The 115,343-nt window shown below is 58.7% G+C and carries 102 protein-coding genes and 3 pseudogenes (2 of these 105 only partly in view); 59 read left to right on the forward strand and 46 right to left on the reverse strand.

What is annotated here, in order from left to right:
* A protein-coding gene (locus RMV17_RS18170) for an MATE family efflux transporter (RefSeq protein ID WP_034156178.1) crosses the window boundary here: on the reverse strand, positions 1-1,045 show its 5' portion. Its footprint begins 311 nt before the window's first position; only the first 1,045 of its 1,356 coding nucleotides appear in the window; its start codon is at positions 1,043-1,045; its stop codon lies beyond the left edge, outside the window.
* 199 nt (positions 1,046-1,244) lie between these two features.
* Here RMV17_RS18170 and RMV17_RS18175 point away from each other — a divergent pair, with 199 nt between their 5' ends.
* Both RMV17_RS18175 and RMV17_RS18180 read left to right on the forward strand, forming a co-directional pair.
* Positions 1,245-1,808, forward strand: a complete 564-nt coding sequence (locus RMV17_RS18175) for a chorismate mutase (RefSeq protein ID WP_311881578.1) — start codon at positions 1,245-1,247, stop codon at positions 1,806-1,808.
* Between the two features lie 157 nt (positions 1,809-1,965).
* Complete coding sequence (locus tag RMV17_RS18180; protein ID WP_311881579.1) at positions 1,966-2,367, forward strand: hypothetical protein; 402 nt, start codon at positions 1,966-1,968, stop codon at positions 2,365-2,367.
* A gap of 126 nt (positions 2,368-2,493) precedes the next feature.
* Here the strand turns inward: RMV17_RS18180 and RMV17_RS18185 are convergent, their stop codons facing one another.
* Entirely contained in the window at positions 2,494-4,005 is a 1,512-nt protein-coding gene (locus RMV17_RS18185; protein ID WP_311881580.1) for an AAA family ATPase, read from the reverse strand.
* A 292-nt stretch (positions 4,006-4,297) separates the two neighbouring features.
* Here RMV17_RS18185 and RMV17_RS18190 point away from each other — a divergent pair, with 292 nt between their 5' ends.
* Positions 4,298-5,938 (forward strand): diguanylate cyclase, encoded by a 1,641-nt coding sequence (locus RMV17_RS18190; protein WP_311881582.1) that lies wholly within the window; start codon positions 4,298-4,300, stop codon positions 5,936-5,938.
* A gap of 8 nt (positions 5,939-5,946) precedes the next feature.
* Here RMV17_RS18190 and RMV17_RS18195 read toward each other — a convergent pair whose 3' ends face one another.
* The 3 genes from RMV17_RS18195 to RMV17_RS18205 form a co-directional block, all read right to left on the reverse strand.
* The gene (locus tag RMV17_RS18195; RefSeq protein ID WP_311881584.1) at positions 5,947-6,642 is read right to left on the reverse strand and encodes a hypothetical protein; all 696 of its coding nucleotides are present in this window, start codon (positions 6,640-6,642) and stop codon (positions 5,947-5,949) included.
* 269 nt (positions 6,643-6,911) lie between these two features.
* The gene (locus RMV17_RS18200; RefSeq protein WP_311881585.1) at positions 6,912-7,298 is read right to left on the reverse strand and encodes a cytochrome c family protein; all 387 of its coding nucleotides are present in this window, start codon (positions 7,296-7,298) and stop codon (positions 6,912-6,914) included.
* A gap of 52 nt (positions 7,299-7,350) precedes the next feature.
* Complete coding sequence (locus RMV17_RS18205) at positions 7,351-8,682, reverse strand: PLP-dependent aminotransferase family protein (RefSeq protein ID WP_311887065.1); 1,332 nt, start codon at positions 8,680-8,682, stop codon at positions 7,351-7,353.
* Between the two features lie 90 nt (positions 8,683-8,772).
* Between RMV17_RS18205 and RMV17_RS18210 the strand changes: the two genes are divergently transcribed.
* Complete coding sequence (locus RMV17_RS18210; RefSeq protein WP_311881586.1) at positions 8,773-9,666, forward strand: DMT family transporter; 894 nt, start codon at positions 8,773-8,775, stop codon at positions 9,664-9,666.
* A gap of 3 nt (positions 9,667-9,669) precedes the next feature.
* On the opposite strand, the gene RMV17_RS18215 is transcribed toward RMV17_RS18210, so the two are convergent.
* Positions 9,670-10,485 (reverse strand): AraC family transcriptional regulator, encoded by an 816-nt coding sequence (locus RMV17_RS18215; RefSeq protein ID WP_311881588.1) that lies wholly within the window; start codon positions 10,483-10,485, stop codon positions 9,670-9,672.
* Between the two features lie 131 nt (positions 10,486-10,616).
* Between RMV17_RS18215 and RMV17_RS18220 the strand changes: the two genes are divergently transcribed.
* Positions 10,617-11,129, forward strand: a complete 513-nt coding sequence (locus RMV17_RS18220) for a carboxymuconolactone decarboxylase family protein (RefSeq protein WP_034156187.1) — start codon at positions 10,617-10,619, stop codon at positions 11,127-11,129.
* Positions 11,130-11,713: 584 nt separating this feature from the next.
* Here RMV17_RS18220 and RMV17_RS18225 read toward each other — a convergent pair.
* The gene (locus tag RMV17_RS18225) at positions 11,714-13,159 is read right to left on the reverse strand and encodes a SulP family inorganic anion transporter (RefSeq protein WP_311881590.1); all 1,446 of its coding nucleotides are present in this window, start codon (positions 13,157-13,159) and stop codon (positions 11,714-11,716) included.
* 157 nt (positions 13,160-13,316) lie between these two features.
* Here RMV17_RS18225 and RMV17_RS18230 point away from each other — a divergent pair, with 157 nt between their 5' ends.
* Positions 13,317-13,643 carry a hypothetical protein gene (locus RMV17_RS18230; RefSeq protein ID WP_034156189.1) on the forward strand — a complete coding sequence of 109 codons (327 nt, stop codon included), beginning with the start codon at positions 13,317-13,319 and terminating at the stop codon, positions 13,641-13,643.
* On the opposite strand, the gene RMV17_RS18235 is transcribed toward RMV17_RS18230, so the two are convergent.
* The gene (locus RMV17_RS18235; protein WP_311881592.1) at positions 13,616-14,074 is read right to left on the reverse strand and encodes a GNAT family N-acetyltransferase; all 459 of its coding nucleotides are present in this window, start codon (positions 14,072-14,074) and stop codon (positions 13,616-13,618) included. The two genes, RMV17_RS18230 and RMV17_RS18235, sit on opposite strands and share 28 nt — an antisense overlap.
* Before the next feature lie 143 nt (positions 14,075-14,217).
* Between RMV17_RS18235 and RMV17_RS18240 the strand changes: the two genes are divergently transcribed.
* Positions 14,218-14,862: a TetR/AcrR family transcriptional regulator gene (locus RMV17_RS18240; RefSeq protein WP_034156191.1), complete on the forward strand. Its 645-nt coding sequence runs from the start codon at positions 14,218-14,220 to the stop codon at positions 14,860-14,862.
* Between the two features lie 11 nt (positions 14,863-14,873).
* On the opposite strand, the gene RMV17_RS18245 is transcribed toward RMV17_RS18240, so the two are convergent.
* The 3 genes from RMV17_RS18245 to ggt form a co-directional block, all read right to left on the reverse strand.
* Entirely contained in the window at positions 14,874-15,887 is a 1,014-nt protein-coding gene (locus tag RMV17_RS18245; RefSeq protein ID WP_311887066.1) for a lysozyme inhibitor LprI family protein, read from the reverse strand.
* 81 nt (positions 15,888-15,968) lie between these two features.
* Positions 15,969-16,502: a cysteine hydrolase family protein gene (locus tag RMV17_RS18250; RefSeq protein WP_108225673.1), complete on the reverse strand. Its 534-nt coding sequence runs from the start codon at positions 16,500-16,502 to the stop codon at positions 15,969-15,971.
* Between the two features lie 66 nt (positions 16,503-16,568).
* Complete coding sequence (ggt, locus tag RMV17_RS18255; RefSeq protein ID WP_150750772.1) at positions 16,569-18,296, reverse strand: gamma-glutamyltransferase; 1,728 nt, start codon at positions 18,294-18,296, stop codon at positions 16,569-16,571.
* A 154-nt stretch (positions 18,297-18,450) separates the two neighbouring features.
* Here ggt and RMV17_RS18260 point away from each other — a divergent pair, with 154 nt between their 5' ends.
* A complete protein-coding gene (locus tag RMV17_RS18260; protein ID WP_311881596.1) occupies positions 18,451-18,966 on the forward strand; it encodes a methylated-DNA--[protein]-cysteine S-methyltransferase in 516 nt (171 codons plus the stop codon).
* Positions 18,967-19,064: 98 nt separating this feature from the next.
* On the opposite strand, the gene RMV17_RS18265 is transcribed toward RMV17_RS18260, so the two are convergent.
* Positions 19,065-19,652 (reverse strand): NUDIX domain-containing protein, encoded by a 588-nt coding sequence (locus RMV17_RS18265; protein ID WP_311881597.1) that lies wholly within the window; start codon positions 19,650-19,652, stop codon positions 19,065-19,067.
* Positions 19,653-20,017: 365 nt separating this feature from the next.
* On the opposite strand from RMV17_RS18265, the gene RMV17_RS30145 reads away from it, so the two are divergent.
* Both RMV17_RS30145 and RMV17_RS18270 read left to right on the forward strand, forming a co-directional pair.
* Positions 20,018-20,245 (forward strand): ParB N-terminal domain-containing protein, encoded by a 228-nt coding sequence (locus RMV17_RS30145; RefSeq protein WP_409373091.1) that lies wholly within the window; start codon positions 20,018-20,020, stop codon positions 20,243-20,245.
* Positions 20,242-20,661 carry a DUF6896 domain-containing protein gene (locus RMV17_RS18270; protein ID WP_034155159.1) on the forward strand — a complete coding sequence of 140 codons (420 nt, stop codon included), beginning with the start codon at positions 20,242-20,244 and terminating at the stop codon, positions 20,659-20,661. The genes RMV17_RS30145 and RMV17_RS18270 overlap by 4 nt, the downstream gene beginning before the upstream one ends.
* Positions 20,662-20,787: 126 nt before the next feature.
* Here the strand turns inward: RMV17_RS18270 and RMV17_RS18275 are convergent.
* The 3 genes and pseudogenes from RMV17_RS18275 to RMV17_RS18285 form a co-directional block, all read right to left on the reverse strand.
* Positions 20,788-21,789: pseudogene (locus RMV17_RS18275) on the reverse strand (chitinase); the annotation flags it as partial.
* 42 nt (positions 21,790-21,831) lie between these two features.
* Positions 21,832-22,461 (reverse strand): lytic polysaccharide monooxygenase auxiliary activity family 9 protein, encoded by a 630-nt coding sequence (locus tag RMV17_RS18280; RefSeq protein WP_034155157.1) that lies wholly within the window; start codon positions 22,459-22,461, stop codon positions 21,832-21,834.
* A gap of 221 nt (positions 22,462-22,682) precedes the next feature.
* Entirely contained in the window at positions 22,683-23,120 is a 438-nt protein-coding gene (locus tag RMV17_RS18285; protein WP_150650323.1) for a hemerythrin domain-containing protein, read from the reverse strand.
* Between the two features lie 149 nt (positions 23,121-23,269).
* Here RMV17_RS18285 and RMV17_RS18290 point away from each other — a divergent pair, with 149 nt between their 5' ends.
* On the forward strand, positions 23,270-23,695 hold the full coding sequence (locus RMV17_RS18290) for a GNAT family N-acetyltransferase (RefSeq protein WP_034155155.1): 426 nt from the start codon (positions 23,270-23,272) through the stop codon (positions 23,693-23,695).
* A 112-nt stretch (positions 23,696-23,807) separates the two neighbouring features.
* Here the strand turns inward: RMV17_RS18290 and RMV17_RS18295 are convergent, their stop codons facing one another.
* A complete protein-coding gene (locus tag RMV17_RS18295; protein ID WP_034155154.1) occupies positions 23,808-24,158 on the reverse strand; it encodes a hypothetical protein in 351 nt (116 codons plus the stop codon).
* 133 nt (positions 24,159-24,291) lie between these two features.
* Here RMV17_RS18295 and RMV17_RS18300 point away from each other — a divergent pair, with 133 nt between their 5' ends.
* From RMV17_RS18300 to RMV17_RS18335, 8 genes are all read left to right on the forward strand, one after another.
* Positions 24,292-24,621: a DUF6388 family protein gene (locus RMV17_RS18300; RefSeq protein WP_311881599.1), complete on the forward strand. Its 330-nt coding sequence runs from the start codon at positions 24,292-24,294 to the stop codon at positions 24,619-24,621.
* A 25-nt stretch (positions 24,622-24,646) separates the two neighbouring features.
* Positions 24,647-25,351 carry a YoaK family protein gene (locus RMV17_RS18305; RefSeq protein ID WP_034155152.1) on the forward strand — a complete coding sequence of 235 codons (705 nt, stop codon included), beginning with the start codon at positions 24,647-24,649 and terminating at the stop codon, positions 25,349-25,351.
* A 200-nt stretch (positions 25,352-25,551) separates the two neighbouring features.
* Complete coding sequence (gene tusD / locus RMV17_RS18310) at positions 25,552-25,944, forward strand: sulfurtransferase complex subunit TusD (protein WP_311881601.1); 393 nt, start codon at positions 25,552-25,554, stop codon at positions 25,942-25,944.
* Between the two features lies 1 nt (position 25,945).
* Positions 25,946-26,302, forward strand: a complete 357-nt coding sequence (gene tusC / locus RMV17_RS18315) for a sulfurtransferase complex subunit TusC (protein WP_311881603.1) — start codon at positions 25,946-25,948, stop codon at positions 26,300-26,302.
* Positions 26,302-26,595 (forward strand): sulfurtransferase complex subunit TusB, encoded by a 294-nt coding sequence (gene tusB / locus RMV17_RS18320; protein ID WP_311881604.1) that lies wholly within the window; start codon positions 26,302-26,304, stop codon positions 26,593-26,595. The genes tusC and tusB overlap by 1 nt, the downstream gene beginning before the upstream one ends.
* Positions 26,592-26,927 carry a TusE/DsrC/DsvC family sulfur relay protein gene (locus tag RMV17_RS18325; protein WP_102899345.1) on the forward strand — a complete coding sequence of 112 codons (336 nt, stop codon included), beginning with the start codon at positions 26,592-26,594 and terminating at the stop codon, positions 26,925-26,927. Before tusB ends, RMV17_RS18325 begins: the two co-directional genes overlap by 4 nt.
* The gene (locus tag RMV17_RS18330; protein WP_311881605.1) at positions 26,924-27,925 is read left to right on the forward strand and encodes a glycosyl transferase family protein; all 1,002 of its coding nucleotides are present in this window, start codon (positions 26,924-26,926) and stop codon (positions 27,923-27,925) included. The genes RMV17_RS18325 and RMV17_RS18330 overlap by 4 nt, the downstream gene beginning before the upstream one ends.
* 91 nt (positions 27,926-28,016) lie before the next feature.
* A complete protein-coding gene (locus RMV17_RS18335) occupies positions 28,017-29,018 on the forward strand; it encodes a glutathione S-transferase family protein (RefSeq protein ID WP_311881607.1) in 1,002 nt (333 codons plus the stop codon).
* Positions 29,019-29,150: 132 nt separating this feature from the next.
* Here RMV17_RS18335 and cysG read toward each other — a convergent pair whose 3' ends face one another.
* From cysG to RMV17_RS18365, 6 genes and pseudogenes are all read right to left on the reverse strand, one after another.
* Positions 29,151-30,545: a siroheme synthase CysG gene (gene cysG / locus RMV17_RS18340; RefSeq protein WP_311881608.1), complete on the reverse strand. Its 1,395-nt coding sequence runs from the start codon at positions 30,543-30,545 to the stop codon at positions 29,151-29,153.
* Positions 30,546-31,826, reverse strand: coding sequence for a serine--tRNA ligase (gene serS, locus RMV17_RS18345; protein WP_038369693.1), 1,281 nt, complete (start codon positions 31,824-31,826; stop codon positions 30,546-30,548).
* 15 nt (positions 31,827-31,841) lie between these two features.
* A pseudogene (gene crcB / locus RMV17_RS18350) lies at positions 31,842-32,215 on the reverse strand (fluoride efflux transporter CrcB).
* Entirely contained in the window at positions 32,215-33,537 is a 1,323-nt protein-coding gene (locus RMV17_RS18355; protein ID WP_311881613.1) for a replication-associated recombination protein A, read from the reverse strand. The pseudogene crcB and the gene RMV17_RS18355 overlap by 1 nt, the downstream one beginning before the upstream one ends.
* 148 nt (positions 33,538-33,685) lie before the next feature.
* Positions 33,686-34,306, reverse strand: coding sequence for an outer membrane lipoprotein chaperone LolA (gene lolA, locus RMV17_RS18360; protein ID WP_034155143.1), 621 nt, complete (start codon positions 34,304-34,306; stop codon positions 33,686-33,688).
* 67 nt (positions 34,307-34,373) lie between these two features.
* A complete protein-coding gene (locus RMV17_RS18365) occupies positions 34,374-36,782 on the reverse strand; it encodes a DNA translocase FtsK (RefSeq protein WP_034155142.1) in 2,409 nt (802 codons plus the stop codon).
* Between the two features lie 297 nt (positions 36,783-37,079).
* Here RMV17_RS18365 and trxB point away from each other — a divergent pair, with 297 nt between their 5' ends.
* The 4 genes from trxB to infA all read left to right on the forward strand — a co-directional run bounded on the left by trxB (position 37,080) and on the right by infA (position 39,879).
* On the forward strand, positions 37,080-38,039 hold the full coding sequence (gene trxB / locus RMV17_RS18370) for a thioredoxin-disulfide reductase (RefSeq protein ID WP_311881614.1): 960 nt from the start codon (positions 37,080-37,082) through the stop codon (positions 38,037-38,039).
* A gap of 63 nt (positions 38,040-38,102) precedes the next feature.
* Positions 38,103-38,783, forward strand: coding sequence for a leucyl/phenylalanyl-tRNA--protein transferase (gene aat / locus RMV17_RS18375; RefSeq protein WP_108225658.1), 681 nt, complete (start codon positions 38,103-38,105; stop codon positions 38,781-38,783).
* Between the two features lie 57 nt (positions 38,784-38,840).
* Entirely contained in the window at positions 38,841-39,548 is a 708-nt protein-coding gene (locus RMV17_RS18380) for an arginyltransferase (protein ID WP_007908064.1), read from the forward strand.
* A 112-nt stretch (positions 39,549-39,660) separates the two neighbouring features.
* Positions 39,661-39,879 (forward strand): translation initiation factor IF-1, encoded by a 219-nt coding sequence (infA, locus tag RMV17_RS18385; RefSeq protein WP_002553999.1) that lies wholly within the window; start codon positions 39,661-39,663, stop codon positions 39,877-39,879.
* Between the two features lie 1,097 nt (positions 39,880-40,976).
* Here the strand turns inward: infA and clpA are convergent.
* Both clpA and clpS read right to left on the reverse strand, forming a co-directional pair.
* Positions 40,977-43,247: an ATP-dependent Clp protease ATP-binding subunit ClpA gene (gene clpA, locus RMV17_RS18390; RefSeq protein ID WP_016987404.1), complete on the reverse strand. Its 2,271-nt coding sequence runs from the start codon at positions 43,245-43,247 to the stop codon at positions 40,977-40,979.
* Between the two features lie 30 nt (positions 43,248-43,277).
* Positions 43,278-43,661, reverse strand: coding sequence for an ATP-dependent Clp protease adapter ClpS (gene clpS, locus RMV17_RS18395; RefSeq protein ID WP_011334948.1), 384 nt, complete (start codon positions 43,659-43,661; stop codon positions 43,278-43,280).
* A gap of 224 nt (positions 43,662-43,885) precedes the next feature.
* On the opposite strand from clpS, the gene cspD reads away from it, so the two are divergent.
* Entirely contained in the window at positions 43,886-44,140 is a 255-nt protein-coding gene (gene cspD, locus RMV17_RS18400; protein WP_311881615.1) for a cold shock domain-containing protein CspD, read from the forward strand.
* Positions 44,141-44,216: 76 nt separating this feature from the next.
* Here the strand turns inward: cspD and icd are convergent, their stop codons facing one another.
* Positions 44,217-45,473, reverse strand: coding sequence for an NADP-dependent isocitrate dehydrogenase (gene icd / locus RMV17_RS18405; protein WP_034155137.1), 1,257 nt, complete (start codon positions 45,471-45,473; stop codon positions 44,217-44,219).
* Positions 45,474-45,954: 481 nt separating this feature from the next.
* On the opposite strand from icd, the gene RMV17_RS18410 reads away from it, so the two are divergent.
* The 25 genes and pseudogenes from RMV17_RS18410 to RMV17_RS18530 all read left to right on the forward strand — a co-directional run bounded on the left by RMV17_RS18410 (position 45,955) and on the right by RMV17_RS18530 (position 78,299).
* A complete protein-coding gene (locus RMV17_RS18410; protein WP_034155136.1) occupies positions 45,955-48,180 on the forward strand; it encodes an NADP-dependent isocitrate dehydrogenase in 2,226 nt (741 codons plus the stop codon).
* Between the two features lie 203 nt (positions 48,181-48,383).
* Positions 48,384-48,830: an NUDIX hydrolase gene (locus RMV17_RS18415; protein ID WP_311881616.1), complete on the forward strand. Its 447-nt coding sequence runs from the start codon at positions 48,384-48,386 to the stop codon at positions 48,828-48,830.
* A gap of 59 nt (positions 48,831-48,889) precedes the next feature.
* Positions 48,890-50,014 carry a tRNA 2-thiouridine(34) synthase MnmA gene (gene mnmA, locus RMV17_RS18420; protein ID WP_034155134.1) on the forward strand — a complete coding sequence of 375 codons (1,125 nt, stop codon included), beginning with the start codon at positions 48,890-48,892 and terminating at the stop codon, positions 50,012-50,014.
* Positions 50,011-50,634 (forward strand): high frequency lysogenization protein HflD, encoded by a 624-nt coding sequence (gene hflD, locus RMV17_RS18425; RefSeq protein ID WP_034155133.1) that lies wholly within the window; start codon positions 50,011-50,013, stop codon positions 50,632-50,634. The genes mnmA and hflD overlap by 4 nt, the downstream gene beginning before the upstream one ends.
* Before the next feature lie 127 nt (positions 50,635-50,761).
* On the forward strand, positions 50,762-52,132 hold the full coding sequence (gene purB, locus RMV17_RS18430) for an adenylosuccinate lyase (protein WP_311881617.1): 1,371 nt from the start codon (positions 50,762-50,764) through the stop codon (positions 52,130-52,132).
* Positions 52,133-52,218: 86 nt separating this feature from the next.
* Entirely contained in the window at positions 52,219-53,388 is a 1,170-nt protein-coding gene (locus RMV17_RS18435) for a cupin domain-containing protein (RefSeq protein WP_007920198.1), read from the forward strand.
* On the forward strand, positions 53,381-53,806 hold the full coding sequence (locus RMV17_RS18440; RefSeq protein WP_034155132.1) for a GNAT family N-acetyltransferase: 426 nt from the start codon (positions 53,381-53,383) through the stop codon (positions 53,804-53,806). The genes RMV17_RS18435 and RMV17_RS18440 overlap by 8 nt, the downstream gene beginning before the upstream one ends.
* Before the next feature lie 257 nt (positions 53,807-54,063).
* Positions 54,064-54,825, forward strand: a complete 762-nt coding sequence (locus tag RMV17_RS18445) for a secretin N-terminal domain-containing protein (protein WP_034155131.1) — start codon at positions 54,064-54,066, stop codon at positions 54,823-54,825.
* Positions 54,826-55,298: 473 nt separating this feature from the next.
* Entirely contained in the window at positions 55,299-56,624 is a 1,326-nt protein-coding gene (gene aceA, locus RMV17_RS18450) for an isocitrate lyase (RefSeq protein WP_034155130.1), read from the forward strand.
* 634 nt (positions 56,625-57,258) lie between these two features.
* On the forward strand, positions 57,259-57,672 hold the full coding sequence (locus RMV17_RS18455; protein WP_003223812.1) for an NADH-quinone oxidoreductase subunit A: 414 nt from the start codon (positions 57,259-57,261) through the stop codon (positions 57,670-57,672).
* Between the two features lie 10 nt (positions 57,673-57,682).
* Entirely contained in the window at positions 57,683-58,357 is a 675-nt protein-coding gene (locus RMV17_RS18460; RefSeq protein WP_007920192.1) for a NuoB/complex I 20 kDa subunit family protein, read from the forward strand.
* Between the two features lie 73 nt (positions 58,358-58,430).
* Entirely contained in the window at positions 58,431-60,215 is a 1,785-nt protein-coding gene (gene nuoC / locus RMV17_RS18465) for an NADH-quinone oxidoreductase subunit C/D (protein WP_007920189.1), read from the forward strand.
* A 2-nt stretch (positions 60,216-60,217) separates the two neighbouring features.
* Positions 60,218-60,715 (forward strand): NADH-quinone oxidoreductase subunit NuoE, encoded by a 498-nt coding sequence (gene nuoE / locus RMV17_RS18470; protein WP_007920186.1) that lies wholly within the window; start codon positions 60,218-60,220, stop codon positions 60,713-60,715.
* Positions 60,712-62,067: an NADH-quinone oxidoreductase subunit NuoF gene (gene nuoF / locus RMV17_RS18475; protein ID WP_007920184.1), complete on the forward strand. Its 1,356-nt coding sequence runs from the start codon at positions 60,712-60,714 to the stop codon at positions 62,065-62,067. The genes nuoE and nuoF overlap by 4 nt, the downstream gene beginning before the upstream one ends.
* Before the next feature lie 133 nt (positions 62,068-62,200).
* Positions 62,201-64,916, forward strand: a pseudogene (gene nuoG, locus RMV17_RS18480) (NADH-quinone oxidoreductase subunit NuoG).
* Positions 64,913-65,920, forward strand: a complete 1,008-nt coding sequence (gene nuoH, locus RMV17_RS18485) for an NADH-quinone oxidoreductase subunit NuoH (protein WP_007920179.1) — start codon at positions 64,913-64,915, stop codon at positions 65,918-65,920. Before nuoG ends, nuoH begins: the two are co-directional and overlap by 4 nt.
* Positions 65,921-65,931: 11 nt before the next feature.
* Complete coding sequence (gene nuoI, locus RMV17_RS18490; protein ID WP_007920177.1) at positions 65,932-66,480, forward strand: NADH-quinone oxidoreductase subunit NuoI; 549 nt, start codon at positions 65,932-65,934, stop codon at positions 66,478-66,480.
* Between the two features lie 9 nt (positions 66,481-66,489).
* Positions 66,490-66,990, forward strand: a complete 501-nt coding sequence (nuoJ, locus tag RMV17_RS18495) for an NADH-quinone oxidoreductase subunit J (RefSeq protein ID WP_007920176.1) — start codon at positions 66,490-66,492, stop codon at positions 66,988-66,990.
* 3 nt (positions 66,991-66,993) lie between these two features.
* Positions 66,994-67,302 carry an NADH-quinone oxidoreductase subunit NuoK gene (nuoK, locus tag RMV17_RS18500; RefSeq protein WP_003223790.1) on the forward strand — a complete coding sequence of 103 codons (309 nt, stop codon included), beginning with the start codon at positions 66,994-66,996 and terminating at the stop codon, positions 67,300-67,302.
* Complete coding sequence (nuoL, locus tag RMV17_RS18505; RefSeq protein ID WP_007920175.1) at positions 67,299-69,152, forward strand: NADH-quinone oxidoreductase subunit L; 1,854 nt, start codon at positions 67,299-67,301, stop codon at positions 69,150-69,152. Before nuoK ends, nuoL begins: the two co-directional genes overlap by 4 nt.
* Positions 69,153-69,191: 39 nt before the next feature.
* Positions 69,192-70,724 carry an NADH-quinone oxidoreductase subunit M gene (nuoM, locus tag RMV17_RS18510; RefSeq protein WP_108225654.1) on the forward strand — a complete coding sequence of 511 codons (1,533 nt, stop codon included), beginning with the start codon at positions 69,192-69,194 and terminating at the stop codon, positions 70,722-70,724.
* A 7-nt stretch (positions 70,725-70,731) separates the two neighbouring features.
* The gene (gene nuoN / locus RMV17_RS18515; RefSeq protein WP_007920173.1) at positions 70,732-72,195 is read left to right on the forward strand and encodes an NADH-quinone oxidoreductase subunit NuoN; all 1,464 of its coding nucleotides are present in this window, start codon (positions 70,732-70,734) and stop codon (positions 72,193-72,195) included.
* Between the two features lie 484 nt (positions 72,196-72,679).
* Positions 72,680-75,706 (forward strand): RNA-directed DNA polymerase, encoded by a 3,027-nt coding sequence (locus tag RMV17_RS18520; protein WP_311881619.1) that lies wholly within the window; start codon positions 72,680-72,682, stop codon positions 75,704-75,706.
* Between the two features lie 739 nt (positions 75,707-76,445).
* Positions 76,446-76,631 (forward strand): hypothetical protein, encoded by a 186-nt coding sequence (locus RMV17_RS18525; protein ID WP_311881620.1) that lies wholly within the window; start codon positions 76,446-76,448, stop codon positions 76,629-76,631.
* A gap of 342 nt (positions 76,632-76,973) precedes the next feature.
* Positions 76,974-78,299 carry an OprD family porin gene (locus tag RMV17_RS18530; RefSeq protein ID WP_311881621.1) on the forward strand — a complete coding sequence of 442 codons (1,326 nt, stop codon included), beginning with the start codon at positions 76,974-76,976 and terminating at the stop codon, positions 78,297-78,299.
* A 460-nt stretch (positions 78,300-78,759) separates the two neighbouring features.
* Here RMV17_RS18530 and RMV17_RS18535 read toward each other — a convergent pair whose 3' ends face one another.
* The 7 genes from RMV17_RS18535 to RMV17_RS18565 all read right to left on the reverse strand — a co-directional run bounded on the left by RMV17_RS18535 (position 78,760) and on the right by RMV17_RS18565 (position 86,321).
* Entirely contained in the window at positions 78,760-79,005 is a 246-nt protein-coding gene (locus tag RMV17_RS18535) for a hypothetical protein (protein WP_242207625.1), read from the reverse strand.
* A gap of 85 nt (positions 79,006-79,090) precedes the next feature.
* On the reverse strand, positions 79,091-79,471 hold the full coding sequence (locus RMV17_RS18540; RefSeq protein WP_311881622.1) for a DUF6124 family protein: 381 nt from the start codon (positions 79,469-79,471) through the stop codon (positions 79,091-79,093).
* 371 nt (positions 79,472-79,842) lie between these two features.
* Positions 79,843-80,175 (reverse strand): DUF2790 domain-containing protein, encoded by a 333-nt coding sequence (locus RMV17_RS18545; RefSeq protein WP_311881623.1) that lies wholly within the window; start codon positions 80,173-80,175, stop codon positions 79,843-79,845.
* 78 nt (positions 80,176-80,253) lie between these two features.
* Entirely contained in the window at positions 80,254-80,457 is a 204-nt protein-coding gene (locus tag RMV17_RS18550; protein WP_150693910.1) for a co-regulatory protein PtrA N-terminal domain-containing protein, read from the reverse strand.
* 212 nt (positions 80,458-80,669) lie between these two features.
* On the reverse strand, positions 80,670-83,822 hold the full coding sequence (locus tag RMV17_RS18555; protein WP_311881624.1) for a CusA/CzcA family heavy metal efflux RND transporter: 3,153 nt from the start codon (positions 83,820-83,822) through the stop codon (positions 80,670-80,672).
* Positions 83,823-83,836: 14 nt separating this feature from the next.
* Complete coding sequence (locus RMV17_RS18560; RefSeq protein ID WP_311881625.1) at positions 83,837-85,024, reverse strand: efflux RND transporter periplasmic adaptor subunit; 1,188 nt, start codon at positions 85,022-85,024, stop codon at positions 83,837-83,839.
* A gap of 49 nt (positions 85,025-85,073) precedes the next feature.
* Positions 85,074-86,321 carry a TolC family protein gene (locus RMV17_RS18565; RefSeq protein ID WP_311881626.1) on the reverse strand — a complete coding sequence of 416 codons (1,248 nt, stop codon included), beginning with the start codon at positions 86,319-86,321 and terminating at the stop codon, positions 85,074-85,076.
* A gap of 534 nt (positions 86,322-86,855) precedes the next feature.
* Here RMV17_RS18565 and RMV17_RS18570 point away from each other — a divergent pair.
* The 4 genes from RMV17_RS18570 to RMV17_RS18585 all read left to right on the forward strand — a co-directional run bounded on the left by RMV17_RS18570 (position 86,856) and on the right by RMV17_RS18585 (position 89,901).
* A complete protein-coding gene (locus tag RMV17_RS18570) occupies positions 86,856-87,530 on the forward strand; it encodes a heavy metal response regulator transcription factor (protein WP_007920164.1) in 675 nt (224 codons plus the stop codon).
* Positions 87,527-88,933 carry a heavy metal sensor histidine kinase gene (locus RMV17_RS18575; protein ID WP_311881627.1) on the forward strand — a complete coding sequence of 469 codons (1,407 nt, stop codon included), beginning with the start codon at positions 87,527-87,529 and terminating at the stop codon, positions 88,931-88,933. Before RMV17_RS18570 ends, RMV17_RS18575 begins: the two co-directional genes overlap by 4 nt.
* Before the next feature lie 255 nt (positions 88,934-89,188).
* Positions 89,189-89,527, forward strand: a complete 339-nt coding sequence (locus RMV17_RS18580; RefSeq protein WP_008083736.1) for a type II toxin-antitoxin system Phd/YefM family antitoxin — start codon at positions 89,189-89,191, stop codon at positions 89,525-89,527.
* Positions 89,524-89,901: a type II toxin-antitoxin system VapC family toxin gene (locus RMV17_RS18585; RefSeq protein WP_008083738.1), complete on the forward strand. Its 378-nt coding sequence runs from the start codon at positions 89,524-89,526 to the stop codon at positions 89,899-89,901. The genes RMV17_RS18580 and RMV17_RS18585 overlap by 4 nt, the downstream gene beginning before the upstream one ends.
* A gap of 234 nt (positions 89,902-90,135) precedes the next feature.
* Here the strand turns inward: RMV17_RS18585 and RMV17_RS18590 are convergent, their stop codons facing one another.
* Genes RMV17_RS18590 through RMV17_RS18615 form a run of 6 tightly spaced genes read right to left on the reverse strand, consistent with a single transcriptional unit; the run spans position 90,136 to position 96,085 of the window.
* On the reverse strand, positions 90,136-91,878 hold the full coding sequence (locus tag RMV17_RS18590) for an ABC transporter substrate-binding protein (protein WP_016986564.1): 1,743 nt from the start codon (positions 91,876-91,878) through the stop codon (positions 90,136-90,138).
* Positions 91,879-91,925: 47 nt separating this feature from the next.
* Positions 91,926-92,198 (reverse strand): DUF2160 domain-containing protein, encoded by a 273-nt coding sequence (locus RMV17_RS18595; protein WP_007912485.1) that lies wholly within the window; start codon positions 92,196-92,198, stop codon positions 91,926-91,928.
* Positions 92,199-92,208: 10 nt separating this feature from the next.
* A complete protein-coding gene (locus tag RMV17_RS18600) occupies positions 92,209-93,009 on the reverse strand; it encodes a carbohydrate ABC transporter permease (protein ID WP_003192012.1) in 801 nt (266 codons plus the stop codon).
* Between the two features lie 9 nt (positions 93,010-93,018).
* A complete protein-coding gene (locus tag RMV17_RS18605; RefSeq protein WP_007912484.1) occupies positions 93,019-93,885 on the reverse strand; it encodes a carbohydrate ABC transporter permease in 867 nt (288 codons plus the stop codon).
* Positions 93,882-94,991 carry an ABC transporter ATP-binding protein gene (locus RMV17_RS18610; protein ID WP_108225644.1) on the reverse strand — a complete coding sequence of 370 codons (1,110 nt, stop codon included), beginning with the start codon at positions 94,989-94,991 and terminating at the stop codon, positions 93,882-93,884. The genes RMV17_RS18605 and RMV17_RS18610 overlap by 4 nt, the downstream gene beginning before the upstream one ends.
* Positions 94,991-96,085 carry an ABC transporter ATP-binding protein gene (locus RMV17_RS18615; RefSeq protein ID WP_007912480.1) on the reverse strand — a complete coding sequence of 365 codons (1,095 nt, stop codon included), beginning with the start codon at positions 96,083-96,085 and terminating at the stop codon, positions 94,991-94,993. Before RMV17_RS18615 ends, RMV17_RS18610 begins: the two co-directional genes overlap by 1 nt.
* A 383-nt stretch (positions 96,086-96,468) precedes the next feature.
* Between RMV17_RS18615 and RMV17_RS18620 the strand changes: the two genes are divergently transcribed.
* Positions 96,469-98,322, forward strand: a complete 1,854-nt coding sequence (locus RMV17_RS18620; protein WP_311881628.1) for a sigma-54-dependent Fis family transcriptional regulator — start codon at positions 96,469-96,471, stop codon at positions 98,320-98,322.
* Between the two features lie 174 nt (positions 98,323-98,496).
* Here RMV17_RS18620 and RMV17_RS18625 read toward each other — a convergent pair whose 3' ends face one another.
* The 3 genes from RMV17_RS18625 to RMV17_RS18635 all read right to left on the reverse strand — a co-directional run bounded on the left by RMV17_RS18625 (position 98,497) and on the right by RMV17_RS18635 (position 103,139).
* Positions 98,497-99,714 carry an MFS transporter gene (locus RMV17_RS18625; protein WP_311881629.1) on the reverse strand — a complete coding sequence of 406 codons (1,218 nt, stop codon included), beginning with the start codon at positions 99,712-99,714 and terminating at the stop codon, positions 98,497-98,499.
* Between the two features lie 323 nt (positions 99,715-100,037).
* Positions 100,038-101,420 carry a cysteine--tRNA ligase gene (gene cysS / locus RMV17_RS18630; protein WP_311881630.1) on the reverse strand — a complete coding sequence of 461 codons (1,383 nt, stop codon included), beginning with the start codon at positions 101,418-101,420 and terminating at the stop codon, positions 100,038-100,040.
* Between the two features lie 21 nt (positions 101,421-101,441).
* Entirely contained in the window at positions 101,442-103,139 is a 1,698-nt protein-coding gene (locus RMV17_RS18635) for a glutamine--tRNA ligase/YqeY domain fusion protein (protein ID WP_034154737.1), read from the reverse strand.
* A 248-nt stretch (positions 103,140-103,387) separates the two neighbouring features.
* Here RMV17_RS18635 and RMV17_RS18640 point away from each other — a divergent pair, with 248 nt between their 5' ends.
* Together RMV17_RS18640 and lpxH are read left to right on the forward strand one after the other, a co-directional pair.
* Positions 103,388-103,894, forward strand: a complete 507-nt coding sequence (locus RMV17_RS18640; RefSeq protein WP_311881631.1) for a peptidylprolyl isomerase — start codon at positions 103,388-103,390, stop codon at positions 103,892-103,894.
* The gene (lpxH, locus tag RMV17_RS18645; protein WP_034154735.1) at positions 103,891-104,637 is read left to right on the forward strand and encodes a UDP-2,3-diacylglucosamine diphosphatase; all 747 of its coding nucleotides are present in this window, start codon (positions 103,891-103,893) and stop codon (positions 104,635-104,637) included. Before RMV17_RS18640 ends, lpxH begins: the two co-directional genes overlap by 4 nt.
* Positions 104,638-104,858: 221 nt before the next feature.
* Here lpxH and RMV17_RS18650 read toward each other — a convergent pair whose 3' ends face one another.
* The 5 genes from RMV17_RS18650 to RMV17_RS18670 form a co-directional block, all read right to left on the reverse strand.
* Positions 104,859-106,388 (reverse strand): DHA2 family efflux MFS transporter permease subunit, encoded by a 1,530-nt coding sequence (locus RMV17_RS18650; RefSeq protein ID WP_016986555.1) that lies wholly within the window; start codon positions 106,386-106,388, stop codon positions 104,859-104,861.
* 166 nt (positions 106,389-106,554) lie between these two features.
* Positions 106,555-107,757: an efflux RND transporter periplasmic adaptor subunit gene (locus RMV17_RS18655; protein WP_166224058.1), complete on the reverse strand. Its 1,203-nt coding sequence runs from the start codon at positions 107,755-107,757 to the stop codon at positions 106,555-106,557.
* Positions 107,758-107,772: 15 nt separating this feature from the next.
* On the reverse strand, positions 107,773-109,242 hold the full coding sequence (locus RMV17_RS18660; RefSeq protein ID WP_108225640.1) for an efflux transporter outer membrane subunit: 1,470 nt from the start codon (positions 109,240-109,242) through the stop codon (positions 107,773-107,775).
* The gene (locus RMV17_RS18665; protein WP_095189882.1) at positions 109,232-109,714 is read right to left on the reverse strand and encodes a MarR family winged helix-turn-helix transcriptional regulator; all 483 of its coding nucleotides are present in this window, start codon (positions 109,712-109,714) and stop codon (positions 109,232-109,234) included. Before RMV17_RS18665 ends, RMV17_RS18660 begins: the two co-directional genes overlap by 11 nt.
* Before the next feature lie 254 nt (positions 109,715-109,968).
* Complete coding sequence (locus tag RMV17_RS18670) at positions 109,969-111,288, reverse strand: DUF308 domain-containing protein (RefSeq protein ID WP_311881632.1); 1,320 nt, start codon at positions 111,286-111,288, stop codon at positions 109,969-109,971.
* A 178-nt stretch (positions 111,289-111,466) separates the two neighbouring features.
* Here RMV17_RS18670 and RMV17_RS18675 point away from each other — a divergent pair, with 178 nt between their 5' ends.
* The 3 genes in view from RMV17_RS18675 to RMV17_RS18685 are tightly spaced (at most 54 nt apart) and all read left to right on the forward strand, a layout consistent with a single transcriptional unit that may run on beyond the window.
* Positions 111,467-112,438 (forward strand): fimbrial protein, encoded by a 972-nt coding sequence (locus RMV17_RS18675; protein ID WP_311881633.1) that lies wholly within the window; start codon positions 111,467-111,469, stop codon positions 112,436-112,438.
* A gap of 54 nt (positions 112,439-112,492) precedes the next feature.
* Positions 112,493-115,294 (forward strand): ATP-binding protein, encoded by a 2,802-nt coding sequence (locus tag RMV17_RS18680; RefSeq protein ID WP_311881634.1) that lies wholly within the window; start codon positions 112,493-112,495, stop codon positions 115,292-115,294.
* A protein-coding gene (locus RMV17_RS18685) for an EAL domain-containing response regulator (protein ID WP_311881635.1) crosses the window boundary here: on the forward strand, positions 115,281-115,343 show its 5' portion. Its footprint extends 1,125 nt past the window's final position; only the first 63 of its 1,188 coding nucleotides appear in the window; its start codon is at positions 115,281-115,283; its stop codon lies beyond the right edge, outside the window. The genes RMV17_RS18680 and RMV17_RS18685 overlap by 14 nt, the downstream gene beginning before the upstream one ends.

The raw sequence follows: 115,343 nt of genomic DNA on the forward strand, positions 1-115,343 counted from the left end.
GGAACAGCCCCAGCAGCCAGTGCGACAACAGGTAACCGAGCACAATCAAACCGCCGGTCAGGCACACGTTGATCAGCAGTCCGGTGCGCAGAATCGGCCCCATGCGTTCCAGCCGCCCGGCGCCGATGGCCTGGGCACCGAGGATCGACGCGGTGATCGCAATCGACAAGGCCGGGAACTGCACGTAGTTGACGATCTGCGTCACCGCGCCATAGGCCGCCGTCGCTTGCGAGCCGTGCTGATTGACCAGCGCCAGGATCACCAGCTCCGACAGCGACAGCACAATCATCTGCACGCCGGTCGGCAGGCCGATGCGCAACACTTTGCCGAGAATCGCCCCGTCGAGGCGCAGCGCGGCGAAGAACTCGCGATCCGGCGCCAGCGGATGGCCCTTGCGAATCAGGCGCCAGGCCAGCCATGCCATCGCCGCCAGGTTACCGGCCAGGCCAGCATAAGCCGCACTCTGAATACCCAGTTGCGGCAAGCCGAACCAGCCGCGAATCAGCGCCGGCGTCAGGGCCAGCCCGACACAGGTCGAGACCATCAGCGCCAGCAACGGCGACAGCGTGTCGCTGACCCCGCGCAACAGCTGCGTGAACAACACAAACACCAGCAGCGACGGCAAGATCCACATCATCACATGGGCATACGCCACTGCATCGTCGAGCACATCCGCCGGCGTCCCCAGCCCCGCCAATGCCTGTCGCGCAAATACGCTGCCCAATACTGCGGCCACCAGACCGATCAATACGCCCAGCAACAGCGTCGCCCCGGCAATCGCCTTGACCATGTGTGGCTCCCGCGCGCCCCACGCCTGACCGATCAACACCCCGGCGCCCGCACCGAGGCCGATCACCAGCGCGATAAAGAAGAACACGATGGGAAACATCCCCGACACCGCCGCCAACGCCTGGGTCCCGAGCATCTGGCCGATGTAAATGCTGTTGACCGTGCCCGACATCGATTGCAGAAAGTTCGACAGCACCATGGGTGCGAGGAATAGCAGGTAGGTTTGCCAGAGTGGGCGTTGGGCGACGGCTTGCATTGAATAGAGGTCCATCTCGATGGCGGGAGGGCTGATGGAGGATAGCTTCGGTGAGTTGCACGCGGGGCGCAATTAACATTTCAAATCGGTGTTTATCAGCGCTACCCGCACCTGTGTAATTGGCACGGATCTGTAGGTGTCGGTTCAGAGCTGTGGTAAACAACTGCCCACTTCCATTGCTCTCATTGAGGCTCTGTTCATGCCGCACTTTGCCAATCTGTTGACCGGCACCCTCCTCGCTCTGCTCGCCAGCAGCGCTCATGCCGCCGCGCCCGGCGAAACCTTGAAGCCGTTGCTGGAAACGCTGAACGAACGCCTGAACATCGGCGACCTCGTCGCGCTGACCAAATGGGACAGCGGCAAGCCGATTCAGGACAGCCCGCGTGAGGCGCAGGTCATCGCCAATGCCCGAACGCTGGCCACCGAGCGTCAGCTCGACCCTGAGGACGTGGCGCAACTGATCGCCGCGCAAATGGAGGCGAACAAACTGGTGCAGTACGGCTTGCTCGCGCAATGGCAGGCGGCCGGTACCGCGCCGGACACGCCGCGCCCGGACCTCGGTAAACAGATCCGCCCACGTCTGGATGAGCTGCAAACCCGCCTGCTGCAGCAATACGCCGACTTTGCGCCGTATCGCCATGACGTCAATTGCCCGGTGTGGCTGGCCAAGGCGCGCAGTGACCTGAGCCACGACGCGCTGCATGAGCTGGCCCTGACGCGGGCGACGGGTGAGCTGTGCGTTCGGGCGGCGAAGTCGCTCTGAGAAAGATCAAAAGATCGCAGCCTGCGGCAGCTCCTACAGGGGATTGGTGAACCATCATTGCGGTCGATGTTCACCATCACGGCAATGAAGTTCTCATAAAAAATCCACGGCGTAACATCGGCTCCAGACAAACAACGACCCCTTGGAGCACACGATCATGAAACGCCAGACCCTTCTCAGCATCGCTTTCTCGGTTTTCGCCATTAACGCTTTTGCCGCCACTCCGGCACACACCCAGCTCGCTGAAGGCGGCTCGGACAAGTTGATTGAAAGTCGTGTTGCTGAGGGTGGTTCTGATCGTCTGCTCGAACGCCGCGTTGCCGAAGGTGGCTCCGATCGCCTGCTCGAACGCCGCGTTGCCGAAGGTGGTTCTGATCGCCTGATTGAACGTCGCGTTGCCGAAGGCGGCTCCGATCGCCTGCTCGAACGCCGCGTTGCCGAAGGCGGTTCCGATCGTCTGATCGAACGCCGCGTTGCCGAAGGTGGTTCCGATCGCCTGCTCGAACGCCGCGTTGCCGAAGGTGGCTCCGATCGTCTGATCGAACGTCGCGTTGCCTAAACCACCGGCTTCATCGCAGTTCCCAAACAAGCCCGGCCTGATCAGCCGGGCTTTTTTTATGGCTTGTGTTGGAGAACGGGCCATGCCTGCTCGTGACCCCGGGTTTGATCGCCAACGGTCGCGACGTTATAAATTCGCTCGGGTTATACCGCGAAAAATCTTCTCGATTTCCTGAATGGCGCTGGTTTGAGTGCGTTTGAAAATCTGTTTGAATTTCAGCCCCTCAGTCTCCTTCATATACTTCTTTGCCAGCTCCACTTTGGTCAGTTTGGTGCCGATAGATACGGCTCCGTTCTTTTTCCTGACCAGGTATTTTTTAAAGGCGTCGGGCAAATAGCTTTCCATCGTATAGCCCCGAGTAATCCAGGTGCTGCTTTCATCCAGCTGATCAAGCACCTTGTACTTTGCCGAATCTTTCTTCGTACGGTGGGCGACATCACCGTCGAACTCAAAATCGTGGTCACGATCGATGACGACAAAAGAATTCCTGTTGATACGCAGCATCGAGATTGCCTCTTCTGTCTGCAGCTCTTCACCCGCGTGATAGTGGGACAATATCGACCCGCCATAGAGCACGAACGAGTAATGCACATTCTCTACCAGTTCGGCTTCGGCATGCTCTCGACACCAGCGTTGCAACCAGTACTTTATGTACAGCCGATCCGACGGGCCTTCGACCCATATCACGAAATTTGACTGGTACAGATCACTTGCCCGCACGCCCAACTCGTCCAGCAGCTTTTGTGGCGAAACGGTGACACGCGGCCCCTGCAAGCTATGGATATGGCGTCCGTCCACATGGAAGTGAGCGATCGAAACAGAGGCTGTTGCGTCAGCTGCGCCCCAGACATCAGGGCTGAGAAAAACCGAGGAATGCGAAGAAACCAGCAATTGCAGGTTCTTTTCCTTCGCCAATCGCGCCAGATTCATCGCCAACAAGCGCTGGAGTCGAGGGTGCAAATGAGACTCCGGCTCCTCAATGATGACAATAGAACCGTTTGCTTGTTCGCGGAGCCAGCCGAGCATGCCCGCGGCCGCTTTCCAGCCCGAAGGCAAATATTCAAACGGGACAGCTTGTGAAACCATCAGATCAGAATAAAGCTGCAACTTCACAACACCCGTTTCTTGCAGTTGTTGCGTCGTAGCCAGTTCCACGCGTTTGACCCCACACAACTCTGGCTGAATTTCACGCAAGGCGACAATGAACGCCGCATCGAAACAGGTTTGCTCGGGACCTCGCCAATAGGAAACGTTGATCCCCATCCTCGATACGATCTGACTGATTTTCTGTATATCGTTGGCCGCCACGCCCGTCGCCGGAATGCGCGCGTATATTTCATCCAGAATTTCTTCCGAATGATCTGCCCGGTCGAAAACGCGCAATGCCAGGATCGGCGGCCGGGCCGGCTCGAACTCGACATGCAGGACCAACGGAGCAGGCGCGGGCGTGTAGCTCGAATCATCGCCCTTGAAGGTAATATCCAGCCCATGAAAGACGCGTTCGCCAAACGCCGTTCGTTTAAGGGTTTGAAATAACTCTGGCCTGGACAATGCCCCTACCACATCCAGAAGCGTTGACTTACCTGCACCGTTCCTGCCGCCAAACACATTGATTTGCTCAAGATCAGCGCGTTGCATGTCGTGAAAACCGGCGTCGGATCCGTGAATATCTGCACCGACGCCTACGTAAAACGCCACACCTCTGAGAGCACTGAACTTGATTCTTTCTATATGCAAAGCAGCCACCTGACGGGGAATTGTTCTACCTGAGCGATCAGGGAAAAACCGAGCGCTGGTATCTGGGCAGACACCTTACTGAAAGTGATGGCTCTTTGAAATCGCTGTCGACACACTCATAAACCACTTCGCTGGCAGCCCGTTGACGATGTCGCATACCATTGCGCCACACCAATAAAGACAGACCTCGCCCATGCTCAAAGCCAGTCTGCGTAGCCACCTCACCCTTTGGTTTGCCGGTTTGTCCCTGCTGACGCTGCTGAGTGTGGGCTTCTATGTGGGTCACATCGCCACGGAACAAATGAAGCAGGCCAGCGGCAATGCCTTGCTCAACACGGCACGCTCGGCGGCATCGTTATTGGGCGAGCAACTGCGCGAACGCCAGTTGGAGGTGTATCTGCTCAGCCGCGCGCCGCATCTGGAGCGTGGCGACCTGGACAACCCGGCGATTCTGAAATCGATGCAACTGCGCACTCAGGCCCGCGCCGAGTACGCGTGGATGGGCGTTACCGATGCCGAGGGCAAGGTGCATCAGGCGGTGAACGACTTGCTGGTCGGCCAATCGGTGCAGCAACGCCCCTGGTTCCAGGCCGGGTTGCGCGGCGAGTACACCGGCGATCCTCATGAGGCGGTGTTGCTGGCGAAAATGCTGCCGGCCCTGCCGAACGGTGAACCGCTGCGCTTCATCGATTTCGCCGCACCGATCCGCAACGCCGACGGCCAGGTGATTGGTGTTCTTGGCGCCCACGCACACTGGAGCTGGGTGACGCGCATTGTTGAGTCGGCGGCGTTCTCGCATAAAAATTCAACGCCGGATGTCGAAGCGTTGATCATCGATCACGATGGCAAGGTGCTCTACCCGGAAGCGCTGATGGGTCAGCAACTGGCAATTGACACCAAAGGGCAAGGCTGGACGGCGGGCAACGGATTCCTCACCAGCATGGTCACCGTGCCGACGCCATCGAGTACGGTGCTGTCGTGGTCGATTGCCGTGCGCCAGCCATTGGAAACCGCACTGCAACCGGCGCGCCTGCTGATGTACAAATTACTGATTCTCGGGGTTTTCGCGGCGGTGCTGTTCGGCTTGGTGGCTTACTACCTGGCGCTATACCTGAGCCGCCCGATCGAACAGCTCGCGCATTCGGCCCGACAGGTGCAGAACCAACAGCCCGGCGCACAATTCCCGCTGCAACACCCGGTGCGGGAAATCGCTCAGCTTGGCCAGTCCATTGATGCCATGACGCAATCGCTGCTCGGCAAGGAGCGCGAACTGCAAGAGGCCAATGCCTCGCTGGAAGCCACTGTGGCGCAACGCACCGCAGCGCTGACGCAGGCCAACGCCGAACTGCTGAGCCTGGCGACTCACGACGGTTTGACCGGCGTTTACAACCGTCGCCGTTTCGACGAAAAGCTCACCGAATACACGCTGCTGTTCCGGCGCACCGGGCGTCCGTTTGCCCTGCTGCTGATCGATGCCGACCACTTCAAGCGCATCAATGACAGCCACGGCCACGCCGTGGGTGATGATGTGCTGCAACAGTTGGCGCAACTGATTCAGAGCAGCTTGCGCACCACCGATTTCGTCGCCCGTTACGGCGGCGAAGAGTTCGCCGTACTGTTGCCGGAAATTGCCCAACCCGACACCCCGGAAGTGGTCGCCGAGAAAATTCGCGTGGTGGTTGCCGAGGCCGAATTTCCTGTGGTCGGGAATGTGACGGTGAGCATCGGCGTCGGTCTGGCAGACCCGGCGGACAACAGCCACAACGCTCTGATCAAACGCGCCGATCAGCAGCTGTATCAAGCCAAGGCGGCGGGCCGTAATCAGGTGGCGTGATCAGCCCTTCACTGCTTCAAGTGTTCGACCAGCTTACCGACCACCAGATCTGAGACATGGCTGAATGCCTTGCGCAACGCTTCGGGATCCGTTGCGTATTGCTCCGGTGTATAGGCGATGGTGTTGGCATCGTTGGAAACGGAGATGGTGTCGAAATTGCGCCACACCGCCGAGCCGTTGCGCTTGATTTGAGCCGTAGCGCCGATCACCGGGTACAACACGGTGCTGAAATTCTTCAGGCAGAGCCCCCATTGCGAGACCATAATTTCGACCTCGGCATCGGCTCGCTCCCCCTCGCCCACCACGGTAAACAGATGTTCCTGCTGCACGCGTTTTTCGAAGCTTTGCCGAATCAACTTGCTCAGGTCAATGTCATGGGTCTTCATGTTGTTGCGAATCGCCAGAGTAATATCTCCGGTGGCCACGTCCGCCGCTTTCGTCCCTGCCACAGAGCCCGCCCCCGTTAACCCGCCAGCACCGATGGTCGAAGCACCGGAGGCCATGCCCGCCGCTGCGCCGGCTCCGGCGCCCAAGCCTGCGCCCCAGGCCTGCGTCATGCTGGTGTACTGAAAGTTATCGACGGCGACAAACACCGGCAACACTTTCACGGTTTTGATTTGCTGGCGATCTTCAACGCTGAGATCTTTGGTCACGCAACCCGTCAGCAAAACGAGGGCAGCAACAGCGACGAGTAGCTTTTTCATGTCATTTTTCAATCAGGGACTTGGGTATCCGGCATATCGCCCGAACACTGCAATACTTGAGTCGCGAAGAAGACGTGGTGCTGACGGTCATGACCCTGGCGGCGGAATCAATCGAGCGTGATGGAGGGGGTTGTCACAGAGAGCATCAACCGACATCGCTGCACCTCAAAAACACGCATGCCCTGTAGGAGCTGCCGAAGGCTGCGATCTTTTGCTCTTGACCTTGCAAAGCAAAATCAAAAGATCGCAGCCTTCGGCAGCTCCTACCGTTATTGCGAGAAGGTCTGGAGGTAGGCCAGCAGATTGTCGAGTTTTTCTTCGTCGCTCAGCCCCCAGAAAATCATCCGCGTGCCGGGCACCACGCCTTTCGGATCCTTCAGATAGGCGATCAGCGTTTCACGATCCCAGGTCACTCCCGAGTTCTTCATTGCATCGGAATACACGTAATTCGCCGACGTACCGGCGGGCCGACCAATGATGCCATTGAGCTGCGGACCGAATCCCGGTCGGGCCGATTCGCCGACCTGATGGCAGCCGCCGCACAGACGCGGGAAGATTTTCGCCCCGGCTTCGGGGTCGCCTGCGGCATGACTGAACGTACTGAACAGGCTGGTGCCAAGCATCAGGGCGAGTGACAGTGCAGCGGTGTTTTTCATCGAGGGTTCCGGGTCGGTCTGCATCGGGCGGCGCAAGGGTAGCATTTTGTTTTTACAGGTAAGCGCCAATGATCCTTCTGATTTTGCTCAATGCCTGGCGCAACACCTCCATCTCTACCGAACCCAGCGCCAGACGAATCGCATGGGGCGCATGACCTGACACCGAAAACGGCTCCGCCGTGGTGACGGAAATCTGCTCGTGCATCAGCTCGACGACAATCTGATCGGCGCGCACATCTTCCGGCAGCGGCAGCCAGAGGAAATACGACGCCGGATGGCCAATGCTCGGCAACCCTTTCAGCACCTCGGCCGCCAGCGCTTGCCGCGCCTTGGCGTCGTTGCGTTTCTGCTCCTCGAGCAGCGTCACCGTGCCGTCGTCGAGCCAGCCGCAGGCGATGGCAGTCATGATGCCCGGCGTGTTCCAGGTGGTGGCGCGGATGACTCGCTCGAGCGCTGGTACCCACGTTGTCGGGGCGGCAATGAAACCGACGCGCAGGCCGGTGGCGATGTTTTTCGACAGACCCGAGACGTACACCGTGCGCTCCGGCGCCAGATCGATCAGCGTACGCGGTGGGTTTTCCACCAGAAATGCGTAGGCCGCGTCTTCGATGATCGTCAGATCATGGCGACGGGCAATCGCCACCAACTGCTCGCGCTGTTCCAGCGGCATCACCCAGCCCAGCGGATTGTGCAATGTCGGCATGCTGTACACGGCACGCACCGAGCGACTGCGACAGAGTTTGTCCAGCGCGGCGAGATCCGGCCCCTGATCGCTGAACGGAATCGCCACGACCTCCAGATGCAGCGCTTCGGCCAGCACCTTGAAGCCGGAGTAGGTCAGCGCGTCAGCGGCAATCACATCGCCGGGTTTGAGCAATGCCATCAGCGTCACCGCCAAGCCTTGCTGGGCGCCATTGACGATCAGCACTTGCTCGGCTTCGACCGTCACCCCGCGCGTCAGCAGATGCCGAGCGACGGACGCGCGCTCGTGGGCGCGACCGGCGTGGGGCTGATAACGCAGCAACGCTTCCAGATCGCCCGACAACGCCAATTGCCGCAACGCGCTGCGCAACAAATCCGCCTGATCGGGCAATGACGGGTAATTGAAATTGAGGTCGATCATGCCGACCGCCACGTCTTTCTGATCGATGCCCTGCCCTGGCGACAACGAGGTTTCACGGACAAACGTGCCGCGCCCGGTCTCGCCGCTGATCAGGCCCATGGCCTCCAGCTCCGCGTAAACCCGCGAAGCCGTGACCAGCGCCAGTCCTTCCTGAGCCGCTAATTGCCGATGGGTCGGCAACCGTGTACCCGGCGGCAACTGCCCCGAGCGAATGTCCGCCGCGTAGGCGTCAACCAATGTTTTGTAGCGCGAGCGTGGCATGCCGGATGTATCCATGACAATTCTTTGATTGTGCTGATTCTCGGCTCTAGCATGACTGCAATGCAACCCACTTTCTGAGCGTGATCTGCTATGGAACGGACTTCGAATCTGACGACGCCGGCACTGGAAAAAACCAGTGGCTGGATCAACGGTTTTATCGGCGTAGTGATCTTCAGCGGCTCGCTGCCGGCCACGCGCCTGGCGGTGCTGGAGTTCGATCCGGTGTTTCTCACCGTGGTCCGCGCGGCCATCGCCGGGGTCTTGGCGATGGCGCTGTTGTGGCTGTTTCGCGAACGGCGTCCGGCGCGCGATCAGTGGCTGTCGCTGTTGATTGTCGCGCTGGGCGTAGTGCTCGGCTTTCCACTGCTGACCGCCCTGGCGCTGCAACACGTGACGTCGGCGCATTCGATTGTGTTTGTCGGATTACTGCCATTGGCCACGGCGATATTTGCCGTGCTGCGCGGCGGTGAGCGGCCGCGACCGGTGTTCTGGATCTTTTCGATTCTCGGCAGCGCGCTGGTGGTCGGCTTCGCGCTGGCACAAGGGCTGACTGCCTCGCCCACCGGCGACCTGCTGATGCTGGCGGCGATTCTGGCCTGCGGCCTCGGCTATGCCGAAGGCGCAAAGTTGTCGCGCACCCTCGGCGGCTGGCAGGTGATTTGCTGGGCGCTGGTGCTTTCATTACCGGTGATGGCGATGTTGAGTCTGTGGCTGGCGCCCGCTTCGTTCAGCACCATCAGTCTTTCGGCGTGGGTGTGTCTGGGCTATGTGTCGCTGTTCAGCATGCTGATCGGCTTTGTGTTCTGGTATCGCGGTCTGGCTCAGGGCGGGATTGCGGCGGTGGGTCAGTTGCAATTACTGCAACCGTTTTTCGGTCTGGCGCTGGCGGCGACCCTGCTGCATGAACACGTCAGCGTCGGCATGCTCGCCGTGACATTGGGCGTGATCCTGTGCGTGGCCGGGGCGAAGAAATTCGCCAAATGATGCTCAGGCGCCAGCCTTCCATTCGCGAGGGCTGAGCCCGGTCTTACGCCGAAACGCCCGGGCCAGCGCCGAAGGACTTTCGTAACCGACCTCTTCGGCAATCAGCGCAATCGGTTTGCCTTCGCGCAGGCGTTTCTGCGCCAGACTGACCCGCCAGCTCAGCAGATAATCGGCCGGGGTCTGCCCAACAACCCGGCGAAACTGCTCGGCGAAACCGGCGCGGGACAGGTTGGCGACCGCGGCCAGATCCGCCACGCTCCATGGCTTTTGCGGTTGCTCGTGCATCAGATTCAAGGCGCGCGACAGACGTGGATCAGCCAGCCCGGCGATCATCCCCGGTTGTTGTTCGCGGCTGCTGATCAAGTGCCGCAGCAACAGAATCACCAGCAGTTCGAACAGGCGATCCATCACCGCCACCCGCCCGCAATGCCCTTCGAACGCTTCCTTGAACAGCCATTCCACGGTGCTGCCCAATTCCGGGATGTCCGTCAGTTTCAGCACCATATAATCCGGCAGTGCCGCCGCCAGCGCATTGCCGGAACCGCCGTCAAACGTCAGCGTTGCGCAGACCACTCGGGTGTCCATGGCTTCGTCGGCGAACATGCGATGGGCAAAGGGTCGGGGGAAGAAAATCAGCGACGGTTCGCTCAGGCGAATTTCACGCTCGCTGCCCGGCTTGAGCCGCATTTCACCGGCCTGCAAGAGATGCACATGCCCGACCGGTTCATTTTCATGAACCGCGACGCCGCAGAACGTACCACTGTGAAAAGTGCCGGCAGTCACGCCGAAATGGCTGAGTAACGTAGACAGGCGATCCATGGTCGACTCCAAAGGCATATCTGGACGATCTGCCGCATATCCTCGACGATTTGCCGCCAATCCACCAGCCTCACTCAATAACATGACCTCCATCCCCGGCGCACTTCGCACCGGACTTTCGGAGAATCACCATGAGCCGCATCCACGCTATCAGCCTCGAAACCGCCACCGACGCCAGCCGCCCTGTGCTGGAAGGCGTGAAAAAGAAAATCGGTTTCCTGCCCAATGTCTTCACCACCCTGGCCAAAGCGCCGGTGGCCCTGGAAACCTACGTGCAAGCCTCGGCGATCCTCGGCAAGACTTCGCTGAGCGCCCAGGAAAAAGAAGCCGTGTACCTCGCCACCTCACAGGTCAACGGTTGCGACTACTGCCTGGCCGCACACACCTTGTTTGCCGGCAAGGCCGGGCTCTCGGCACAAGACATCGTCGCCGCCCGCCAAGGCGAACTCAACGCCTACGCCACCCTCGCCCGCCAGTTGACCGAAAGTCGTGGCCACTTGAGTGACGAACAGATCGCCACCGCCCGGGCTGCCGGCATCGACGACGTGAAAATCATCGAAGTAATCGCACTGGTGGCCGTGCAGAGCCTGACCAACTACCTGAACAACGCGGCGCTGACCGATATTGACTTCCCGGCCATCTGAATTCTGGCCACACAACAACACCAGTGGGAGCGAGTCTGCAAGCTAGCGGCGTGTCATTCAAAGCATCTTTGACCGACACACCGCTATCGCGAGCAGGCTCACTCCTACAATTGGATCGCCTGCAATCCGCCAGAAACAGGTCGGCTGTCAGGCCGCCTTCGTCAGATCGCTGCCCGGAGCAAGCTCACTCCCACAGAAAAGCAAAAAATAACGCCCACTTCACACCGCATCGCTTCTAACCACTCAACAGGATGAGCGTTAGCTCGGCTGCCGCTCTTGATCTTGATCCACGGGCGACGTCGGAAGGCTGAGTGGAGGGATTCATCCGGGGGTGGGAGCGCAGCGACCGTTTGGCGAAGCCAAACACAGCGAGAGGAGGTGCAGCGAAGCAAACCGTAGGCGCTGCGCCCGGAGGGATCCCGGAGCGAAGGAACCTCGAGCCCCAGCGAGCGGGCCGCACGTAGGAGCAAGCGTTTTTTTGCTTACTTTTTTTAGGCGTTTGTAAAAAAAGTGAGTCGCCGTAAGGGCGAAACCCTAAGCCGCCGTGACCGCAGCAACGGATATGTACCCAGTCAGCCAGATAATCAGTGATGCTCCTCACCCGCCCGCTTAAGCAACTTCTTGCACCGCTCAGACAAATGAAACACCTGCAAATGCTTCCCCGCCTTGGCATAACGCTCGCGCAAAGTCTTCAACGCCGCAATCGCCGAATAATCGACGAAACTCAAATGCCGACAATCCAAAGTCACGCGGACCGGATCATTAGCCGGGTCGAACTGATTGAGAAACGGCGCAGTCGAGGCAAAAAACAACGTGCCATGCAGACGATAAAGCTTACTGCCGTCAGCCTCCAGATGCTCATCGGCATACAACTCACGCGCCTGCTGCCAGGCAAAGTTGAGCGCCGCGATAATAATGCCGCACAGCACCGCAGTGGCCAGATCGGTGAACACCGTGATGGTAGTCACAGCAATGATCACCAGCACATCGTTAAGCGGCACTTTGTTCACCACCCGCAACGACGCCCAGGCAAAAGTCTGCTGCGACACCACAAACATCACACCCACCAGCGCCGCCAGCGGAATACGCTCAATCAGCGGCGACAGAAACAGGATAAACAACAGAATCAGCACGCCAGCGACCACGCCAGACAAACGCCCGCGCCCGCCGGAACTGAGGTTGATCACGGTCTGGCCGATCATCGCGCACCCGCCCATACCGCCGAACGCACCCGAGACCATATTGGCCGCACCGAGCGCCACACACTCGCGATCCGGATAGCCACGGGTTTCAGTGATTTCATCGGTGAGGTTCAACGTCAACAGAGTTTCCAGCAGACCGACCAGCGCCATCAGAATCGCGTAAGGCGCAATAATGCGCAGGGTTTCAAGATTCCACGGGATGTCCGGCAAAGCGAAAGTCGGCAAGCCACCGGCAATGTGCGCCATGTCGCCAAGGGTGCGGGTCGGCAGGCCGAACAGGTAGACCAACAGACCGACGCCGAGGATCGCCACTAGCGCCGGCGGCACCGCGCGGGTCAGGCGCGGCAGGATGTAGACGATGGCCATGGTCAGCGCCACCAGCCCGGCCATCAGGTACAGCGGCGTACCGCTGAGCCATTCCTCACCGTTCTTGAAATGTTCCAGTTGTGCCAGCGCAATGATGATCGCCAGGCCGTTGACGAAGCCGAGCATCACCGGATGCGGCACCATGCGCACCAGTTTGCCCAGGCGCAGCAGCCCGAACGCCATCATGATCAAACCACCGAGCAACACCGTCGCCAGCAAATACTGCACGCCGTGTTGCACCACCAGCGCGACGATGACCACGGCCATCGAACCCGCCGCGCCGGAGACCATGCCCGGCCGCCCGCCGAACAACGCCGTCAGCGTACAAATGATGAACGCGCCGTAAAGGCCCATCAGCGGATTGAGGTGCGCCACCAGCGCGAACGCAATGCATTCGGGCAACAGGGCGAACGAGGTGGTGAGTCCGGCCAGGACATCGGCGCGCAGACGAATCGGTTTCATGGCTTACCTGATTGAGCGGCCGTCGAGCGCGGCTGCAGGTGTTCGGGAAAAAGAGGGTTGCGGATGTTACGGAATTGTCGCGGATCGGGCCAGTGAACGCTGACAGTTGTCGGCTCGGGCTTTATGCTGGCGCGCTCCTGTATCCGTAGAGTTGAACATGTCTGCAGTTCTGAGCGCCCGCCAGGTGTGCCAGCGTTTGCGTGAAGCTGCGCTGGGTGTGCTCGCTTTCAACATCTTAGAGGTGCCCGACGCACCGGGTCTGATCGCGGTCGATATCGAGGGCTGGCGGCTGCTGCTGGATGTTGAAGGTGGCCGCTTGCACCACTGTGAATTTGCCCGCAGCGGTGATGGGCAAGAAGGCGCGCTGGACAGTTGGCAGCGTTATGGCACCGATCCGGTGAGTTTACTCAGTACCTGGGAATTGGCGCAGATCGAGCAAATGCTGATGGCGACCGTTCAGCCCTGCCGCAAGTCGAGCATGTAGGTGTAATAACCGCTGTCGCGGACGTAGCCGAGGGATTCGTACAAGCCTTGCGCCGTGAAATTGTCGGTGGCGGTTTCCAGCACCAGGCCCTTGGCGCCGGTGGCCAAGGCAAAATCCCGCGCAGTGTTCATCAGCAGCCGGCCAACCCCGCGTCCACGGGCGGCAGGCGCGGTGAACAGGTCGCTGAGCAGCCAGGTGCGGTGAGCATCGATGGACGAGAAGGTCGGGTACAACTGCACGAAACCCAGCGCTTCAGCCCTTTCATCCTCAACCAGAAAAATCACTGATTCGTTGCCGGCCATGCGCTCGGCGATGAAGGCTCGCGATTGTTCAAGGTTCGAAGGTTGCTGGTAGAAACCTCGGTAAGCGTCGAACAACCGCGCCACCGCATCGAGGTGTGTCGCGTTGGCGCGCAGTGCCTGAAGGGTCATGTCCCTGCTCCGTTCCCGATAAATGATTGATACAGCATAGCGCTGTGCGTCGAGTCTACTGGCCTTATCGCTATATAGTTTTGTATATTGCGAAACCAAAATCGCCAGAACCTTTCCATGTCGTCCAGCCAACCTGTGTGTCCATGAGCGCCATCCGCGTACGCAACGAGCAGTTGATCCTCGCCGCCGCCAGCGAAGAATTCGCCGCCAATGGCTTCGACGCCACCCAGACCCGCGACATCGCGGCGCGCGCCGGGGTGCCCAAGGCCAATCTGTATTACTACTTCCAGACCAAGGAAAACCTCTACAGCAAAGTGCTTTTGGGGTTTGTCGAACCGTTGCTGGAAGCCTCGGCGGTGCTGCGTGAAAGTGATGATCCGCTGACGGGACTGCGCGCCTATGTCGCCGCGCGGATCCGGATTGCCCGCGAGCATCCGGCGATTGCCAAGGTGTTCAGTGGCGAGTTGCTGTTGGGCGGTCGCCAGTTGCCGGATGAGTGCCGCGACCTGTTGCAGGCCGAAGCACGACGTAACGTTGAATGTCTGCGCAGCTGGATCGAGCGCGGTTTGCTCGCGCCGGTGGATCCTGAGCATTTGATGCTGTTCATCTGGTCGGCAACACGGACGTACACCAACATTGGCTGGCAGATGGGCCGGATCATGGGGCGCGAAGTGCCGCAGGATGAGGATTATCAAACGGCGGCGCAGACGATCACGCGCATGGTGCTGGAGGGCGTGGTGATGGCGCCGCGGGTGGGCGAGATTCGTGGGGTTTTGTTTGCGACTTGAGGCGTTTGGAATCAGGGCATGAAATCCAATGGGATCGAGCGATTTCCATTTGTGCGTTGGTACCAGGCTTGCAGAACATCGGGCAGATGCCCTTTCCATTTCACCGCGTTGGTGTAATAGCGCGCCCGCTGATGACCTTGCTCATCGTAGGTCAGCAGGATGATCCAGAAACGCTGGTCGGTTGTGCTCATGATGATGCCGGTGCCCCCCAGGCCACGCATCCACATTTCCACCACCTGACTGCCCGGCACGTCGGCTGAGGGATCACCGACTTGCAGGGTGCCCGAGAGCTCAACGAGCCTTTCATAATCGTCCTTGAGCAATCCATGCAGGACCTGGTTTTCCTCAGGCGTTCGCGCCAAGCCAAGGCTGAGCATGTCGTAATCAAGCGTCACTGGTTGTTCCGAGGCGACATAAGTGCCGGCGTAATACACGCCCATACCGCCACCGCAATCGGCATCTGTGCCGACTTGCGAGATATTCAGAACGCCATTTAGGGGGGTGAAAGTCAACGCGCACTCCCCTTCGGCGTAATGCGCTTCTTTGCCTTCAAATACGGCGACACCCTCGAGATTTCCCGAGTTGGCGCCCTCGCCCGCTGCAATATCAAAAGTGAGGTGCGCCGCATCGCGACGATGGGTTGTCACCGTTGCCGCCGTTGACGTATTCGGCGGAATGAGCTGCCAGGTCGCGTCCCAACTGAAGGGCTGAGTGGCGTGTTCCAGCTCGGCCTGACGCATCAAATACTGGTGGCGCAAACAGGCCGTGAGGGCGCCACAGGCATTACGACTTTTCAGCCATTGCCGTTGATCGGTCTTGAGAGACTTGGGATCGGGAACGTTGGCGAGGGTTGAGCGCCAACGTTCTGCAAGCTGCTCATCAAGCTGCGAAAGATACGGATCACCGCAAATGGCTTTTTCAGTTTTGCTGTTCGCGATAGCGCAATCGAAACTGCTGGCTTGGGCGACAGAGGCAAACGCAAGGGACGTCAGCGCCAAAGCATGACGCAGAGAGAGAGCGAACATCGAGAGATTCCATTCTTCGGACGGCGCGCAGTATGCCGGAAATCCCGGTGTCATGAAGCCCACAGGGTTTTGTATGCATTATCAGAACGTGATGTCGGCCGCAGGTTTGACGTCAATGCGGCCAGTAGCGCCGGTCAGGTGCGCCAGGTCCTTGTTGTGTTCGGCAATGATATCTTCGGCGCTCATGTTGCCGTTGTCGATCGTCGAATGTGCGTCTGCGACGAGCACCACGTCATAACCCGATTGATGGGCCTGGCGCACGGTGGCGTTGACGCAGTAGTCGGTTTGCAGACCGCAGATGACCAGGCGTTCGAAGTCTTCACTTGGCAATAATTTACGCAGGTCAGTCTGGTAAAACGAATCCGGGGTGGTCTTGCGTACACGCCGATCGTTCGGCGATGTATCAAGCCCTTCGGCCAGTTGCCAGCCTTCGGCACCATGGGCCAACGGACTGTCCTTTTCTTCATGCTGGATCAGCACCACCGGCACGCCGGCCTTGCGTGCGCGTGCACTGAGACCGTTGATGGTGTCGATCACGCGCTGAATGTCGTAGCACTGATATTCGCCCGAGCAGAGGGCGCGCTGGACGTCAATGATCAGCAATGCGGTGGTCATGATGAGCCTTCCTTGATCAGTCCTTGAGACAGGGGCGAACCTGAGCCCGCCCCCTTTTTACGCCCCTCAGTAACCCAGTGACAACCCGGTATTGCGGCGTGGATCGTTGGCGCCGTAGAAGCGATTCTTGCCGACCGGTTTACCGCCCAGCGATGGCGCACCGACCAGAATCGCGGCGATGTGATTGGCGTCCTGCGGCCCGGCGAACTTATGACCCCAGCTCTCGAGGATCTTCTTCGTGTCGGGGCTGGCGGCGAAGTCTTCGAGGTTGGTTTCCTCCGGCATCCACTGCTGGTGGAAGCGTGGCGCATCGACCGCTTCCTGCAGGCCCATGCCGTAGTCGATGACGTTGAGCATGGTCAGCAACGTCGCGGTGATAATGCGGCTGCCGCCCGGTGTGCCGACCACCATCACCACTTTGCCGTCCTTGGTGACGATAGTCGGGCTCATCGACGACAGCGGCGCCTTGCCTGGAGCGATGGCGTTGGCTTCACCCTGCACCAGACCGTACATGTTCGGCACGCCGACCTTGGAGGTGAAGTCGTCCATTTCATCGTTGAGAATCACCCCGGTCTTGCTCGCCATCACGCCCGCGCCGAACCAGTCGTTGAGGGTGTAGGTGACCGACACCGCATTGCCCCACTTGTCGACGATCGAATAGTGGGTGGTGTTGCTGCCTTCATGGGGCGCTACGCCGGGCTTGAGTTCAGCCGACACGCCGGCCTTTTGCGGCTGGATGGCGTCGCGCAGTTTGGTCGCGTAGTTCTTGTCCAGCAGGTGCTCGATCGGGTTTTTGACGAAATCCGGATCGCCGAGGTAGCTGTTGCGATCGACATACGCGTGGCGCATGGCTTCGATCTGGTAGTGCATGCCTTGGGCCGAATGGAAGCCCAGATCCTTCATCGGATAGCCTTCGAGGATGTTCATGATCTGGCAGATCACCACCCCGCCGGAGCTTGGCGGTGGTGCCGAGACCACGTGGTAACCACGGTAATCGCACTCCACCGGCGCCAGTTCGCGGGTCTTGTATTTGTCGAGGTCGGCCTGGGTGATGATGCCTTTGTTGGCCTGACTGGAGGTCACGATGGCATCGGCGACCCAGCCTTTATAGAAGCCGTCGGCGCCTTTCTCGGAAATGGTCCGCAGGGTTTTGCCGAGATCCTTCTGCACCAGTTTCTGCCCGACCTGCATCGGCTCACCGTTGTGCAGGAAAATCGAGCCGGAATCGCGCATGTCCTTCTTGAACACATCGGTGGCGTATTCCAGCAGCTCGACGTCACCCTGCTCCAGCGCAAAACCGTCTTCCGCCAGTTTGATCGCCGGGGCAATCATCTCCTTGCGCGGCTTGGTCCCGTATTTGCTCAGCGCCAACTCCATGCCGGACACAGTGCCCGGCACGCCTACCGCCAAATGCCCACGGGTACTCAGGTCGGGAATGACGTTGCCTTCCTTGTCGAGGTACATGTTGGCGGTGGCCGCCAGTGGCGCTTTTTCACGAAAATCGAGGAAGGTCTTGCGCCCGTCCGCCAGTTGAATGGTCATGAAGCCGCCACCGCCGAGGTTGCCGGCTGCGGGATAGACCACCGCCAGTGCGTAACCCACGGCGACCGCCGCATCGACGGCGTTGCCGCCACTTTTCAATACGTCGACACCCACATGGGTGGCCAGGTGTTGCGCGGTGACCACCATGCCGTTTTCGGCGGCAACCGGTGCGACTGACGCCGCGTGAGCCATGAGACAGCTAAGTGCCAGTGAGGTCGCTATCAGCGATTTGGCCAAAGGTTCGTACTTCATGAGTCGATCTCTTTTTTTGTTTTCAGGGTCTGTGCAAAACAGAGGGGGGAACGCTTCAGGAGCAACAAGCAGTATGGTCGGCTTTGCGTATTGCGCCTCCCCGATCAGGCAGTATGCTGGGCGCTGTTGCCGCCCTGATCCGGAGTCTGCCGTCATGCCTTACACGTTCATCACCCTGCCCTCGCCTGTCGGCGAGCTGAAGCTGGTCGCGAACGGTTCACGACTGGCAGCCATCCTCTGGGAAAACGACAAACCGAACCGCGTGCGCCTCGGGCCGATGAGCGAAGCGCCCGACAATCCGGTCCTGATTCGAACGGCTCGACAACTTGAAGAATATTTTTCCGGGACGCGTGACTGTTTTGATCTGGAACTGGATTTCGCTGGCACCGACTTTCAGAAAAAGGTCTGGACGGCGCTGCTGACCATTCCATTCGGCGAGACGCGCACCTACAGCCAGATTGCCGAACAGATAGGCAATCCCAGCGCCGTGCGGGCAGTGGGCGCTGCCAACGGACGCAACCCGATTTCCATTGTGGCGCCGTGTCATCGGGTGATCGGCGCCTCGGGGAAACTCACCGGGTTTGCCGGGGGGCTTGAAGCGAAAGAGCGCTTGCTGACCCTGGAGGGTGGCGACTGGTCGACGGTTGGCAAAACCAGGGATTTGTTTTAGTCAGTTAAAACAGATCAAGAGATCGCAGCCTTCGGCAGCTCTTACCCTAAAATGCGTTTTCCTGTAGGAGCTGCCGAAGGCTGCGATCTTTTGATTTATCAGGTAAACACGTTATTCATCGCCGCATACTGCAACAGCATGATGGTCTTGGCATCGCAGATCTCACCGCGCTGAAACGCCGCCAACGCGTCGTCGAATCGCCACTCCAGCACTTCGAGTTCTTCGGTCTCCTCTTCCAGACCGCCACCGTCGCTGACCTTCGATGCGGCGTCGTATTCGGCAATGAAAAAATGCAGCTTCTCGGTCACCGAGCCGGGGCTCATGTAAGCCTCGAATACCTTCTTCACATCGTGCACGCGATAACCGGTTTCCTCCTCGGCTTCATCGCGAATCCGTTGCTCTGGTGCAGCACCTTCGAGCAGCCCGGCCGCCACTTCGATCAGCAAACCATCATGGCCATTGACGAACACCGGCAAGCGGAACTGCCGGGTCAGCACCACCGTGCGCTGTTCGCGGTTGAACAGCAGAATCGCTGCGCCGTTACCGCGGTCGTAGACCTCACGGGTCTGACGCTGCCACTCGCCGTTGTTGCGGTGATAGTCGAAGGTGATTTTCTTCAGTAGATACCAGTCATGGGACAACACCTGAGTGTCGACAATATTGACCCGCTCGGCTGTGTTGGACATGACGCTTGATCCTTTTCATTGAAGGCCCCTGGGTAGGTAAAAGCCCTTTTTTGTGAACGAAAAAACGAAACCCTATACCGCCCTACAAACCATGTCGAAACATCCTACAGATATCGCCTACTCGCCCGACTTCTTTCCTGATTGATCCCCCGCAAAGTCCGCGCACCTTTTTCTTCACGTGCGCGAGTGCCTGCCCATGTTTCAACCCGATCGGCTTCTGGCTCTGAACAACAGCATCGGCCTGCTCGTTGTTGCTGCTTTGAATCCCGACGAGCCGGACTTCGAACACCTGATCCGCGAGTTCCGCCTGTGCCTGAACAACTACGACGCCTGGGCCGAGCAGTTCTGGACGGGGACTGCACTGGATGTACGATGTCAGCTATCCCATAGACGTAGCAGAACATCAGGGCACCTTCTATATTCTAGATGGACATCACCGTGCAGCAGCTGCAAGACAAACAGCAACGCCAATAACTATAAATTTGATCACGAACATCAGAGAGCACAAAGGACAACTTAATACGATCGAAGAAGTCATTGAATCAGCTAACAATGTCGGACACGACCGATTGGAGCATCACAGACGAAGATGAAAACAGCCGATAAAAATCTTGAGGACCTAATAACCGACTTTCTTTCAAAAGTTGAGAGTGGAACAGAGTTACTACAAAAAAAATTTGGCACTCGGAATATTTTAAGACTCTGGCGGAGCAAGCAAATCGAACGCTGCGGTGAAATAACTGATGAAATTCAATATGAACTGCACGGCGTAGGGTGTGCCATTCATTTCCCATCAGAATCAGTGGACTTCGATTACGGTTCGAACAGCAGAATCGACGGCTTTGACGTATGGCGCCTTTACATTTACGCTTCGGACAGGCCGCTTATATATGAAAAATACTGCGACAAGAAAACACTCGAAAAAGAATTCAAAGAGCTTATCTCTTTAAACAGAATCGAAAAAATGTCGATCAATGACAATCTTTATGTCCTGGTTAAAACCGAATAAAAACATACCCACACGCATTCCAAACCGACAAAGAAGCCCGGCAGCGCTACCGGGCTTCTTTATTTGCAACTAACGAGCGTTGAGCGACAGCCTGTCATCGGATAACGACTCGGCGGAACCCACCCCGTGAATCAACGGCCCATAACGCCGACTGAACTCCCAGTTGTACGGCAAGCCATCCTTGCTGCTGCCGTTGTCCCAATTCACCGACCAGGTCATCAAGCCTTTGATCGGCAGCCCTTTGATCGCCAGACGCTTGAGGACATTCCCGACCACGGTTTTGTCGATCACATAACCGGTGGCAGCCGCATCGTTATTGGCCGGCAGGCCGATGACAAACTTGTCCGCCGGGATCCGCGTGAAGCCGCGAGTGCCGGTCACCAGACTTTCGGTCAGGTAATAAAGGAAATCCTCCTTCAGCGCATCGTTGTTCTGCGCAATCCACGCACCCGCGCCGTTGTTGGCTTCCGGTACCCAGACCCCATCGCCGCCCTGGTTGTAGAACTGCGGAGCAACGAAGTCGTAGTAGCCTTCCAGCGCCTGCAAGTAGCTCACGTATTTACCAGTGCTGGTCAGGTACGGAAACTCCGGGGCCATGCTGATGATGAAGTGCTTGCCCTGGCCTGCGTAGTGATCCTTGACCAGTTTCAGCGCGGCCGGCAGGACGGTCTTGTTGGCAGCGAAGTCAATCGCGCTCTGTTCAAGATCGATGTCCAGGCCGTCGAAGCCGTAGGTTTCCACCAGACGGATGATTTCATTGGCCAGCGGTTGTTCCTGACCGCTGCGCAACTCGATGTGCGCATCAGCGCCACCGAGGGAAATCAACACGGCCCGCCCTTGGCTGTTGAGCACGCCGACCTGACGGCGGAACTCGGCATCGGAAACGTTGAAAGGCTTGAAGGTCGGAATGCCGCTGCCCTTCATGAAGGCCACCGCAACGACGTTGTACTCCTTGGGCACTTGCTCCAGCGAGAGGCTGGCAAAGCGGCCCTGGCGGTAACCATCGCTCGGGCCTGCGGGCCAGTTGTGCCAGAAGCCCATGAGGATCTTTTTGCCGGCAATGCTCGGCATCAGCGAAGCGGCATCGCTCGCGGTGTTTTGCACTAAAGAGAAATCGATTTTTGACATGTTCTAATCCTTCAGAACGTGTGGGTTGACGACGTAATGCCGTTATTTGAAGTCGACGTCGAACGCCTGATAGAAAGCGTTACCGGTGTTGGCGACGATCCACATCAGCACGATCACGTGATGGCCTTTTTTGTTGGCTGGCAGTTTCACCGCGTGATTGACCTTGGCCTTCAGCTCATTCGGGTAGCTGTAATAAGGCACCTGAGTGTAGAAGTCCTCGAAGAACGGTTGCGCTTCCAGTTGCGCGCGGCTGATGCGTTGTTTCGGGTCCCAGCCGTCCTTGGTGATCAGCCAGCGGTAACCACGCGTGGTGTGCGGCGCGGTGTATTCCCATTTGATTTCGAGGGTCTGCCCCGGGGTGACATTGAGCAGCGGCCAGGTGAACGGACGAGCGAGTTTTTTGCTCATTTCGTCATTGGTGAAGTTCACGCAATCGCGGGCATCGCTCTTGCCACCACTAAGAATGTAGCCGTCGGCCGGTGGCGTGACGCTGTCCGAATCACTCTGGTAAGGCGCCGGAAATGGCCCCGCCGCCAGCGCCGGGAAATTCTTCCCGCCTTCCATTTCGTTGACCTGCCAGGCACCGAGCAATCCTTGCTCGATCGCTACCGCACCGCGGCTTGCAGGGGAAATGACACGACCGTGTCGCAGTTGGATTTGTGGTTGATTCATGTTTTTCACTCCGTTGATTTAAGAACTCTCCTTTCCGAGGAGAGGCCTTCAAGCTAACGGAGGTGAATTTTTTGTCTATTGGCGGTTTTGTCGCAGTCGGCGGGTTTATGACGTAAAAACACCGCAAATACTGGATGCATATACAGTCTTTTACGATAACGCCCACCCCAGGTGACGCCAAAAGATTACACGCCAATGCTGCAAACACTGCCATTCGGTACTCACGACAACTGTGCCTGGAACTCCTTTTCGTATTGTCCGGCGAGTTGTACTTTCTGTTTTTCGTTGAGCAATTTGCCGGCCATCTGGAAGAACTTCTGCTCTTCTTCCTTCAAATGATGATGAACCTTGTCCGACAGCTTCTTCGCGGTTGCCAACCACGCAGGACTGGACATCTCGGTCTCGTCGAGTTCTTCCATCATCTCGTCCATTTCATGGTGTTCGGCGATGGCATGGCGGCTCAGATCGACACCCTCGTCAAGCTCCATCAATGGAATGTAGAAATGGCGTTCTTCGGCGGTTTCGTGGGCTTGGAGTTCGGCTTTGAGTTGTTTGTACGCCTCGACCCGCTCCGGCGTATCGCCGCTGGTTTCGATCAGGGTTTTGGCGTAGCTACGCTGGCGATCGTGGCTTTCGCGAAGGGCTTCGAAAATATTCATGGAGATTCCTCATCAACCGCGTGCTGGAATGACGCTGTAAAGGCTAGACCGCAGCGCGTAAGCGGCGGTTCCACCGGGTTGAAGAAGCGCTTGGACGATGCCCGCGGGGCAGGATAGGCTTGCAGGTTCACATCACAAGGAAGTTGCGCATGACGTTGCGAATCGAGTTGTCGAAGAATCCTACGGAAGAACAACGCAAGGCCATTCTCGAGCCACTGATTGCCTATAACGATGCCAAGACCGGAGGCTCCACGTCGGAACCTTTCGCGCTGACCGTGCGGGATGAGCACGACGCGATTCTCGGCGGTTTGTATGGTCGGGTGATCTTCAAGTGGATGTACATCGAGCTGCTTTTAGTGCCGGAACAGGGGCGCGGCCAGGGCCTGGGATCAAGACTGATGGCCATGGCCGAAGAACTCGCCAACGAGAAGCACTGCTTGGGCATCTGGCTGGACACCTTCGATTTTCAGGCGCCGGAGTTCTACAAGAAGCTGGGATTCAGCCAGTTTGGCGAGATTATCGATTATCCGCCGGGACATAGCCGGCATTACTTGCAAAAACGGTTGAGGGGTTGAATTCACTGGCCCCACCGCCAGCAGGCTGGCTCCTACACTTGGAATGCATTTCAAATGTGGCAGCCAGCCTGCTGGCGAAAGCGGTTTGCGCTTCACTGCATCAATTTGACCATTACAGGCAGGTCGCCAACGCCGCCAACCGGCGCTTGGCGACAAAATCATCCTTCTGCGCGTAATAGTTCAGCGTCGTCCCCGAAGCTTCGGTAATCACGTCGACAAACGACTCCGCCGAACGGGTGTATACCGTCGTACCGCCCGACTTGCGCGGTTCCAGATACGCCGCCGCATCGACGCCGAACACCGCTTCGTCCTGCCAGCCGAATTGCACACACCGCGCCACATCTTTTTCGGCTTTGTTCGACGTCAACACCTTGTATGGGGTTTTCGTGCGAGCATCGTCCATCACCGAGCCTGCGCAACCGGCCAGCAGTGTCGCGGCTAACGCTACCATCAGAATTCGCATCGCATTCGCTCATTCAAAAAAAGCGGACTGTATCATCGCAGCAGCAGGAATCGTTCTGCTTTACTGCATTTATACCGCGACATCCGCCAATCGCTGCGGCAACCTAAGGTCATCAGCCTCACAAGGAAAACCCATGGCGCCCACCGACCAGCGACATGAACATGCCCTGAAAGTGTTTCTCGACGCGCGTCCCGAACTGCGCGAATCCCTCGACCACCTCAACCCGCTACTGGCTCAGGCCAAAGGCGAAACTCAAGCGCAGTATCGTGAAGAACGCCTGCATGAAGCGTTTGAGGCTGAAGCGGAAAGTCTCGGGCTGTTTGCCTGGGAGCTGACCTTGCAACTGACCGCTGACTCGCCTGAGGAATACCAGGCGCATCGTCTGGAAGTACATCGTGAAGTCGCGGAAATGGCCGGGATGGATTGGCTGGAATATTGCGATCTGTATGGCATAGAACCGTAACCGCCGCGAAAGGACACCGCCACTCATGCTGCCATCCGCCTCGACTCACCGCGCCAGCCCCGGCCACCTGCACACACAGAAGTGGCGCGGGCGGATTGGTCTGGCGCTGGTTGCCAGCCTCTCGGTGCTGGCCGGGATGACCGACGCCATCGGCTTTATGGCCAGCGGCGACTTCGTCTCGTTCATGAGCGGTAACACCACCCGACTCGCCGTGGCGATCAGCGATGGCGACGTCGGGTTGACCGTGCGCTTGTTGATCCTCGTCGCAACGTTTATCGTCGGGAATGCCCTGGGCGTTGTCGTTGCACGTTACGGTGGACGCCGGGCGCTGCCGTTGCTGCTGTGTATTGCCACCCTGTTGTGCGCGGCGGCGGCTTGGCCATTCGACACACAATTGCCGGCGCTGCTGGCGGCGATCATTGCGATGGGCATGCTCAACGCGTCGGTCGAAGAAGTGAATGGTTTACCGGTCGGACTGACTTACGTGACTGGCGCATTGTCGCGGTTCGGCCGTGGCTTGGGGCGCTGGATGCTTGGCGAACGGCGCAGCGGCTGGCGGGTGCAACTGGTGCCTTGGAGCGGAATGTTTATCGGCGCGATTCTGGGGGCGGTGCTGGAACATCACTTGGGACTACAGGCGATGTTTGTCAGCGGTTTGCTGGCTGCAATCATCGGGCTGTTTTCCCTGAAAATCCCGCGCCGCTGGCAACTGGGCTACATGCCCCGCTAACGGATTCCTCAACCAACGCTCATGTAGGAGCTGTCGAGTGAAACGAGGCTGCGATCTTTTGATCTTGCTTTTAAAGATCAAGATCAACAGATCGCAGCGTGCCGCAGCTCCTACAGAGATCGTGTTTCGCTGCAAGCGCTGCGATCCTTTGCGGTCTGCAATGCTTTATCATGGCCGCAGTTTTGCTGATCGAGTCCGTCATGAAGTTTGCCATTGCGCTGTTTTCCGCCGCCCATGCGCCCTCCTCGCGCCGCGCCCTGCTGCTTGCGCAAGCCGCGCTGGCCGGTGGGCATGAAATTGTCCGGCTGTTTTTCTATCAGGACGGCGTTTACAACGCTTCGGATGCGCTAGTCACCCCGCAGGACGAACTCGACCTGCCCAAACAATGGCGCACCTTCATCACCGAACAGAAGCTGGACGGCGTGGTGTGCATCGCCGCCGCCCTGCGCCGTGGTGCGCTAAATGCTGAAGAAGCCAAGCGCTACCAGCGTGAAGCGATTTCGGTCAGCGCGCCGTGGGAATTGTCTGGCCTCGGTCAACTGCATGATGCGGTACAAGATGCTGACCGCTTGATCTGCTTCGGAGGTGCATGAGGTGGCCAAGTCCCTGTTGATCATCAGCCGTCAATCGCCATGGTCTGGCCCCGCTGCCCGTGAAGCGCTGGACATCGTGTTGGCCGGTGGCGCCTTCGATCTGCCCATCGGTTTGCTGTTTCTCGATGATGGTGTGCTGCAACTCGCCGCCGGGCAGAACGCCAAGGCCCTGCAACAGAAAGACCTCAGCGCCAACCTGCAGGCACTGCCGATGTTCGGTGTAGAAGAACTGTTTTATTGCGCAGAGAGCGCCGACACTCGCGGTCTCGGCACTCTGTCGCTGGACGACGCGCAGCCGCTCGCCGCCGAGCAAATCACCGCCCTTATTGACCGTTACGACCAGGTGATCACCCTCTGATGTCGACTTTGCATGTGTTGTCTCATTCCCCGTTCGGCGACGATCGCCTGACCAGTTGCCTGCGCCTGATCGGCAGCGCTGATGCTTTGCTGCTCTGCGGCGATGCGGTGTATGCGTTGCAGCCGGGCACCGCGCCATTCACGGCACTGCAAAACCGCCAGATCAAATTGTTGGTTCTGGCCGAAGATGCACAGGCTCGCGCCATCGAAGTCCCGGACTGGGCCGAAGCGATCGATTACCCGACCTTCGTCGAGCTGTCGATCCATCACGATAAGGTCAACAGCTGGCTATGAATTCCATGACCGTCGGCGCCCGCGCCATCGAACTGGACAAGGACGGTTTTCTTGTCGACTTGAGCGACTGGTCGGCTGATGTCGCCAGCGCCCTCGCCGCTGCCGAAGAGATCGAGTTGACCCCGGAGCACTGGGAAGTCCTCGAACTGCTGCGCAGCTTCTACGAAGAATTCCAGCTGTCCCCGGCCACGCGCCCATTGATCAAGTACACCGCGCTGAAACTCGGCCCGGACAAAGGCAACAGCCTGCACCTGAACCGACTGTTCAAAGGCACCCCCGCCAAACTCGCCGCGAAACTGGCGGGCCTGCCCAAACCGACGAATTGCTTATGACCGACTTTCCAGCACTGACCCTCGAAACACCTGCCGAGCACCCGTTCGCCCAGTTCGTGCGCATCCTCGGCAAGGGCAAACGCGGTGCCCGCGACCTGACGCGCGAGGAAGCCCGGGAAGCCATGGGCCTGGTGCTCGACGACAAGGTTGAAGACACCCAGCTCGGCGCGTTCCTGATGTTGTTGCGACACAAGGAAGAAAGCGCAGAGGAAATGGCCGGGTTCACCGAAGCCCTGCGCGAGCGCCTGCAGGCGCCGGCGCTGAACGTCGACCTGGACTGGCCGACTTACGCTGGCAAGAAGCGCCATCTGCCATGGTATCTGCTGGCGGCCAAGTGTCTGGCGCAAAACGGCGTGCGCATCTTCATGCACGGCGGCGGCGCACATACCGCCGGGCGAATGTACAGCGAGCAACTGCTCGGTGAGTTGAACATTCCGTTGTGCCGCACCTGGCAGCAGGTCGGCACGGCGCTGGACAACGGCGGCCTGGCCTTCATGCCGCTGGTGGACTGGGCGCCGCAGTTGCAGAAGATGATCGACCTGCGCAACACCTTGGGCCTACGCTCACCGATTCATTCGCTGGCGCGGATTCTCAATCCGTTGGGCGCGCGCTGTGGCCTGCAAAGTATTTTCCATCCTGGCTATCAAGCAGTGCACCGTGATGCCAGCGGCCTGCTCGGCGACACGGCGATTGTGGTCAAGGGCGATGGCGGCGAAATCGAGATCAACCCGGATGCCGACAGCCACCTCTACGGCACCACCGGCGGCGAGAGCTGGGACGAGGAATGGCCGCAATTGTCGGCGCAACGCCACGTCAAACCGGCGACCCTGGACGTTGAACATCTGAAAGCCGTCTGGCGTGGCGAGGTGGTCGACAGCTACCCGCAAATGGCCCTGATTGCGACCATGGCCCTGGCCTTGCGCGGCCTCGGTCAAAACCGTGAGCAAGCCTTCGCAACCGCCGAGCACTACTGGGCTGCGCGGAACAAATCGATTTAACCGATCATTCGCGCCCGATCTTTGCGCTTTTTGTTCGAACTCATCGGAATAGACTCGACTCCAACGATTATTGGTTTACGGAGTCTTGATCATGGGTTTACTCGTCGATGGCCACTGGCAGGACAAGTGGTACGAAAGCAGCAAGGACGGCGCGTTCCAGCGCGAACAGGCCAAGCGCCGCAACTGGGTCACCGCTGACGGTGAACCCGGCCCCAGCGGTGAAGGCGGTTTTGCCGCAGAAGCCGGGCGCTATCACCTCTACGTTTCCCTCGCCTGCCCATGGGCGCATCGCACGTTGATCCTGCGCAAGCTCAAAGGCCTGGAAAGCCTCATCGACGTTTCGGTGGTCAGTTGGTTGATGCTGGAAAACGGCTGGACCTTCGACACGGCACTCGGCTCGACCGGCGACAAGCTCGATGGCTTTGAATTCATGCATCAGCGCTACACCGCCGACACTGCCGATTACACTGGCCGCGTCACCGTACCGGTGCTGTGGGACAGGAAGCTCAAACGCATCGTCAGCAATGAATCAGCGGAAATCATCCGCATGTTCAACAGCGCCTTTGATGATTTGACCGGCAACGATCTGGATTTCTACCCGGCGCCATTACGCGGCGAGATCGATGCGCTGAACGAGCGGATCTATCCGGCGGTAAACAACGGCGTGTATCGCGCAGGTTTTGCCACGTCGCAACAGGCTTATGAAGAAGCGTTCGATGAGGTGTTTGCCGAACTCGATCACCTTGAGCGCGTTTTGGGCGCCAACCGTTATCTGAGCGGGGAATACCTGACTGAAGCGGACATCCGCCTGTTCACCACGATGATTCGTTTCGACGCGGTGTATCACGGTCACTTCAAGTGCAACCTGCGGCGGATTGCCGATTACCCGAATCTGTCGAACTGGCTGCGTGAGCTGTATCAGCTGCCGGGGATTGCCGAGACGGTGGATTTCCAGCACATCAAGAACCACTACTACGGCAGTCACAAAACCATTAACCCGACAGGGATTGTGCCGAAGGGGCCGGGGCAGGATTTCACCGTGGCGCATGATCGGGCGCGGTTGAGCGGCAAAGGGGTTTGGCGCCGGGGCTGAAATTTGTATTGTTTTTGAGGGCCCCATCGCTGGCAAGCCAGCTCCCACAGGGATTTTGGTGATGCTGAAGACTGCAGCTTCAACACAAAACCTGTGGGAGCTGGCTTGCCAGCGATTGGGTCAACTCGGTGTTCAGACCTGCGCCTGAGCCCCTTCAAACCACGCCAGTTTCTCGCGCAGTTGCACCACTTCGCCGACAATCACCAGTGTCGGCGCATGCACTTCATGCTCCGCCACCAGTCGCGGCAGATCAGCCAGCGTGCCGGTGAAGACGCGCTGATTAACCGTGGTGCCCTGCTGAATCAACGCCGCCGGGGTATCCGCTGAACGACCGTGTTTGATCAGTTGTTCGCAAATGACCGGCAAGCCGACCAGGCCCATGTAGAACACCAGCGTCTGCGCCGGCGCGACAAGGTCGGCCCATGGCAGATCGGTGGAGCCGTCCTTCAAATGCCCGGTGACAAAACGCACCGACTGCGCGTAATCGCGATGGGTCAGCGGAATCCCGGCATACGCCGCGCAACCGCTGGCCGCTGTGATACCCGGCACCACCTGAAACGGAATGCCGTGAGCCGCCAGCTCTTCGATTTCTTCGCCGCCACGGCCGAAGATAAACGGATCGCCGCCCTTCAACCGCACCACGCGCTTGCCGGCCTTGGCCAGGTCGACCAGTTGCTGATTGATCTGGTCCTGCGGCACGGCGTGATCGGCGCGACGCTTGCCGACGTAAACACGCTCGGCATCACGACGGCACAGTTCAAGAATCGCAGGTGCAACCAAACGGTCGTACAGCACCACATCGGCTTGCTGCATCAGACGCAAAGCCTTGAAGGTCAGCAGGTCCGGATCGCCCGGGCCAGCACCGACCAGATACACCTCGCCGGTGGTGACCATGGCCTCGCCATCGATCTTGGCTTGCAGCAGACGCTCGGCCTCGGCGCCCTGCCCGGCCAGTTGGCGGTCGGCAATCGGTCCCTGAAACACGTCTTCCCAGAAGCCACGACGCTGCTGCACATCCGGAAACAGGCTTTTCACCTGATTACGGAAACGCGCGGCGAGTCCGGCCAACTGACCGTAAGTCGAGGGAATCCAGGTTTCGATCTTGGCGCGGATCAAACGCGCCAGCACCGGCGCATCGCCGCCGCTGGACACCGCAATGATCAGCGGTGAGCGATCGACGATCGCCGGGAAGATCACGCTGCACAAGGCCGGCGCGTCGACCACGTTGACCGGCACGCAGCGCTTGTGAGCATCGGTGGAAACTTGTGCGTTGAGCGTCTCATCGTCGGTGGCGGCAATGATCAGCCCGCAACCGTCCAGATCCGCCTCGACATAACCGCGCAACAGGCACTCACCGCCAGAAGCGGCGACCAGCTCACGCAATTGCGTTTCGATTTCAGGTGCGACCACCCGCAGCAGCGCACCGGCATCGGCCAGCAGGCGGGATTTGCGCAAGGCAATTTCCCCCCCACCGACGACCAACACACGACTGCCGCGCAGGTTGTGAAACAGCGGCAGATATTTCATTTAGCCGATGACCTCAAGGCCACCCATGTACGGCTTGAGTACGTCCGGCACACGGATCGAACCGTCGGCCTGCTGGTAGTTTTCCAGCACAGCAACCAGCGTACGGCCGACTGCCAGACCCGAACCGTTCAAGGTGTGCACGAGCTCAGGCTTGCCGGTTTCCGGGTTGCGGAAACGCGCTTGCATACGGCGGGCCTGGAAGTCGCCGCAGTTCGAGCACGACGAGATTTCGCGGTACTTGTCCTGGCTCGGGATCCACACTTCCAGATCGTAAGTCTTGACCGCGCTGAAGCCCATGTCGCCGGTGCACAGCGCCAAGGTGCGATAAGGCAGACCGAGCAGCTGCAAAACTTTTTCGGCGTTGGCGGTCAGGCCTTCCAGTGCTTCCATCGATTGCGATGGCTCAACGATCTGGACCATTTCAACCTTGTCGAACTGGTGCTGACGGATCATGCCGCGAGTGTCACGGCCCGATGCGCCGGCTTCGCTGCGGAAGCACGGGGTGTGCGCGACGAACTTGATCGGCAGCAGTTTCGAGTCGACGATTTCGCCGGCAACGATGTTGGTCAGCGACACTTCAGCGGTCGGAATCAGGTACAGATCGGCTTCGCCTTCACGGGCGATTTTGAACAGGTCCTCTTCGAACTTCGGCAGTTGACCGGTGCCTTGCAGCGCCGGGGCCTGAACCAGATAAGGCGTGTACGCCTCTTCGTAGCCGTGCTCGTTGACGTGCAGGTTGATCATGAACTGCGCCAGTGCGCGGTGCAGACGGGCGATCGGGCCACGCAGCAAGGCGAAACGCGCGCCGGACAGCTTGGCGGCGGTTTCGAAGTCCAGCCAGCCGAACTTCTCGCCCAGGGCAACGTGGTCTTTCACTTCGAAATCGAAAGCGGTCGGTGTGCCCCAGCGGCGCACTTCGACGTTGTCGTCTTCGTCTTTGCCGACCGGCACGGATTCGTGCGGCAGGTTGGGGATACCGAGCAGGATCGAGTCCAGTTCGGTCTGGATCGCGTCCAGTTCGACTTTGCCAGCACTCAGTTCGCCCGCCATGCGCTCGACGTCCGCCATCAACGGCGCGATGTCTTCGCCGCGCTGCTTGGCCTGACCGATGGATTTGGAACGCGCGTTACGCTCAGCCTGCAGTGCTTCGGTGCGGGTCTGGACGGTCTTGCGCTGTTCTTCCAGCGCTTCGATGCGCGCGGTATCCAGGGCAAAGCCACGGGAAGCCAGGCGGTCCGCTACGTCCTGAAGGTTGCTACGTAACAGTTTGGAATCGAGCATGTCGGTTTCTCGTTATCAAAGTTTGGTCAAAGACAGGCCGGCCCACGTCGCGAGCAGCCCGCCGAATACGCTGAGTGCCGCATAGCCCAGGGCCAGCGGCACTTGCCCGCTTTCCAGCAGGCGCACCGTATCCAGTGAAAAGGATGAAAAAGTCGTCAGCCCCCGAGGAAGCCAACCATCAACCCGGCGCGCACCTCGATCGGCACTTCCGGGCGTATCAAAAAAAGGCCGTACAGCACGCCAATCAACAGACAGCCCACGATATTAACGGCCAGCGTCGCGGTATAGAAGTGCCGCGGCCAATTGGCGTTGACCCAATTGCCGGCGGCAAAGCGCAACAAGGTGCCGGCAACCCCACCGGCGGAGACCGCAATGATCAATGGAAGCACTATTTTCTCCGCTGCCGAGGGCTTAAACGATCAAGTTGAGCGAGGTGATTGAGCTTCTCGCCGATCTTCAACTCCAGGCCGCGCGGCACCGGTTGGTAGAACGGAATGGGATCGAGCTCTTCCGGGAAATAGTCTTCGCCAGCGGCGTAAGCATCCGGCTCGTCGTGGGCGTAGCGGTATTCGTCACCGTAGCCCAATTGTTTCATCAGTTTGGTCGGGGCGTTGCGCAGGTGCAGCGGCACTTCCAGCGAGCCGTTTTCGGCAGCGGCGCGCAGGGCGGTTTTGAAGCCCATGTACACCGCATTGCTCTTCGGCGCGCAGGCCAGATAAGTGATGGCCTGGGCCACGGCCAACTCGCCTTCAGGACTGCCGAGGCGCTCCTGCACTTCCCACGCCGCCAGGCACAGGCTGAGGGCGCGCGGGTCGGCGTTGCCGATGTCTTCACTGGCCATGCGCACCACGCGTCGGGCCAGGTACAGCGGATCGCAACCGCCATCGATCATTCGCGCAAACCAGTACAGCGCGCCGTCGGGATTGGAGCCGCGCACCGACTTGTGCAGCGCCGATATCTGGTCATAGAACGCTTCGCCGCCCTTGTCGAAACGCCGACGGGTGTCACCGAGCAGGCTTTGCAGCAGCTCGGTGCCGATTTCGCTGTTGTCTTCGGCCAGATCCGAGGCATTTTCCAGCAGATTGAGCAGACGCCGGCCATCGCCATCGGCGGCCGACAGCAGCATCTGGAAGCCTTCGTTATTCAGCGTCAGGTTGCGCTTGCCCAGACCGCGCTCTTCGGTAAGCGCGCGGTGCACCAGTTTGCGCAGCGCCGCTTCGTCGAGGCTTTTCAGCACGTAGACGCGGGCGCGCGACAACAGAGCGTTGTTGAGTTCGAACGAAGGATTTTCGGTGGTGGCGCCGATGAAGATCAGCGTGCCGTCTTCAACATACGGCAGGAACGCGTCCTGCTGGGATTTGTTGAAACGGTGCACTTCATCAACAAACAGAATCGTGCGCTTGCCGTACTGGCCGGCCTGCTGCTTGGCAATTTCAACGGCCTGACGGATCTCTTTGACCCCGGCGAGTACTGCCGAGACCGTTTCGAAGTGCGCATCGGAGACTTCCGCGAGCAACCGCGCCAGCGTGGTTTTGCCCACGCCCGGCGGGCCCCAGAAGATCATCGAATGCAGGGCACCCTGCTCCAGCGCCTCACGCAGAGGCTTGCCGCGAGCGAGCACGTGCTCCTGACCGACGTACTCGTCCAGATTGGTCGCACGCAAACGCGCGGCCAGTGGTTGGGCAATCGGTGCACTGCGAAACAGATCCATCACGTAGCGTTGAAACCTCTATTTGATCAGGTAGATCATTTGCCCTTGTGGGAGCGAGCCTGCTCGCGAAAGCGGTGTATCAGCCACTATTAATGCTGGATGAAATATCGCTTTCGCGAGCAGGCTCGCTCCCACAGGGTTTACGTGTTTATTCCTGGATCACGTCCGCACCCTTGGGGATGTCGAACTTGAACTTGGACGGCGATACCGGCTCGTTGGCCTTGACCCCGGTAAACAGGATGTTGGTGCGCTGGCCGACGCTGTCGATCAGTTGCATATCGTTAAGCAGGCCGTTGCGGAACGACAGACGCAGGTTATCGAACAAAGTGTCCTTGGTTTTCGGCTTCAGAGTGAAGTCGATCACGCCGCCCGCCTCTTTCGCGGTGATATCAAAACTCTGGCTGATCTTCGACACATCACCGGACAGCAGCAGCGCCGGGGTCTGGGTCAGACGCTCGTCGAGCTTCTTGATGGTCGCCTGTTCCAGATCAGGGTCCCACAGGGTGACTTTCTTGCCGTCGGAAACCATGGTCTGTTCGGCCGGCGCATTGGTGTGCCAGTAGAACAGGCCCGGACGCTGCAGGGTCATGTCGCCGGTGGTTTCCTGCAACTGCGTGCCGCTGCCGTCGAGGGTCAACTGCGAGAAGTTCGCGCTCAGGGTCTTGGATGTTTCCAGCAGTTGGGTCAGACGCGCCACGTCCTTTTGATCGGCGTGGGCCGTGAGAGTGGTCAGCGCCAGTACTGGCAGCAGCATGCGGATAAGACGCATGGGAGTCCTCTTGAATACTCGTTGGGAGAGCGGCGGCACATCATTGTCCCGCCTCTTGCGTTTGCAATCAGTCGCGTACCGGGCCCGGGGCCAGGACTTCACGGGAACCGTTGGTGTTCATGGAGGTGACGACGCCGGCCATTTCCATGGCTTCGATCATCCGTGCAGCGCGGTTGTAGCCGATCTTCAGCTTGCGCTGTACCGCGGAAATCGAGGCGCGACGGCTTTCCAGCACAAACTGTACAGCTTCGTCGTACAGCGCGTCGGCTTCCGGATCATCGCCGTCACCGCCACCGCTGCTGCCTTCAAAACCGCTGCCAGCTTCTTCGACACCGTTGAGGATGTCATCGTTGTATTCCGGTGCGCCGCGCAGTTTCCACGCTTCGACCACACGGTGTACTTCATCGTCGGATACGAACGCACCGTGAACGCGGATCGGCAGGCTGGTGCCCGGTGGCATGTAGAGCATGTCACCGTGGCCAAGCAGTTGTTCGGCGCCACCCTGATCGATGATGGTACGGGAGTCGATCTTGCTCGACACCTGGAACGCCATACGCGTCGGAATGTTGGCCTTGATCAGACCGGTAATCACGTCCACCGATGGCCGCTGGGTCGCGAGGATCAAGTGAATACCCGCCGCACGCGCCTTCTGCGCAATACGGGCGATCAGTTCTTCAACCTTCTTGCCAACGATCATCATCATGTCGGCGAATTCGTCGACCACCACGACGATGGTCGGCAGTTTCTGCAGCAACGGCGCTTCGTCGTGAATGCTTTCACGCTTGTACAGCGGATCGCTCAACGGCTCGCCAGCGTCCTGGGCTTCCTTGACCTTGGCGTTGAAGCCGGACAGGTTGCGCACGCCCATTTTCGCCATCAGCTTGTAGCGGCGCTCCATCTCGGCAACGCTCCAGCGCAAGGCGTTGGCGGCGTCTTTCATGTCGGTCACGACCGGGCACAGCAGGTGCGGAATGCCTTCGTAGATCGACAGTTCCAACATCTTCGGGTCGATCATGATCAGCTTGGCGTCTTCCGGGCCGGATTTGAACAGGATCGACAGGATCATCGCGTTCACACCCACCGACTTACCGGAACCGGTGGTACCGGCCACCAGCAAGTGCGGCATCTTCGCCAGGTCAGTGATCACCGGCTTACCGCCGATGTCGTGACCGAGTGCCAGGGTGACCGGCGATTTGAAGTTGTCGTACTCAGGCGTCGACAGCACTTCGGAGAAGCGCACGATCTGCCGGTCTTCGTTGGGAATCTCGATACCGACGGTGGTCTTGCCCGGAATCACCTCGACCACACGAACGCTGGTCACGGCCAGCGAACGCGCAAGGTCTTTCGCCAGGTTGGCGATGCGGCTGACTTTGACGCCGGCGGCAGGCTGAATTTCGTATCGGGTAATCACCGGGCCAGGATGGATCGAATCCACCGTGACTTCGACGCCGAATTCCTTCAGTTTGATCTCCAGCAAATGGCCGACTGCCGCCAGGGATTCCGGTGAGTAATTGAGTTGTTTCTTTTCCGCCGGATCAAGAATCGAGATCGGCGGCAAGGTACCTTCCACGGCGCTGTCGACGAACAACGGCACCTGTTTCTCTTTCTGCACGCGTTTGCTTGGCTCGGGCGCTTTAGCCGGGGCCGGGGCGATAACCGGCGGCACTTGTTTCTCGCGATCGGACATGTGCTTGCTCAGGGCTTGCTCACGTTCGATCAGGCGTTCTTTGACTTTGGCCTGCTCACGCTTGTCGGTGACCGTCGGCGCGACCACGTCGTGGACGCGATCGTCGACTTCACGCAGTTGCGCAACCAGTTGCTTGCGTTCGGTACGGGCCGACCACCAGCGATTGAGCGCGCCCTGGAACAGTTCGAACAGGTCGAGGGTGATCTTGCCGGTGATGTCCATCACCTTGAACCACGACAGGTCGGTAAACACCGTCAGACCGAACAGGAACAGCGCGATGAACAACAGCGTGCTGCCCTGGATGTTCAGCGCGTTCTTCGCCAGATTGCCGAGGCTTTCGCCCAGCGCGCCACCAGCACCCGCCGGCAGACCCGAAGCCGCGTGAAAGTGCAGATGCGCCAGCGCAGCGCCGGACAGCACCAGAAACACCAGACCGATCAGGCGCCAGGAAAACAGCCAGCCGCTCCACTGCCATGGCTCATGGCGCTGGCGGAAGATCTGGTAGGCCTTGATCGCCAGCAGCAACGGGAAGATGTAGGCGAAGTAACCCAGCACCATGAACAGGATGTCAGCGCTGTAGGAGCCCGCCGGGCCGCCGAAATTCTGTACATCATCGATCTTGCTGTTGTGGCTCCAGCCCGGATCGTCCTTGCCGTAGGTCAGCAAAGCCATCATCAGGAACAGGCACAAGGCGCCGATGGCGATCAATGCACCTTCCTTGAGCCGGTAGTGCAACTGTTGGCGCCAGAGCGGAACGACTGTTTTTGGTGCTTCGGTGGATTTCTTCAAAACGCTTCTTTTCCTGCGCCCGAGGCGCGTCCATCTATTGAATGACGATAAAAAACTGCCCAATCCAGGCAGGTAAAAAAGTTAACGAGCGCAACTGAGACTACTTTTAACACTGTGCTGCCGCTTTTATAAACACAGCGCACCACGAACATTCTGTAACAGCCCGGCATTGTACGGGTTTGTGCGTCCGATGCCATGCTTCAAGCCCCAGGATTGAGCATAGTCAAGCACATAGAAGCCGCGACTCAATTTGAGCATGCATTACCTTTTGTGACAAAGGCTTATGAGGTGTATTTGATGAACGTAGCGAAGCATTCACGCCTGATCATCCTCGGCTCCGGTCCGGCCGGTTACAGCGCTGCCGTGTATGCCGCCCGCGCCAACCTCAAACCCGTGGTGATTACCGGCCTGCAGGCCGGTGGCCAGCTCACCATCACCGTCGAAGTCGACAACTGGCCCGGCGACGTCGAAGGCCTCACCGGCCCGGTGCTGATGGAACGCATGCAGAAACACGCCGAACGCTTTGCCACAGAGATCGTTTACGACCACATCCACACCGCCAAGTTGCAGCAGCGCCCGTTCGAGCTGGTCGGCGACAGTGGCATTTACACCTGCGACGCACTGATCATTGCCACCGGCGCATCGGCGCAATACCTGGGACTGCGCTCGGAAGAAGCCTTCGCCGGCAAAGGTGTTTCCGCCTGCGCGACCTGTGACGGCTTTTTCTATCGCAATCAGGTGGTCGCCGTGGTCGGCGGTGGCAATACGGCCGTCGAGGAAGCGCTGTACCTGTCGAACATCGCCAAGGAAGTGCACCTGATCCATCGCCGCGACAAGCTGCGTTCGGAGAAAATCCTTCAAGACAAACTGTTCGAGAAAGCCGCGAACGGCAACGTGCGCCTGCACTGGAATCAGAATCTCGACGAAGTACTCGGCGATACCAGCGGCGTCACCGGTGCGCGACTGCGCGACAGCCACACCGGCGAAACCCGCGAATTGGCACTGTCCGGCGTATTCATTGCCATTGGTCACAAGCCCAATACTGACCTGTTTCAAGGCCAGTTGACGATGCGCGACGGCTATTTACGGGTCAAGGGCGGCAGCGACGGCGACGCCACTTCTACCGAGATCCCCGGGGTGTTTGCCGCCGGTGATGTAGCCGACCACGTCTATCGACAAGCGGTGACGTCGGCGGGCGCCGGCTGCATGGCTGCGCTCGATGCCGAGAAGTATCTGGACGACATTCCTGTCATTTAACGGCACACTTTATCGCGGGCCGAACAGCCCGCACCGCCCTCCCCTTCTGCAAGCCTGGATGCCATGCTGACTTGGTTACAACGTAATTCCCTGACTTTTCCGCCGCTGGAAAAGGCCATGCGCGACCCTAACGGATTGCTCGCCGCCGGTGGCGATCTGTCGGCCGATCGGCTGATTCAGGCGTATCGCCATGGCTGCTTTCCGTGGTTTTCCGAGGGTCAGCCAATTCTCTGGTGGTCGCCGGATCCGCGCACAGTGCTGTTTCCCGACGAACTGCATGTCTCACGCAGCCTCGGCAAACTGTTGCGCCAGGAACGCTATCAAGTGACCTTCGACCAGGACTTCGACGCCGTGATCCGCGCCTGCGCCGCGCCCCGGGATTACGCCGACGGCACCTGGATCACCGAAGCCATGCAGGACGCCTACATTGAACTGCATCGCCGCGGCTTCGCGCATTCGGTGGAGGTCTGGGATCAAGGCGAGATGGTCGGCGGCCTGTACGGCCTGGCGATGGGCCAACTGTTTTTCGGCGAATCAATGTTCAGTCGCGCCGACAATGCCTCGAAATTCGGCTTTGCCACGCTGGTGCGCCATCTGAAAGACTCGGGATTCGTGCTGATCGATTGCCAGATGCCGACCGATCATCTGCACAGCCTCGGCGCGCGGGCGATTCCTCGTCAGCAATTCGCCGACTATCTGGCCAATCACCTGGATCAACCCAATCGTGCCACTTGGGTTTGCTGAGCGACTTTTGCGCGCGTGGCTTACACTTAATTCACCAGCTTATCCCGAGGGTTGATCATGACCGAGTTGGCGCGTTTGAAGTTCTATGCCACTCAGCCTCACTCTTGCAGTTATCTGCCCGAGGAGCAGGCCACGACCCTGTTTCTCGATCCGAGCCAGCCCATGGATGTGCATGTCTACGCAGACCTGTCGGAAATGGGCTTTCGTCGCAGCGGCGATCATCTGTACCGCCCGCATTGCCAGAACTGCAATGCGTGCGTGCCTGCGCGCATTCCAGTGGCGCAGTTCACACCCAATCGTCAGCAGAAGAGGATTTTCAAGCGCAACACGGATTTGCAGGTGCGCCCGGCCAAACCACAATTCAGCGAAGAATATTTCGATCTGTACCAGCGCTATATCGAACAACGCCACGCCGACGGCGACATGTACCCGCCGAGCCGTGATCAATTCTCGACGTTTCTGGTACGTGATCTGCCGTTCTCGCGCTTTTACGAGTTCCGACTCGACGGACGGTTGCTCGCTGTGGCGGTGACCGATTTGCTGCCGAACGGTTTGTCCGCCGTATACACCTTCTACGAACCCGCCGAAGAGCGCCGCAGCCTTGGCCGATTTGCCATCCTCTGGCAAATCGCCGAGGCACAGCGCCTTGGGCTTGAGGCGGTGTACCTCGGATACTGGATCAAGAACTGCAAAAAGATGAACTACAAGACCCAATATCGCCCTATCGAATTGCTGATTAATCAGCGCTGGGTCATCCTCAACTAAACCCAAGCCGTAAACCCCTTGGCGTAAACCCCATTTTTCGGGCACAATGCACGCCGCTTTTGCCTGGCGCAGTTGCACCGGGCCATTCATTGGATACCGAGGGCTTTACTGCATGTCGAAAGAAGACAGCTTCGAAATGGAAGGCACTGTCGTCGACACCCTGCCCAACACCATGTTTCGTGTGGAGTTGGAAAATGGGCACGTCGTAACCGCGCATATTTCCGGCAAGATGCGCAAGAATTACATTCGTATTCTTACCGGTGACAAAGTGCGCGTCGAGCTGACGCCCTATGACTTGAGCAAAGGGCGCATTACTTACCGCGCTCGTTAATCAAGTCAATACAGAACGCCCGGTTTATGCCGGGCGTTTTTGTTTGTCTGGGATTTGGGTTTTGGTCTTGTGTGTATATCCGTTGCTGCGGGGGTTGCTACTGGCGGTTTCGCTCTTACAGCGAGTCACCTTTTCCAAACGCCGAAAAGGTAACCCAAAAGGCTTTGCCCCGGCGTACGGCACTTCGCTGAGGCTCAGTGTTCCCTCGCTACGGTGTCCATCCGGGGGCATCGCCTACGGCTTGCTTCGCTGCACCTCCTCTCGATGAATGCGGCTGCGCCGCACGGCGCTGCGCGCCTACCCCCGGATGAACACCTACGCTCGGCCTGCCGAAGGGGCAAAAAATCAAAAGCCAAAGCAAGATCAAAAGCCAGATCAAGAGCCCCTCACCCTAACCCTCCCGAAACGTCGGACCGCCCGTAGGGAGAAGGGACTGACCGAGGTGTTTGGCAGAGCTACGCCGACATGAAATACCGAGCCGAACGCAGATTCTGAAACAGATCAAAAAGCCCCTCACCCTAGCCCTCTCCCGGAGGGAGAAGGGACTGACCGAGGTGTTTGGCAGAGCTACGTCGAAGTGAAATACCGAGTCGAACTCAGATTTTGAAAAGCCCAAAAATCGGCTCCCTCTCCCTCGGGAGAGGGCCGGGCGGACGGCGTTCCGATGAGGGGCGAATCCACCACCGAACAAAAGCCGAACACCCGCTCTTCACCACTCAATAGGCCGAGTGTCAGCTCGCCTGCTCTTGATCTTGATCTGTAAGGCGACGTCGGAAGGCTGAGTGGAGGGATTGATCCGGGCGTGGGAGCGCAGCGACCGTTTGGCGAAGCCAAACACAGCGAGAGGAGGTGCAGCGAAGCAAACCGTAGGCGCTGCGCCCGGATCGATCCCGCAGCGAAGGAACCCCGAGCCTCAGCGAGCGGGCCGCACGCAGGAGCAAGCCTTTTGGGTTACCTTTTCGGCGTTTGGAAAAGGTGACCCGCCGTAAGGGCGGAACCCTAAGCCGCCGTTACCGCAGCAACGGATATACACCCAAAACCCAAAAACCCCAGACAACAAAAAAGGCGCCCGAAGGCGCCCTCTTGATCCAAGGCCGTCAGGCCATTTCTGCAGTGGTCTCGAAGTCAAACGTCAACTCACCATCCTTGATGTCGATGTGCACCACACCGCCATGCTCGGCCAGCTCGCCAAACAGAATCTCCTCCGCCAACGGACGCTTGATCTTGTCCTGGATCAGACGTGCCATCGGACGTGCACCCATCGCCGAGTCATAACCACCCGCCGCCAGCCAACTCCGCGCGGCATCAGTGACCTCAAGCAGCACACGCTTGTCTTCCAGCTGCGCCTGAAGCTCGGTAAGGAACTTGTCCACCACACTTTTGATGACCTCATGACTGAGGCGACCAAACTGGATAATGGTGTCCAGACGGTTACGGAACTCCGGCGTGAAGCTTTTCTTGATCACTTCCATCGCATCAGACGAGTGGTCCTGATGGGTGAAACCGATCGAAGCACGCGCCGCCGTTTCGGCACCGGCGTTGGTAGTCATGATCACGATCACGTTGCGGAAGTCCGCCTTGCGCCCGTTGTTGTCGGTCAGCGTACCGTGGTCCATTACCTGCAGCAGCAGGTTGAAGACTTCCGGATGCGCCTTCTCGATTTCGTCGAGGAGCAATACGCAGTGCGGCTGCTTGGTGATCGCTTCGGTCAACAGACCGCCCTGATCGAAACCAACATACCCAGGAGGCGCACCGATCAGACGCGATACGGTGTGACGCTCCATGTACTCGGACATGTCGAAGCGAACCAGCTCGATCCCCAACGCCTTGGCCAATTGCCGCGCAGCCTCGGTTTTACCGACACCGGTCGGACCTGCGAACAGGAACGAACCGACTGGCTTGTCAGGCGACTTCAGGCCGGCACGCGATAGCTTGATCGCAGTCGACAGCGAATCGATCGCCGCGTCCTGACCAAACACCGTCAGCTTCAGGTCACGCTCCAGGTTACGCAGCAGCTCCTTGTCGGAACTGGTGACGTGCTTAGGCGGAATCCGCGCGATTTTCGCCACGATGTCTTCTACCTGCGGCACTTCAATGCGCTTCACGCGTTTTTCGACCGGTTGCAGACGCTGGTAGGCACCCGCCTCGTCGATCACGTCGATGGCCTTGTCCGGCATGTGCCGGTCATTGATGTAACGCGACGCCAGTTCAGCAGCGGCGCGCAACGACTCATCGCTGTATTCGATGTTGTGGTGCTGCTCGAAACGCCCTTTCAGGCCGCGCAGGATACCGATGGTGTCTTCCACCGACGGCTCGACGACATCAACCTTCTGGAAGCGTCGCGCCAAGGCACGATCCTTCTCGAAGATGCCGCGGAATTCCTGGAAAGTGGTCGAGCCGATGCAGCGAATGTCGCCAGACGACAGCAGCGGCTTGAGCAGGTTCGAGGCGTCCATCACGCCACCGGACGCAGCGCCGGCACCGATGATGGTGTGGATTTCGTCGATGAACAGGATCGCCTGCGGACGTTTTTTCAATTCATTGAGCAGCGCCTTGAAGCGCTTCTCGAAATCACCGCGATACTTGGTGCCCGCGAGCAGAGCGCCAAGATCGAGCGAATAAACAACACTGTTGGCCAGCAGATCCGGCACCTGGTTGTCGACAATGCGCTTGGCCAGACCTTCGGCAATCGCGGTTTTACCCACGCCTGCTTCACCGACCAGCAGCGGATTGTTCTTGCGTCGGCGCGCGAGAATCTGCGCGACACGCTCGACTTCCGATTCGCGGCCAACCAGCGGATCGATGCGACCCTGGCGCGCGAGTTCGTTGAGGTTGCTGGCATAAGCATCCAGAGGATTGCCTGAAGAAGAAGACTCACCGCCCTCGTCGTCCTGCATATCTTGTTCACCTTCAGAGTGATCGCCATGCCCCGGCACTTTGGAAATGCCGTGAGCGATGTAGTTGACGACATCGATGCGCGCAACGCTCTGCTGTTTCAGCAGGAACACTGCCTGACTCTCTTGCTCACTGAAGATGGCAACCAGCACATTGGCGCCGGTTACTTCGCGTTTGCCCGAGCTCTGTACGTGGAAAACAGCACGTTGCAGTACACGCTGGAAGCCCAGGGTTGGCTGGGTTTCACGATCTTCGTCATGAACGGGGATCAATGGCGTGGTGGAGTCGATGAACTCCTGCAGGTCATGCTTGAGTTTGTCGAGGTTTGCGCCGCAGGCACGCAAAACGGTGGCGGCAGCCTCATTGTCCAATAGGGCCAGCAAAAGGTGTTCGACGGTCATGAATTCATGACGTTTCGAACGAGCCTCCTTGAAGGCTAGATTGAGGGTGACTTCGAGCTCGCGGTTTAACATAGCTTCACCTCATACCCAAGTGGTCGGCGATTAACCGTCCTTCTCGATTTCACAGAGTAGCGGATGCTGGCTTTCCCTGGCGTACTGGTTGACCTGCATGGCCTTTGTCTCGGCGATGTCGCGGGTAAACACTCCACATACTGCCCGTCCTTCTGTGTGGACGGCCAGCATGACCTTGGTCGCCAGCTCGCGATTCAGGTTAAAAAACACCTCGAGCACTTCGACGACGAAATCCATCGGTGTGTAGTCATCGTTGAACAAAACCACCTTGTACATCGGCGGCGCCTGTAACGCAGGCTTTGCTTCCTGAACAGCAACGCCTGCCGAATCGTCGTCGTGCTCCTGTGGAAGATCCTTTTGGAGAAGCGGGCGATCCTGATTGAATGTTAGTCGAATCTGGCTGATTGCATGCATGGAAAGAAAGGTTCGTCAGTTGTGCAAATACAGTGGTGGGGGCGGTTGTCCACGTTTTCAACTCCGACTGCCCGGTCACCTTGACTATCGGGAAAACGGTGTTACAACCAATAGAGCCCACAGTGGGTAAAAAAGATCCGCGGAGTCAATTCTTTTAACGAATAAGATTGCGGATGAATTGGATGATACTCCAGCGATGGAGTCTGTTGCAGAGGGATTTGAGCATGGCTGTCGGCAAGGTGAAATGGTTCAACAATGCCAAGGGGTACGGTTTTATCATCGAGGATGGTAAGGATGAGGACTTGTTTGCCCACTACTCGGCCATAGAAATGGACGGCTATAAAACCCTGAAGGCAGGGCAAGCCGTCAAATTCGAGATTATCCAGGGGCCAAAAGGTCTGCATGCCGTCAAAATTGGCAATGCTGTGACTGCAGAAATTGTTACAACTGCGGTCATCACGCAAACTGTCACGGCCTGACCGACACCATAAATTCAGCCATAAAAAAACCGCCTGACTCAATGAAGAGTCAGGCGGTTTTTGTGTGCCCGCGTTTTTACATATGCGAAATCAGCGCATCGCCGAAGCCCGAAGACGAAACCAGCTTGGCCCCGTCCATCAAACGTTCGAAGTCATAAGTCACGGTCTTCGCACCAATGGCGCCGTTGGTGCCCTTGATGATCAGATCCGCCGCTTCAGTCCAGCCCATGTGGCGCAGCATCATCTCGGCCGAGAGAATCAAGGACCCCGGGTTGACCTGATCCTTGCCGGCGTACTTCGGTGCGGTACCGTGGGTGGCTTCGAACATCGCCACGGTGTCGGACAGGTTGGCGCCCGGTGCGATGCCGATACCGCCCACTTCCGCCGCCAGGGCGTCGGAAAGGTAGTCGCCGTTCAGGTTAAGGGTTGCGATCACATCGTATTCGGCCGGGCGCAGCAGAATCTGCTGGAGCATGGCGTCGGCGATGGCATCTTTGACCACAACGTTCTTGCCGGTTTTCGGATTCTTGAACTGCATCCACGGACCACCGTCGAGCAGGGTCGCGCCGAATTCTTCGGCGGCCACTTCGTAGGCCCACTCTTTGAAGGCACCTTCGGTGAACTTCATGATGTTGCCTTTATGCACGATGGTCAGCGAATCGCGGTCGTTATCGACCACATATTGCAGAGCCTTGCGCGCCAGGCGCTTGGTGCCTTCCAGCGAAACCGGCTTGACGCCGATGCCGCAGTTTTCGTCGAAACGGATCTTGGTGACGCCCATTTCTTCTTTAAGGAATTTGATGACTTTGGTGGCTTCCGGCGAACCGGCCTTCCACTCGATGCCGGCATAAATGTCTTCGGAGTTCTCGCGGAAGATGGTCATGTCGACGTCGCCGGGCTTTTTCACCGGGCTTGGCACGCCTTCGAACCAGCGCACCGGGCGCAGGCAGACGTACAGGTCGAGTTGCTGACGCAGAGCCACGTTCAGCGAACGGATGCCGCCACCGACTGGAGTGGTCAGCGGACCTTTGATGGAAACCACGTAATCCTTGACTGCGTCCAGGGTTTCCTGAGGCAGCCAGGTGTCCTGATCGTAAACCTGAGTGGCTTTTTCCCCGGCGTAGACTTCCATCCAGGAAATCTTGCGTTTACCGCCGTATGCCTTTTGAACTGCAGCATCGACAACCTTGATCATCACCGGACTGATGTCGACACCAATGCCGTCACCTTCGATGAAGGGGATGATCGGGTTATCAGGAACATTGAGAGAATGGTCTGCATTGACGGTGATTTTGTCGCCGACGGCTGGAACCTGAATCTTCTTGTAACCCATGCTGAACTCCATTGTTTGGATTGAACATCTGGCTTGGTTCGAGCGTAACCCAGTTAAATCAACACGCAAACCCTCTGTTCGTGGCGCGGCTACATCTCGTTTCGTACAAGCCTGAAAGCAAAGGGAAAAGCGCCAAACTCAAGCATTCCCGACGACTCTACGCCCCACCCCGCCCTGCGACCTTTAGACCAATGGACGAGAATCGTTGCATATGAACCATCGGCAGATTGCCAGCTACCTATGTATAATGCCCGCCGCTGACCACAGGGTCACGACGGCTGGCCTCTCTAGCACGAGACTTTCCGCCTGATTGGTCGGGTTGTTACCGCAGTCCGACTGCTTGACGCTCTACTGATGCACCCAACATCACCGCGAAGAATCTCGACATTCGGTTCATGGATGACTTTGAACGAACGCGCTTACCCGGCGCCCCTCGAGTTTCTGCGCACGCTTTAGCAAAGAAGAGAGAGTTAATCCGAATATGCCCACCCGCTCGAAGATCATCTATACCTTCACCGACGAAGCTCCAGCCCTCGCCACCTATTCCCTGCTGCCGATCATCGAGGCTTACACCGCCTCGGCCGATATCGCCGTGGAAACCCGCGATATCTCTCTTGCAGCGCGCATTCTGGCCAGCTTCCCCGAGCAACTGGGCGACAAAGCCGTAGCCGACCACCTCGCCGAACTGGGCGACCTGGCCGTTACGCCTGAAGCCAACATCATCAAGCTGCCGAACATCAGCGCTTCGGTGCCACAGCTGCAAGCCGCGATCAAAGAGCTGCAAGCTCAGGGTTACAACCTGCCGGACTACCCGGAAACCGTAACCAGCGACGCCGACAAAGACGCCAAGGCGCGTTACGACAAGGTCAAGGGCAGCGCCGTGAACCCGGTTCTGCGCGAAGGCAACTCTGACCGTCGCGCACCGCTGTCGGTGAAGAACTACGCTCGCAAGCACCCGCACAAAATGGGCGCCTGGGCCAAAGACTCCAAGTCCCACGTCGCTCACATGAGCACCGGCGATTTCTACGGCAGCGAAAAAGCTGCCCTGATCGACGCCGCTGACGCCGTGAAGATCGAGCTGATTGCCAAGGACGGTACCGCTACCGTTCTGAAAGAAAAAACCACCGTTCAGGCTGGCGAGATCCTCGACTGCGCCGTGATGAGCAAAAACGCCCTGCGCGCGTTCATCGCTGCTGAAATCGAAAGCGCCAAAGCTCAAGGCGTGCTGCTCTCGGTGCACCTGAAAGCGACCATGATGAAGGTCTCCGACCCGATCATGTTCGGCCAGATCGTTGCCGAGTTCTATAAAGACGCGCTGACCAAGCACGCTGACGTGCTGGCCGAGATCGGCTTCAACCTGAACAACGGCATCGGCGATCTGTACGCGCGCATCAAGGCCCTGCCGGCTGAGCAGCAAGCTCAGATCGAAGCTGATATGGCCGCGGTCTACGCTGCTCGTCCGTCGCTGGCGATGGTCAACTCCGACAAAGGCATCACCAACCTGCACGTGCCGAGCGACGTTATCGTCGACGCCTCGATGCCAGCGATGATCCGTGACTCCGGCAAGATGTGGGGCACTGACGGTCAGCTGCACGACACCAAGGCCGTGATTCCGGATCGTTGCTACGCAACCATCTACCAGGCTGTGATTGAAGATTGCAAAGCCAATGGCGCTTTCGACCCGACGACCATGGGCAGCGTGCCAAACGTTGGCCTGATGGCGAAGAAAGCCGAAGAGTACGGCTCGCACGACAAGACTTTCCAGATCAAGGCTGACGGCGTTGTTCGCGTCACCGACAGCAAGGGCAACCTGCTGATGGAACAGGCTGTTGAAGCCGGCGACATCTTCCGCATGTGCCAGACCAAAGACGCGCCGATCCAGGATTGGGTCAAACTGGCCGTCAACCGTGCTCGCGCAAGCGCAACTCCAGCGATCTTCTGGCTCGACCCAATGCGCGCTCACGACGGCGTAGTGATCGAGAAAGTTCAGGCTTACCTGAAGGATCACGACACTGCCGGTCTGGACATCCAGATCATGGCGCCGGTCGACGCGATGAAGTTCACCCTGCAGCGCACCCGCGAAGGCAAGGACACCATTTCGGTGACCGGCAACGTACTGCGCGACTACCTGACCGACCTGTTCCCGATCATGGAACTGGGCACCAGCGCCAAGATGCTGTCGATCGTACCGCTGATGAACGGCGGCGGCCTGTTCGAAACCGGCGCCGGCGGTTCGGCACCGAAGCACGTGCAGCAACTGGTTGAAGAGAACTTCCTGCGCTGGGATTCGCTGGGCGAGTTCCTCGCACTGGCAGCGTCCCTTGAGCATCTGGGTGTGAACTACAACAACCCGAAAGCACTGGTGCTGTCGAAAACCCTGGATCAGGCCACCGGCCAGTTCCTCGACAACAACAAGTCGCCATCGCGCAAAGTCGGCAACATCGACAACCGCGGCAGCCACTTCTACCTGGCGATGTACTGGGCTCAGGCCCTGGCTGCCCAGACTGAAGACGCAGCACTGCAAGCGCAGTTCGCGACCCTGGCAAAAACCCTGACCGAGAACGAAGCAACCATCGTTGCCGAGCTCAACGCCGTTCAGGGCAAGCCAGTCGACATCGGCGGTTACTACCACGCCAATGCCGAGCTGATCAGCAAGGCCATGCGCCCAAGCGCAACCCTCAACGCGGCGATTGCTGCGCTGGTTTAAGGTTGTAGCGCTGTAAACGAACCCCGGCCCTGTGCCGGGGTTTGTGTTTCCGGGTTTTATGATCACCACAAAACCCTGTGGGAGCTGGCTTGCCAGCGATAGCGGTGGATCAGTCACCTTCAATGCTGAATGATAGGCCGCCATCGCTGGCAAGCCAGCTCCCACAGGGATCGGGTTCCAATATTCAAAAACGAGGACACCGCATGGAATGGCTCCCCCACATCACCGTCGCTACCATCGTCGAGGACAACGGCCGCTTCCTGATGGTCGAAGAACACAAGGCCGGGCGTAACGTGCTCAACCAGCCCGCCGGCCATCTCGATCCGGGCGAAACCCTGATCGAAGCCGCCGTGCGCGAAACTCTCGAAGAAACCGGCTGGGACGTCGAGCCCACCGGCGTCATCGGCATTTACCTGTACACCGCGCCAAGCAACGGCGTGACCTACCAGCGCGTGTGCTTCAGCGCCAAAGCCGTGCAACACCACGCGGATTATCAACTCGACGACGGCATCGTCGGCGCCAAGTGGCTGACCCGCGACGAATTAATCACCCAACGCGACAACTGGCGCAGCGAGCTGATCATCCGCTGCATAGACGATTATCTGGCCGGTCATCACTTCAGCCTCGAACTGATCCGCCCTTCTCTTTAGCCTTGAGGCCGCGAGCCTGCTAGAATCGCGTCCTTTTTCAAGACACTCATTGAATCCCTATGCGTGATCCAGCCCCTTCTGACACATCCAAGAAGCGCGTCATTGTCGGCATGTCCGGCGGCGTGGACTCTTCCGTTTCCGCTCTCCTGCTGATCGAGCAGGGTTATGAAGTGGAAGGCCTGTTCATGAAGAACTGGGAAGAAGACGACGGAACGGAATACTGCACCGCCATGGACGACCTGGCGGATGCCCAGGCTGTCTGCGACAAGATCGGTATCAAGCTGCACACCGCCAACTTCGCCGCCGAGTACTGGGACAACGTGTTCGAGCACTTCCTCGCCGAATACAAGGCCGGTCGCACGCCGAACCCGGACATCCTCTGCAACCGCGAGATCAAGTTCAAGGCGTTCCTCGACTACGCCATGATGCTCGGCGCCGACCTGATCGCCACAGGTCACTACGTGCGCCGCCGCGACATCGATGGCCGCACCGAACTGCTCAAAGGCCTCGATCCGAACAAGGATCAGAGCTACTTCCTGCACGCCGTTGGCGGCGAACAGATCGCCAAGACCCTGTTCCCGGTCGGCGAACTGGAAAAGCCTGAAGTGCGTGCAATTGCCGAGAAATACGAGCTGGCCACCGCCAAGAAGAAGGATTCCACCGGGATCTGCTTCATCGGCGAGCGGCGTTTCAGCGACTTCCTCAAGCAATACCTGCCGGCGCAACCGGGCGAAATCAAGACCACCGAAGGCGACGTCATCGGCCGTCACCACGGTTTGATGTACCACACCATCGGTCAGCGTCAGGGCCTCGGTATTGGCGGCTTGAAGGACGCCGGTGATGAGCCGTGGTACGTGCTGCGCAAGGATCTGGACACCAACGAGCTGATCGTCGGCCAGGGCAACAACCATCCATGGTTGTTCTCCAGCGCCCTGCTCGCTTCGGAAATCTACTGGGTCAACCCGATCGACCTGAGCCAGCCGCTGCGCCTGACCGCGAAAGTGCGTTATCGCCAAAGCGATCAAGCCTGTACTCTGGAAAAAACCGCCAACGGCTACCGCGCCGTGTTCGATGAACCGCAACGCGCGGTGACGCCGGGCCAGTCCGTAGTGTTCTATGACGGTGAAATCTGCCTCGGCGGCGGCGTGATCGAAGTCGCCGAGCCGTGGAGCGGCCAGGCATGAGCCCGACTCAGGAGCAACTGACGGCGCTCGGCGGTGTGTTTCTCGCCGCTGTACTGGTCGACCGGATCGCCAAGACCGGGCAAACCAGCGAGGCCGGCCTGAGCTGCATGCTCGGCAGCCTGCTGGTGCGCGACCCAAAGGACACGCTGGACGTCTACGGAGGCGATGACCTTAATCTGCGCGAGGGCTACCGCGCCCTGATCGGCGCCCTCGAGCGCGATCCAAGCACGCTGCAACGCGAGCCACTGCGCTACGCCCTGTCGATGCTCGGCCTGGAGCGTCAATTGGCCAAACGCAACGACATGCTCGACACCATCGGCAAGCGTTTGCCGCAGATTCAGTCGCAGGTCGAGCATTTCGGTCCGGCCCACGAAAACGTGGTCGCGGCTTGCGGCGCGTTGTACCAGGACACCCTGAGCACCCTGCGCCAACGCATTCAGGTGCATGGCGACATGCGCAATCTGCAACAGCCGAGCAATGCCTCGAAGATCCGTGCCCTGCTGCTTGCCGGCATCCGTTCGGCGCGTCTGTGGCGACAGCTCGGCGGCCATCGCTGGCAGTTGGTGATCAGCCGGCGCAAGCTGCTCAAAGAGCTGTATCCGTTGATGCGCAGCGAGTAATTCGCCCTGCAACAAAAGCTTTGTAGTCTGTAACGCGTAATACGCCGGTCAGTTGGCAACGGACCGGCGGATTTTTTCATGTATGATACGCGCCCCATTTCGTTGCCCGACTGTCCGAGAACACCCCATGCAGCTTTCTTCGCTCACTGCGGTTTCCCCTGTTGACGGCCGCTACGCCGGCAAAACCCAGGCCCTGCGCCCGATTTTCAGCGAGTACGGTCTGATCCGTGCCCGTGTTCTGGTTGAAGTGCGCTGGCTCCAGCGTCTGGCCGCCCACGCTGGTATCCCTGAAGTGCCAGCCTTCTCCGCCGAGGCCAACGCCGTTCTCAATGAACTGGCTGAAAACTTCTCGCTGGAGCACGCCGAGCGCGTCAAAGAGATCGAGCGCACCACCAACCACGACGTCAAAGCGATCGAATACCTGCTCAAAGAGCAGGCGGCCAAGCTGCCGGAGCTGGCCAAGGTCAGCGAGTTCATCCACTTTGCCTGCACCAGCGAAGACATCAACAACCTGTCCCACGCTCTGATGCTGCGCGAAGGCCGTGACGACGTGATGCTGCCGCTGATGCGCCAGACCGCCAACGCCATCCGCGAACTGGCCATCCGTTTCGCTGACGTGCCGATGCTGTCGCGCACCCACGGTCAACCAGCCTCCCCGACCACTCTGGGTAAAGAGCTGGCGAACGTGGTTTACCGTCTCGAGCGTCAAATCGCTCAAGTCGCCGCCGTACCGCTGCTGGGCAAGATCAACGGCGCTGTCGGCAACTACAACGCGCACCTGTCGGCCTACCCGCAGATCGACTGGGAAGCCAATGCCCGCGCCTTCATCGAAGACGAGCTGGGTCTGGGCTTCAACCCGTACACCACGCAGATCGAACCGCACGACTACATCGCCGAGCTGTTCGACGCGATCGCACGCTTCAACACCATCCTGATCGACTTCGACCGTGACATCTGGGGCTACATCTCCCTGGGTTATTTCAAGCAGCGCACCATCGCTGGCGAAATCGGTTCGTCGACCATGCCGCACAAAGTCAACCCGATCGACTTCGAAAACTCCGAAGGCAACCTGGGCATCGCCAACGCACTGTTCCAGCACCTGGCGAGCAAGCTGCCGATCTCCCGCTGGCAGCGCGACCTGACCGACTCCACCGTACTGCGCAACCTCGGTGTCGGCTTCGCCCACAGCGTGATCGCTTACGAAGCCAGCCTCAAAGGCATCAGCAAACTGGAGCTCAACGAGCAGAAGATTGCTACTGACCTCGACGCGTGCTGGGAAGTATTGGCTGAGCCGATCCAGACCGTGATGCGCCGCTACAACATCGAAAACCCGTACGAGAAGCTGAAAGAACTGACCCGCGGCAAGGGCATCAGCCCTGAAGCGCTGCAGACTTTCATCGATGGTCTGGACATGCCTGCGCAAGCGAAAGCCGAGCTCAAGCAACTGACCCCGGCCAACTACATCGGCAACGCTGTAGCGCAAGCCAAACGCATCTGATCGACCGCTTGATCCGTTTGAGACGCCCGGCCGCGCCGGGCGTTTTTATTCCCGTCTGAAAAGTGCTTTTTTTCAATAGGTTACATATGAATTCCGATATTCCTCTTCAACTTCTGGGCGGCCTCACAGCACGCGAATTCCTGCGCGACTACTGGCAGAAAAAGCCGCTGCTGATCCGTCAGGCGATTCCTGACTTCGAAAGCCCGATCGACGCCGACGAACTGGCCGGCCTGGCCCTGGAAGAAGAAGTCGAATCGCGCCTGGTGATCGAGCATGGCGAGCGCCCATGGGAACTGCGTCGCGGCCCGTTCGCTGAAGACGAATTCAGCAAATTGCCGGAAAAAGAGTGGACCCTGCTGGTTCAGGCCGTCGACCAATTCGTCCCGGAAGTCAGCGAGCTGCTGGAAAACTTCCGCTTCCTGCCAAGCTGGCGCGTCGACGACGTGATGATCAGCTTCGCCGCTCCCGGTGGCAGCGTTGGTCCGCACTTCGATAACTACGACGTGTTCCTGCTGCAAGGCCACGGCAAGCGCAACTGGAAAATCGGCCAGATGTGCGATTCCGAGAGCCCGCTGCTGCAACACGCAGACCTGCGCATCCTCGCTGAATTCCACGAGACTGAAGAATGGGTACTGGAACCGGGCGACATGCTCTACCTGCCGCCGCGCTTGGCGCACTGCGGTGTCGCGGTCGATAACTGCATGACCTACTCGGTCGGCTTCCGCGCACCAAGCGCTTCCGAAGTACTGACTCACTTCACCGACTTCCTCAGCCAGTTCCTGACTGACGAAGAGCGCTACACCGATGCCGATGCACAGCCAGCAGCCGATCCGCACCAGATTCAACACGACGCACTGGATCGTCTGAAAGCGCTGCTCGCCGAACACATGAGCGACGAGCGCCTGCTGCTGACCTGGTTCGGCCAGTACATGACCGAGCCGCGTTACCCGGAACTGGTGGCCGGCCCGGAAGAAATCGAAGAAGAAGATTTCCTCGCGGCCCTGCAGGATGGCGCCATTCTGATCCGCAACCCGAGTGCGCGTCTGGCCTGGTCGGAAGTCGATGACGACCTGCTGCTGTTCGCCAGCGGCCAGAGCCGTTACCTGCCGGGCAAACTGCGCGAACTGCTGAAGCTGATCTGCGCCGCCGACGCCCTGCACACCGACAACCTCGGTGAGTGGCTGAACGACGAAGACGCTTGCGGCCTGCTGTGCCAGCTGGTCAAGCAAGGGAGCCTGGGGTTCGCTGATGAATAAAATTCGCGTTCGTGTCGCAGACTGGCAGAAGGACATCGCCGAGATCCGGCGCATTCGTGAAACGGTGTTCATCGCCGAGCAATCGGTGCCACCTGAGCTGGAATGGGACGCGGACGACGCGACCGCCGTACATTTTCTGGCGTTTGAAGGCGACTTTCCGATCGGTACTGCGCGCTTGCTGCCTGATGGGCATATCGGCCGGGTTTCGGTGCTGAAAGACTGGCGCGGCATGAAGGTCGGTGATGCGCTGATGCAAGCGGTGATTGCCGAAGCTGAAGAGCGTGGCTTGAAGCAGCAGATGCTCAGTGCACAGGTGCAGGCCACGGCGTTCTATGAGCGCTTGGGTTTCAGCCTGGTCAGCGAGGAATTCCTCGAGGCCGGGATTCCGCATGTCGACATGGTTCGGCATTCGGCATAAGACCGAGTTGCTGCCTTCGTCGGAACGCCGCCCGGAGCAGGCTCGCTCCCACACTGGACCTGTGCCTGACGCACAATTTGTGTCCGCTGGAGATCTACTGTGGGAGCGAGCCTGCTCGCGAAGAGGCCCACAAGAACACCACAAACCGCCCCGACATCAACCGATGCCGGGGCGTTTTGCTGTCTACGATTCAACTTGGCCCACCCAAGGCCGACAAACTGGCAATATCAAGCCTTTAGAAAGCGGAGATAACGGACATGTCCCTACGCACCCTGCTCACCACCCTGCTGCTCGGTTGCAGTTTTTCGGTGATGGCAGCCACAGAAATCGTGCCTCTCAATTACCGCACCAGCGCCGACATGCTGCCGATGGCACAAGACTTCCTCGGCAAGGACGGTCAGGTCAGCGCCTACGGCAACCAACTGATCATCAAGGCCGAGCCGGACAAGATTCAGGAACTCAAGGCACTGATCACCCAACTGGACACCGCGCCGAAACGCCTGCTGATTACCGTCGACACTAACGAAAACAACGGCCGTGGCGACGAAGGTTATTCGGTCAACGGCGCGCAGCCGAACCAGACCCGCATCATCAGCCGCAGCACCGCCAGTCGCGACGGCGGCGTGCAGCAGGTGCAGGCCACCGACGGCATGCCGGCGCTGATTCAAGTCGGCCAGAGCGTGCCGATCACCAGCAGCCAGAGTAATTCCTACGGCGACTACAGTAGCCAGACCCAATATCGCAACGTCACCCAGGGTTTCTATGTCACCGCCAGCGTTACCGGCGACATCGTTCACCTGGCGATCAGTACCAACCGTGACCGCATGAGCCAGGAACGTCCCGATGTAGTGAACGTGCAAAGCACCGACACAACTGTCAGCGGGCGCCTCGGCGAATGGATCACCCTCGCCGGCGTCAATCGCCAGACTCAGGCAGACAAACAGGGCCTGACCCGCAGCTACTCGACTCAAGGCCGGGATGACATGACCTTGCGAGTGAAAGTCGACGCCCTGGACTAAAGCACCAAAAACTGACTGATTAGTCGTATTAGACGAAAGATGTAGTGCTTGAAAAAAAGCACTACAAAACGTTTGACGAGGCAAAAAAGCGAAGGCATGATGGCCTCGCTCCCGCTAATCAGAGGCCCTGGCAAGGGCCTTCGAAGCGATGTTCGCACCTACCCCGCGAACCGCTTCGTGTCTGTACCGCCCACAAGGTGTGTTTGACGAGGTTGCCGACTGGAACGAAGTTGTCCCGAGGGACGGAAGCGTATTTAGGTAACCCGGCATCACACTGTAGACCGTATAGAGGCCCACGACGCCCGAATGCACCCACAGTCCGCCACTACCTGCTCACTTCCCCTCGAGCCCATAGTTCATCCCGTCGCCTACCCCGCCGAATCCGACTTGACCACCTAAGCTTCTGGTCAGCGAGCGCAGGAATTTTCCACCGCAGAACAACTTTTCATAAAGACGCGACGAGGTTTATCTCCATGGCACTGACACGCGAACAGCAAATTGCAGCCCTCGAAAAAGACTGGGCTGAAAACCCGCGCTGGAAAGGCGTGACACGCACTTACTCCGCTGCTGACGTCGTCCGTCTGCGTGGCTCGGTTCAACCTGAGCACACCTTTGCAAAAATGGGCGCCGACAAGCTGTGGAACCTGGTCACCCAGGGTGCCAAGCCGTCCTTCCGTCCTGAGAAAGATTTCGTCAACTGCATGGGCGCCCTGACTGGCGGCCAGGCTGTTCAACAGGTCAAAGCCGGTATCCAGGCGATCTACCTGTCGGGCTGGCAAGTGGCTGCGGACAACAACTCCGCAGAATCCATGTACCCGGACCAGTCGCTGTACCCGGTGGATTCGGTTCCAACCGTGGTCAAGCGCATCAACAACTCGTTCCGTCGTGCTGACCAGATCCAGTGGAAAGCCGGCAAGAACCCGGGCGACGAAGGCTACATCGACTACTTCGCACCGATCGTGGCTGACGCTGAAGCCGGTTTCGGCGGCGTGCTGAACGCTTACGAGCTGATGAAGAGCATGATCGAAGCAGGCGCCGCCGGCGTTCACTTCGAAGACCAACTGGCTTCCGTGAAAAAATGCGGCCACATGGGCGGCAAAGTACTGGTTCCAACTCAGGAAGCCGTACAGAAGCTGACCGCTGCTCGTCTGGCTGCTGACGTTGCCGGTACTCCGACCATCATTCTGGCCCGTACCGACGCTAACGCTGCTGACCTGCTGACCTCCGATTGCGACCCGTACGACCAGCCGTTCGTGACTGGCGAGCGCACTCAGGAAGGTTTCTACAAGGTCCGTGCCGGTCTGGATCAAGCCATCGCCCGTGGTCTGGCTTACGCGCCATACGCCGACCTGATCTGGTGCGAAACCGCCAAGCCGGATCTGGACGAAGCTCGTCGCTTCGCCGAAGCAATCAAAAAGGAATACCCGGACCAACTGCTGTCGTACAACTGCTCGCCTTCCTTCAACTGGAAGAAAAACCTCGACGACGCGACCATCGCCAAGTTCCAGCGCGAACTGTCCGCCATGGGCTACAAGCACCAGTTCATCACCCTGGCCGGCATTCACAACATGTGGCACAGCATGTTCAACCTGGCGCACGACTACGCCCGCAACGACATGACTGCCTACGTGAAGCTGCAAGAGCAGGAATTCGCCGACGCTGCCAAGGGTTACACCTTCGTGGCTCACCAGCAGGAAGTGGGCACCGGCTACTTCGACGACATGACCACTGTGATTCAAGGTGGGTCGTCGTCGGTAACCGCACTGACCGGTTCGACCGAAGAAGAACAGTTCCACTGATTCGGCTTCGCTGAGCAAACGGCCTTTGCGGATCGTATAGAAAGCTAACCGCAGAGCCGCAAAACTAACGCCCCGACTGGTTCGGGGCGTTTTTTTGCCCCCGGAAAACACACCCTCCCCTGTAGGAGCTGCCGAAGGCTGCGATCTTTTGACTTTGTTTTTTCAGAATCAAAAGCAGGATCAAAAGATCGCAGCCTTCGGCAGCTCCTACAGGGATCGGTGTCGTTCGGAGAAAACATTGATCCAGAGCGGTACATCCGTCAGAAAAATCCGCTAAAACGGGCGCCGTCGCTACTTGCAGTAACGTGCAAGTAAGACAACTTCCCAACTGACATCCCGTTAAACAGTTACAAAACCACTCCAAACGATATCAATTATCATTTAGCCGCAACTATGTTCGTTACATTCCCTACAAAACATTATTTGCATAAACCCGCCTAATGCCCGCAACGCATGGGCTGCAGGGCATTGGAGATGCGCTATGTCCTTATTCCAATAAATAATTTCGCTATAGGAATTTTACTTGCAGGGTGTTTAGCCATAAAATCAGCGCGATTGATTGCTGCGACATATCGTCACTGCCTATTTCTTTATCAAGCTCAGAGACCTTTGCTCTCTGTTAAGGATTACCAGCATGCCCGAAGCGACAGGACTCATGGCCCACAACTGGGGCTTTGCCATTTTCCTTCTGGGTGTCGTCGGCCTGTGTGCCTTCATGCTTGGCGTCTCCAGCCTCCTCGGGTCAAAAGCCTGGGGTCGCAGCAAAAACGAACCGTTCGAGTCCGGCATGCTACCTACCGGTGGCGCCCGCTTGCGGCTCTCAGCCAAATTCTATCTGGTCGCGATGCTCTTCGTGATCTTCGATATCGAAGCCCTCTTTCTCTTTGCATGGTCTGTGTCCGTCCGCGAAAGCGGCTGGACCGGATTCGTCGAAGCTCTCGTTTTCATAGCAATTCTGTTGGCAGGTCTTGTCTACCTGTTCCGAGTGGGCGCCCTTGACTGGGCTCCGGAAGCTCGTCGCAAGCGGCAGGCGAAGCTGAAACAATGAGGCTTTGGCAATGCAATACAATCTCACCAGGATCGACCCCGATGCTCCTAACGAGCAATATCCGATTGGCGAACGGGAAACCGTTTCCGATCCGTTAGAAGATCAAGTCCACAAAAACATTTTCATGGGCAAGCTGGAAGACGTGCTGAGTGGCGCGGTCAACTGGGGACGTAAGAACTCCCTGTGGCCGTACAACTTCGGCTTGTCGTGCTGCTACGTGGAAATGACCACCGCCTTCACGGCGCCCCACGACATCGCACGCTTTGGCGCCGAAGTTATCCGGGCATCGCCGCGTCAGGCCGACTTCATGGTTATCGCCGGCACCTGCTTCATCAAGATGGCGCCAATCATCCAGCGTCTCTACGAGCAGATGCTCGAACCGAAGTGGGTTATCTCCATGGGTTCGTGCGCTAACTCCGGTGGCATGTACGACATCTACTCTGTGGTTCAAGGGGTGGACAAGTTCCTGCCCGTGGACGTCTACGTACCTGGCTGCCCTCCTCGTCCGGAAGCATTTCTGCAAGGCTTGATGCTGCTGCAGGAATCGATCGGCAAGGAGCGTCGTCCGCTTTCCTGGGTCGTTGGCGATCAAGGCGTTTATCGCGCCGACATGCCTTCGCAGAAGGAAGAGCGCCGCGAACAGCGAATCGCAGTCACCAACCTGCGCAGCCCTGACGAAGTCTGATCCAGATCTGTTCTGACAAAGAAACGAGAAGCTGGCTTCATTCTTTACGTTGACCGAAAGCGAAAAAATAACCATGACTACAGGCAGTGCTCTGTACATCCCGCCTTATAAGGCAGACGACCAGGATGTGGTCGTTGAATTGAACAACCGTTTTGGCGCCGAAGCGTTCACCGCTCAGTCGACCCGTACCGGCATGCCGGTGCTGTGGGTCGCGCGCGCCAGGCTCGTTGAAGTCCTGACTTTCCTGCGCAACCTGCCCAAGCCGTACGTCATGCTCTATGACCTGCACGGCGTGGACGAGCGTCTGCGCACCAAGCGTCAAGGGCTGCCGAGCGACGCTGAGTTCACCGTGTTCTATCACCTCATGTCGCTGGAACGTAATAGTGACGTGATGATCAAGGTCGCCTTGTCCGAGAGCGACCTCAGCTTGCCGACCGTCACCAGCATCTGGCCGAACGCCAACTGGTACGAGCGTGAAGTCTGGGACATGTTCGGTATCGACTTCAAAGGTCACCCGCACCTGTCGCGCATCATGATGCCGCCGACCTGGGAAGGTCACCCGCTGCGCAAGGACTTCCCGGCGCGCGCCACTGAATTCGATCCGTACAGCCTCAACCTCGCCAAGCAACAGCTTGAGGAAGAAGCCGCGCGCTTCCGTCCGGAAGACTGGGGCATGAAGCGTTCCGGCCCGAACGAGGACTACATGTTCCTCAACCTCGGCCCGAACCACCCTTCGGCGCACGGCGCGTTCCGCATCATTCTGCAGCTGGACGGTGAAGAGATCGTCGATTGCGTGCCGGACATCGGTTACCACCACCGTGGTGCCGAGAAGATGGCCGAGCGCCAGTCGTGGCACAGCTTCATCCCCTACACCGACCGTATCGACTACCTCGGCGGCGTGATGAACAACCTGCCGTACGTGCTCTCGGTCGAGAAGCTGGCCGGCATCAAGGTGCCTGAGAAGGTCGACGTCATCCGCATCATGATGGCCGAGTTCTTCCGGATCACCAGCCACCTGCTGTTCCTCGGGACTTACATCCAGGACGTCGGCGCCATGACTCCGGTGTTCTTCACCTTCACCGACCGCCAGAAGGCGTACACGGTGATTGAAGCCATTACCGGTTTCCGTCTGCACCCGGCCTGGTACCGCATCGGTGGCGTCGCCCACGACCTGCCGCGCGGCTGGGAAAAACTGGTGAAAGACTTCGTTGAATGGCTGCCAAAACGCCTCGACGAATACACCAAGGCTGCCCTGCAAAACAGCATCCTCAAGGGCCGTACCATCGGCGTTGCCCAGTACAACACCAAAGAGGCCCTGGAATGGGGCGTCACCGGTGCTGGCCTGCGTTCGACCGGTTGCGACTTCGACCTGCGTAAAGCGCGCCCGTATTCCGGCTACGAGAACTTCGAGTTCGAAGTACCGCTGGCTGCCAACGGCGATGCCTACGACCGCTGCATGGTTCGCGTCGAAGAAATGCGCCAGAGCATCAAGATCATCGACCAGTGCATGCGCAACATGCCGGAAGGCCCGTACAAGGCGGATCACCCGCTGACCACGCCGCCGCCGAAAGAGCGCACGCTGCAGCACATCGAAACCTTGATCACGCACTTCCTGCAAGTTTCGTGGGGCCCGGTGATGCCGGCCAACGAATCCTTCCAGATGATCGAAGCGACCAAGGGCATCAACAGTTATTACCTGACGAGCGACGGCGGCACCATGAGCTACCGTACCCGGATCCGCACTCCAAGCTTCCCGCATTTGCAACAGATCCCTTCGGTGATCAAAGGCAGCATGGTCGCGGACATGATTGCGTACCTGGGTAGTATCGATTTCGTTATGGCCGACGTGGACCGCTAAGCATGAACAGCACGCTTATCCAGACAGACCGTTTCACCCTCAGTGAAACCGAGCGCTCGGCCATCGAGCACGAGCTGCATCACTACGAAGACCCGCGCGCGGCGTCGATCGAAGCCCTGAAGATCGTTCAGAAAGAACGCGGCTGGGTGCCGGATGGCGCCCTGTACGCGATCGGCGAGATCCTCGGCATCCCGGCCAGCGACGTTGAAGGTGTGGCTACTTTTTACAGCCAGATTTTCCGTCAGCCGGTCGGCCGTCACATCATTCGCGTCTGCGACAGCATGGTCTGCTACATCGGCGGCCATGAGTCGGTGGTCAGCGAAATCCAGAACAATCTGGGCATCGGCCTGGGTCAGACCACCACCGACGGTCGCTTCACCCTGCTGCCTGTCTGCTGCCTCGGCAACTGCGACAAGGCACCGGCGCTGATGATCGACGACGACACCTTTGGTGATGTGCAGCCTGCTGGCGTCGCCAAACTGCTCGAGGGCTACGTATGACCCTGACATCTTTCGGTCCTGCCAACCGCATCCAGCGTTCGGCCGAGACTCACCCGCTGACCTGGCGTCTGCGCGATGACGGCGAAGCCGTGTGGCTCGACGAGTACCAGGCCAAGAACGGTTACGCCGCTGCGCGCAAAGCCTTCGCCGACATGGATCAGGACGCCATCGTCCAGACCGTGAAAGACGCAGGCCTCAAAGGTCGCGGCGGTGCAGGTTTCCCCACGGGTGTGAAGTGGGGCCTGATGCCCAAAGACGAATCCATCAACATCCGTTACCTGCTGTGCAACGCGGATGAAATGGAGCCGAACACCTGGAAAGACCGCATGCTGATGGAGCAACTGCCCCATCTGCTGATCGAAGGCATGCTGATCAGTGCGCGCGCGCTGAAAACCTACCGTGGCTACATCTTCCTGCGTGGCGAATACACCACCGCCGCCAAGCACCTCAACCGTGCCGTGGAAGAAGCCAAGGCTGCGGGCCTGCTGGGTAAAAACATTCTGGGTTCGGGTTTTGATTTTGAACTGTTCGTCCACACCGGCGCCGGACGTTATATCTGCGGTGAAGAAACCGCACTGATCAACTCCCTCGAAGGCCGCCGCGCCAACCCGCGCTCCAAGCCGCCCTTCCCTGCCGCTGTTGGCGTGTGGGGCAAGCCGACCTGCGTGAACAACGTGGAAACCCTTTGCAACGTGCCGGCGATCATTGCCGACGGCGTTGACTGGTACAAATCGTTGGCGCGCGAAGGCAGCGAAGACATGGGCACCAAGCTCATGGGCTTCTCCGGCAAAGTCAAAAACCCGGGCCTGTGGGAACTGCCGTTCGGCGTCACCGGTCGCGAGTTGTTCGAAGACTACGCCGGCGGCATGCGCGACGGCTTCAAGCTCAAGGCCTGGCAGCCAGGTGGCGCCGGTACCGGTTTCCTCCTGCCTGAACACCTCGACGCGCAAATGTACGCCGGCGGCATCGCCAAAGTGGGCACCCGTATGGGTACCGGCCTGGCCATGGCGGTGGATGACAGCGTCAACATGGTCTCCTTGCTGCGCAACATGGAGCAGTTCTTCGCTCGCGAGTCGTGCGGTTTCTGCACCCCGTGCCGCGATGGTTTGCCATGGAGCGTCAAGCTCTTGATGGCCATCGAACAAGGCCGCGGTCAGCCGGGCGACATCGAGACCCTGCTGGGACTGGTCAACTTCCTCGGCCCGGGCAAGACCTTCTGTGCTCACGCACCGGGTGCCGTGGAACCGTTGGGCAGTGCCATCAAATACTTCCGTCCAGAGTTCGAAGCCGGTATCGCGCCAGTCAGCGCCGCCGTCCCGCCTCTGGCAAGGCCGATCGTAATCGGCGCGTAAACGCTTAACAGGTGAAGGGCCTGGGCCCTTCTCCTCCTGCGATGACGCCTTTCGAGGCTGGTTTGATTCGCACGGATAACAAGATTCCATTAGCCACGCCCGCTGACACCGGGCCAACGAAGACCTTTGAACCATGGCCACTATCCACGTAGACGGCAAAGCGCTCGAAGTCGACGGGGCAGACAACCTGTTACAGGCATGTCTGTCGCTGGGCCTCGACATCCCTTATTTCTGCTGGCACCCCGCGCTTGGTAGCGTCGGGGCTTGCCGCCAGTGCGCGGTCAAGCAGTACACCGACGAGAACGACACCCGTGGTCGCATCGTCATGTCCTGCATGACCCCTGCCACCGACAACACCTGGATCTCCATCGAAGATGAAGAATCCAAGGCGTTCCGCGCCAGTGTTGTTGAATGGCTGATGACCAACCACCCGCACGACTGCCCTGTGTGCGAAGAAGGCGGTCATTGCCACCTGCAAGACATGACAGTGATGACCGGCCACAACGAGCGCCGTTATCGCTTCACCAAACGTACCCACCAGAACCAGCAACTGGGCCCGTTCATTTCCCACGAAATGAACCGCTGCATCGCTTGCTACCGCTGCGTGCGTTTCTACAAGGATTACGCTGGCGGCACCGACCTCGGTGTGTTCGGCGCCCACGACAACGTGTACTTCGGTCGCGTTGAAGACGGCACCCTCGAAAGCGAGTTCTCCGGCAACCTCACCGAGGTCTGCCCGACCGGTGTGTTCACCGACAAGACTCACTCCGAGCGCTACAACCGCAAGTGGGACATGCAGTTCGCGCCGAGCATCTGCCATGGCTGCTCGAGCGGTTGCAACATTTCCCCGGGCGAGCGTTACGGCGAACTGCGTCGCATCGAAAACCGTTTCAACGGTTCGGTGAACCAGTACTTCCTGTGCGACCGTGGCCGTTTCGGTTATGGCTACGTCAACCGTACCGACCGTCCACGTCAGCCGCTGCTGGCCGACGGCACCAAGCTCGGTCTGGATGCTGCACTGGATAAAGCTGCTGACTTGCTGCGCGGTCGCAACATCGTTGGTATCGGTTCGCCGCGTGCCAGCCTTGAAAGCAACTACGCGTTGCGCGAACTGGTCGGCGCCGAGCACTTCTATTCGGGTATCGAAGCCTCCGAACTGGAACGCATCCGTCTGGTCCTGCAAGTGCTGAAAGACAGCCCGTTGCCAGTGCCGAACATGCGCGACATCGAAGACCACGACGCGATTTTCGTCCTTGGCGAAGACCTGACCCAGACCGCCGCCCGTGTAGCGCTGTCGCTGCGTCAATCGGTCAAAGGCAAAGCTGAAGACATGGCCGAAGCCATGCGCGTTCAGCCTTGGCTCGACGCTGCGGTGAAGAACATCGGTCAGCACGCGCTGAACCCGCTGTTCATCGCCAGCCTGGCGGAAACCAAGCTCGACGACATCGCTGAAGAATGCGTACACGCAGCTCCCTGACGATCTGGCGCGCATCGGTTTCGCCGTTGCTCACGCACTGGACGCCAGCGCCCCGGCCGTTGAAGGTCTGGACGCCGAAGCACTGCAACTGGCTCAGCGCATCGCTGACGCCCTGCTCGCCGCCAAACGTCCGCTGATCATCGCCGGTACTTCGCTGGGCTCCAAAGCCTTGATCGAAGCCGCCGCGAACATCGCCAAGGCGCTGAAGCTGCGCGAGAAGAACGGTTCGATCAGCCTGATCGTCCCGGAAGCCAACAGCCTCGGTCTGGCCATGCTCGGTGGCGAATCGGTGGATGCGGCGCTGCAAGCCGTGATCGATGGCAAGGCCGACGCGATCGTCGTGCTGGAAAACGATTTGTACACCCGCACCGCCAAAGACAAAGTCGATGCTGCACTGAACGCTGCGCAAGTGGTGATCGTTGCTGACCATCAGAAGACTGCTACCAGCGACCGCGCGCACCTGGTTCTGCCAGCGGCAAGCTTCGCTGAAGGCGACGGTACGCTGGTCAGCCAGGAAGGCCGCGCCCAGCGCTTCTTCCAGGTTTTCGACCCGCAATACATGGATGCGAGCATTCTGGTTCACGAAGGCTGGCGCTGGCTGCACGCCCTGCGCGCGACCCTGCTGAACCAGCCGATCGACTGGACGCAACTCGACCACGTCACCGCTGCCGTTGCTTCGAGCACCGAGCAACTGGCGCGTATCGTCGACGCTGCACCGTCCGCCGCGTTCCGCATCAAGGGTCTGAAACTGGCACGTGAGCCGCTGCGTTATTCCGGTCGCACCGCGATGCGCGCCGACATCAGCGTTCACGAACCGCGCACCCCGCAAGACAAAGACACCGCGTTCGCCTTCTCCATGGAAGGTTACTCGGGCTCTACCGAACCGCGTCAGCAAGTGCCATTCGCATGGTCGCCGGGCTGGAACTCGCCACAAGCGTGGAACAAGTTCCAGGACGAAGTCGGTGGTCATATCCGCGCTGGCGACCCGGGCACCCGCCTGATCGAAAGCACTGGCGACTCGCTGAACTGGTTCGCTGCCGCACCGCGCGCATTCAACCCGGCGCCGGGCACCTGGCAAGCCGTGCCGTTCTTCCACTTGTTCGGCAGCGAAGAAAACTCTTCGAAAGCCGCGCCGGTTCAAGAGCGCATTCCGGCTCCATACGTGGCTCTGGCCAAGTCGGAAGCGGATCGTCTGGGCGTCAATGACGGTGCTCTGCTGAGCCTGAACGTCGCTGGTCAGACCCTGCGTCTGCCGCTGCGCATCAATGAAGAACTGGGCGCCGGTCTGGTGGCATTGCCTGCGGGCATCGCCGGCATTCCACCGGCATTCGCCGGCGTATCCGTCGACGGTCTGCAGGAGGCAGCGCAATGACCTGGTTCACCCCTGAAGTGATCGATGTGATCCTCTCGGTCGTTAAAGCCATCGTGATTCTGCTGGCCGTTGTGGTGGCAGGCGCGTTGCTCAGCTTTGTCGAACGTCGCCTGCTGGGCTGGTGGCAGGACCGTTACGGTCCGAACCGCGTTGGCCCGTTTGGTATGTTCCAGATCGCCGCCGACATGCTGAAGATGTTCTTCAAGGAAGACTGGACCCCGCCGTTTGCCGACAAAGTGATCTTCACTTTGGCACCGGTGGTGGCGATGTCCGCCTTGCTGATCGCCTTTGCGATCATCCCGATCACCCCGACCTGGGGCGTCGCGGATCTGAACATTGGCCTGCTGTTCTTCTTCGCCATGGCCGGTCTGTCGGTCTACGCGGTGTTGTTCGCCGGCTGGTCGAGTAACAACAAGTTCGCCCTGCTCGGCAGCTTGCGTGCGTCGGCGCAGACCGTGTCCTACGAAGTGTTCATGGGCCTGGCCCTGATGGGCATCGTGGTGCAGGTCGGCTCGTTCAACATGCGCGACATCGTCGAGTACCAGGCGCAGAACCTGTGGTTCATCATTCCGCAGTTCTTCGGCTTCTGTACCTTCTTCATCGCTGGCGTCGCCGTGACTCACCGTCACCCGTTCGACCAGCCGGAAGCGGAACAGGAACTGGCCGACGGTTACCACATTGAATACGCCGGTATGAAATGGGGCATGTTCTTCGTCGGTGAATACATCGGCATCATCCTGATCTCGGCGCTGTTGGTCACCCTGTTCTTCGGTGGCTGGCACGGTCCGTTCGGCATCTTGCCGCAACTGGCCTTCGTCTGGTTCGCACTGAAGACCGCGTTCTTCATCATGCTGTTCATCCTGCTGCGCGCTTCCATTCCGCGTCCGCGTTATGACCAGGTGATGGATTTCAGCTGGAAATTCTGCCTGCCACTGACCCTGATCAATTTGCTGGTGACCGCTGCAGTCGTGTTGTGGAACACGCCTGCAGTCGCGGTTCAGTGAGGATTTGACCCATGTTCAAATATATTGGCGACATCGTTAAGGGTACTGGTACCCAGTTGCGCAGCCTGGTCATGGTCTTCGGCCATGGCTTTCGCAAGCGCGACACCCTGCAATACCCGGAAGAAGCGGTCTACCTGCCACCACGCTACCGTGGTCGCATCGTCCTGACCCGTGACCCCGATGGCGAAGAGCGTTGCGTTGCCTGCAACCTGTGCGCTGTGGCTTGCCCGGTGGGTTGCATCTCGCTGCAGAAAGCTGAAACCGAAGACGGTCGCTGGTACCCGGACTTCTTCCGTATCAACTTCTCGCGCTGCATTTTCTGCGGTCTCTGCGAGGAAGCCTGTCCGACCACCGCAATCCAGCTGACCCCGGATTTCGAGATGGCCGAGTTCAAACGTCAGGACCTGGTGTACGAGAAAGAAGATCTGTTGATCTCCGGCCCCGGCAAAAACCCTGATTACAACTTCTATCGTGTTGCAGGTATGGCAATCGCTGGCAAGCCGAAAGGCTCCGCGCAGAACGAAGCCGAACCGATCAACGTGAAGAGCTTGCTGCCTTAAGGAAGAACGATGGAATTCGCTTTCTATTTCGCATCGGGTATCGCTGTTGTGTCCACGCTTCGCGTAGTCACCAACACCAACCCTGTGCACGCCCTGCTCTACCTGATCATCTCGTTGATCGCCGTGGCCATGACCTTCTTCGCACTCGGCGCACCGTTCGCCGGCGTGCTGGAAGTGATCGCCTACGCCGGCGCCATCATGGTGCTGTTCGTGTTCGTGGTGATGATGCTCAACCTGGGCCCAGCCTCGGTTCAGCAAGAACGCGTCTGGCTCAAGCCCGGCATCTGGGCCGGTCCGGTGATTCTCGCCGCGCTGCTGCTGGCCGAACTGCTGTATGTGCTGTTCGCTCACCAGAGCGGTCAGGCCATCGGCCACACCACCGTAGACGCGAAAGCCGTGGGCATCAGCCTGTTCGGCCCGTATCTGCTGGTGGTCGAACTCGCCTCGATGCTGCTGCTCGCCGCAGCCGTCACGGCGTTCCATTTGGGCCGTAACGAGGCGAAGGAGTAAGACATGCCTGCTATCCCTCTCGAACATGGTCTGGCGGTCGCCGGCATCCTGTTCTGCCTTGGTCTGGTCGGCCTGATGGTCCGCCGCAACATTTTGTTCGTGTTGATGAGTCTGGAAGTGATGATGAACGCCTCTGCACTGGCGTTCATTGTTGCTGGCGCCCGTTGGGGCCAGCCGGATGGACAGATCATGTTCATCCTGGTGATCAGCCTTGCAGCCGCCGAGGCCAGTATTGGTCTGGCGATCCTGCTGCAACTGTATCGCCGCTTCCACACGCTCGATATCGACGCTGCCAGTGAGATGCGCGGATGAACCTGATCTTTCTGACTTTCGTATTCCCTCTGATCGGTTTCCTGCTGCTGTCGTTCTCCCGTGGACGCTGGTCGGAAAACCTCTCGGCGCTGATCGGCGTGGGTTCCATTGGCTTGTCGGCGATTGTCGCCGCCTACGTCATCTGGCAATTCAACGTCGCACCTCCCGAAGGCGGTCACTACACCCTGGTGCTGTGGAAGTGGATGGCGGTCGAAGGCTTCAAGCCTGACTTCGCCCTCTACGTCGACGGCCTGTCGATCACCATGCTTGGCGTGGTCGTTGGCGTCGGTTTCCTGATTCACCTGTTCGCGTCCTGGTACATGCGCGGCGAAGCGGGTTACTCGCGCTTCTTCTCGTACACCAACCTGTTTATCGCCAGCATGCTGTTCCTGGTGCTCGGCGATAACCTGTTGTTCCTGTACTTCGGCTGGGAAGGCGTGGGCCTGTGCTCGTACCTGTTGATCGGTTTCTACTACAGCAACCGCAACAACGGTAACGCCGCCCTCAAAGCCTTCATCGTGACCCGGATCGGCGACGTGTTCATGGCCATCGGCCTGTTCATCCTGTTCCAGCAAGTGGGCACGCTGAACATCCAGGAACTGCTGGTGCTGGCACCGCAGAAATTCCAGGTCGGCGACTTCTGGATCACCTTGGCGACTCTGATGTTGCTGGGTGGCGCGGTCGGTAAATCGGCACAACTGCCGCTGCAAACCTGGCTCGCGGACGCGATGGCCGGCCCGACTCCGGTTTCGGCACTGATCCACGCCGCGACGATGGTAACTGCCGGTGTCTACCTGATCGCCCGTACCCACGGTCTGTTCACCCTGGCGCCGGAAATCCTGCACCTGGTCGGCATCGTTGGCGGTGTGACCCTGGTACTGGCTGGTTTCGCTGCACTGGTTCAAACCGACATCAAACGTATCCTCGCCTACTCGACCATGAGCCAGATCGGCTACATGTTCCTGGCGCTGGGCGTTGGTGCATGGGATGGCGCGATTTTCCACCTGATGACCCACGCCTTCTTCAAGGCCCTGCTGTTCCTTGCTTCCGGTGCGGTAATCGTTGCCTGCCACCACGAGCAGAACATCTTCAAGATGGGCGGTCTGTGGAAGAAACTGCCACTGGCCTACGCCAGCTTCATCGTTGGTGGCGCCGCCCTGGCCGCGCTGCCTCTGGTCACCGCAGGCTTCTACTCCAAGGACGAAATCCTTTGGGAAGCGTTCGCCAGCGGCAACCACGGTCTGCTTTACGCAGGTCTGGTCGGCGCGTTCATGACGTCGCTGTACACCTTCCGCCTGATCTTCATCACGTTCCACGGTGAAGCCAAGACCGAAGCCCACGCCGGTCACGGCATCTCGCACTGGCTGCCACTGTCGGTACTGATCGTACTGTCGACTTTCGTCGGTGCGATGATCGTGCCGCCGCTGCACGGCGTACTGCCAGAAAGCGTTGGCCATGCCGGTGGCGAAGCCAAGCACAGTCTGGAAATCGCTTCGGGCGCCATCGCCCTGGCCGGTATCCTGCTGGCAGCGCTGCTGTTCCTCGGCAAGCGTCGCTTCGTCACGGCCATCGCCAACAGCGGCATCGGCCGTTTCCTTTCGGCCTGGTGGTTCGCTGCCTGGGGCTTCGACTGGATCTACGACAAACTGTTCGTCAAGCCTTACCTGGCGATCAGCCACGTACTGCGCAAAGACCCGCTCGACCAGACCATCGGTCTGATCCCGCGTATGGCCAAGGGCGGTCACACTGCCCTGAGCCGCACCGAGACCGGTCAACTGCGTTGGTACGCTGCTTCGATGGCTGCTGGTGCCGTGCTGGTGATTGGCGCCATCGTGCTGGTAGCGGTCTGATATGAACCTTGCGAATTTGCGAAAGGAAACGAGCCCGTCATGATTCTGCCTTGGCTAATCCTGATCCCCTTCATCGGCGGCCTGCTGTGCTGGATGGGTGAGCGCTTCGGCGCTACCCTCCCCCGCTGGATTGCGCTGTTGACCATGACCCTGGAACTCGCCCTCGGCCTCTGGCTGTGGGCCCACGGTGACTATTCATTTGCGCCGGCGCCTGGCGCCGATCCGACCTGGGCGCTTGAGTTCAAGCATGTCTGGATCCAGCGCTTTGGCATCAACGTGCACCTGGCCCTCGACGGCCTGTCGCTGTTGATGATCCTGCTGACCGGTCTGCTGGGTATCCTCTCGGTACTCTGCTCGTGGAAAGAGATTCAACGTCACGTTGGCTTCTTCCACCTGAACCTGATGTGGATCCTGGGCGGTGTTGTCGGCGTGTTCCTCGCCCTCGACCTGTTCATGTTCTTCTTCTTCTGGGAAATGATGCTGGTGCCGATGTACTTCCTCATCGCGCTCTGGGGTCACAGTTCTTCGGACGGCAAGAAAACCCGGATCTACGCAGCGACCAAGTTCTTCATCTTCACTCAGGCTTCCGGCCTGATCATGCTGGTGGCGATTCTCGGTCTGGTGCTGGTCAACTTCAACAACACCGGCGTGATTACTTTCAACTACGCCGACCTGTTGAAAACCAAGATGTCGATGACCACCGAGTACGTCCTGATGCTCGGCTTCTTCATCGCCTTCGCGGTCAAGCTGCCAGTGGTTCCATTCCACTCGTGGTTGCCTGATGCCCACGCCCAGGCGCCGACTGCAGGTTCCGTCGACCTCGCCGGTATCTTGCTGAAAACCGCTGCCTACGGTCTGCTGCGTTTCGCCCTGCCGCTGTTCCCGAATGCTTCGGCCGAGTTTGCGCCGATCGCCATGACCCTCGGTCTGGTCGGGATCTTCTACGGTGCGTTCCTTGCTTTCGCACAAACCGATATCAAGCGTCTGATTGCCTTCTCGTCCGTTTCCCACATGGGCTTCGTATTGATCGGCATCTACTCCGGCAGCCAACTGGCCCTGCAAGGTGCAGTGATCCAGATGCTGGCGCACGGTGTGTCGGCAGCGGCACTGTTTATCCTCAGCGGTCAGTTGTACGAGCGTCTGCACACTCGTGACATGCGTGAGATGGGCGGTCTGTGGTCGCGTATCGCTTACCTGCCGGCGATCAGCCTGTTCTTCGCAGCTGCTTCTCTGGGTCTGCCGGGTACCGGTAACTTTGTCGGTGAATTCCTGATCCTGATCGGCACGTTCGCCAGCGCTCCATGGATCACCGCGATTGCCACTTCCGGTCTGGTGTTCGGTTCGGTCTACTCGCTGATCATGATCCACCGTGCCTACTTCGGTCCGTCGAAATCGGATTCGATCCTGCACGGCATGGACGCTCGCGAACTGATCATGGTGCTGGGCCTTGCGGTGCTGCTGGTTTACCTCGGCGTCTACCCGCAACCGTTCCTCGACACGTCTGCCGCCACGATGCATGGCGTGCAGCAGTGGCTCGGCACCGCCTTCACTCAACTCGCTTCGGCCCGGTAAGAGCGCTATGGAATTCACGATTCAACACTTTATTGCGCTTGCGCCACTGTTGATCACCAGCCTCACCATTATCGTGGTGATGCTGGCAATCGCCTGGCGCCGCAACCACTCGCAGACCTTCCTGATCTCGGTCGCCGGTCTGAACCTGGCCTTGCTGTCGATCCTGCCAGCCCTGAAAGTCGCGCCTCTGGCCGTGACTCCACTGCTGCAAATCGACACGTTCGCTTGCCTGTACATGGCGCTGATCCTCGTCGCCACACTCGCCTGCGTCACCCTCGCCCACGCCTACTTGGGTGATGGCGGTTCGGGCTACCCGGGCAACCGTGAAGAACTGTACTTGCTGATCCTGATGGCCGCCGCCGGTGGCCTGGTTCTGGTCAGCGCGCAGCACCTCGCCGGTTTGTTCATCGGCCTGGAACTGCTCTCGGTACCGGTTTACGGTCTGGTGGCTTACGCCTTCTTCAACAAGCGTTCGCTGGAAGCCGGCATCAAATACATGGTGCTGTCGGCCGCCGGTTCCGCGTTCCTGTTGTTCGGTATGGCGCTGCTGTACGCAGACTCGGGTTCGCTGAGCTTCGTTGGCATCGGTCAGGCCTTGGCTGCGACTGGTCTGCCTAGCTCGCTGGCACAACTGGGCCTGGGCATGATGCTGATCGGTCTGGCGTTCAAGCTGTCGCTGGTACCGTTCCACCTGTGGACGCCGGACGTTTACGAAGGTGCTCCGGCACCGGTGGCTGCGTTCCTCGCCACTGCGTCGAAGGTTGCGGTGTTTGCGGTGATGGTGCGTCTGTTCCAGATCTCCCCCGCCGCAAGCAGTGGCGTCCTGAGCGACGTGCTGACCGTCATCGCCATCGCCTCGATCCTGTTCGGTAACCTGCTGGCGCTGACCCAGAGCAACCTCAAGCGTCTGCTCGGTTACTCGTCCATCGCGCACTTCGGCTACCTGCTGATCGCGCTGGTGGCGAGCAAGGGGCTGGCGGTGGAAGCCATCGGCGTGTACCTGGTGACTTATGTGATCACCAGCCTCGGCGCCTTCGGCGTGATCACCCTGATGTCCTCGCCGTACAACGGCCGTGACGCGGATGCCCTGTACGAATACCGCGGCCTGTTCTGGCGCCGTCCATACCTGACCGCCGTGCTGACCGTGATGATGCTGTCGCTGGCCGGTATCCCGCTGACCGCAGGCTTCATCGGCAAGTTCTACATCATCGCTACCGGTGTCGAATCGCACCAATGGTGGCTGGTCGGCTCGCTGGTACTGGGCAGCGCCATCGGCGTCTTCTACTACCTGCGCGTGATGGTCACCCTGTACCTGATCGAGCCAAACCTGCGTCGCCACGACGCCCAGCTGCACTGGGAACAGAAGGCAGGCGGCGTGATGCTGCTGGCCATCGCCCTCGTCGCATTCTTCCTGGGCGTGTACCCGCAGCCATTGCTGACTCTGGTTCAGCAGGCGGGTCTGGCGGGCTGATTGCTTGGCTGGCTAGAAATGAAAACGGCACCTTCGAGTGCCGTTTTTGTTTTTGTGGGATTTAACATCAAAAGATCGCAGCCTGCGGCAGCTCCTACATTGGGATGGTGTGATCTCTGTAGAAGCTTTCGATGCTGCGATATTTTGCCCGTCAACAACCTCGCCTTTTAGAAGGTTTACTGCAAGGCGGTGGATGACACACATCTAAAATAAATATAGAAGTTCGCATGCTCGCGATGATATCGGCGTGGTCTCAACATTAACTACCTAGTCCCCTTAAGAGCAGACTCACATCTATAAGCGAATCACCCCACCTACTTTTTAACCGAAAAATCAGACAACAATAAGAAATTCGCTGCCTATCGAGTGCTTTTAAAAACAGCTCTACGTATAGTGATAAAAATTATCACAGTTTTCTGATACTTTCAGGACAATACAAATGTGATATAAAAAACAAACCAAATATTTTCGGCACAGGTGTGAGATGAGTTTTAACCTAGATGACCTTGGACTGGCCTATCGAAAAGCCAAAGTAGATTTGTTTTACTCCTCAAACCCTGACCTCTTAGCAATAGCAGACTACGAGGAAAACCTTTCCGATAATTTGAATTTGCTGTCGGATTTACTGAATGGAAAAAGCCAGAAATGGGTTGAACAGCCCGAGTTCATCGGTGGCTGGACTCTTGCGACAAAGTCAATTTCTTGGCCAGGCCGAAAGGAGTTTCAGGAAAAAAACGGAACAGGACTTAAATTCTCATCTCCGGCGCAGGATTGGGACTACACATACAAATTATTAACAGAAAACAACAAACGTTCAAAGCCTAACGCGGAGTTCCGCGTGATGGCCCAGTGCAGTCTTGATTTCCACGTACTCTCGGCTCTGTGGATGCTCAAAGTAGGCCACCAATATGATGCAAAGCTTACTAGGTGTGCCTTTGGCAATCGCCTACGCCGCACGCAAGATGGTAAACAGATCAATCCGCTATCCTTAGGCTCCTTCTCTCCCTATTTAAAGCCATTTCGAAGCTGGCGAGACAACGGTATATCGGCAATGCGCTCTGCATTGGACTCAAACAAAAAAATTGTAGCACTGACTGCCGACGTCAGCTCTTTTTATCATGAACTCCAACCTGGATTCATGTTAGACAAATATTTCCTAGATGATGTGCTTTCACTCAACCTTACAGAAGACGAAAGCAAGCTTAATCAATTATTCATCAAAGCCTTAGAGGCTTGGGCCGCCTCAACCCCGCTAAAAAAGGGACTTCCAGTTGGATTGCCCGCATCTGCCGTCGTCGCTAACATGGCGTTGGTAGAACTGGATCGTATAATTGAGCAACAAGTCGCCCCACTATATTACGGCCGCTATGTAGATGACATTTTACTTGTAATGGAAGATGGTGCACACTTTCATTCAGCGGATGAGCTATGGAGTTGGCTATTCGAGCGCTCCGATGGAATGCTCGCATGGAATAATACTAGCAAGGATAAAAAAATCTGTTTTCAACCCAGATACTTTAAATCTGGTAAAAATAAGAGCAACATATTTTTCGCCAACTCAAAAAACAAAATTTTCATGTTGGCTGGTGAACCAGGAAGGACGCTAGTTAATACAATTGCCTATCAGATTTACGAGAGAGCGAGCGAATGGCGTGCAATGCCAAAGCTACCGAGCTCCGCTGAACACGTTGGAACAGATATGCTGGCTGCAACCCAAAATGACGGGGAAGCTGCTGACAATCTGCGTAAAGCGGATGCGTTAACAATGCGTCGTGCGGGATTCGCGATTAAATTGCGTGATTTTGAAGCTTATGAGCGTGACTTACGGCCTGACGCTTGGCAAGCACACCGAAGAGCCTTTCTACGCGCATTTACCCAACATGTTCTAGTTCTACCTGACTTCTTCGAACTGTCTATATATCTTCCCCGTGTAATACGATTAGCCACAGCATGCGAGGATTTTCGCGAACTACGAAAAATAATTAACGCCCTTGAAAAGCTGCGATCCGACGTTTGGTCTAATTGCAAAACCAGCATTAAGGCATGGCCTGAAAATGAGCCATCAATGAATCACACTCTTGTTACCACACGATGGGATAGCCAACTATCTAAAACTGTTTTTGAAAGCATAATAGCTGCATTCCCACCTAAACTTTCAAAAAGTGGGCGCCAAAGTTGGAAAGACAACATGATAGATTACCATCCGGGTAATACTGTTGGTCTGAACAGACCTTGGTTGTCATCTGTCAAAGAATTCCAACGTGAGCAAGCTCGGCTTTTTTCATTCGACTTAGCTCATATGCCGTTCCGGTTTATTGGCTTATCAAAAGAAATGGTTGCACAAAGAGGCATACCCAACCGTCGCGTAGGCTCGATACAAGACACCTCGGCTGAATTACTTCCTTTCAGTGTATTACATGGCGCTTCGCTTCTTGCCAAACTGGTAAAACTCAATGGTTTACCTCGCGGCCTTCTCTTTGCAACACGACCTTTCAATCTTGCGGAATTGTGTGCAGTCAGCAACAGCGTTTATTTGAAGGATAGCCATGAAGACCTGCAGGACATTGTTCTAGCGCTTCGAGGTTTCAAGTTGAACGACAAAATGCCTTATATGAGTAAACGAGAAGTTCTACGAATTCCGGATGGCCATGCCCCTTCTAAATATCGTATTGCCGTGTCGAGCTGGCAGACCAGACTTGATAGCTGGGCAGCTTCGGTAACCAAGGAATCCGATCCTGACATACAGAGGTATTCTCGCCTAAATCGCTTGCTAGACAGCGTAATATCTAGCCCAGAAAAAAGTCGATATTTGATTCTCCCTGAACTAGCGCTACCACCTCTCTGGTTTTTTCGTATCGCAAGAAAGCTACAACTCTGTGGTATTTCTTTGATCTCTGGTGTTGAGTACCTGCACACTGAAGATTCAAAAGTACGCAACCAAGTCTGGGCCGCACTTTCTCATGACGGACTAGGCTTTCCTTCTACTATGATATATCGACAAGACAAGCAGCGCCCAGCACTGCATGAAGAGCGAGAACTTCATCGCCTAGCTGGTTTAAAAATGAAGCCGGAAAGAACTTGGAGCAAACCCCCAATCATTGAACACGGCGAGTTCCGATTTGCACTTTTAGTTTGTAGCGAGCTAACAAATATTAGTTACCGTAGCGCTTTAAGAGGAAAGGTCGACGCGTTATTCGTGCCAGAATGGAATCAGGACACCGAGACATTTAATGCACTAGTCGAATCTGCTGCACTGGATATTCACGCCTACGTAATCCAGTGTAACGATCGGCAATATGGTGATAGCCGAATTCGAGCTCCTTTTAAAGATAGTTGGAAACGTGATGTTCTTAAAGTTAAAGGAGGCATCACCGACTACTGCGTAATCGGCGAAATTGATATTAATTCACTTCGACAGTTCCAAAGCAATCACCGCTCGCCGAGTGGACCATTCAAGCCGGTGCCGGACGGGTTCAAAATCTGCAAACATCGAAAAGTCTTGCCGAAGTGAGGGCCGAGTGAAAGATCTTGGCCGTTTCCATCAGGCCATTGCCCTGGCTGCGTTTTTCGTGAGTGCGTGCGCACAGCCATTGTTGCTCCTGATTCAGCAGGCGGGTCTGGCGGGCCGATAGCTTGGCTGGCTACAAACGGAAACGGCACCTTCGGGTGCCGTGTTTGTTTTTGTGAGATTTGTTACCAATGCTATGCCCTTCCTACTGAAATCCCCGAAATCTCGCACCCTACTGTTGGGTTCCTCCTACAGCCAGAATTTGGCTTTTTGATTATCTTGTTCGACGTAAAAGACATCGATCCGATTCGAGTCCGCCCTCAGGAACGAGAAAATACAACTCCATCGGAAATCAGAAATGAAAAACACAAATGGCCAATCCAACCCAGAGGACGCGACCAGACCGACACCTCCCCATAGACCTTCTGTGCCGGTTGTACGTCGCGTCGTGAACGAGAAAGTCATTAACCGCAAAGAAATAGCGCTGGATCGCAAGTGACGTAGAAGCGCAAAAGTCTATTAGCTATGGAAAAACGGCACCTTCGAATGCCATTTTTGTTTTGTAGAGTTACCGTCAAAAGATCACAGCCTTTAGAGATACCGAAGTCCGAGGTCTTTTGATCTCTACGCCCTCCCCCTTTTAGGAATTTGCCTGCAAACCCGTGAGCAATGGCTGACATTACGTAGAAGACATTTGTCGTTAAATTTTGGGAATCACCTATCAAGTGGAGATCCACGAACCATGAAGCGGGATATTTATTCAGAATTGATGGATGGCCTTGATGCGTTAAGCGAAGAACGCAAAGGCAAAATCACCTTGAAGAAGTTCCGTGTAAAACGGATCGGCGCCATGAAGGGCAAACTCACACTTCCCGAAGAATTTGATGCATCTCTATCACATAGTTTGCTGGATACCGTCGAACGATAAAAAGCCACACCTGCACTCATGCGACCTATTAGACTCACTCAGGCCACTGTGGGAGCGAGCCTGCTCCGGGCGGCGTTTCGTTCCGACGAAGGCGTCGGCACATCCACCCTCTTCAGTGCCTGACACTCCGCTTTCGCGAGCAAGCTCGCTCCCACAGGTTTGTGTGGCGTTCACTCAATCCATATAACCACATGACGAAATTGTAATTCCCTCATCACCTCGGCGTTATCCGCAGCTTGCAACGATGTGACCCGGCGACCAATGCCGGCGGGCCCTGCCCCGCCGAACAATAAAACCCACGCCGAAGCACGTTCCCGTTCTGCCGAACCCAAGGAGTGTTTGATGGTTAACAATTCAAAAATGTCGCTGGCCGCTTTAGCGGTGGTGGTCGGCGCCGCGCCGTCCATGGTGTTTGCAGAAGACAAGCCCGAGGGCTTTGTCGAAGGCAGCAGCCTTACGGTGCTCAACCGTAACTTCTATTTCAATCGTGATCATCGCGACGGCCAGTCCAGCCCGACCGGCAACGGTTATTCCGAAGCCTGGGCGCATGCCGTGATCAGCAAGTTCGAATCCGGTTTCACCCAGGGCACCGTTGGCGTCGGGGTTGATGCGTTTGCGATGATTGGGTTGAAGCTCGACACCGGTGACGGCCGTAATGGCGGGCGCAGTTCGTTTGATGTGTTGCCGGTTAACAGTGATGGCGAGGCGCGAGACGAATACACCAAGGTCGGTGGCGCTGCGAAAATTCGGGCGTTCGATACGGTGGTCAAGGTTGGCGATGTGTTCCCGGCCAATCCAGTGGTCGCGGCGGGTGACTCGCGCTTGCTGCCGGAAAGCTTTCGAGGCGTGACGGCGACCAACACCAGTATTGAAGGTCTGTCGGTGCAGGGCGGTCGGTTGCACGCGATGAGCCAACCGGTGTCCAGCGACATGCGCGAGAACTTCGCGACCTTCTACGCAGGCCCAGTCAATTCGCCGTGGATCGCGTATGGCGGCGGCGATTATGCGCTGAACAAGAATCTCAGTTTCAGCCTGTACTCCAGTCGCCTGAAGGATGCGTGGAATCAGTATTACGCCGGTGCTGCCTGGACGTATCCGCTGTCGGACGACCTGTCACTGTTCGGTGGCCTGAACTATTACAAGGCCGTCGATGAAGGCAAACAACTGCTCGGCGAATTCGACAACAACATCTGGAGCGGCCGCGTCGGCGTGAAGCTCGGCGCCCACTCGGTCGCCCTCTCCCACCAGCGCAACAACGGTAACGACGACTTCGATTACCTGCGCCAGTCCGACTCGATCTTCCTCGACAACTCGATCCAGTACAGCGATTTCAACTCGCCGAAAGAACGTTCGTGGATGGTGCGTTATGACCTCGACATGAGCACTTACGGCGTGCCGGGCTTGTCGTTCATGACCCGTTACGCGCGCGGCACCGACGCTGATTATTCCAATGCCAACGCGGTGTACATGCGCCGCGATGCCGAGGGCAATCCGCTGACCGATCAGAAACGTTGGGAGCGCGATATCGAAGTCAAATACGTGGTGCAGAGCGGCTCGATGAAAGACCTGTCGCTACGTTTGCGCCAAGCCACAACCCGCGCCACGGCGTTCGAGTCGGATCTGGATGAAGTGCGGGTGATTGTCGAGTATCCGCTGGCGATTCTTTGATTGCGCGGTTGATGCAAATTCACCTTTAGAAGCTCCTTGCTCCTTTGGTAAGAGGTGAATCTTTTGGCGTCCTTCGGGGCGCTTTTTTTGCGCTGCGTTTTGCCGTTATGTATTCCAGATTTAGGCCCGGCCCTCACCCTAGCCCTCTCCCAGAGGTAGAGGGGACTGACCGAGCTGCTTAGTGGAAATACATCGACCTGAAAAACCGAGGCGTACTCTGGTTTTGAATGGCTTGAAGATCTGTTCCCTTTCTCCTTTGGGGTTGTCCATCGCTTCGAAAAGGTCAGATGAGGGATTGTGAGAGCATCACGCAAAACAAATAAAAATCCGTCCTCGGTAAATAAGCCACAGGCTCGACATCATCGAGCGCACTGCTCACCGTCAGTTCGCCAATCATTACGACTTGCACGCCTCGAAAAACGTCATCTGATTTCGGCAGCACACCCACCGACGGTTAATGTCAGCTCCAACGTTTTGGGCGAGCTTTCAGTTGGTGTAAGCGAATATTGCTTCGCGCGGGGTTAGCTTCGATAGTCTGCTCGAATGCGTTGAATGCGACGTCATCGAGAAGATACGGTTGCGCCTCCAGAATCGTCTGCTGGCACATGACGGGTGCAAGATCATTCACGTGCTGTTTCTTTCGATCTGTTCTTCGACAGCTTGAAAAGAGATCGGTAATCACATCGCGCTCAATTGGACTGGGCATTGACCTGTCTCCGTTGTGTTCGGGCATTGGCCTGCGTTAGCCACGGCGTGGCGAGAAATACAACTCCCGCCACTTTGTCAGTGACCTATTGAGCAGGATCTACGTTATCCAGTGCTTTGTTCACCGCCAGTTCGCCAAGCATAACGACCTGTGCAATACCGAGCAGGGTCTTGCGATGGGTGCCGCCCAGCATCGCTGCGAAGTCACCGAGCATCACTGTGGCCGAGGCCAGGGATTCGCTGGCGTTGGCCAGTAATGATTCGGTGTCGGCTTTGGGATTGACCAGGAACATCTGGTTGGGGATGTACGGCGCGGACATGATGGCGGCCGACGGTTTGAGGTAGAAGTCGAGGGCGCGGTCGGCGGCTTCGTGGAGTTTTCGGGTGTCGACGGAAACGTAGGGGGATGTTGAGTTAGCGTCGGGGATGGCGTCTGTTTCTGGGGGATTTGGGGTTGGCTTTTTCATAATGTTTTACTCAGCTTGAAGGTGGAGCTGGCCCTTTCGGTTCCACGCGAAAGGGTGGCAGCTGTACGCAGGTTGGAACCCGGGCAACTGAGCAAACCCGACAGACTCGAAGTCTCCCGCGCACAGCCGCCATAACGGAGTGCACACATGAAAGTGCGCAAGCATACGTCATGAACAGTGCGTCTTGCTTCAGTTGAGCCGCGGGGTTCCAATCCCGATCGCTGAATTGGCAGCGACCCACACAGGCTAGAGAGCTGACGTCCGACGGACAACCTGAAAACATTGTGGGAAGGTTCCGCGATTCCCACACAACCTTTAAACATCACGAATTGAAATACGCATCGTCATACTGAACATCGGCCCCCGTAGATTCAGCTCCCGCCGTTCCGACACACGCCCATCACGCTGTACTTGATGGTGTTGAGCTGGCCTTTGGAATCCTCGTAGGTCATCGCGGTCGGCACGACATTGCACGCAGCCTGCGGCTTCACCACGCTCACCACCTTGACCACGTCCAGCTTCATTCCGTATTCGTAATCCTTCACCACCGGCGGCGCTTTGCCCTGGTTGGCGGCGTACTGTTCCATCGCTTTGGCGTTGGCGCTGAGCGCACGTTCGAAAGTGCGATCACCGCCACCTTCAGCCAGCACATTCACCGACATCGCCATGACAGCGGCGAATGCGATCAACTTGAGTACTTTCATATCCTTTTCCTTCCCGTCCGGGCGTAAAAAAAGCCCGGCATCGATGCGCGATATCGGGCTTGTTCAGGTGCAGCAGGCTTACAGGTCGCGGGTTTTGTCGTCCTTCTTGTCGTTGACGACCACCGGGTTGCCGGCGGCTTTTTCCTTGGCGACGAAGAGTTCCATGGAGCGGTCATGGCTGGTCATCATCCGTTCGAAAGTGCGGTCGCCGCCGCCTTCGGCCAGGGCCACAGAAGAGATCGCCAGAGCGGCTGCGAAGGTACTGAGTTGGGCAAGTTTCATCGTTGATTCCTCGTTTAAGTAACTGACGGGATCAAGGTAACAATCCGAACCTATCGTCACGGTGGCGGGGAAATTACATATCCGTTATCTCCCGGATCAGTGCACGGAAACCCTGTGGGAGCGAGCCTGCTCGCGAAAGCGGTGGTTCAGTCACATCATTGTTGACTGACAGATCGTCTTCGCGAGCAGGCTCGCTCCCACAGGGGGATTAACTATTGAATTGGAACGGTGTCCTCATCCCGGCGATGGGCGAGTTGATAGAGCGCCGGCAAGATCAGCAGCGTCAGGATCGTAGAAGACAAAATCCCGCCGATCACCACGGTCGCCAGTGGCCGCTGCACCTCCGCACCTGTGCCGGTCGCCAGCGCCATCGGAATAAAGCCCAGCGACGCCACCAGTGCGGTCATCAACACTGGCCGCAAACGCGTCAGCGCACCTTCGTGAATGGCATCGGACAGCGAACGCCCCTCCTCGCGCAGATTGCGAATGAACGCGATCATCACCAAGCCGTTTAACACCGCCACCCCGGACAACGCGATAAACCCGACGCCCGCCGAAATCGACAGCGGAATATCGCGCAACCACAGCGCCATGACCCCACCGGTCAACGCAAACGGAATCCCGGTAAACACCAGCAAACCGTCCTTGAGATTGTTGAACATCATGAACAACAAGCCGAACACCAGCAGCAGCGCCACTGGCACCACGATCTGCAAGCGCTTGGCCGCCGATTGCAGTTGTTCGAACTGGCCGCCCCAACTGGTCCAGTAACCGGCCGGAACCTGCACGTCTCGCTCGATCACCTCACCGGCCTCGCTGACGAACGAGCCGATATCACGCCCGCGCACGTTGGCGCTGACGATCACCAGACGCTTGCCGTTCTCGCGGCTGACCTGATTCGGCCCGAGCACCAGGTCGAGGCTGGCGACTTCCTTCAGTGCGATAAAACCGATCTGATTTGCCGCTGCATTCAGAGGCGCCGGCACCGGAATCAGCAACGCCGACAGTCCGTCGATGTCCTTGCGCATGGCATCGGACAAACGCACAACCATGTCGAAACGCCGATCGCCTTCATACAAGGTCCCGGCCTGCCGCCCGCCTACCGCGACGGCGATGGTGTCCTGCACATCACCGACGTTCAGCCCATAACGCGCAGCCTTGTCGCGATCAATGTTGATGGTCAGCACCGGCAACCCGGTGGTTTGCTCGACCTTCACCTCAGAGGCACCATTGACCTTCTGCATCGCTGCGGCAATCTTGGCCGCCGTGGCATTGAGCACGTCCATGTCATCACCGAACACCTTCACCGCGACATCGCTGCGCACCCCGGAAATCAGTTCGTTGAAGCGCAGTTGAATCGGCTGCGACAGCTCGTAATTGCTGCCCGGCAACGTCGCGGCGGCAGCCTGCAGCTCGGCCATCAGGGTTTCGCGGGACTTGCCCGGGTCTGGCCACTGATCTTTCGGTTTGAGCATCACGTAACTGTCGGAGATATTCGGCGGCATCGGATCGGACGCGATTTCAGCGGTGCCGGTACGGGCAAAGACGCGTTCGACTTCCGGCACCTTCGCCAGAATCAATTTCTCCAGACGCTGCTGCATGTCCACCGATTGCGTCAGGCTGGTGCCCGGCACGCGCAAGGCTTGCAGGGCAAAATCACCCTCACTGAGGCTCGGCACAAACTCGCTGCCCATGCGGCTGGTGAGCACGCCGCTAAGCACAATCACACCCAACGCCGCGCCCACTGCGATTGCGCGATGGGACATGACCCAAGCCAGCGCCGGCGCATAAACACGACGTGCGCCACGCATCACCGCGCCCTCTTCTTCCTTGACCTTGCCAGTCACGAACAGCGCAATCGCCGCCGGCACAAAGGTTACCGACAACAGCATTGCGCCAAGCAAAGCGATGACCACGGTGAACGCCATCGGGTGAAACATTTTCCCTTCGACGCCGCTCAGGGCGAAGATCGGCAGATAGACAACCATGATGATCAACTGGCCGAAAATCAGTGGTCGCCGCGCCTCTTTTGCCGCCGCAAACACTTCTTTGAAGCGTTCGGCGCGGGTCAACAATCGTCCGTGATGCTGCTGCGCATGAGCCAGTCGACGCAGGGTGTTTTCAACGATCACCACCGCGCCGTCGACAATAATCCCGAAGTCCAGCGCGCCGAGGCTCATCAGGTTGGCGCTGACCTTGTTGCTGAACATGCCGGTGAAGGTGAACAGCATCGACAGCGGAATCACCATCGCGGTAATCAGCGCGGCGCGGATGTTGCCGAGGAACAGGAACAGAATCGCGATCACCAGAATCGCGCCTTCGATGAGGTTCTTTTTCACCGTGGCGATGGCTTTGTCGACCAGGTGCGTCCGGTCGTAAACCGGCACGGCGATCACCCCGACAGGCAGGGATTTATTGATCTGTTCAAGCTTGCTCGCGACGGCTTGCGACACCGTACGGCTGTTCTCGCCGATCAACATGAACACGGTGCCGAGCACCACTTCGCGACCGTTTTCCGTGGCCGCGCCGCTGCGCAATTCGCGGCCGATTTCCACTGTCGCTACGTTCTTCACGCGGATCGGTGTGCCGTCGACATTGGCCATGACGATGTTGGCGATGTCCTCGGTACTCGCCACTTGCCCCGGTGCGCGGATCAGCAACTGCTCACCGCTGCGCTCGATGTAACCGGCGCCGACGTTGGCGTTGTTACGCTCAAGCGCCGTGACCAGATCGGTGAGGGTCAGCTTGTACGCCGCCAGCCGTTTCGGGTCCGGCGCGATCTGGTATTCCTTGGCGAATCCACCGATGGTGTTGATCTCGGCGACACCCGGCACGTTGCGCAATTGCGGCTTGATGATCCAGTCCTGAATCACCCGCAGATCGGTCGGTGTGTAGCTTGTGCCGTCGTCCTTCAACGCACCCTCCTTCGCCTCAACCGTCCATAGAAAAATCTCGCCGAGACCGGTGGAAATCGGCCCCATCACCGCCTCCGCGCCTTCGGGCAATTGCTCCTTGGCGATCTGCAAACGCTCGTTGACCAGTTGACGGGCGAAGAACAGGTCGGTGCCGTCCTTGAAGATCACCGTGACTTGCGACAGGCCCGAGCGCGACAGCGAACGGGTCTGTTCGAGTGCCGGCAAACCGGCCATCGCGGTTTCAATCGGGAAGGTGATGCGCTGCTCGGTTTCCAGCGGCGAGAATCCGGCGGCGCCGGTGTTGATCTGCACCTGGACATTGGTGATGTCGGGCACGGCGTCGATCGGCAGTTTCTGATAACTGGCGATGCCGAGGCCGGCCATGAGCAGAACGGCGAGCAGGACGATGATGCGCTGCTCGATGGCAAACTGGATCAGGCGTTCGAACATGGGAGTCTTCCGGATCAGTGGCTGTGCTCGGCTGAGGCTTTGCCCAGTTCCGATTTGAGGACGAAGCTGCCAGCGCTGGCGACTTGCGCGCCCGGTTCCAGGCCTTGAGTGATTTCCACATGGCCGGCGGCGCGACTGCCCAGTTCTACCGCGCGGGCTTCGAAACCGTCGTCGGTGCGAACGAACACCGTGGGCTTGTCCTCGACGGTCTGGATCGCGGTTTCCGGTACGGCGACTTTCGCTTCGCGGCTGTCGGTCGCCACCAGCGCGGTGACGAACAGACCGGGGCGCCACGAGCCTTGCGGGTTTTCCAGGGTGACGCGAACGGTCGCAGTGCGGGTTTGCTCGCCGAGCAAACTGCCGACGTAAGCCACGCTGCCGACCACTTCCGCGTTGAGTTCCGGGGCGCTGACGGTGACCGCTTTGCCTACTTGAACCTTGTTCAGATCCTTCGGCGAAACGCCGAACGTTACCCACACTCGCGACAGATCCGAGAGGGTGAAGGCCGCCGTAGCTTCATCGACCACCTCGCCCGGCGTCAGGTGTTTTTCCACCACCACGCCATCGAACGGTGCCCGCAGTTCATAGCGATTGCCGCCGGTGGCGACCACGCTGCCGCTGAGCACGCTGATCTTTTGCCGCGCATTGCTCACGGCGATCTCGGCTTCTTGCAGTGCCTGGCGCGCCTGGAGGAAATCCTGTTCGGCAGAGATTTTGTCCTGCCAGAGCTTTTTCTCCCGTTCATAAGTGATGCGCGCCAAGGCCAAACGACGTTGCGCGGCGGCTTGCTCACTGCGCTGATCGGATATCTGCTGACTGGCGATCACCGCCAGTAACTGGCCCTTCTTCACGGCTTGCCCGAGGTTGACCGCCACCGACTCGACCACGCCCGGGACGCGCGGCACGACGTGGGCGGTGCGGTCTTCGTCGAAGCGCACTTCGCCGGGGAACGGCAGGCCGAGGCTGATGTTCTGCGCCTTTGCTTCGGCGAGTTGAATACCGGCAGCCGTGATCTGTTCGGCGCTCAACTCAATGTGCCCTTCTTCGGCATGTTCAGCCGCTGCGCCTTCTTCAGCGTGATCGGCATGCTCGGAAGCCTCGTCGGCATGCGCGTCGATGCTTGCGTTACCTGACCACTGCGAGCCGATAGCAATGCCCAGCGCCAACGTCGCCACCGCGACCACCATCAGTTTTTTATCCATGAAAACTCCTCTGCGCCGTGCCTGCGCGCAGTTGTCTGAAAAGTGAAATTCAAGGGCGGACGTTGAGGTCGCCGAAGATTCGTTCGATGCGTACGCGGGCGTCGGTCGCCTCGCTGACGGCCTGGATGTACTGGCTGCGAGCGCTGATCAATGTGCGTTGCGCATCGAGCACATCGAGGAAGCCGAACTTGCCCATTTCGAACCCGCGCGTGGCGCTGTCGACCGCACTTTGCGCGGCGGGCAGGATGGTCTTGTTGAACGCGGTGACTTCGCCGTTGGCGGTCTGCCATTGCTCAAGGCTGGTCTGGATTTCCGTGCGCAAACGCAGCTCGGTGGCGTTGCGCAGATCCCGCGCCTGATCGGTTCGGCGGGCGGCCGCGAGTACGTTGCCCTGATTGCGGTTGAACAGCGGAATCGGCATCGACAGCCCGACCACGTTGACCCGCTCGCGCTCGGTTTCGCTGTACTGGCTGCCGATGCTCACGGTGAGGTCGGGAATGCGCTGGGACTTTTCCAGGCCCAATGACGCTTCGCGCTGATCGATCTGCAACTTGGCCAGACGCAGTTCGGCGGTCTCGTTCAGACGCTCGAGCAATCTTGTCGGTGGTGGTACGGCCGGCATGTTTTGCGTGGGGGCCTGCACCTTGGTCGACGTCGGCAACGGTGCGCCCATGACTTGCGCCAACTGCTGATATGCATTGGCCTGATCGCGTTCGGCGCGGCTCAGCTCCAGGCGCACTTCCGAGAGCTGCACTTGCGCCCGCGTGCCCTCGACCGGCGACGATTTACCCGCCTCGATGCGCCCTTGCGCCACGCGCACACCGTGCTCGGCCAATTGCAGCGACTGCCGGGACAGCTGCAAACGTTGCTGCGCGGTTTGCGCGCTGTTGAACGTTTGGATGACATCGGCGCGCAAGGCATTGCGCTTGCGCTCCAGTTCGATGCCGGCAGCATCCTGCGCGCGGCTGGCGACGTCGATCCGTGCACCGCGTTTGCCGCCCAGTTCAATCGGCTGACTGAGCATCACCGTGGTGGTGCGCGAATTGCGCCGGGTGTCTTCAGCCTCCCAGGAAACCTCGGGATTAGGGATCAGCCCGGCCTGTTGGCGGTCACCTTCGGCGATGCCGATTTCCCATTGCGCAGCGGCAAGTTCCGGGTTGCCGGCAAAGGCACTTTGCAGGGCTTGATCCAGCGTCAGGGGCGCTGCGTTTGCAAGGCTGGTACAGGCCAGCAACAGGATGCCGCTGGCGGTTTTTTTCAGGCGTGATTGCGCCGTCAGTTTAATTAAACCGGGCAATGGAAGACTTCCTTTATTCAGTATCTCGGATGCCGCCACGGTAGGGTTTTGAACTTATCGACAAGGTGACTGGAACATTACAAATCCGTTATCCACGGTTTGGGGAAGTAGTTTTGTTCTAGGATGCGAAGTGCGAATGGTTTTATCGAAATACATCGAAACAAAAACACGGTAGTTATCTGCTGGATTGCACTTGCCGGAATCAAAGTGATGGGAATTTTGTGGTTTGTGCTGCGACAGGCTGTCGCAGAGCATCGTTTTAAAGCACTTGGTGGTTGACCCTGTAGCCACTACAACCTTTATTGTCCGCACTTCCCCTCACCCCAGCCCTCTCCCGGGGGGAGAGGGAGCCGACCGAAGTGTCTGGCGTTATTTATCGACCTGCTACATCAAGTTGATTATGGATTCAGTAAAGCTTTTTCACGTCGGCGTAGTTCTGAAATATCCCGCATTCAGTCCCCTCTCCTATGGGAGAGGGCTAGGGTGAGGGCCTGTTTAAATTAAATACCCATTAATTAAAAGTGGTGAAAGATCATGCGAATCCTTGTCGTCGAGGACGAGCTTAAAGCTGCCGAATACTTGCATCAGGGTTTGACCGAAAGTGGTTATGTTGTTGACCATGCCGCCACCGGCGCCGATGGCCTGCATCTGGCGCAACAACAAGCGTATGACCTGATTATTCTCGACGTTAACCTGCCGGAACTGGATGGCTGGGGCGTGCTGGAACAACTGCGCCGCACTCACTCCACGCGGGTGATGATGCTCACCGCGCGCGGGCGTCTGGCGGACAAGATTCGTGGCCTTGATCTGGGCGCCGACGATTATCTGGTCAAGCCGTTCGAGTTCCCCGAACTGCTGGCGCGGGTGCGCACCTTGATGCGTCGTAGCGAAAACATCCCGGTGCCGCAGGTGCTGAAAGTCGCTGATCTGGAGCTCGATCCGGGCCGCCATCGCGCGTTTCGTGGCGCGCAGCGGATCGACCTGACCACCAAGGAATTCGCCCTGCTGCATTTGCTGATGCGCCAGTCCGGCGAAGTGCTGACGCGCACACAAATCATCTCGCTGGTGTGGGACATGAATTTCGACTGCGACACCAACGTGGTCGAAGTGTCGATCCGCCGCTTGCGGGCGAAGATCGACGACCCGTTCGACAGCAAACTGATCCACACCCTGCGCGGTGTCGGCTATGTGCTGGAGGCGCGGGAATGAAGCCGGCCAGCCTGTCGATGCGCCTCGGTTTGACGGTGAGTATTCTCGGCGCGCTGCTGGTGGTGTTCCTGGCGATCCTTGCCTATTTCGCGTTGACCCATGAGCTCAATGCGCTGTCCCGCGACAGTCTTGAGAAGAAGATGGCGCAGGTCGAACACAGCTTGTCGCTGTACGTCGATGCCAATGAAATCACCGGCAAGCCGCATATTCTGCTCGATCAGGTCATGGGTCATGACAACCTCACTCTGACGATTTATGACCGCTTGAATTTGCGTTCGCCGCTACTCAAATCCGGCTCGGGATTGAGCGATCCGCGCGTCGAATTGAAAGCGGTGCGCGCCACCACCGATCAACTGACCTACAGCGACAGCACCGACGAGGAAGGCAAGAAATTCCTCACCGCCTCGAAACTGATTCGCCTCAAGGACGGCAGCAGCGTGCCGGTGCTGCTGTCAGTGGATAACGCCCACGATGAGGCTTTGCTCAGCGCCTATCTGCGCTCGACGCTGATTGCCTTGCCGTTGTTGCTGGTGTTTATCGGCCTGACCGCTTGGGGCGCGGTGCAGCGTGGTTTGGCGCCGCTGCGTGAGTTTCGCAAGGTCGCGGCGATGGTCTCGACCCAGGATCTCGATCATCGGCTGTCGGTGGTGGACATGCCACAGGAGCTGAGCGAACTGGCGCACGGCATCAACTTCATGTTGCATCGGCTGGATGCCGGGGTGCAGCAGTTGTCGCAGTTCTCCGATGATCTGGCCCATGAGTTGCGTACACCAATCAATAACCTGATGGGCAAGGCACAGGTGATCTTGTCTCGCGAGCGCACGACCGATGAATACAAGGATGTGCTGGTGTCGTGCACCGAGGAACTGGAGCGTGTGGCGCGGATTGTCTCGGACATGTTGTTTCTGGCGCAGGTCAGTCATCCGTCGGCGCTGGCGCCGTTTGAAGCGGTGGCGCTGGAGGTTGAAGTGGCAAAAGTCGCCGAGATGTTTTCGCTGTCGGCGCAGGACAAGCAGATTCATTTGAATGTGCTCGGCAGCGCATCGGTTCTGGGGGATCGGCTGATGATTCAACGGGCGATTTCCAATCTGCTGTCGAATGCGCTGCGCCACTGCCCGAACGGGAAAACCGTGACGTTGCTGATCGAGCAGAGCGCAGCGCAAGCGTCGCTGCTGGTCAGTAACCCCGGCGCCGGAATTGAGGCTCAGCATCTGCCGCATCTGTTCGACCGCTTCTACCGCGTCGACAGCAGCCGCTCGCGTTCGCAGGGCAGCACCGGATTGGGCCTGGCGATCGTGCGCTCGATCATGAGCCTGCATCAGGGTGTGGCGGAGGTTAAGAGCTTGCCGGGGGCGATGACCGTGTTCCGCCTGGGCTTCCCCACCCCCGAATCATCCGTGTAGGAGCTGCCGCAGGCTGCGATCTTTTGCTCTTGTTTTTAAATCAAGATCAAAAGATCGCAGCCTGCGGCAGCTCCTACATAGATTTTCGGACATCGTGTCAGCCGATATTTTTGTACGATTCTTTACCGATTTGCTCCCGTCCCCACACAAACGCCGAAAGCTCTCGCCGCAACCTCCGTTTTGTCCTACAGCCAGTTTGAGTACATAGCTCTACGGTGGAGGCATGGCAGATGGAAAACCGACGAGAGGCTAAAAATGAACAGGGATATCGTTTGCGAATGGGCTGAAGAAGTCTATGGTTTGGCAGCGTTGAAATATTCTGGCTATATTTGTCCAGAATACAGGGGTGAGCTGATGATCATCGTTCCGTTGGCTGAAGCCAAAAACAATTTATCCAAACTCGTCGATGATGCCGCTGCTGGCCAAGTCATCACGATTGCCAAGCATGGCCGGGCGATGGCTCGCCTCGTTCCCGTAGGAAAACCCAGCGCTCAGCGTATTGGCGCAATGAAAGGCAAACTGGTGTTGCCCGACGATTTCGACTCACCATTGCCCGATGACATGCTTGATGCATTTGAGGGCACTCAAGTATGAGGCTTCTGCTCGACACGCACATTTTGCTCTGGACGCTCAGTGATGACGCCAGACTGTCCGGCAAAGCCAGAAAATTGATTGAGAACGCCGCCGAAATCTATATCAGCGCCGCCACCTTCTGGGAAATGGCGATCAAGGTCGGGCTCGGCAAGCTGAATGTTGATCTGGAAGAAGTCCGCCAGTATTGTCTCGACAGTGGCTTTATCGAACTGCCAGTGACTGCAGAGCACGCCATCGCTGTGAAGGATCTTGAGCACCATCATCGCGATCCTTTTGACCGCATTATCGTGGCCACAGCAATGACCGAACCGATGAAGTTACTCACGGCTGATGCTTTGGTTGCTCGGTACACCGATCTGGCTGTTCTGGTCTGATCAAGACACATCCAGTACCGGCACACATCAATGCTGGCGGCGGGTCAGTCGTTATCTTTTTCGTCTGACACACCGCTATCGCGAGCAGGCGAAGGCCTACAGGTTTTTGTGTCGTTCACAGATGCGGTGTACGCCGCAAACCTCTGTGGGAGTGAGCCTGCTCGCGATATCAATGGCACAGGCAGCATAAAAAACGGCACCTTCCGGTGCCGTTCGCCTTTCACAGTTCCACTATCACTTACGCGCATCCGCCCACGATTTCAGCAGTTCGTTGTAGCTCACGGTCTCGCCTTTCGGCTTCTCGTTGGCCAGTTTCGGTTTCGGTGCACCCGGCTGATCAAACCAGTACTGCGCGTCGCGTTCCGGGTTCATTTTCGGTGCGCACACCGCTTGCGCCTTGGAGCGTTCCAGACGCGTCATGATCGCGTCCTGATCCTTGGCCAAGCCATCCAGCGCCTGTTGCGGGGTTTTCTCGCCGCTGGCCGCTTCGGCGATGTGGCTCCACCACAGTTGCGCCAGACGCGGATAATCCGGCACGTTGGTCCCGGTCGGGGTCCATTGCACGCGGGCCGGGCTGCGGTAGAACTCGACCAGGCCACCGAGTTTCGGCGCCAGATCGGTCATCGCCTGTGAGTTGATGTCCGATTCGCGAATTGGCGTCAGGCCGACGATGGTTTTCTTCAGCGACACGGTTTTCGAGGTCACGAACTGCGCATACAGCCACGCCGCCAGTTTCTGTTTCTCAGGCGTGGATTTCATGAACGTCCAAGAGCCCACGTCCTGATAACCGAGCTTCATGCCCTCCTCCCAATACGGCCCACGCGGTGATGGCGCCATCCGCCATTTCGGCGTGCCGTCGGCGTTGACCACCGGCAGGCCCGGTTTGGTCATGTCGGCGGTGAACGCGGTGTACCAGAAGATCTGCTGAGCGATATTGCCCTGCGACGGCACCGGGCCCGACTCGGAGAAGGTCATGCCCGCCGCTTCCGGTGGCGCGTACTTCTTCAGCCAGTCGACATACTTGGTGGTGGCGAACACCGCCGCCGGGCCATTGGTGTCGCCGCCGCGAGTCACGCTGGAGCCGACCGGATGACAGTCCTCAACACGAATCCCCCACTCGTCCACCGGCAACCCGTTGGGCAGGCCTTTGTCGCCGCCACCGGCCATGGAGAACCAGGCATCGGTGAAACGCCAGCCCAGCGACGGGTCTTTCTTGCCGTAGTCCATGTGCCCGTACACACGCTTGCCGTCGATTTCCTTGACGTCTTCGCTGAAGAATTTGGCGATGTCTTCATAGGCCGACCAGTTCACCGGCACGCCCAATTCGTAGCCGTACTTTTCCTTGAATTTGGCTTTCAGATCGGCGCGTTCGAACCAGTCAGCACGGAACCAGTACAGGTTGGCGAATTGCTGGTCGGGCAGTTGATAGATCTTGCCGTCCGGCGCGGTGGTGAACGAGATGCCGATGAAGTCCTTGATATCGAGGGTCGGCGAGGTGAAGTTCTTGCCTTCGTTGGCCATCAGGTCGGTGATCGATTCGGTCTTGCCGTAGCGAAAGTGCGTACCGATCAGGTCCGAGTCGTTGACCCAGCCGTCGTAGATGTTCTTGTCGGACTGCATCACCGTCTGCATTTTCTCGACCACGTCGCCTTCTTGCAGCAGGTCGTGGGTGAGTTTGATCCCGGTGATTTCGCTGAACGCCTTGGCGAGCACTTTCGACTCGTATTCGTGGGTGGTCAGGGTCTCGGAAACGACCTTGATGTCCATGCCGCGAAACGGCTCGGCGGCCTTGATGAACCACTTCAGTTCTTCGAGTTGCTGCTCGGCCGTCAGGGTCGACGGTTTGAATTCACTGCCGATCCATTTTTTCGCCGCGTCTTCGTAGGCATCCGCCCACGCGGCGGCGCTCAAACCGCTGAGTGCCAGCATGGCTGCCAATGAAATGCTATGTCGCAGCTTATTGTTTTTGTCGAACATAGAGACCTCCTGTTTAAGTTGTGGAGCCGCGTTGCCGAACGACTCGACTAGCCCCAACGCATCACAGCCAACAGCCACACCAGGGACAACGCGGACGCGACCCAGATGCTCCAGTCGGTGGCGCCGATCACCAGCAAATGCAGGTAGGCGCTGCCGAGAAGACCAATAAACAAGCGATCGCCACGGGTGGTGGCAATCGGTAGAAAACCTCGCCGCAGGATGCTCGGCGAACGCAATTCCCAGGTAGTCATGCCGACCAGAATCAGGCCGATGACGATGAAGAATGCTGCGGTAGGCGTGGTCCAACTCATCCATTCCATCATCAGCTCCTCAGACTCGACCGAGGGCAAAGCCCTTGGCCACGTGGTTGCGAACAAACCAGATCACCAGCATGCCCGGCAGAATGGTCAACACCCCCGCCGCCGCCAGCACGCCCCAATCGATACCCGACGCCGACACCGTGCGCGTCATCACCGCCGCGATCGGCTTGGCGTTGACCGAGGTCAACGTGCGCGCGAGCAACAGTTCGACCCAGGAAAACATGAAGCAGAAAAACGCCGTGACGCCGATCCCGGAGCCAATCAGCGGGATGAAAATCTTCACGAAGAACTTGGGGAAACTGTAGCCGTCGATGTAGGCGGTTTCGTCGATTTCCTTAGGCACACCGGACATGAAGCCTTCGAGAATCCACACCGCCAATGGCACGTTGAACAGGCAATGCGCCAACGCCACGGCGATGTGCGTATCGAACAGGCCAATCGACGAATACAACTGGAAGAACGGCAGCAAAAATACCGCTGGCGGCGCCATGCGGTTGGTCAGCAGCCAGAAGAACAGGTGCTTGTCGCCGAGAAAACGATAGCGGGAAAACGCATACGCCGCCGGCAGCGCCACGCTCAGCGAGATCACCGTGTTCAAACTCACGTAATACAGCGAGTTGAGATAACCGGTGTACCAGCTCGGATCGGTGAAGATCACCTTGTAGTTCGCCAGCGTGAAGTCCTGTGGGAAAAGTGTCAGACCGCCAAGGATTTCGGTGTTGCTCTTGAACGACATGTTCAGCAGCCAGTAGATCGGCACCAGCAGGAACAGGATGTACACCAGCAACGGAATAAGCTTTCTCTTGCTCATGGCCGGGCCTCAGCGGTTGGCGTCGGAGTGCGTCATGGCGGTATAGAACAGCCAGGAAACCAACAGGATGATCAGGAAGTACACCAGCGAAAACGCCGCTGCCGGACCGAGGTCGAATTGCCCTACAGCCATCTGGGTCAGCGTCTGACTCAGGAAGGTCGTGGCATTGCCCGGCCCGCCGCCGGTGAGCACGAACGGTTCGGTGTAGATCATGAAGCTGTCCATGAAGCGCAGCATCACCGCGATCAGCAGCACGCTCTTCAGCTTGGGCAACTGAATGTGCCTGAACACCGCCCAGGCCGAGGCTCGATCGATGCGCGCGGCCTGGTAATACACGTCGGGAATCGCGCGCAAACCGGAGAAACACAGCAGTGCCACCAATGAAGTCCAGTGCCAGACGTCCATCACCAGCACCGTCACCCAGGCGTCCATGGTGTTGGCCGCGTAGTTGTAACTGATGCCCATCGCGTTGAGGCTGGAACCGAGCAGACCAATGTCGGCGCGACCGAAAATCTGCCAGATGGTGCCGACCACGTTCCATGGGATCAGCAGCGGAATCGCCAGAATGATCAGCACCACCGACGACCAGCGGCCCTTGGTCGGCATGGTCAGGGCGACGGCGATGCCCAAAGGAATTTCGATCAGCAACACGCAGGCCGAATAGATGAACTGGCGCAGCAACGAGTCGTGCAGACGCGGGTCGAGCAGCACTTGCTTGTACCAGTCAGCACCGACGAAGTAGCGGCTGGACTGGTCGAAGATGTCCTGCACCGAATAGTTGACCACGGTCATCATCGGGATCACCGCACTGAACGCCACCAGCAGGAACACTGGCAACACCAGCCACCAGGCCTTGTTGTTCTGCACCTTGTTCATGGCTGCACCTCGTCGTCGGCTTCGAGCAGAAACTCATCGGCATAGACCATCAGCCACTGCGCCGGGAAACTGATGTACGCCGTGCCTTGCGGCACCGGTTTGTCCTCGGCCAGACGTACTTTCAACGGGGCGCCGTCGAGGTCGAGGGTCATGATCTTGTAGGTGCCGAGGTCTTCGACGTGTACGACCCTGGCCTGCATCGCGTCATCAAATGGCTCGTCCCAGACATGAATAAACTCCGGACGGATGCCGACCTTCAGATTTTTCCACTGACCGTGTTCGATATGTCGCTGCATGGCGTCGGACAACGGCAGGTGCGTCGAGGCGAAACCGACGCCGCCGGGTTGCGGCTGCACGTCGATCAGGTTCATGCCGGGGCTGCCGATGAAATAGCCGACAAAGGTGTGGCTCGGCCGCTCGAACAGTTCTCGTGGCGTGCCGAACTGAACGATCTGGCCGCCGTACATCACGGCGATTTTGTCGGCGAAGGTCGAAGCTTCCAGTTGATCGTGAGTGACGTAGACCATGGTGATGTTGAACTGCTCGTGGATCTGCTTGAGCTTGCGCCGCAGTTTCCACTTCAGGTGCGGGTCGATCACCGTCAGCGGTTCGTCGAAGAGGATCGCCGAAACGTCGTCGCGTACCAGACCACGGCCCATCGAGACTTTCTGTTTTTCGTCGGCAGTGAGGTTGCGCGCCTTCTTGCTCAGCAGGTTTTGCAGGTCGAGGACTTCGGCAATTTCCTGCACCTTGCTGTGCACTTTCGCCTCGGCCATGCCCTGATTTCGCAGAGGGAACGCGAGGTTGTCGAACACGGTCATGGTGTCGTAGACCACCGGAAACTGGAAAACCTGGGCGATGTTGCGCTTCTCCGGCGTCAGGTCGTTGACCGCTTTGCCGTCGAACAACACATGGCCCTGCGAGGGGCTGAGCAGCCCGGAAATGATGTTGAGCAAGGTCGACTTGCCGCAACCCGACGGGCCGAGCAAGGCGTAGGCGCCGCCCTGCTCCCAGACGTGATCCATCTCACGGATCGCGTAATCCTCAGCGCCGCTCGGGGTTTTGCTGTAGCTGTGGGCGAGGTGCTGCAAACGGATTTCGGCCATCAGGCAACCCTCGCGACACGCCGGCCCGGTGCTTGCACCAGACGGCCCTGCGCATCGAAAACGAACAGTTTGTGGGTCGGGATGTAAATGCGGATCGGCGCATCGACGTCGTATTCGTGAACGCCGGGCAGGTGCAGCACCAGCAGGAAATGCTCGTTGCGCACGTGCAGGAAGGTTTCCGAACCGCTGATCTCGGCGACTTCGACGGTGACCGCCAGTTCGAGGTCGTCATCGTTGCTCGGCACCAGCGAGATGTGGCTGGGACGCACGCCGAAACGGAACTCGCCCTCGCCCACCGGGCGCAGATCAACGTTCAACGGGAAGTGCACAAAATTGGCGAAACTGACTTCGTTACCGGCAATGCGCCCGGGCATCAGGTTGATCGGCGGCTCGGAGAACAATTCAGCGGCGAGCACGGTTTGCGGCTGGTGATACACCGAAGTCGACGGGCCGCTCTGAATCACCCGGCCTTCGTGAAGAATGGTCGTGGTGCCGCCCAGTGCCAGCGCTTCGTTGGGTTCGGTGGTGGCGTAGATGGCGATGGTGTGGCGCGCCTTGAACAGCTCGCGCATTTCCTGGCGCAGTTCTTCGCGCAGTTTGTAGTCGAGGTTGACCAGCGGTTCATCGAAGAGGATCAGCTCGGCATCCTTGACCAGCGCGCGAGCCATGGCCGTGCGTTGCTGTTGGCCGCCGGACAGCTCCAGCGGATAGCGCTGCAGAAACTTCTCGATGCGCAGCATCTTCGCGGTTTCCTGCACTTTGCTATGGATGATCTCTTTCGACACACCAGCCTGACGCAACGGCGAGGCGATGTTCTCGAACACGGTCATGGTCGGGTAATTGATGAACTGCTGATAGACCATCGACACGTTGCGCAGGCGCACCGGGCGCTGGGTGACGTCGACGCCGTTCATCAGGATGCGGCCGCTGTCCGGTTTGTCCAGACCGGCCATTAAACGCATGAGGCTGGTTTTGCCGGACAGGGTGCGGCCGAGCAAAACGTTGAACGAACCGGGTTCGAATTTCAGGCACGCATCGTCGATCCAGGTCTGGCCCTCGACGGTACGGCTGACGTGCTCCAGAGTGAGTGACATGGCTCGGCCTTTTTATTATTGGAGTCAAGCGACCTGTGCACGGGAGCGAGTTTCGTGCCAGAAATGGCAAGTGGTTGATTTGTCGTGAAAATCGTTGAAAGCGCAGGGATTGGGCGTTCATTGCTGAACACTTTTGAACAGTCGGGCGATTGACAATGAACAATAGTGAACAACACTCTATGAACGCTTTTTGCCCGATCTTGAATGCGATAGAGATCCCCTGTGGGAGCGAGCCTGCTCGCGAAAGCGGTGTGTCAGTCGATGCAATTGTGTCTGATACACCGCTTTCGCGAGCAGGCTCGCTCCCACATGGGGATTTGTGTGGTGCTCAGGATTTGGGTTCATAACAACAATAAAAATCGCTGTATCAGAGGCTGACTGCCATGGCCGCACCTGCCCCGCCGCTGTCCCACGACGCGATCGTCCAGAACTCCTGGCAACGTTGCCGCGCGTTCGGTCTTGACCACCAAAGCACGCCGGCCTTTGATCAACTGCCCGCCGCCGGCATTGCGCAGTTGCTCGACAGCCATCACTCACTGGTGCAGACCACACACCAGGAAGTCCTGCCCTATTACGAAAACATCCTGAGCAATTCCAACTGTCTGATCATGCTCGCCGACAATCAGGGCCAGGTGCTGACCTCGTGGGGCACGCAGCGCTTTATCGAGCCGAATCTGGCTCGGGGTTTTCAGGCTGGTGCAAGTTGGGTCGAGCGCACCAGCGGCACCAATGCGATCGGCACCGCGCTGGCGTGTGAGCAGGCCGTGCATATCGAACACGATGAACACTTTCTGAAAGCCAACCGCTTCATGACCGGTTCCGCCGCGCCGATTTTCGACGCCGAGCGCAAGGTGATTGCGGTGCTCGATGTGTCCAGCGACAGCTATCTGCCGCCCTCGCATACCCTGGGCATGGTCAAGATGATGAGCCAGACCGTGGAAAACCGGCTGATCCTCAACCTGTTCCATGGCCAGCACTTTCAACTGACCTTCAACACCGGGTTGAACAACCTCGACAGTCAGTGGGCCGGGTTGTTGATTTTTGATGAGAGCGGACAGGTGCTGTCGGCCAATCGGCGGGCGGACAATTTGCTGGGTATGCGTTTATCCCGAGTGAGCGTTGAAAGTCTGTTCAAGGTCTCGCTGCTGGAACTGATCAATCAGCCGGACGGGTTGCCGTTTGCCTTGCAGACGTCCGGGCGCAACAGGTTTCAGTGTTTGTTGAAGCGGCCGAAGCAGGCGTCGATTCAGCCTCGGGTGTTTGCCGAACCGAAAAGCGTTGAAGCGCCGATAAAACCACCTGCGGGCGCTATCAGCCTCAGCACCCTGCACTTCGGCGACGGCCGCGTGGAAAAAGCCGTGCGTCAGGCGGAACGGTTACTGGAAAAAGACATTCCGCTGTTGATCCACGGCGAAACCGGAGTTGGCAAGGAAGTCTTCGTCAAAGCCCTGCACCAGGCCAGCTCGCGTAGCAAACAGGCGTTCATTGCCGTCAACTGCGCGGCGATCCCCGCCGAACTGGTCGAGTCAGAGTTATTCGGCTACGAGAAAGGCGCGTTCACCGGTGCCAACCAGAAAGGCAGCATCGGGCTGATTCGCAAGGCGGACAAAGGCACGTTATTCCTCGATGAAATCGGCGACATGCCGTTGCCGACTCAGGCGCGGTTGTTGCGGGTTTTGCAGGAGCGCTGTGTGCAACCGGTAGGCAGCAGCGAGTTGTTTGCGGTGGATCTGCGGATTATCTCGGCGACTAACCGCTCTTTGCGCGAACAAGTGCAATTGGGACGGTTTCGGGAGGATTTGTATTACCGCATTGGTGGCTTGACCCTGGAACTGCCGCCGCTGCGGGAGCGCAGTGATAAAGAGGCGTTGTTCAAGCGGCTGTGGGAGCAGCATCGCGAGCCGACGCAATGGGCGGGGTTGAGCCAAGAGGTGCTGGAGCTGTTCAGCCGTCATCCGTGGCCGGGGAATTTGCGTCAGGTAAGCAGCGTGATGCAGGTGGCGCTGGCGATGGCTGAGGAACAGCCGGTGAGGCTGGAGCATTTGCCGGATGATTTTTTTGTTGATCTGGAGATGGAGCCGGTGGAGAGCGCGGTGCCGTTGGGGGTTGATCTGAATGATGTGGAGGCGTTGAACCGGGAGTTGAAGGCTTCCGGGGGGAATATTTCGCATTTGGCGCGACGTCTTGGAGTTAGCCGCAACACCCTCTACAAGCGGTTGCGGCAGATTGAAGGTTGAGTGAATCCCTTCCCCTCACCCCAGCCCTCTCCCCCAGGAGAGGGAGCCGACCGCGGTGTCTGGCGCTGGACATTGACCTGAAACATCGTGGCGATTATGGATTCGGTGCAAATCGGTCAGGTCGATGTATCTCCTGAACATCCCCCATTCAGTCCCCTCTCCTGGGGGAGAGGGCTAGGGTGAGGGCGAAAATTCCGGCTCAACATGCGCAACCGAAGCCGCCTCCAATGTGCGCAACCCCACCAGCACAACAACCACCATCATGATCCCCGCGCCAATCGCCACGCCGAAGCCGGCCCCTGCACCCCACGCATCAATCACCAGCCCTGCCAGCATGCCGCCCAGCGCGACGCCGATGCTGATACCCGTGGTCATCCACGTCAGCCCTTCGGTGATCCGCGATGGCGGGATGATGATCGTTCCCAGCTTCATGACCACGACCATCGTTGGCGCAAACGAAATCCCGGCAATAAACAGCGTCGCTGACAGCACATAAACGTCCGCTGCAAAAATCGGCAATACGCCGGTGAACGCCGTGACCAATATCCCGATCAGGAACTGTTTTTCGATCGCCAGCGAAACCCTCATCGCACCGAATGTCAGGCCCGCGACCAGTGAGCCGAACGCATAAGCAGCGAGGATGAAGGTCGCGGCCCCCGGCCAGCCTTGCGCATTGGCGAACGCCACGACGGCGACATCGATTGCTCCGCCAATGACACCCATCGCCAACAGCGCCAGAACAATGGTGCGCACGCCGGGAATCAGCAAGGTCGAGCCACTATGGCTGGCGTGGCCCACGACAACCTTGGGTTCAGTCTGGCGCTGCAGGAGAAACGCCGTTACCCCGACGGCCAGCAGCCCGACCGCGACCAGAGGCCCGGCTTCGGCGAAAAAACTCACGCTCAAACCGATCGCCAGTGGCGGGCCGATGATATAGGCCAGTTCGGTGAGGACGGTGTCCAGCGAGAACGCCGTGTGCAATTGCGGTTTGCCCCGGAACAACTGCGTCCATCGCGCGCGAATCATCGAGGGCATGCTCGGCATCGTCCCCGCCAGTGCGGCCAGAACAAACAGCAGTGCGGCCGGTGCCCGCATGTAAACCGCGAGGATCAGGGCGAGCAACATGGCAATGCTGAACGCCGTGACGACAGGCAGCACGCGGCTCTGGCCATGCTGATCAACCAGTCTGGAGATGTGCGGGCCGAGCAGCGCATTGGCTAGAGTGAATGTACCGGCGACGGCACCGGCTAGCCAGTAAACACCGGTTTGCTGTACCAGCATGGTGATGATGCCAATGCCGATCATTGCCTGCGGCAAACGCGCGATAGAGCTCGCGAGCACTAGCCCGGTGGCGCCGGGGGTCGTTAGCAGCTCGCGGTAGTGATTGGCCATGGTGTCTCCATTCGATATTCGTCGCCGCTCAGCATCCGGCTGAACGCGTTGCCGACATCAAGACCTACGCGAACGTCAAAAGCAACCCTCACCCCAGCCCTCTCCCCGAGGGAGAGGGAGCCGACCGAGGTGTCTGGCGTTGTACATCGACCTGAAAAACCAGTCGATTATGGATTCGGCAAAAATCGCTCAGGTCGATGTATTTCTTGAGCATCCCCCATTCGGTCCCCTCTCCCTCTGGGAGAGGGTTAGGGTGAGGGGCTTTTCTCGCGGCCTAACAAAAACCCGCACACGGCGGGTTTTGTTTGTAACAAGTACAGCGATCAGTCAGTCAAACGCCAGGTAGTCCCACCCTTGCCGTCTTCCAGCACCACGCCCATGGCGGTGAGCTGATCACGGATACGATCCGACTCAGCCCAATCCTTCCCGGCCCGAGCCGCCAGACGCGCGGCAATCAACGCATCAACCTCAGCTGCATCGACACGCCCTTCAGCGCCCGCCTGCAGGAAGTCATCCGCCTCCAACTGCAACACACCCAACACGCTCGCCAGCTCTTTAAGACGTGCCGCCAGACCCGCCGCCGCATCGAGATCGCTCTCACGCAGACGGTTGATCTCACGCACCATCTCGAACAACACCGCGCAAGCTTCCGGCGTGCCAAAGTCATCGTTCATTACCGTGGTGAAGCGCTCAACAAACGCTTCGCCGCCAGCAGGCGCCACTGTCGGCAGGCCTTTCAACGCGTGGTAGAAACGCTCGAGTGCGCCTTTGGCGTCCTTGAGGTTGTCTTCCGAGTAGTTGATCGCGCTGCGGTAGTGGCTCGACACCAGCAGGTACCGCACGACTTCCGGGTGGTACTTTTCCAGCACGTCGCGGATGGTGAAGAAGTTGTTCAAGGACTTGGACATCTTCTCGCCATTGATGCGAATCATGCCGCAATGCATCCACGCGTTGGCGTAGGTCTTGCCGGTGGCCGCTTCGCTCTGGGCGATTTCGTTTTCGTGGTGCGGGAACTCAAGGTCGCTGCCGCCGCCATGAATGTCGAAGGTCTCGCCGAGGCAGCAGGTGGACATCACCGAGCACTCGATGTGCCAGCCCGGACGCCCGGCGCCCCATGGCGATTCCCAGCTCGGCTCACCCGGTTTGGCGGCTTTCCACAGCACGAAGTCGAGCGGGTCCTGTTTCGACTCGTCGACTTCGATGCGGGCGCCAATGCGCAGGTCTTCGATTTTCTTGCGCGACAGTTTGCCGTAGCCCATGAACTTCGCGACGCGGTAGTACACGTCGCCGTTGCCCGGGGCGTAGGCGTAACCCTTGTCGATCAAGGTCTGGATCATCGCGTGCATGCCCGGAATGTGATCCGTGGCGCGCGGTTCCATGTCCGGCTTCTTGATGTTCAGGCGCGCTTCGTCTTCGTGCATCGCGGCGATCATGCGCTCGGTCAACGCTTCGAACGATTCACCGTTCTCGTTGGCGCGGTTGATGATCTTGTCGTCGATGTCGGTGATGTTGCGCACGTAGGTCAGGTCGTAACCGCTGAACCGCAACCAGCGGGTCACCAGGTCGAACGCGACCATGCTGCGGCCGTGGCCGAGGTGGCAGTAGTCGTACACGGTCATCCCGCAGACGTACATGCGCACCTTGTTGCCATCCAGCGGCTTGAAGACTTCTTTGCTCTTGGTGAGCGTGTTGTAGATCGTTAGCACGTTATTTCCCTTGACGCTGAATCACTGGCCCCACGAATCACGCAGGGTCACGGTACGGTTGAATACCGGCTGACCTGGTTTCGAGTCCTTCAAATCGGCAACGAAGTAACCTTCGCGCTCAAACTGGAAACGGTCTTCCGGCTGTGCATTGCCAAGCGATGGCTCCGCACGACAACCGGTAAGTACCTGCAGCGAATCAGGGTTGATGTTGTCGAGGAAACTCGCGCTGTCTTCTGCCTTCTCAGGGTTGGCCGAACGGAACAGACGATCGTACAGACGCACTTCGCACTCGACGCTGGCCGCAGCCGGCACCCAGTGGATCACGCCTTTGACCTTGCGGCCTTCAGGGTTCTTGCCGAGGGTTTCCGGATCGTACGAGCAACGCAGTTCGACGATGTTGCCATCGGCGTCCTTGATCGCTTCGTCGGCACGGATCACGTAGCTGCCGCGCAGACGCACTTCACCGGCCGGTTCCAGGCGCTTGTAGCCTTTTGGCGGCTCTTCCATGAAGTCATCACGGTCGATGTAGATTTCCCGGGCGAATGGCAGCGCGCGCACGCCCATGTCTTCTTTCGGGTGGCGCGGCAGCTCGAGGTTCTCGACCTGGCCTTCCGGGTAGTTGGTGATCACGACTTTCAGCGGACGCAGTACACACATGGCGCGCGGCGCGGTGTGATCCAGGTCGTCACGGATGCTGAATTCGAGCATGCCGAAGTCGACCACGCCGTCGGAACGGTTGGTGCCGATCATTTCGCAGAAATTACGGATCGATTTTGGCGTGTAGCCACGGCGGCGGAAGCCCGACAGCGTGGACATGCGCGGATCGTCCCAGCCGTTGACGTGCTTTTCATCGACCAGTTGCTTGAGCTTGCGCTTGCTGGTGATGGTGTAGTTGAGGTTCAGACGGCTGAACTCGTACTGACGCGGGTGCGCCGGCACTGGCAACGCGTCGAGGAACCACTCGTACAGCGGACGATGGCTTTCGAACTCCAGGGTGCAGATCGAGTGGGTGATGCCTTCGATGGCGTCCGACTGACCGTGGGTGAAGTCGTAGTTCGGGTAGATGCACCACTTGTCACCAGTCTGGTGGTGATGGGCGTGGCGGATGCGGTACATGATCGGGTCGCGCAGGTTCATGTTCGGCGAGGCCATGTCGATTTTGGCACGCAGCACGCGGGCGCCGTCCGGGAACTCACCGGCGCGCATACGCGCAAACCAGTCAAGGTTCTCTTCCACCGAACGGTCGCGGAACGGGCTGTTCTTGCCCGGCTCGGTCAGGCTGCCACGGTATTCCTTGGCCTGCTCTGGGGTCAGGTCGTCGACGTAGGCCTTGCCGGCCTTGATCAGCTCGACGGCCCAATCGTGCAATTGGTCGAAATACTGCGAAGCGTAGCGCACTTCGCCGGACCATTCGAAGCCCAGCCATTTGACGTCGCTTTCGATCGCGTCGATGTATTCCTGGTCTTCCTTGGCCGGGTTGGTGTCGTCGAAACGCAGGTGCGTGACGCCGCCGAACTCCTGGGCCAGACCGAAGTTCACGCAGATCGACTTGGCGTGGCCGATGTGCAGGTAGCCGTTGGGTTCAGGCGGGAAACGGGTGACGATCTGCGTGTGCTTGCCCGAGTCCAGGTCTGCCTGGATGATCGGCCGCAGGAAATTGACCGGCACGGCAGGGCCGGACTTGGCATTCGAGGTAGGGTCGACAGTGGGCTTGCTCATAGGATCCTTGACTTACAGGTGCGCGGCCGCAGAGGGGCCAGACAAAACAAAGCCGCTATCATAGCCGATGCTGTCAAGGGGCTGACAGAGCACGGCCTATAAAGGAGCGCATTTAATCGCCGGGAATTGAAAAACAGCCTCGAATTTCGCGCCTGTCACGCTAAACTGCGCACCTTGGCCCACGGGCTGAACCGGTAACGGGCCGAAATGTCCCATTACCCACGAATTCCTTATAAAGAGTAGCGATCATGACTCAAGTTAAATTGACCACCAATCATGGCGACATCGTCATCGAACTGAACGCTGAAAAGGCGCCGATCACCGTCGCCAACTTCATCGAGTACGTCAACGCCGGTCACTACGAAAACACCGTTTTCCACCGCGTCATCGGTAACTTCATGATCCAGGGCGGCGGTTTCGAGCCAGGCATGAAGGAAAAGAAAGACAAGCGTCCAAGCATCCAGAACGAAGCTGACAACGGTCTTTCCAACGAGAAATACACCGTTGCCATGGCCCGCACCATGGAGCCGCATTCGGCGTCCGCGCAGTTCTTCATCAACGTTGCCGACAACACCTTCCTCAACCACAGCGGCAAGAACACTCAGGGCTGGGGCTACGCGGTATTCGGTAAAGTCACCGCCGGCACTGACGTTGTCGACAAGATCAAAGGTGTTTCGACCACCTCCAAGTCCGGCCACCAGGACGTACCAGCAGACGACGTGATCATCGAGAAAGCCGAGATCATCGAAGCGTGATATTGCTGATTTCAGACTTGCATCTGGAAGAGGAGCGCCCGGACATAACCCGGGCGTTTCTGGATTTGCTCGCCGGACGCGCCCGCTCGGCGAGTGCGTTGTACATTCTCGGCGACTTCTTCGAAGCGTGGATTGGCGACGACGCCATGACACCTTTCCAGCGTTCCATCTGCCAAGCCCTGCGCGAATTGAGCGACAGCGGCACGGCGATTTTTCTGATGCACGGCAATCGCGACTTCATGCTCGGCAAGGCCTTCTGCAAGCAGGCCGGCTGTACGTTGTTGAAGGACCCGAGTGTCGTGCAGTTTTACGGCGAGCCGGTGCTGTTGATGCACGGCGACAGCCTCTGTACCCGCGACGTCGGCTATATGAAGCTGCGGCGTTATCTGCGTAATCCGATCACGCTGTTTATCCTGCGCAATCTGCCCTTGAGCAGCCGCCATAAACTGGCGCGCAAACTGCGCAGTGAAAGCAAGGCGCAGACGCGGATGAAGGCTAATGACATTGTTGATGTCACACCTGAGGAGATTCCGCGGATCATGCAGGAATACGGGGTGAAAACCCTGATTCACGGACATACCCACCGCCCGGCGATCCACAAGTTGCAACTCGGTGAACAAGCGGCGAAGCGGATTGTGCTCGGGGATTGGGATCGTCAGGGTTGGGCGTTGCAGGTGGATGAAAGCGGCTACGCCTTGGCGCCGTTCGACTTCGCCCCGCCGCTGGCTTTGCCGCACGGCTGAAGATCGCTACCCCCCTCACCCCAGCCCTCTCCCCCAGGGGGGCGAGGGGGAAAGGGAGCCGACCGAATGCAGTTCAAAACCCGCGCTCGACCCACAATCTCAAATCATGCTTTCCCTAAACCGGAGCTCAACTCGGTAGCTCAGGTCGGCGTACCTCGAAAGCACACCACGGTCAGTCCCCTCTCCCTCCGGGAGAGGGTTAGGGTGAGGGGCTTTTGACCTTAGTGCCCTGAAGCAGCAGGCCCTGCCTTCGCAGCAAACGGCGGTTTCGCCAGCCACACAATCAGAATCAACCCCATAAACCCCCAGCCCAACAGCGTGAAGTAATCCACGGTGGAAAGCATGTACGCCTGACTGGTGAGGATCTGATCCATCTGCGCATAAGCCGACTGACTCGCCCCGCCCAAATGATTCAAGGTCTCGCGCGTCGCCGGCTCAAAGGTGCTGATACTTTCACTCATATACGCATGATGCTGATCCGCCCGACGAATCCAGATCCACGTGGTCAGCGACGCCGCAAAGCTACCGCCCAACGTCCGCAGGAAAGTCGCCAGACCCGCGCCATCGGCAATCTGGCTCGGCGGCAAGTCCGACATGAGGATGCTCAACGTCGGCATAAAGAACAGCGCCACACCAATACCCATGAACAACTGCACCAAAGCAATGTGCTGGAAGTCCACCTCATTGGTGAAACCCGCCCGCATAAAGCAGCTCAAGCCAATCGCCAGAAACGCCAGCCCGGCCAGCAACCGCAGGTCGAACTTGTTCGCGTACTTGCCGACAAACGGCGACAACAGCACCGGCAGAATCCCGATCGGCGCCACCGCCAAACCGGCCCAGGTCGCGGTGTAGCCCATCTGCGTCTGCAACCATTGCGGCAGGATCAGGTTGATACCGAAGAACCCGGCGTAACCCAGCACCAACACCAGCGTGCCGATGCGGAAGTTGCGGTAGGCGAACAGCCGCAGATTCACCACCGGGTGCTGATCGGTCATTTCCCAGATAACGAACACCGCCAGCGCGATCACCGAAATCGCCGCGCCGATGATGATGAAGTTCGACTCGAACCAATCCAGGTCATTGCCCTTGTCGAGAATCACCTGCAACGCCCCGACGCCAATAATCAGCGTGATCAGACCGACGTAATCCATCGGCTGACGGCTGGTTTCCACCGGACGTTTGGCCAGTTGCGAACGCACCACCATCACCGCAAAAATCCCGATCGGCACGTTGATGAAGAAGATCCACGGCCAGCTGTAACTGTCGGTAATCCAGCCGCCAAGAATCGGCCCGGCAATCGGCGCAACCACCGTGACCATCGCCAGTAACGCCAGGGCCATGCCACGCCTCGCCGGCGGATACACCGCGATCAACAGGGTCTGCGTCATCGGGTACAGCGGCCCGGCGACCAGACCTTGCAGGACGCGGAAGCCGATCAGTTCCGGCATCGACGTCGAGATACCGCAGAGAAACGAGGCCAGCACGAACAGAATGGTGGCCCAGAGAAACAGCTTCACCTCGCCGAAACGGCGGCTGAGCCAACCGGTCAGCGGCAGCGCAATCGCGTTGCTCACGGCGAACGAAGTGATCACCCAGGTGCCCTGCTCCGAACTCACCCCGAGGTTGCCGGAAATCGTCGGCAGCGCCACGTTGGCAATAGTGGTGTCGAGCACTTGCATGAACGTCGCCAGCGACAGGCCGATGGTGCTGAGCAACAGGCTGGGCGGCGTGAAAGAGGCGTTATTGCTCATTGTGAATCCTATGAAACCAGGTTGACGCCGCGTGCTGATGAACACCGCCCCCCCTGTGGGAGCGAGCTTGCTCGCGAAGGCGGTGTACCAGACAAATCAACGGCGAATGACACTCCGCTTTCGCGAGCAAGCTCGCTCCCACAAGGGGCAGTGCCAAAGTCTCGATTCAGCGTTGCGCGGTTTTGCTCACCGCGGCGCTGTTGTCGTGGATCAGCTGCGCAATCATCGCGTCGGCTTCGGCCAGTTGGCGGTCGTAGACGTTGGTGCTGAACGAGGCCTTTTGTGGAGGCTGCTGCGCCAGCACTGGGCCGCTCTGGTCGTGCAGGTTCACTTCAACGTTGGTCGACAGACCGACGCGCAGCGGATGCTTGGCCAGTTCTTCGGCGTTGATGTGAATGCGCACCGGCACACGCTGAACAATCTTGATCCAGTTACCGGTGGCGTTCTGCGCTGGCAGCAAGGCAAACGCGCTACCCGTACCGGCGCCGAGGCTGTCGACAGTGCCGCTGTATTTCACGTCGCTGCCGTAGATGTCGGACTCGATATCGACCGGCTGGCCGATGCGCATGTCACGCAGTTGGGTTTCCTTGAAGTTGGCGTCGATCCACAACTGATCCAGAGGAATCACCGCCATCAACGCCGTGCCTGGCTGCACACGCTGACCGAGTTGCACGGTGCGCTTGGCGACATAACCGGTGACCGGCGCGATCAAGGTGCTGCGCGCGTTGGTCAGGTAGGCCTGACGCAGATCTGCAGCAGCCGACATCACGTCCGGATGCGACGACACCACGGTGTCATCGACCAGCGCGCTGGTGGTTTTCAGTTGCTGTTTGGCGTTGGCCAGAGCGTTTTGCGCAGAGGTCAGGTCATCGCGAGCGTGGGACAGTTCTTCCTGAGAAATCGCCCCGCCCTGCGCGAGGTTTTTCCGGCGGTTGTAGTTGTCTTGGGCTTTCTGCACTTCGGCCTGTTGCGCGTTGACCTGGGCTTTCATGCCATCAACGTTGCTGTACAAGCCGCGCACCTGACGCACAGTGCGCGCCAGTTTCGCCTGGGCACTTTGCAGGCCGACTTCAGCGTCGTTCGGGTCGAAGTTGATCAGCACCTGACCTTCGTGCACCAGATCACCATCGTCAGCACCGATGCTGACCACGGTGCCGGTCACCAGCGGGGTGATTTCGACGACGTTGCCGTTGACGTAGGCGTCGTCGGTGCTTTCGTTAAAGCGCCCGATAAACTCGTGATACGCCCAGACGCCGGCGCCGGCGAGCAGGACGACAACGGCCAGCACCAGCAGCATGACTTTGCGTTTGCGCGGGTTGCCGGTGTCCGGGGTGTTGCCTTGAGCTTGGGTATTTTCGGCAGTGGCCATGACAAGTACCTTGAATTAGTTGTGCGGCGTGGCTGGGCTGGCGTTGGCTGCGGTCAGGGTTTGCCCCTGGAAGCCACCGCCCAGCGCTTGCATCAGTTGAATCGACAGGTCGATCTGCTCGGCATTGAGGTTGGCCAGTTGACGCTGGGCCTGCAGCAGTTGCTGCTCGATGCTGAGCACGTCCAGGTAGTTGCCGATGCCGGAACCGTAACGCTGGACCACGGTGTTGTAAGAATCCTGAGCAATCTCGGTGGCGTGCTGCTGCGCACCGATCTGCCGGCCGATGTCACGCAACTGGTTGATCGTGTCGCTGACATCGCCCAGTGCTTTCACCAGACTTTTGTTGTACTGCGCCACCGCCAGGTCGTAATCGGCGTCGCGCGCATCGAGGTTGGCGCGCAGGCGTCCGCCGTCGAAGATCGGCACCGAGATGGTCGGGGCAATGTTGAAGAAGCGACTGGCCGAGCCGAACATCGCGTCACCCAACAAGGACTCGGCACCGGCCGAGGCCGACAGGTTCAAGTTGGGATAGAAGCGGGTTTTCGCCGAGTCGATGTCCTTGCTCGCCGCCTCGACACGCCAACGTGCGGCGACCAGATCCGGGCGCCGACCGAGCAGTTCCGCCGGCAACACCGACGGCACGGCGACAGCGCTGGCTTGCAAGACTTTAGGTCGGGCGATTTCGTTGCCGCGATCCGGGCCTTTGCCGAGCAGCACGGCCAGGGCAATTTTGGCGCTGTTCAGGCGTTTTTCCGCGTCGATCAGGCTGGCTTCGGAACTGGCTTCCAGACTTTGCGTTTGCTGGAACTGGTATTGGCTGTCGATCCCGGAGCTCAGGCGACGCTGGCTCAGGTCGAGCATTTGCTTGGTGCGCTTGAGGTCTTCGTTGGCCAGGTCATAAACGATGTGCGCCTGACCGAGATCGCTGTAAGCGCGAGCGACGTCGGCAGCAAGCGTCAACTGCGCAGCCTGCCGATCGACTTCAGCCGCACGGGCCTGACCGAGTGCGGCTTCCCAGGCGTCACGCTGACCGCCCCACAGGTCGAAGTTGTAATTGAACCCGGCGCTGACGTTACGCACGGTGGCGTAGGCATCGCCCTGCCCTCGCGGGTCCTGATCCTTGGCCAGACGCGAACGGCTGATGCCGGCGCTGGCGTCGAGGGTCGGATAGCGTTCGGCGTCAGCTGCATAGGCAGCAGCGCTGGCCTGATGCGCCCGCGCTTCGGCGATTTGCATGTCCGGGCTGTCGTGCAGGGCTTCGCGGATCAGGCCGTCGAGTTGCGGATCGCCGAGGCTGGTCCACCAGTCGCTCTTCGGCCACGCGGCTGGCGACAGGGTCACGCCGGTGAGGGATTGGCCGACTTTCAGGCTTTTCGCATCAAGGCTCGCGCCCGAAGTGTCGAGGCCGCTGTAGTTGGCGCAACCGGCGAGGATCATCGCCGACAGCACCAGCGTCAGGCTGCTGCGCAAGGTTTTACCGCTCATTGTGTTCACCTAACCGCTGGATAGTGATCGGGTCACCGGCTGCCAGCAGGATTTTCTTGAGGATGTATTCCAGGGTCTTCAACTCGTCCGGAGTGACGGCGCCGGCCAGTTCATTCATCGCATCGGCGCCGATGTGCGGCAGGCGATCGGCCAGTTGCTGGCCTTGCTCGGTCAGTTTCAACTGCACCTGACGCCGATCGCCTTCGCTGCGGTGGCGAGCGAGAAAGCCTTTCTGCTCCAGACGATCGAGCATGCGCGTCATCGAACCGCTATCGAGCGACAGATGCCGGCACAGCTCGGCCGGGGTATCGACGCCGAACTGGGCCATGATGATCAACACCTTGAACTGCGCGGCGGTGATGCCGTGAGGTTCCATGTGGGTGTCGATGATCCGGTCCTTGAGCAGCGCCGCACGGCCAAGCAACAGGCCGAGATGGCAATGTTTGAATTCGTCCGGGGTGAAATGCTTCATTTGCTCACCTAATAACTGCCTAGGCAGTGAATGTATGTCGAGATGTTACTGCCTAGGCAGCGAATGTCAACGCAATAGTTAGGTTGCTTTGCAATTAGTTGACCAGTGGGCTGGGAGATTGCGGTGAACACCCTGACGCCATCGCTGGCAAGCCAGCTCCCACAGGGTCCGTGTCGCACACAAAATTCATGCACGCCGCAGAAACCTGTGGGAGCTGGCTTGCCAGCGATTGGAGCGACTCGGTGTAAAGCCGGTCAGGAATCGTCGGAAGACTGCACGGGTGGCGGTTGCACCGGATGCACCTCACGCCCCCGCAACGCAGTGGCCGCATACCCAAACGCACGCTTGCTCACCGCATAAATGCTGTGCCAGCCCGGCGGCGCCGGCTCGATGGCAGCATGCAACGCTCGCGCATAGTCGAGCACCAGTCCGGGCGTCCAGGCCATCACCTCGGCACGCTTGCGCACTTGCGCGGCGACCCAGAACTCGGGACTGAAAATCACTCGAGCGAAATCCAGCATGCTCGAATGGCCGCGGTTCATCGCCCCTTCCAGCGCGGCTTCAAGGCTATGGGCGACGGCGCTGGAACAATTGCGGCTGGTCAGGTTGTACGTGCTGTTCTGCCGATACTCCGTCCAGAACGCATGCAGGCGCCGGGCGTCATAGTGGGCAAAGCTGACTTGCACCGAAGACGGGCACCAGTCCGCCACCTCGCCGGCATAGTCGGGCAGAAACCTGCCGGCAACATCGTTGTTCGGCGTCGCCCGCAGCAAGCGCACGAAATCCCCCGCCGAACGATCAATGTCGTCCTGCGGGTAATGGCTGATGTAAATGTCCGGGCCACATTCCAGTGCCGCATGGCCGGCGGAGATCACGCCGTTGATGTCGACTGCTGCGATGTAGCGGTTGAGCAGGCGATTGCGCACCAAGGTGTCATCAACGGTGCCGCTGGGGGTCCAGACGTGAATCACCAACGCATCGCTGCTGGCCGGCGCACTGACCGACAAAGGGCTTGTCAGCGGCGGCTGGTTTTTGAAGCGCACGGCTTGCCGCAACAAGGCACAGCCTGAGAGAAACAGGCTCATGCCAATGCAAAACGGCACCGTGCCCTTGTACAGCGTCGGATACGGCTCGAGGATAAACACGCCAAAGCCGATTTCGAACAACCCCGCCAGCAGCGACACTTGCCAACCGACAAAGCGCACCACCACCGCAGCGGCCAGCCGAAATACTCCATCGATTATGAAAGCCCCGCCAAACAGCACCGCCAGAATCAGCCCGGCGGCGTGTTGCCGGTCGACGATCAGCAGCCCCAGCAACAGAAACGCCAGTCCGCGCGCTCTGCGCAAGGCCGCAGCAGTTCCGGCTTGTGGTGCCGGCACCAGCAGCAGAATCAGGGCTTCGAGCAGCAACAGATAGCCGAAGAGATGCAGCGGAAAATACAAAACGCCGTCCAGCGCATCAATGAAGATGCCCAAACCGGCCGCGCCCCAGACAATGCCCGTCAGCGCCAGTGCGGACCAACGCTTGCGGACAAAGTCGTGACCGAGCAAGACCATACTCAAGCGGACCATATGACCTCTCTGCTGCGCCGGGGCCGTACGACCAGTACGGATTTCAGGCTGTGGTGAGTCTAATACATCGCCGCGTTTGCGCAGGCGCGGGAGCGTGTTCTAAGAATCGCCTGATATCCATCGGCAAACGAGGTGCTTAACGTACGCCGCTCTTTGGCCGACACGTATAGCCCTTTTCATGAAGCGAATAACTCTGCAGCGCCCCCTGCTCACTCTTGTCGCGGCGACGCTGCTGGCCTGCGCAGCGGACGCGATGGCGGCGAATTGCAGTTTCAACAGTTCCCCTTCCACGCAAACGCTCAGTTACGGCGCCAGCCTGGCCAATGGCAGCCTGAACATCCCCGCCGACACACCGGATGGCACGGTGGTTTATCAGGAAACCGCACAGCAATCGAGCTCGCACAGTTGGTCGTGCAATGCGAACTCGTTCTACGGAATAGCGGTCAATCCCGCGTTTGGCACCCCGACCAGTACCCTAACGACCTTCCCGCTTGGCAAGACCGGGCTGTCGTTCCGTATCTGGATGGGTATGCTGGATCGCTATGAGCCCTCGCTCTTTTCGGTCGCCCCAAAAGGCTACGGCGTGATGCCAGGCTCGATCCGCCTGGAAATCATCAAGTCAGGCCCGTTGGCGGCGCAGATCACGATACCGGCCGGCAACCTGGCCAGCCTGAAAGCCGGCGAGCTGATTCTGAACAACTTCAATTTGGCCAACGCGCTGGTGTTGAATGCGGCCTCCTGCCAGACCCCTTCCGTCCCTGTCGCGATGGGCGATGACTATCAACTCCATGAGTTTAGCGACGCGGGCGCCAAACCCCGCACCGTGCGCTTCGACATCGCCTTGAACCAGTGCCAGACCGGCATCAAGAAAGTCACCTATTCACTCAAAGCCACCACGCCCGTCATCGACGCGACCAAGGGCATCGTCGCGCTCAACAGCACCTCCACCGCCAGCGGCATCGGCCTGCAATTGATGAACGACGTCGGGCAGCCGATCGCATTCGATACCACCTACCCGTTCAACGCCTTCACCACCACCGGCACCGATTTCAAGATCCCGTTAACCGCCGCGTACTACCGTCTGCCCACGGGCGAACTCAAGGCCGGCAGCGCCAACACCGAAGTCACCTTCATCGTCAACTACCTCTAGCATTCTAAGGATCGTCTGATGTTCCCCGCTCCCGGCCCTCCCTAGAGTGCCGGGATGAGATTGAAGAACTACCTCCATCAGATCAGCCCGCTCCTGTCCTCGCCCGATGCGGCGCGGCGTCTGCTGCGCATTTTTGCCCTGGTGCTGCTGGTGGGCATTCTCGGCGGCGTCTACAGCTTCCTGCTGTTTACCTTCAACAATGAGATTTCTCAACGGCGCAGCTACATGAGCAGCGCCATCGCTGAGGCGCATACGTTTTTCACCACCCGTGAAGCGCTGCTGGAAAGCCTGAGCCTGTCGGCCACGCGCAAGGCGAAAATAAACGTGCCGGTGTCCGAGGAGGAAATCCGTCTGCTGCTGGGGCAAACGCCGGGCAAACAGTGGAGCATCTGGCTGACTCAGCGCATGCGCGATTACCTGAAAGCCAAGCAGCTCAATCTGCTGTATGTCAGCAATGGCGGTCATGTATTGCGGCTATACAACGCGACGCCGCTGGTTGTCGGATTGCCACAGGCCACGCTGGATCAACTGGAGTCGCTCAAGCTCACGGCGACATTATCGGAACTGTGGCTGACCCATGCCGCAGACGGCCACTCGCGGCTGTACATCTTCATCCGCCTGGATGAACGCGACGTCCACTCCGGCTGGCTCGGCCTGGAAATGGACGACCGTGAAGTCTCCAGCGCCTTGAGCGACCACAGTGCCGGCGAGTTCACCATGTTCAACTCCCAAGGCAAACCGCTGTTCAGCAACAGCCACAAACCACCGCCAGAACAGCACCTGCCGTTGCTGCGACAACAGGATTTCTTCGGCTTTGTCGGCAATGGCTGGCTGCCCGAGCAATTGGTGTTGCGCAAGCAACTAAAATCGTCGGATTGGCAGTTGACTTACTCCATCGACTTGCTGGCGGTACTGCGCGCCCTGTGGCCACAAATGCTCGGCGCGCTGCTGTTCTGCGTGTTGAGTATCAGCCTGGTGTGCCTGTTGGTCCGTCGTCTGGAGCATCGTTTCATCACCCCGGCGATCCAGCGCATTCAGGCGCTGGTGGAAAGCGAACTGTTCAGCCGCGACGTGATTCAGACCGCGCCGGTGGCGCTGTGCGTGTTGCGCCGCAGTGACGGTCAAGTGGTGCTGGACAACACCCTCGCGCGGCAATGGCTGGGCCAGTGCAGTGAGCAGCTGGGCGCTGGCTGGATCCGCGATGCGTTTGACCAACACACGCCTTGCCTGACCGATTACTTCGAGACTGCCGACGGTCGTCACCTGTACCTGAGCTGCGCACCGACCCGCTACAAGGGCGAAGACGTCTTGCTCTGCGCGTTCAGCGATATCAGCGCGCGCCGGCAGATCGAAGCAGCGCTGGAACAGGCGCGCCAATCGGCCGATGCCGCCAACGAAGCCAAAACCCTGTTTCTGGCGACCATGAGCCATGAAATCCGCACTCCGCTCTACGGTGTATTGGGCACGCTGGAACTGCTCGGGCGCACGCAGTTGGACACTCAGCAGAAAAGTTACCTGCGGGCGATCGAGGGATCATCGGCGACGTTGCTGCAGTTGATTTGCGACGTGCTCGATGTGTCGAAGATCGAGGCCGGACAACTGGCGCTGGAGTTGAGCGAGTTTTCCGTCCTCGATCTGGTGCACGAGGTGGTGCAGGGTTACGCCGCTGCCGCGCAAAGCAAAGGCCTGCAACTCTATGCCTGCCTGGACCCGCAACTGCCTGAGCACTTGATCGGCGATGTCAGCCGGGTGCGACAGATCCTCAACAACCTGCTCAGCAACGCCGTCAAGTTCACCGATTCCGGGCGCGTGGTATTGCGGGTCAGACTGCTCGCTCGCGAAGGCGAACGCGTGTGTCTGCAATGGCAGGTTTCGGACACCGGCAAAGGCATCGCCCATGACGATCAGGCATTTATTTTCGAGCCGTTCTACCAGACCGCCGGCAACACCAATGTGGTTGCCGGCACCGGCCTGGGGTTGCCGATCTGCCTGCGGCTGACGCACTTGATGAATGGCACCCTGCGCATGGTCAGCGAGCCAGGCCTGGGCAGCAGTTTTTCCCTCAGCGTGCCGCTGGAGCAACGTTCCTACGACGCACCAGCCGCCGCTTTGCCGCCATTGGCCGCAGACCTCGTTTATGTGGTTTCGCCCGTGCGCGAACTGGCCGACAGCATCAGTGGCTGGTTGCGTCGTTGGGGCGCCCGCGCGCATATCGGCGCACCGGATGGCATCGAACCGGATGCGACGGCGGTGCTGCTGGAGCTGTATCCAGCAGCCTTCGGACAGCGCCCGAATCAGCCATGGCGTGGGCCGCGCGTACTGGCCAGCGGTGACGGCGCGCACGAGCCGCAATGTACCGGCGACGGCTGGCAGGTCAATCTGAATGATCTGCTGGCGATTCAACGGGCCGTTCGCCAGGCCCAGAGCGGCCAGATCATCCACCGTCCGCCAGACACTGAAGCCCATGCCCTGCGCCCGTTGCACCTGCACATTCTGGTGGCCGAAGACAACGTCATCAATCAGTTGATCCTGCGCGATCAGCTTGAAGAACTGGGCTGCACGGTGGCGCTGGCCAGCGATGGCGAAGAGGCCTTGGCGCTGTGGCCCGACGCTGCGTTCGACATCGTCCTGACCGACGTCAACATGCCCCGCCTCAACGGTTATGAGCTGGCCAAAGCCCTGCGGCGCCTCGGTTGCAGCATTCCGATCATCGGCGCGACCGCCAACGCCCTGCGTGGTGAGGATGCGCTGTGTCTGGCTGCGGGCATGAATCACTGCCTGGTCAAACCTTTTACGCTACGAGCCTTGTTCGCTGTCCTGGCTCCCTACGAACGAGTCGCCCATGAAGCCCTGTAGCATTCTGATTGTCGAAGACCACCCCTTCCAGCACCTGTATTTGCAGAAC

Origin of the sequence: Pseudomonas sp. VD-NE ins (assembly GCF_031882575.1) — a bacterium.
Taxonomy (GTDB): domain Bacteria; phylum Pseudomonadota; class Gammaproteobacteria; order Pseudomonadales; family Pseudomonadaceae; genus Aquipseudomonas; species Aquipseudomonas fluorescens_BZ.

Coding starts and splice junctions, on each gene's coding strand:
- RMV17_RS18225 (WP_311881590.1), bottom strand. CDS start 13,159: ATGAAACCGATTCGTCTGCGCGCCGATGTCCTGGCCGGACTCACCACC.
- RMV17_RS18220 (WP_034156187.1), top strand. CDS start 10,617: ATGAGCCGCATCCACGCTATCAGCCTCGAAACCGCCACCGACGCCAGC.
- nuoF (WP_007920184.1), top strand. CDS start 60,712: ATGACCCTGACATCTTTCGGTCCTGCCAACCGCATCCAGCGTTCGGCC.
- aceA (WP_034155130.1), top strand. CDS start 55,299: ATGGCACTGACACGCGAACAGCAAATTGCAGCCCTCGAAAAAGACTGG.
- nuoE (WP_007920186.1), top strand. CDS start 60,218: ATGAACAGCACGCTTATCCAGACAGACCGTTTCACCCTCAGTGAAACC.
- RMV17_RS18655 (WP_166224058.1), bottom strand. CDS start 107,757: ATGGCCACTGCCGAAAATACCCAAGCTCAAGGCAACACCCCGGACACC.
- nuoH (WP_007920179.1), top strand. CDS start 64,913: ATGACCTGGTTCACCCCTGAAGTGATCGATGTGATCCTCTCGGTCGTT.
- RMV17_RS18415 (WP_311881616.1), top strand. CDS start 48,384: ATGGAATGGCTCCCCCACATCACCGTCGCTACCATCGTCGAGGACAAC.
- RMV17_RS18455 (WP_003223812.1), top strand. CDS start 57,259: ATGCCCGAAGCGACAGGACTCATGGCCCACAACTGGGGCTTTGCCATT.
- nuoK (WP_003223790.1), top strand. CDS start 66,994: ATGCCTGCTATCCCTCTCGAACATGGTCTGGCGGTCGCCGGCATCCTG.
- nuoN (WP_007920173.1), top strand. CDS start 70,732: ATGGAATTCACGATTCAACACTTTATTGCGCTTGCGCCACTGTTGATC.
- RMV17_RS18555 (WP_311881624.1), bottom strand. CDS start 83,822: ATGTTCGAACGCCTGATCCAGTTTGCCATCGAGCAGCGCATCATCGTC.
- clpS (WP_011334948.1), bottom strand. CDS start 43,661: ATGCATGCAATCAGCCAGATTCGACTAACATTCAATCAGGATCGCCCG.
- RMV17_RS18460 (WP_007920192.1), top strand. CDS start 57,683: ATGCAATACAATCTCACCAGGATCGACCCCGATGCTCCTAACGAGCAA.
- RMV17_RS18605 (WP_007912484.1), bottom strand. CDS start 93,885: ATGAACAAGGTGCAGAACAACAAGGCCTGGTGGCTGGTGTTGCCAGTG.
- RMV17_RS18615 (WP_007912480.1), bottom strand. CDS start 96,085: ATGTCACTCACTCTGGAGCACGTCAGCCGTACCGTCGAGGGCCAGACC.
- nuoL (WP_007920175.1), top strand. CDS start 67,299: ATGAACCTGATCTTTCTGACTTTCGTATTCCCTCTGATCGGTTTCCTG.
- RMV17_RS18595 (WP_007912485.1), bottom strand. CDS start 92,198: ATGGAATGGATGAGTTGGACCACGCCTACCGCAGCATTCTTCATCGTC.
- RMV17_RS18380 (WP_007908064.1), top strand. CDS start 38,841: ATGACCGAGTTGGCGCGTTTGAAGTTCTATGCCACTCAGCCTCACTCT.
- RMV17_RS18410 (WP_034155136.1), top strand. CDS start 45,955: ATGCCCACCCGCTCGAAGATCATCTATACCTTCACCGACGAAGCTCCA.
- RMV17_RS18280 (WP_034155157.1), bottom strand. CDS start 22,461: ATGAATCAACCACAAATCCAACTGCGACACGGTCGTGTCATTTCCCCT.
- RMV17_RS18215 (WP_311881588.1), bottom strand. CDS start 10,485: ATGGATCGCCTGTCTACGTTACTCAGCCATTTCGGCGTGACTGCCGGC.
- icd (WP_034155137.1), bottom strand. CDS start 45,473: ATGGGTTACAAGAAGATTCAGGTTCCAGCCGTCGGCGACAAAATCACC.
- RMV17_RS18680 (WP_311881634.1), top strand. CDS start 112,493: ATGAGATTGAAGAACTACCTCCATCAGATCAGCCCGCTCCTGTCCTCG.
- RMV17_RS18550 (WP_150693910.1), bottom strand. CDS start 80,457: ATGAAACTTGCCCAACTCAGTACCTTCGCAGCCGCTCTGGCGATCTCT.
- RMV17_RS18210 (WP_311881586.1), top strand. CDS start 8,773: ATGGAACGGACTTCGAATCTGACGACGCCGGCACTGGAAAAAACCAGT.
- RMV17_RS18525 (WP_311881620.1), top strand. CDS start 76,446: ATGAAGCGGGATATTTATTCAGAATTGATGGATGGCCTTGATGCGTTA.
- RMV17_RS18300 (WP_311881599.1), top strand. CDS start 24,292: ATGGCGCCCACCGACCAGCGACATGAACATGCCCTGAAAGTGTTTCTC.
- RMV17_RS18440 (WP_034155132.1), top strand. CDS start 53,381: ATGAATAAAATTCGCGTTCGTGTCGCAGACTGGCAGAAGGACATCGCC.
- RMV17_RS18635 (WP_034154737.1), bottom strand. CDS start 103,139: ATGAGCAAGCCCACTGTCGACCCTACCTCGAATGCCAAGTCCGGCCCT.
- RMV17_RS18325 (WP_102899345.1), top strand. CDS start 26,592: ATGAATTCCATGACCGTCGGCGCCCGCGCCATCGAACTGGACAAGGAC.
- RMV17_RS18650 (WP_016986555.1), bottom strand. CDS start 106,388: ATGAGCAATAACGCCTCTTTCACGCCGCCCAGCCTGTTGCTCAGCACC.
- RMV17_RS18240 (WP_034156191.1), top strand. CDS start 14,218: ATGAGCGCCATCCGCGTACGCAACGAGCAGTTGATCCTCGCCGCCGCC.
- mnmA (WP_034155134.1), top strand. CDS start 48,890: ATGCGTGATCCAGCCCCTTCTGACACATCCAAGAAGCGCGTCATTGTC.
- tusD (WP_311881601.1), top strand. CDS start 25,552: ATGAAGTTTGCCATTGCGCTGTTTTCCGCCGCCCATGCGCCCTCCTCG.
- RMV17_RS18285 (WP_150650323.1), bottom strand. CDS start 23,120: ATGAATATTTTCGAAGCCCTTCGCGAAAGCCACGATCGCCAGCGTAGC.
- RMV17_RS30145 (WP_409373091.1), top strand. CDS start 20,018: ATGTACGATGTCAGCTATCCCATAGACGTAGCAGAACATCAGGGCACC.
- nuoI (WP_007920177.1), top strand. CDS start 65,932: ATGTTCAAATATATTGGCGACATCGTTAAGGGTACTGGTACCCAGTTG.
- RMV17_RS18625 (WP_311881629.1), bottom strand. CDS start 99,714: ATGGCCAATCACTACCGCGAGCTGCTAACGACCCCCGGCGCCACCGGG.
- RMV17_RS18235 (WP_311881592.1), bottom strand. CDS start 14,074: ATGACCCTTCAGGCACTGCGCGCCAACGCGACACACCTCGATGCGGTG.
- RMV17_RS18330 (WP_311881605.1), top strand. CDS start 26,924: ATGACCGACTTTCCAGCACTGACCCTCGAAACACCTGCCGAGCACCCG.
- infA (WP_002553999.1), top strand. CDS start 39,661: ATGTCGAAAGAAGACAGCTTCGAAATGGAAGGCACTGTCGTCGACACC.
- RMV17_RS18250 (WP_108225673.1), bottom strand. CDS start 16,502: ATGACCACCGCATTGCTGATCATTGACGTCCAGCGCGCCCTCTGCTCG.
- RMV17_RS18445 (WP_034155131.1), top strand. CDS start 54,064: ATGTCCCTACGCACCCTGCTCACCACCCTGCTGCTCGGTTGCAGTTTT.
- purB (WP_311881617.1), top strand. CDS start 50,762: ATGCAGCTTTCTTCGCTCACTGCGGTTTCCCCTGTTGACGGCCGCTAC.
- RMV17_RS18305 (WP_034155152.1), top strand. CDS start 24,647: ATGCTGCCATCCGCCTCGACTCACCGCGCCAGCCCCGGCCACCTGCAC.
- RMV17_RS18290 (WP_034155155.1), top strand. CDS start 23,270: ATGACGTTGCGAATCGAGTTGTCGAAGAATCCTACGGAAGAACAACGC.
- RMV17_RS18180 (WP_311881579.1), top strand. CDS start 1,966: ATGAAACGCCAGACCCTTCTCAGCATCGCTTTCTCGGTTTTCGCCATT.
- RMV17_RS18575 (WP_311881627.1), top strand. CDS start 87,527: ATGAAGCCGGCCAGCCTGTCGATGCGCCTCGGTTTGACGGTGAGTATT.
- tusB (WP_311881604.1), top strand. CDS start 26,302: ATGTCGACTTTGCATGTGTTGTCTCATTCCCCGTTCGGCGACGATCGC.
- RMV17_RS18640 (WP_311881631.1), top strand. CDS start 103,388: ATGACTCAAGTTAAATTGACCACCAATCATGGCGACATCGTCATCGAA.
- clpA (WP_016987404.1), bottom strand. CDS start 43,247: ATGTTAAACCGCGAGCTCGAAGTCACCCTCAATCTAGCCTTCAAGGAG.
- lolA (WP_034155143.1), bottom strand. CDS start 34,306: ATGCGTCTTATCCGCATGCTGCTGCCAGTACTGGCGCTGACCACTCTC.
- serS (WP_038369693.1), bottom strand. CDS start 31,826: ATGCTCGATTCCAAACTGTTACGTAGCAACCTTCAGGACGTAGCGGAC.
- RMV17_RS18585 (WP_008083738.1), top strand. CDS start 89,524: ATGAGGCTTCTGCTCGACACGCACATTTTGCTCTGGACGCTCAGTGAT.
- nuoC (WP_007920189.1), top strand. CDS start 58,431: ATGACTACAGGCAGTGCTCTGTACATCCCGCCTTATAAGGCAGACGAC.
- cysG (WP_311881608.1), bottom strand. CDS start 30,545: ATGAAATATCTGCCGCTGTTTCACAACCTGCGCGGCAGTCGTGTGTTG.
- RMV17_RS18265 (WP_311881597.1), bottom strand. CDS start 19,652: ATGTCCAACACAGCCGAGCGGGTCAATATTGTCGACACTCAGGTGTTG.
- hflD (WP_034155133.1), top strand. CDS start 50,011: ATGAGCCCGACTCAGGAGCAACTGACGGCGCTCGGCGGTGTGTTTCTC.
- nuoJ (WP_007920176.1), top strand. CDS start 66,490: ATGGAATTCGCTTTCTATTTCGCATCGGGTATCGCTGTTGTGTCCACG.
- RMV17_RS18620 (WP_311881628.1), top strand. CDS start 96,469: ATGGCCGCACCTGCCCCGCCGCTGTCCCACGACGCGATCGTCCAGAAC.
- RMV17_RS18675 (WP_311881633.1), top strand. CDS start 111,467: ATGAAGCGAATAACTCTGCAGCGCCCCCTGCTCACTCTTGTCGCGGCG.
- RMV17_RS18185 (WP_311881580.1), bottom strand. CDS start 4,005: ATGCAACGCGCTGATCTTGAGCAAATCAATGTGTTTGGCGGCAGGAAC.
- RMV17_RS18335 (WP_311881607.1), top strand. CDS start 28,017: ATGGGTTTACTCGTCGATGGCCACTGGCAGGACAAGTGGTACGAAAGC.
- RMV17_RS18570 (WP_007920164.1), top strand. CDS start 86,856: ATGCGAATCCTTGTCGTCGAGGACGAGCTTAAAGCTGCCGAATACTTG.
- RMV17_RS18660 (WP_108225640.1), bottom strand. CDS start 109,242: ATGAGCGGTAAAACCTTGCGCAGCAGCCTGACGCTGGTGCTGTCGGCG.
- RMV17_RS18520 (WP_311881619.1), top strand. CDS start 72,680: ATGAGTTTTAACCTAGATGACCTTGGACTGGCCTATCGAAAAGCCAAA.
- RMV17_RS18260 (WP_311881596.1), top strand. CDS start 18,451: ATGCCTTACACGTTCATCACCCTGCCCTCGCCTGTCGGCGAGCTGAAG.
- RMV17_RS18530 (WP_311881621.1), top strand. CDS start 76,974: ATGGTTAACAATTCAAAAATGTCGCTGGCCGCTTTAGCGGTGGTGGTC.
- RMV17_RS18190 (WP_311881582.1), top strand. CDS start 4,298: ATGCTCAAAGCCAGTCTGCGTAGCCACCTCACCCTTTGGTTTGCCGGT.
- RMV17_RS18665 (WP_095189882.1), bottom strand. CDS start 109,714: ATGAAGCATTTCACCCCGGACGAATTCAAACATTGCCATCTCGGCCTG.
- RMV17_RS18200 (WP_311881585.1), bottom strand. CDS start 7,298: ATGAAAAACACCGCTGCACTGTCACTCGCCCTGATGCTTGGCACCAGC.
- RMV17_RS18670 (WP_311881632.1), bottom strand. CDS start 111,288: ATGGTCCGCTTGAGTATGGTCTTGCTCGGTCACGACTTTGTCCGCAAG.
- RMV17_RS18435 (WP_007920198.1), top strand. CDS start 52,219: ATGAATTCCGATATTCCTCTTCAACTTCTGGGCGGCCTCACAGCACGC.
- RMV17_RS18545 (WP_311881623.1), bottom strand. CDS start 80,175: ATGAAAGTACTCAAGTTGATCGCATTCGCCGCTGTCATGGCGATGTCG.
- RMV17_RS18535 (WP_242207625.1), bottom strand. CDS start 79,005: ATGCCCAGTCCAATTGAGCGCGATGTGATTACCGATCTCTTTTCAAGC.
- RMV17_RS18205 (WP_311887065.1), bottom strand. CDS start 8,682: ATGCCACGCTCGCGCTACAAAACATTGGTTGACGCCTACGCGGCGGAC.
- RMV17_RS18270 (WP_034155159.1), top strand. CDS start 20,242: ATGAAAACAGCCGATAAAAATCTTGAGGACCTAATAACCGACTTTCTT.
- RMV17_RS18295 (WP_034155154.1), bottom strand. CDS start 24,158: ATGCGAATTCTGATGGTAGCGTTAGCCGCGACACTGCTGGCCGGTTGC.
- RMV17_RS18195 (WP_311881584.1), bottom strand. CDS start 6,642: ATGAAAAAGCTACTCGTCGCTGTTGCTGCCCTCGTTTTGCTGACGGGT.
- RMV17_RS18600 (WP_003192012.1), bottom strand. CDS start 93,009: ATGAGCAAGAGAAAGCTTATTCCGTTGCTGGTGTACATCCTGTTCCTG.
- trxB (WP_311881614.1), top strand. CDS start 37,080: ATGAACGTAGCGAAGCATTCACGCCTGATCATCCTCGGCTCCGGTCCG.
- RMV17_RS18610 (WP_108225644.1), bottom strand. CDS start 94,991: ATGGCCGAAATCCGTTTGCAGCACCTCGCCCACAGCTACAGCAAAACC.
- RMV17_RS18230 (WP_034156189.1), top strand. CDS start 13,317: ATGTCTGCAGTTCTGAGCGCCCGCCAGGTGTGCCAGCGTTTGCGTGAA.
- RMV17_RS18580 (WP_008083736.1), top strand. CDS start 89,189: ATGAACAGGGATATCGTTTGCGAATGGGCTGAAGAAGTCTATGGTTTG.
- RMV17_RS18245 (WP_311887066.1), bottom strand. CDS start 15,887: ATGTTCGCTCTCTCTCTGCGTCATGCTTTGGCGCTGACGTCCCTTGCG.
- RMV17_RS18175 (WP_311881578.1), top strand. CDS start 1,245: ATGCCGCACTTTGCCAATCTGTTGACCGGCACCCTCCTCGCTCTGCTC.
- cspD (WP_311881615.1), top strand. CDS start 43,886: ATGGCTGTCGGCAAGGTGAAATGGTTCAACAATGCCAAGGGGTACGGT.
- RMV17_RS18540 (WP_311881622.1), bottom strand. CDS start 79,471: ATGAAAAAGCCAACCCCAAATCCCCCAGAAACAGACGCCATCCCCGAC.
- aat (WP_108225658.1), top strand. CDS start 38,103: ATGCTGACTTGGTTACAACGTAATTCCCTGACTTTTCCGCCGCTGGAA.
- nuoM (WP_108225654.1), top strand. CDS start 69,192: ATGATTCTGCCTTGGCTAATCCTGATCCCCTTCATCGGCGGCCTGCTG.
- RMV17_RS18355 (WP_311881613.1), bottom strand. CDS start 33,537: ATGGATCTGTTTCGCAGTGCACCGATTGCCCAACCACTGGCCGCGCGT.
- RMV17_RS18560 (WP_311881625.1), bottom strand. CDS start 85,024: ATGGATAAAAAACTGATGGTGGTCGCGGTGGCGACGTTGGCGCTGGGC.
- RMV17_RS18590 (WP_016986564.1), bottom strand. CDS start 91,878: ATGTTCGACAAAAACAATAAGCTGCGACATAGCATTTCATTGGCAGCC.
- ggt (WP_150750772.1), bottom strand. CDS start 18,296: ATGAAGTACGAACCTTTGGCCAAATCGCTGATAGCGACCTCACTGGCA.